Annotated in this window: 93 protein-coding genes, 1 tRNA gene and 4 pseudogenes (2 of these 98 cut by a window edge); 55 read left to right on the top strand and 43 right to left on the bottom strand. The window is 73.1% G+C overall.

The features are described 5' to 3' along the window. Positions 1–138, bottom strand: partial view of a hypothetical protein gene (locus ACFY7E_RS07775; RefSeq protein WP_389481877.1) — the 5' end (the start) only. It extends 492 nt beyond the left edge of the window; only the first 138 of its 630 coding nucleotides appear in the window; it begins with the start codon at positions 136–138; the stop codon falls past the left edge of the window. Positions 139–225: 87 nt separating this feature from the next. On the opposite strand from ACFY7E_RS07775, the gene ACFY7E_RS07770 reads away from it, so the two are divergent. From ACFY7E_RS07770 to ACFY7E_RS07760, 3 genes are all read left to right on the top strand, one after another. Next, on the top strand, positions 226–936 hold the full coding sequence (locus ACFY7E_RS07770; RefSeq protein ID WP_389481875.1) for a response regulator transcription factor: 711 nt from the start codon (positions 226–228) through the stop codon (positions 934–936). Continuing rightward, entirely contained in the window at positions 933–2,354 is a 1,422-nt protein-coding gene (locus ACFY7E_RS07765; protein WP_389481873.1) for an ATP-binding protein, read from the top strand. The genes ACFY7E_RS07770 and ACFY7E_RS07765 overlap by 4 nt, the downstream gene beginning before the upstream one ends. A gap of 198 nt (positions 2,355–2,552) precedes the next feature. After that, complete coding sequence (locus ACFY7E_RS07760) at positions 2,553–4,067, top strand: cellulose binding domain-containing protein (RefSeq protein WP_389481871.1); 1,515 nt, start codon at positions 2,553–2,555, stop codon at positions 4,065–4,067. Positions 4,068–4,164: 97 nt separating this feature from the next. Here ACFY7E_RS07760 and ACFY7E_RS07755 read toward each other — a convergent pair whose 3' ends face one another. The 7 genes from ACFY7E_RS07755 to ACFY7E_RS07725 form a co-directional block, all read right to left on the bottom strand. Beyond that, on the bottom strand, positions 4,165–5,814 hold the full coding sequence (locus ACFY7E_RS07755) for a bifunctional aspartate transaminase/aspartate 4-decarboxylase (RefSeq protein ID WP_389481868.1): 1,650 nt from the start codon (positions 5,812–5,814) through the stop codon (positions 4,165–4,167). 30 nt (positions 5,815–5,844) lie between these two features. After that, positions 5,845–7,548 (bottom strand): aspartate-alanine antiporter, encoded by a 1,704-nt coding sequence (gene aspT / locus ACFY7E_RS07750; RefSeq protein ID WP_389481865.1) that lies wholly within the window; start codon positions 7,546–7,548, stop codon positions 5,845–5,847. 9 nt (positions 7,549–7,557) lie between these two features. Beyond that, entirely contained in the window at positions 7,558–9,240 is a 1,683-nt protein-coding gene (gene aspT, locus ACFY7E_RS07745; RefSeq protein ID WP_389481862.1) for an aspartate-alanine antiporter, read from the bottom strand. A gap of 198 nt (positions 9,241–9,438) precedes the next feature. Beyond that, a tRNA-His gene (locus tag ACFY7E_RS07740) sits at positions 9,439–9,511 on the bottom strand. Between the two features lie 120 nt (positions 9,512–9,631). After that, positions 9,632–10,234: an oligoribonuclease gene (gene orn, locus ACFY7E_RS07735; protein ID WP_389481860.1), complete on the bottom strand. Its 603-nt coding sequence runs from the start codon at positions 10,232–10,234 to the stop codon at positions 9,632–9,634. A gap of 115 nt (positions 10,235–10,349) precedes the next feature. Continuing rightward, entirely contained in the window at positions 10,350–11,519 is a 1,170-nt protein-coding gene (locus tag ACFY7E_RS07730) for a helix-turn-helix domain-containing protein (RefSeq protein WP_383448059.1), read from the bottom strand. Between the two features lie 421 nt (positions 11,520–11,940). After that, positions 11,941–12,279 carry a hypothetical protein gene (locus tag ACFY7E_RS07725; RefSeq protein WP_389481857.1) on the bottom strand — a complete coding sequence of 113 codons (339 nt, stop codon included), beginning with the start codon at positions 12,277–12,279 and terminating at the stop codon, positions 11,941–11,943. Positions 12,280–12,744: 465 nt separating this feature from the next. Here ACFY7E_RS07725 and ACFY7E_RS07720 point away from each other — a divergent pair, with 465 nt between their 5' ends. Continuing rightward, the gene (locus tag ACFY7E_RS07720; RefSeq protein WP_376231539.1) at positions 12,745–13,266 is read left to right on the top strand and encodes a universal stress protein; all 522 of its coding nucleotides are present in this window, start codon (positions 12,745–12,747) and stop codon (positions 13,264–13,266) included. Positions 13,267–13,458: 192 nt separating this feature from the next. On the opposite strand, the gene glmS is transcribed toward ACFY7E_RS07720, so the two are convergent. After that, entirely contained in the window at positions 13,459–15,276 is a 1,818-nt protein-coding gene (glmS, locus tag ACFY7E_RS07715) for a glutamine--fructose-6-phosphate transaminase (isomerizing) (RefSeq protein ID WP_383434837.1), read from the bottom strand. 70 nt (positions 15,277–15,346) lie between these two features. Then, entirely contained in the window at positions 15,347–15,622 is a 276-nt protein-coding gene (locus ACFY7E_RS07710; RefSeq protein ID WP_383434835.1) for a hypothetical protein, read from the bottom strand. A gap of 190 nt (positions 15,623–15,812) precedes the next feature. Between ACFY7E_RS07710 and ACFY7E_RS07705 the strand changes: the two genes are divergently transcribed. Together ACFY7E_RS07705 and ACFY7E_RS07700 are read left to right on the top strand one after the other, a co-directional pair. Further along, positions 15,813–17,447 carry a beta-N-acetylhexosaminidase gene (locus ACFY7E_RS07705; protein ID WP_389481854.1) on the top strand — a complete coding sequence of 545 codons (1,635 nt, stop codon included), beginning with the start codon at positions 15,813–15,815 and terminating at the stop codon, positions 17,445–17,447. Positions 17,448–17,579: 132 nt separating this feature from the next. Beyond that, positions 17,580–18,203 carry a LysE family translocator gene (locus ACFY7E_RS07700; RefSeq protein WP_389481851.1) on the top strand — a complete coding sequence of 208 codons (624 nt, stop codon included), beginning with the start codon at positions 17,580–17,582 and terminating at the stop codon, positions 18,201–18,203. A gap of 89 nt (positions 18,204–18,292) precedes the next feature. On the opposite strand, the pseudogene ACFY7E_RS07695 reads toward ACFY7E_RS07700, so the two are convergent. Together ACFY7E_RS07695 and ACFY7E_RS07690 are read right to left on the bottom strand one after the other, a co-directional pair. After that, positions 18,293–18,427: pseudogene (locus tag ACFY7E_RS07695) on the bottom strand (DUF397 domain-containing protein); the annotation flags it as partial. Next, positions 18,424–19,260, bottom strand: a complete 837-nt coding sequence (locus tag ACFY7E_RS07690) for a helix-turn-helix transcriptional regulator (protein ID WP_389481849.1) — start codon at positions 19,258–19,260, stop codon at positions 18,424–18,426. The pseudogene ACFY7E_RS07695 and the gene ACFY7E_RS07690, both read right to left, overlap by 4 nt. 107 nt (positions 19,261–19,367) lie before the next feature. On the opposite strand from ACFY7E_RS07690, the gene ACFY7E_RS07685 reads away from it, so the two are divergent. The 4 genes from ACFY7E_RS07685 (at position 19,368) to ACFY7E_RS07670 (ending at position 21,583) form a co-directional block, all read left to right on the top strand. Continuing rightward, positions 19,368–19,805: a hypothetical protein gene (locus tag ACFY7E_RS07685; RefSeq protein ID WP_389481847.1), complete on the top strand. Its 438-nt coding sequence runs from the start codon at positions 19,368–19,370 to the stop codon at positions 19,803–19,805. Positions 19,806–19,985: 180 nt separating this feature from the next. After that, positions 19,986–20,219: a hypothetical protein gene (locus tag ACFY7E_RS07680; protein WP_053642243.1), complete on the top strand. Its 234-nt coding sequence runs from the start codon at positions 19,986–19,988 to the stop codon at positions 20,217–20,219. A gap of 79 nt (positions 20,220–20,298) precedes the next feature. Continuing rightward, positions 20,299–21,192, top strand: a complete 894-nt coding sequence (locus tag ACFY7E_RS07675) for a JmjC domain-containing protein (RefSeq protein WP_389481845.1) — start codon at positions 20,299–20,301, stop codon at positions 21,190–21,192. Next, on the top strand, positions 21,179–21,583 hold the full coding sequence (locus ACFY7E_RS07670; protein WP_389481843.1) for a hypothetical protein: 405 nt from the start codon (positions 21,179–21,181) through the stop codon (positions 21,581–21,583). The genes ACFY7E_RS07675 and ACFY7E_RS07670 overlap by 14 nt, the downstream gene beginning before the upstream one ends. A 74-nt stretch (positions 21,584–21,657) precedes the next feature. Here the strand turns inward: ACFY7E_RS07670 and ACFY7E_RS07665 are convergent, their stop codons facing one another. The 9 genes and pseudogenes from ACFY7E_RS07665 to ACFY7E_RS07625 all read right to left on the bottom strand — a co-directional run bounded on the left by ACFY7E_RS07665 (position 21,658) and on the right by ACFY7E_RS07625 (position 33,665). After that, entirely contained in the window at positions 21,658–23,445 is a 1,788-nt protein-coding gene (locus tag ACFY7E_RS07665) for an IucA/IucC family protein (RefSeq protein WP_389481840.1), read from the bottom strand. Beyond that, a complete protein-coding gene (locus ACFY7E_RS07660) occupies positions 23,442–23,972 on the bottom strand; it encodes a GNAT family N-acetyltransferase (RefSeq protein WP_389481838.1) in 531 nt (176 codons plus the stop codon). Before ACFY7E_RS07660 ends, ACFY7E_RS07665 begins: the two co-directional genes overlap by 4 nt. Beyond that, a complete protein-coding gene (locus ACFY7E_RS07655; RefSeq protein ID WP_389481835.1) occupies positions 23,969–25,282 on the bottom strand; it encodes a lysine N(6)-hydroxylase/L-ornithine N(5)-oxygenase family protein in 1,314 nt (437 codons plus the stop codon). Before ACFY7E_RS07655 ends, ACFY7E_RS07660 begins: the two co-directional genes overlap by 4 nt. Beyond that, complete coding sequence (locus ACFY7E_RS07650; protein ID WP_389481832.1) at positions 25,269–26,708, bottom strand: pyridoxal phosphate-dependent decarboxylase family protein; 1,440 nt, start codon at positions 26,706–26,708, stop codon at positions 25,269–25,271. The genes ACFY7E_RS07655 and ACFY7E_RS07650 overlap by 14 nt, the downstream gene beginning before the upstream one ends. A 301-nt stretch (positions 26,709–27,009) precedes the next feature. Then, positions 27,010–27,840, bottom strand: a pseudogene (locus tag ACFY7E_RS07645) (siderophore-interacting protein); the annotation flags it as partial. Positions 27,841–28,010: 170 nt separating this feature from the next. Continuing rightward, positions 28,011–29,171 (bottom strand): acyl-CoA dehydrogenase family protein, encoded by a 1,161-nt coding sequence (locus ACFY7E_RS07640; protein WP_389481830.1) that lies wholly within the window; start codon positions 29,169–29,171, stop codon positions 28,011–28,013. 8 nt (positions 29,172–29,179) lie between these two features. After that, on the bottom strand, positions 29,180–30,097 hold the full coding sequence (locus tag ACFY7E_RS07635) for a hydroxymethylglutaryl-CoA lyase (protein ID WP_389482236.1): 918 nt from the start codon (positions 30,095–30,097) through the stop codon (positions 29,180–29,182). A 14-nt stretch (positions 30,098–30,111) separates the two neighbouring features. Continuing rightward, on the bottom strand, positions 30,112–32,043 hold the full coding sequence (locus ACFY7E_RS07630; protein ID WP_389481828.1) for a biotin carboxylase N-terminal domain-containing protein: 1,932 nt from the start codon (positions 32,041–32,043) through the stop codon (positions 30,112–30,114). Between the two features lie 14 nt (positions 32,044–32,057). Beyond that, entirely contained in the window at positions 32,058–33,665 is a 1,608-nt protein-coding gene (locus ACFY7E_RS07625; RefSeq protein WP_389481826.1) for a carboxyl transferase domain-containing protein, read from the bottom strand. A 148-nt stretch (positions 33,666–33,813) separates the two neighbouring features. On the opposite strand from ACFY7E_RS07625, the gene ACFY7E_RS07620 reads away from it, so the two are divergent. Then, positions 33,814–34,413 (top strand): TetR family transcriptional regulator, encoded by a 600-nt coding sequence (locus ACFY7E_RS07620; protein WP_389481823.1) that lies wholly within the window; start codon positions 33,814–33,816, stop codon positions 34,411–34,413. A 77-nt stretch (positions 34,414–34,490) separates the two neighbouring features. Continuing rightward, positions 34,491–35,270 (top strand): phosphatase, encoded by a 780-nt coding sequence (locus tag ACFY7E_RS07615; RefSeq protein ID WP_383434791.1) that lies wholly within the window; start codon positions 34,491–34,493, stop codon positions 35,268–35,270. 25 nt (positions 35,271–35,295) lie between these two features. Here ACFY7E_RS07615 and ACFY7E_RS07610 read toward each other — a convergent pair whose 3' ends face one another. The 4 genes from ACFY7E_RS07610 to ACFY7E_RS07595 form a co-directional block, all read right to left on the bottom strand. Further along, complete coding sequence (locus ACFY7E_RS07610; protein WP_389481820.1) at positions 35,296–36,267, bottom strand: cation diffusion facilitator family transporter; 972 nt, start codon at positions 36,265–36,267, stop codon at positions 35,296–35,298. A gap of 19 nt (positions 36,268–36,286) precedes the next feature. After that, positions 36,287–37,159: an acyl-CoA thioesterase gene (locus ACFY7E_RS07605; protein WP_389481818.1), complete on the bottom strand. Its 873-nt coding sequence runs from the start codon at positions 37,157–37,159 to the stop codon at positions 36,287–36,289. Positions 37,160–37,165: 6 nt separating this feature from the next. Further along, positions 37,166–38,323 carry an acyl-CoA dehydrogenase family protein gene (locus ACFY7E_RS07600; protein ID WP_389481816.1) on the bottom strand — a complete coding sequence of 386 codons (1,158 nt, stop codon included), beginning with the start codon at positions 38,321–38,323 and terminating at the stop codon, positions 37,166–37,168. Between the two features lie 104 nt (positions 38,324–38,427). Beyond that, positions 38,428–39,702: a helix-turn-helix domain-containing protein gene (locus ACFY7E_RS07595; RefSeq protein ID WP_389481814.1), complete on the bottom strand. Its 1,275-nt coding sequence runs from the start codon at positions 39,700–39,702 to the stop codon at positions 38,428–38,430. Positions 39,703–39,866: 164 nt separating this feature from the next. On the opposite strand from ACFY7E_RS07595, the gene ACFY7E_RS07590 reads away from it, so the two are divergent. Next, positions 39,867–40,475 carry a hypothetical protein gene (locus ACFY7E_RS07590; protein ID WP_389481812.1) on the top strand — a complete coding sequence of 203 codons (609 nt, stop codon included), beginning with the start codon at positions 39,867–39,869 and terminating at the stop codon, positions 40,473–40,475. A gap of 24 nt (positions 40,476–40,499) precedes the next feature. Here ACFY7E_RS07590 and ACFY7E_RS07585 read toward each other — a convergent pair whose 3' ends face one another. After that, positions 40,500–40,655 carry a hypothetical protein gene (locus tag ACFY7E_RS07585; RefSeq protein WP_389482255.1) on the bottom strand — a complete coding sequence of 52 codons (156 nt, stop codon included), beginning with the start codon at positions 40,653–40,655 and terminating at the stop codon, positions 40,500–40,502. Between ACFY7E_RS07585 and ACFY7E_RS07580 the strand changes: the two genes are divergently transcribed. Next, a complete protein-coding gene (locus tag ACFY7E_RS07580; RefSeq protein ID WP_389482233.1) occupies positions 40,639–41,193 on the top strand; it encodes a nucleoside deaminase in 555 nt (184 codons plus the stop codon). The genes ACFY7E_RS07585 and ACFY7E_RS07580 overlap by 17 nt on opposite strands. 120 nt (positions 41,194–41,313) lie before the next feature. Here ACFY7E_RS07580 and ACFY7E_RS07575 read toward each other — a convergent pair. Continuing rightward, positions 41,314–41,539, bottom strand: a pseudogene (locus ACFY7E_RS07575) (IS5/IS1182 family transposase); the annotation flags it as partial. 534 nt (positions 41,540–42,073) lie between these two features. On the opposite strand from ACFY7E_RS07575, the pseudogene ACFY7E_RS07570 reads away from it, so the two are divergent. Next, positions 42,074–42,343 (top strand): annotated as a pseudogene (locus tag ACFY7E_RS07570) (hypothetical protein); the annotation flags it as partial. A 4-nt stretch (positions 42,344–42,347) separates the two neighbouring features. Here ACFY7E_RS07570 and ACFY7E_RS07565 read toward each other — a convergent pair. After that, complete coding sequence (locus ACFY7E_RS07565; RefSeq protein WP_389481810.1) at positions 42,348–43,874, bottom strand: PucR family transcriptional regulator ligand-binding domain-containing protein; 1,527 nt, start codon at positions 43,872–43,874, stop codon at positions 42,348–42,350. Positions 43,875–44,014: 140 nt separating this feature from the next. On the opposite strand from ACFY7E_RS07565, the gene speB reads away from it, so the two are divergent. The 7 genes from speB (at position 44,015) to ACFY7E_RS07530 (ending at position 53,622) form a co-directional block, all read left to right on the top strand. Beyond that, entirely contained in the window at positions 44,015–44,992 is a 978-nt protein-coding gene (speB, locus tag ACFY7E_RS07560) for an agmatinase (protein WP_389481807.1), read from the top strand. 261 nt (positions 44,993–45,253) lie between these two features. Beyond that, positions 45,254–46,936: a thiamine pyrophosphate-binding protein gene (locus ACFY7E_RS07555; RefSeq protein ID WP_389481805.1), complete on the top strand. Its 1,683-nt coding sequence runs from the start codon at positions 45,254–45,256 to the stop codon at positions 46,934–46,936. A 72-nt stretch (positions 46,937–47,008) separates the two neighbouring features. Further along, a complete protein-coding gene (locus tag ACFY7E_RS07550) occupies positions 47,009–47,218 on the top strand; it encodes a type II toxin-antitoxin system VapB family antitoxin (RefSeq protein ID WP_389481802.1) in 210 nt (69 codons plus the stop codon). Then, the gene (locus tag ACFY7E_RS07545; RefSeq protein ID WP_389481800.1) at positions 47,215–47,637 is read left to right on the top strand and encodes a PIN domain nuclease; all 423 of its coding nucleotides are present in this window, start codon (positions 47,215–47,217) and stop codon (positions 47,635–47,637) included. The genes ACFY7E_RS07550 and ACFY7E_RS07545 overlap by 4 nt, the downstream gene beginning before the upstream one ends. A gap of 125 nt (positions 47,638–47,762) precedes the next feature. Next, positions 47,763–51,494: an ABC transporter ATP-binding protein gene (locus ACFY7E_RS07540; RefSeq protein ID WP_389481798.1), complete on the top strand. Its 3,732-nt coding sequence runs from the start codon at positions 47,763–47,765 to the stop codon at positions 51,492–51,494. Between the two features lie 84 nt (positions 51,495–51,578). After that, the gene (locus ACFY7E_RS07535) at positions 51,579–52,001 is read left to right on the top strand and encodes a hypothetical protein (RefSeq protein ID WP_389481796.1); all 423 of its coding nucleotides are present in this window, start codon (positions 51,579–51,581) and stop codon (positions 51,999–52,001) included. A gap of 139 nt (positions 52,002–52,140) precedes the next feature. Next, positions 52,141–53,622 carry an aminopeptidase gene (locus tag ACFY7E_RS07530; protein ID WP_389481794.1) on the top strand — a complete coding sequence of 494 codons (1,482 nt, stop codon included), beginning with the start codon at positions 52,141–52,143 and terminating at the stop codon, positions 53,620–53,622. A gap of 58 nt (positions 53,623–53,680) precedes the next feature. On the opposite strand, the gene ACFY7E_RS07525 is transcribed toward ACFY7E_RS07530, so the two are convergent. Both ACFY7E_RS07525 and ACFY7E_RS07520 read right to left on the bottom strand, forming a co-directional pair. Next, positions 53,681–55,543, bottom strand: a complete 1,863-nt coding sequence (locus ACFY7E_RS07525) for a glycoside hydrolase family 3 protein (protein WP_389481792.1) — start codon at positions 55,541–55,543, stop codon at positions 53,681–53,683. Between the two features lie 215 nt (positions 55,544–55,758). Further along, positions 55,759–56,670, bottom strand: a complete 912-nt coding sequence (locus ACFY7E_RS07520) for a LysR substrate-binding domain-containing protein (RefSeq protein ID WP_389481789.1) — start codon at positions 56,668–56,670, stop codon at positions 55,759–55,761. 129 nt (positions 56,671–56,799) lie between these two features. On the opposite strand from ACFY7E_RS07520, the gene ACFY7E_RS07515 reads away from it, so the two are divergent. Further along, on the top strand, positions 56,800–57,744 hold the full coding sequence (locus ACFY7E_RS07515) for an EamA family transporter (protein ID WP_389481786.1): 945 nt from the start codon (positions 56,800–56,802) through the stop codon (positions 57,742–57,744). Positions 57,745–57,766: 22 nt separating this feature from the next. Here ACFY7E_RS07515 and ACFY7E_RS07510 read toward each other — a convergent pair whose 3' ends face one another. Beyond that, the gene (locus ACFY7E_RS07510; RefSeq protein ID WP_389481784.1) at positions 57,767–58,705 is read right to left on the bottom strand and encodes a LuxR C-terminal-related transcriptional regulator; all 939 of its coding nucleotides are present in this window, start codon (positions 58,703–58,705) and stop codon (positions 57,767–57,769) included. Between the two features lie 409 nt (positions 58,706–59,114). Here ACFY7E_RS07510 and ACFY7E_RS07505 point away from each other — a divergent pair, with 409 nt between their 5' ends. The 14 genes from ACFY7E_RS07505 to ACFY7E_RS07440 all read left to right on the top strand — a co-directional run bounded on the left by ACFY7E_RS07505 (position 59,115) and on the right by ACFY7E_RS07440 (position 77,028). Continuing rightward, a complete protein-coding gene (locus ACFY7E_RS07505; RefSeq protein WP_383413407.1) occupies positions 59,115–59,915 on the top strand; it encodes a hypothetical protein in 801 nt (266 codons plus the stop codon). Positions 59,916–60,122: 207 nt separating this feature from the next. Continuing rightward, the gene (locus ACFY7E_RS07500; RefSeq protein ID WP_389481781.1) at positions 60,123–60,710 is read left to right on the top strand and encodes a GNAT family N-acetyltransferase; all 588 of its coding nucleotides are present in this window, start codon (positions 60,123–60,125) and stop codon (positions 60,708–60,710) included. A gap of 275 nt (positions 60,711–60,985) precedes the next feature. Further along, on the top strand, positions 60,986–61,570 hold the full coding sequence (locus ACFY7E_RS07495) for an isochorismatase family cysteine hydrolase (protein WP_365538520.1): 585 nt from the start codon (positions 60,986–60,988) through the stop codon (positions 61,568–61,570). A gap of 29 nt (positions 61,571–61,599) precedes the next feature. Beyond that, positions 61,600–62,628: a hydrogenase expression/formation protein HypE gene (gene hypE / locus ACFY7E_RS07490; protein ID WP_389481779.1), complete on the top strand. Its 1,029-nt coding sequence runs from the start codon at positions 61,600–61,602 to the stop codon at positions 62,626–62,628. A 31-nt stretch (positions 62,629–62,659) separates the two neighbouring features. Then, positions 62,660–65,047 (top strand): carbamoyltransferase HypF, encoded by a 2,388-nt coding sequence (hypF, locus tag ACFY7E_RS07485; protein ID WP_389481778.1) that lies wholly within the window; start codon positions 62,660–62,662, stop codon positions 65,045–65,047. Positions 65,048–65,051: 4 nt separating this feature from the next. Then, positions 65,052–66,452 carry a diaminobutyrate--2-oxoglutarate transaminase family protein gene (locus ACFY7E_RS07480; RefSeq protein WP_389481777.1) on the top strand — a complete coding sequence of 467 codons (1,401 nt, stop codon included), beginning with the start codon at positions 65,052–65,054 and terminating at the stop codon, positions 66,450–66,452. A gap of 75 nt (positions 66,453–66,527) precedes the next feature. Beyond that, on the top strand, positions 66,528–67,235 hold the full coding sequence (locus ACFY7E_RS07475; protein WP_389481775.1) for a hypothetical protein: 708 nt from the start codon (positions 66,528–66,530) through the stop codon (positions 67,233–67,235). Then, positions 67,232–68,602 (top strand): MFS transporter, encoded by a 1,371-nt coding sequence (locus ACFY7E_RS07470; RefSeq protein ID WP_389481773.1) that lies wholly within the window; start codon positions 67,232–67,234, stop codon positions 68,600–68,602. The genes ACFY7E_RS07475 and ACFY7E_RS07470 overlap by 4 nt, the downstream gene beginning before the upstream one ends. 7 nt (positions 68,603–68,609) lie before the next feature. Continuing rightward, positions 68,610–69,899, top strand: a complete 1,290-nt coding sequence (locus ACFY7E_RS07465; protein WP_389481770.1) for an amidohydrolase — start codon at positions 68,610–68,612, stop codon at positions 69,897–69,899. Next, entirely contained in the window at positions 69,896–71,146 is a 1,251-nt protein-coding gene (locus tag ACFY7E_RS07460) for an acetyl-CoA carboxylase biotin carboxylase subunit family protein (RefSeq protein ID WP_389481767.1), read from the top strand. Before ACFY7E_RS07465 ends, ACFY7E_RS07460 begins: the two co-directional genes overlap by 4 nt. Positions 71,147–71,243: 97 nt before the next feature. After that, positions 71,244–73,856 carry an ATP-grasp domain-containing protein gene (locus ACFY7E_RS07455; protein WP_389481765.1) on the top strand — a complete coding sequence of 871 codons (2,613 nt, stop codon included), beginning with the start codon at positions 71,244–71,246 and terminating at the stop codon, positions 73,854–73,856. Further along, positions 73,853–75,316 (top strand): MFS transporter, encoded by a 1,464-nt coding sequence (locus ACFY7E_RS07450; RefSeq protein ID WP_389481762.1) that lies wholly within the window; start codon positions 73,853–73,855, stop codon positions 75,314–75,316. Before ACFY7E_RS07455 ends, ACFY7E_RS07450 begins: the two co-directional genes overlap by 4 nt. Continuing rightward, complete coding sequence (locus tag ACFY7E_RS07445) at positions 75,313–76,542, top strand: PLP-dependent aminotransferase family protein (RefSeq protein WP_389481760.1); 1,230 nt, start codon at positions 75,313–75,315, stop codon at positions 76,540–76,542. The genes ACFY7E_RS07450 and ACFY7E_RS07445 overlap by 4 nt, the downstream gene beginning before the upstream one ends. 111 nt (positions 76,543–76,653) lie before the next feature. Next, complete coding sequence (locus tag ACFY7E_RS07440; RefSeq protein WP_121828153.1) at positions 76,654–77,028, top strand: nuclear transport factor 2 family protein; 375 nt, start codon at positions 76,654–76,656, stop codon at positions 77,026–77,028. Positions 77,029–77,080: 52 nt separating this feature from the next. Here the strand turns inward: ACFY7E_RS07440 and ACFY7E_RS07435 are convergent, their stop codons facing one another. After that, positions 77,081–78,127 carry a LacI family DNA-binding transcriptional regulator gene (locus tag ACFY7E_RS07435; RefSeq protein WP_389481758.1) on the bottom strand — a complete coding sequence of 349 codons (1,047 nt, stop codon included), beginning with the start codon at positions 78,125–78,127 and terminating at the stop codon, positions 77,081–77,083. A 448-nt stretch (positions 78,128–78,575) separates the two neighbouring features. On the opposite strand from ACFY7E_RS07435, the gene ACFY7E_RS07430 reads away from it, so the two are divergent. Then, entirely contained in the window at positions 78,576–80,804 is a 2,229-nt protein-coding gene (locus ACFY7E_RS07430) for an ATP-dependent RecD-like DNA helicase (protein WP_389481756.1), read from the top strand. Between the two features lie 179 nt (positions 80,805–80,983). Next, complete coding sequence (locus tag ACFY7E_RS07425) at positions 80,984–82,273, top strand: citrate synthase (RefSeq protein ID WP_121828160.1); 1,290 nt, start codon at positions 80,984–80,986, stop codon at positions 82,271–82,273. 591 nt (positions 82,274–82,864) lie between these two features. Here ACFY7E_RS07425 and ACFY7E_RS07420 read toward each other — a convergent pair. Further along, the gene (locus ACFY7E_RS07420) at positions 82,865–83,089 is read right to left on the bottom strand and encodes a heavy-metal-associated domain-containing protein (RefSeq protein WP_383441085.1); all 225 of its coding nucleotides are present in this window, start codon (positions 83,087–83,089) and stop codon (positions 82,865–82,867) included. Positions 83,090–83,217: 128 nt separating this feature from the next. Here ACFY7E_RS07420 and ACFY7E_RS07415 point away from each other — a divergent pair, with 128 nt between their 5' ends. Further along, positions 83,218–84,438, top strand: a complete 1,221-nt coding sequence (locus ACFY7E_RS07415) for a cation:proton antiporter (RefSeq protein WP_389481752.1) — start codon at positions 83,218–83,220, stop codon at positions 84,436–84,438. Here ACFY7E_RS07415 and ACFY7E_RS07410 read toward each other — a convergent pair. Beyond that, entirely contained in the window at positions 84,416–85,081 is a 666-nt protein-coding gene (locus ACFY7E_RS07410) for a TetR/AcrR family transcriptional regulator (protein ID WP_389481750.1), read from the bottom strand. The two genes, ACFY7E_RS07415 and ACFY7E_RS07410, sit on opposite strands and share 23 nt — an antisense overlap. A 165-nt stretch (positions 85,082–85,246) precedes the next feature. Here ACFY7E_RS07410 and ACFY7E_RS07405 point away from each other — a divergent pair, with 165 nt between their 5' ends. Continuing rightward, positions 85,247–87,553: an MMPL family transporter gene (locus ACFY7E_RS07405; RefSeq protein ID WP_389481748.1), complete on the top strand. Its 2,307-nt coding sequence runs from the start codon at positions 85,247–85,249 to the stop codon at positions 87,551–87,553. A 77-nt stretch (positions 87,554–87,630) separates the two neighbouring features. Here the strand turns inward: ACFY7E_RS07405 and ACFY7E_RS07400 are convergent, their stop codons facing one another. Next, positions 87,631–87,828 (bottom strand): helix-turn-helix transcriptional regulator, encoded by a 198-nt coding sequence (locus ACFY7E_RS07400; protein ID WP_383441081.1) that lies wholly within the window; start codon positions 87,826–87,828, stop codon positions 87,631–87,633. Between the two features lie 274 nt (positions 87,829–88,102). Further along, on the bottom strand, positions 88,103–89,032 hold the full coding sequence (locus tag ACFY7E_RS07395; RefSeq protein WP_389481744.1) for a sugar phosphate isomerase/epimerase family protein: 930 nt from the start codon (positions 89,030–89,032) through the stop codon (positions 88,103–88,105). A 159-nt stretch (positions 89,033–89,191) separates the two neighbouring features. Here ACFY7E_RS07395 and iolC point away from each other — a divergent pair, with 159 nt between their 5' ends. From iolC to mmsA, 4 genes are all read left to right on the top strand, one after another. After that, positions 89,192–90,148, top strand: a complete 957-nt coding sequence (iolC, locus tag ACFY7E_RS07390; protein ID WP_389482231.1) for a 5-dehydro-2-deoxygluconokinase — start codon at positions 89,192–89,194, stop codon at positions 90,146–90,148. An 11-nt stretch (positions 90,149–90,159) separates the two neighbouring features. After that, positions 90,160–91,008: a 5-deoxy-glucuronate isomerase gene (gene iolB / locus ACFY7E_RS07385; RefSeq protein ID WP_389481741.1), complete on the top strand. Its 849-nt coding sequence runs from the start codon at positions 90,160–90,162 to the stop codon at positions 91,006–91,008. Positions 91,009–91,154: 146 nt separating this feature from the next. Continuing rightward, a complete protein-coding gene (gene iolD / locus ACFY7E_RS07380) occupies positions 91,155–93,017 on the top strand; it encodes a 3D-(3,5/4)-trihydroxycyclohexane-1,2-dione acylhydrolase (decyclizing) (RefSeq protein ID WP_389481738.1) in 1,863 nt (620 codons plus the stop codon). Between the two features lie 14 nt (positions 93,018–93,031). Next, positions 93,032–94,543 carry a CoA-acylating methylmalonate-semialdehyde dehydrogenase gene (mmsA, locus tag ACFY7E_RS07375; RefSeq protein WP_389481736.1) on the top strand — a complete coding sequence of 504 codons (1,512 nt, stop codon included), beginning with the start codon at positions 93,032–93,034 and terminating at the stop codon, positions 94,541–94,543. Positions 94,544–94,603: 60 nt separating this feature from the next. Here mmsA and ACFY7E_RS07370 read toward each other — a convergent pair whose 3' ends face one another. Next, complete coding sequence (locus ACFY7E_RS07370) at positions 94,604–95,020, bottom strand: GNAT family N-acetyltransferase (RefSeq protein WP_389482228.1); 417 nt, start codon at positions 95,018–95,020, stop codon at positions 94,604–94,606. A 130-nt stretch (positions 95,021–95,150) separates the two neighbouring features. Here ACFY7E_RS07370 and ACFY7E_RS07365 point away from each other — a divergent pair, with 130 nt between their 5' ends. After that, complete coding sequence (locus tag ACFY7E_RS07365) at positions 95,151–97,883, top strand: alpha/beta fold hydrolase (RefSeq protein WP_389481733.1); 2,733 nt, start codon at positions 95,151–95,153, stop codon at positions 97,881–97,883. Continuing rightward, complete coding sequence (locus tag ACFY7E_RS07360; protein WP_389481731.1) at positions 97,880–98,776, top strand: ABC transporter permease; 897 nt, start codon at positions 97,880–97,882, stop codon at positions 98,774–98,776. The genes ACFY7E_RS07365 and ACFY7E_RS07360 overlap by 4 nt, the downstream gene beginning before the upstream one ends. A gap of 37 nt (positions 98,777–98,813) precedes the next feature. On the opposite strand, the gene ACFY7E_RS07355 is transcribed toward ACFY7E_RS07360, so the two are convergent. After that, complete coding sequence (locus tag ACFY7E_RS07355) at positions 98,814–99,539, bottom strand: DNA-binding response regulator (RefSeq protein ID WP_389481728.1); 726 nt, start codon at positions 99,537–99,539, stop codon at positions 98,814–98,816. A gap of 216 nt (positions 99,540–99,755) precedes the next feature. Here ACFY7E_RS07355 and ACFY7E_RS07350 point away from each other — a divergent pair, with 216 nt between their 5' ends. From ACFY7E_RS07350 to ACFY7E_RS07335, 4 genes are all read left to right on the top strand, one after another. Further along, positions 99,756–101,366 (top strand): von Willebrand factor type A domain-containing protein, encoded by a 1,611-nt coding sequence (locus ACFY7E_RS07350; RefSeq protein WP_389481725.1) that lies wholly within the window; start codon positions 99,756–99,758, stop codon positions 101,364–101,366. Positions 101,367–101,479: 113 nt separating this feature from the next. Further along, on the top strand, positions 101,480–101,941 hold the full coding sequence (locus tag ACFY7E_RS07345) for a DUF1772 domain-containing protein (RefSeq protein ID WP_389481723.1): 462 nt from the start codon (positions 101,480–101,482) through the stop codon (positions 101,939–101,941). 315 nt (positions 101,942–102,256) lie between these two features. Beyond that, positions 102,257–103,138, top strand: coding sequence for a BTAD domain-containing putative transcriptional regulator (locus ACFY7E_RS07340; protein ID WP_389481721.1), 882 nt, complete (start codon positions 102,257–102,259; stop codon positions 103,136–103,138). 196 nt (positions 103,139–103,334) lie between these two features. Next, positions 103,335–105,365, top strand: a complete 2,031-nt coding sequence (locus ACFY7E_RS07335; RefSeq protein WP_389481719.1) for a helix-turn-helix domain-containing protein — start codon at positions 103,335–103,337, stop codon at positions 105,363–105,365. 102 nt (positions 105,366–105,467) lie between these two features. On the opposite strand, the gene ACFY7E_RS07330 is transcribed toward ACFY7E_RS07335, so the two are convergent. The 3 genes from ACFY7E_RS07330 to ACFY7E_RS07320 all read right to left on the bottom strand — a co-directional run bounded on the left by ACFY7E_RS07330 (position 105,468) and on the right by ACFY7E_RS07320 (position 109,458). Beyond that, positions 105,468–106,793 (bottom strand): IS701 family transposase, encoded by a 1,326-nt coding sequence (locus ACFY7E_RS07330; RefSeq protein ID WP_389481717.1) that lies wholly within the window; start codon positions 106,791–106,793, stop codon positions 105,468–105,470. A gap of 354 nt (positions 106,794–107,147) precedes the next feature. Then, positions 107,148–108,065 (bottom strand): factor-independent urate hydroxylase, encoded by a 918-nt coding sequence (gene pucL / locus ACFY7E_RS07325; protein ID WP_389481715.1) that lies wholly within the window; start codon positions 108,063–108,065, stop codon positions 107,148–107,150. A gap of 244 nt (positions 108,066–108,309) precedes the next feature. After that, complete coding sequence (locus ACFY7E_RS07320) at positions 108,310–109,458, bottom strand: winged helix DNA-binding domain-containing protein (RefSeq protein WP_389481713.1); 1,149 nt, start codon at positions 109,456–109,458, stop codon at positions 108,310–108,312. Positions 109,459–109,792: 334 nt separating this feature from the next. Here ACFY7E_RS07320 and ACFY7E_RS07315 point away from each other — a divergent pair, with 334 nt between their 5' ends. Then, a complete protein-coding gene (locus ACFY7E_RS07315) occupies positions 109,793–111,184 on the top strand; it encodes an esterase-like activity of phytase family protein (protein ID WP_389481711.1) in 1,392 nt (463 codons plus the stop codon). Here the strand turns inward: ACFY7E_RS07315 and ACFY7E_RS07310 are convergent. Continuing rightward, a complete protein-coding gene (locus tag ACFY7E_RS07310; protein WP_389482226.1) occupies positions 111,171–112,079 on the bottom strand; it encodes an RNA polymerase sigma-70 factor in 909 nt (302 codons plus the stop codon). The genes ACFY7E_RS07315 and ACFY7E_RS07310 overlap by 14 nt on opposite strands. 68 nt (positions 112,080–112,147) lie before the next feature. Then, the gene (locus ACFY7E_RS07305; protein ID WP_389481709.1) at positions 112,148–113,401 is read right to left on the bottom strand and encodes an NAD(P)/FAD-dependent oxidoreductase; all 1,254 of its coding nucleotides are present in this window, start codon (positions 113,399–113,401) and stop codon (positions 112,148–112,150) included. 335 nt (positions 113,402–113,736) lie between these two features. Between ACFY7E_RS07305 and ACFY7E_RS07300 the strand changes: the two genes are divergently transcribed. From ACFY7E_RS07300 to ACFY7E_RS07290, 3 genes are all read left to right on the top strand, one after another. Beyond that, a complete protein-coding gene (locus ACFY7E_RS07300) occupies positions 113,737–114,474 on the top strand; it encodes a hypothetical protein (protein ID WP_389482223.1) in 738 nt (245 codons plus the stop codon). A 91-nt stretch (positions 114,475–114,565) separates the two neighbouring features. Continuing rightward, positions 114,566–115,054 (top strand): VOC family protein, encoded by a 489-nt coding sequence (locus tag ACFY7E_RS07295; RefSeq protein ID WP_389481707.1) that lies wholly within the window; start codon positions 114,566–114,568, stop codon positions 115,052–115,054. A 117-nt stretch (positions 115,055–115,171) separates the two neighbouring features. After that, positions 115,172–115,343, top strand: partial view of a DUF6928 family protein gene (locus ACFY7E_RS07290; RefSeq protein WP_389482221.1) — the 5' portion only. It continues 161 nt past the right edge of the window; the window shows 172 of its 333 coding nt (coding positions 1–172); the start codon lies at positions 115,172–115,174; the stop codon falls past the right edge of the window.

Raw genomic sequence — 115,343 nt, 5'->3', positions numbered from 1 at the left:
CCAGAGCGGCACGGGCAGCGCGCGCGGCGGGTCGTACACGGTTCCGGACAGCACCGTGTGCACTCCCCACCAGGACAGGGTGACCGCCGCTCCGGTGGCGAGTGACCAGGCAAGGGCGTGGACCAGTCCTCTTCGCACCGGCCCATAGTGCACCACCCCCGGCCGTTCCGGATCAGAGGGTGGACATGGTCCGATGATCCGTCCGCATGGCGTACGGTGCGGCCCATGGCAAGTGTGCTCGTGGTCGAGGACGACCAGTTCGTGCGCTCCGCCCTCATCCGGCAGCTCACCGCTTCTTCTACGGAACCCCACACCGTACGCAGCGTAGGCACGGCACTGGAGGCGTTGCGCGAGGTCGCCCATTTCCGTTTCGACGTGGTCATCCTCGACCTCGGACTGCCCGACCTGGACGGGTCCGAGGCGCTCAAGATGCTGCGCGGCATCACCGACGTGCCGGTGATCATCGCGACCGCCCGGGACGACGAGGCCGAGATCGTACGGCTCCTGCACGCCGGGGCCGACGACTACCTCGTGAAGCCCTTCTCGGTCGACCACCTCTCGGCCCGGATGGCCGCCGTCCTGCGCCGCGCCCGGTCCGGCGCCGGCGAGGCCCCGCCCTCCCGGGTCATCCGGGTCGGCGGGCTCACCGTCGACCCGCTGCGCCGCCAGGCGGAGCTGGACGGCACGCCCCTGGACCTGACCCGGCGCGAGTTCGACCTGCTCGCCTTCCTCGCCGGACGGCCCGGCGTGGTCGTCCCGCGCAAGGAGCTGCTCGCCGAGGTGTGGCAGCAGTCCTACGGCGACGACCAGACCATCGACGTCCACCTGTCGTGGCTGCGGCGCAAGCTCGGCGAGACGGCCGCCCGGCCCCGCTACCTGCACACCCTGCGCGGGGTGGGCGTGAAGCTGGAGCCGCCCGGGGAGCCGCGGCCGTGAGATGGGCGCTCGTCAAGGTGTGCCTGGCCGTCACGGCCATGGTCGTGGTCGCCTTCGCCGTCCCCCTCGGGCTCGTCGTCAAGGAGATGGCCCGCGACCGGGCCTTCTCCAACGCCGAACGGCGGGCCGCCGGGCTCGCCCCCGTCCTCGCCATCACCACCGACCGCGACGAGCTGGACAGGGCCGTCGCCACCACCGAGGACGGGGCCGCCGGCCGGCTCGCCGTCCACGTCCCCGCCGGGACGCCGGACGGCCCGTCCCTGGAGATCGGCACCCGCCGGGCGGGGGAGGAGGCCCTGAGGGCCACCCGGGAACTGGGCCGGGCCTCCATCACGGAGGTCCCCGGCGGCTTCGCGCTGCTCCAGCCCACCGCGCTCAGCAGCGGCCAGGTCGCGGTCGTCGAACTCTTCGTCCCCGAGGGCGACGTGTCCAACGGCGTCGGCACCGCCTGGCTGGTCCTCGCCGGGGTCGGCGCCGCCCTGATCGTCGGCTCCGTCGCCGTCGCCGACCGCCTCGGCGTCCGCATGGTCCAGCCCGCCCAGCGGCTCGCGGGCGCCGCCCACGACCTGGGCGAGGGACGGCTCGGCGCCCGGGTCCCCGAGGAGGGGCCGCCGGAGCTCAAGTCCGCAGCCGTCGCCTTCAACTCGATGGCCGACCAGGTCGTCCAGCTCCTCGCCAACGAGCGGGAGCTGGCCGCCGACCTCTCCCACCGGCTGCGCACCCCGCTGACCGTGCTCCGGCTCAACGCGGCCTCGCTCGGCTCCGGTCCGGCCGCCGAGCAGACCCGCGCGGCCGTCGAACAGCTGGAGCGCGAGGTCGACATCATCATCCGCACGGCCCGGGAGGCGAAGCCGCAGACCCAGGCGACCGGCCCCGGCGCGGGCTGCGACGCCGCCGAAGTGGTGCGCGAGCGGATGGACTTCTGGTCGGCGCTCGCCGAGGACGAGGGGCGCCGGGTGCGGGTCGCGGGCGTCGAGCGCCCGGTCCGCATCCCGGTCGCGCGGCCCGAGCTCGTCGCCTCGCTCGACGCCCTCCTCGGCAACGTCTTCCGCCACACCCCCGAGGGCACCGCCTTCTCCATCGACGTCCACAACGGCGACGACGCCGTCATCGTCCTGGTCTCCGACGCGGGCCCCGGCATCGCCGACCCCGCCGCCGCCCTGGCCCGGGGCAACAGCGGGGCCCGGGACGGCTCCACGGGCCTCGGCCTCGACATCGTGCGGCGCGTGGCGGAGGGCACCGGCGGCGACGTCCGCATCGGCCGCTCGGTCCTCGGCGGTACGGAGGTCCGCGTCTGGATCGGCCTCGGCGGACGCGCCGGAGCGGGCGGCCCGGCCGCCGCGCCCGGCCGCCGCGGCCACCGCCCGGCCCGCCGCAGGCGCGGGGGCACGGGGGTGCGACGGGCACGGGAGGGATGAGCGCCCGGGGGAGCGGACGGGGCGGGGCAATACGGGCTTACCTCCGGGGACTTGGAAGCGAACCTTTCCTGGTTCCGATGGCCGCCTTAAGCGGACCCTAAGGATCCACGCCCCCGTCCCCGATCCCCCGCTTTGTCCGTTCCCCGCTCGCTAGCGTGCTGCCGCACCCCCACTTCCGCACGCAGAGGCAGGCACGCCATGGGCAGCAGAGCGCACCGGCGCAGGGCGAGTACGAGGACCAAGGTCGTCGGAGCGGTCGTCACGGCGGCCGTCGTCGGCGGCGCCGTCCTCGCGTTCACCGGCACCGCCCAGGCCTCCTCCGTCGGCGCCGCCTACACCCGGACCAGCTCCTGGACCGGCGGCTACACCGGCCGGTACGTCGTCACCAACGAGACGTCCGCCGCCCAGTCCGACTGGACCCTGGAGTTCGACCTCCCGGCCGGGACCACCGTCGGCTCCCTCTGGAACGGCGAGCACACCGTCTCCGGCCGGCACGTCACCGTGAAGCCCGCGAGCTGGAACCGGCAGCTCGCACCCGGGCAGTCCGTCACCGTCGGCTTCGTCACCTCCGCCGCCGGCGAGGCGGGCGACCCCACCGACTGCCTGATCAACAAGGCGTCCTGCTCCGCCGGAGGCCCCGCCCCCACCCCCAGCGGCCGCCCCACCGAGCAGCCCACCGCCACCGCCTCCCCCACGGCGACGGCACGGCCGACCCCGACCGCGACCGCCACCACACCCCCCGCGCCGACCCCCACCCCCACGCGGACGCAGACCCCGGCCCCGACGCCCACCCCGACGGCCTCCACGCCGGCCCCCGTCACCGGCGCGAAGTTCGCCCCGTACGTCGACACCTCGCTCTACCCGGCGTACGACCTGCTCGCGACCGCCGACGCCACCGGCGTGAAGGAGTTCAACCTCGCCTTCATCACCTCCGGCGGCGCCTGCGCCCCGCTGTGGGGCGGGGTCACCGACCTGGCGAACGACCGGGTCGCCGCCCAGATCGGCTCCCTGCGCGCCAAGGGCGGTGACGTCCGCGTCTCCTTCGGCGGCGCCGCCGGCCACGAGCTGGCCCTGAACTGCTCCTCCGCATCGGCGCTCGCCGCCGCGTACGGCAAGGTCGTCGACCAGTACGAGCTGACCAAGGTCGACTTCGACGTCGAGGGCGCGGCCCTGCCGGACACCGCAGCCAACACCCGCCGCTCGCAGGCGATCGCCCAGCTCCAGAAGGACCACCCGGGCCTGGACGTCTCCTTCACCCTGCCGGTCATGCCCGAGGGTCTGACCCAGCCGGACGTGGACCTGCTCGCCGACGCCAAGCGCAACGGGGTCCGCGTCGACGCCGTCAACATCATGGCGATGGACTACGGCCCGGCGTACAGCGCCGACATGGGCACGTACGCGATCCAGGCCGCGACCGCGACCCAGGCCCAGATCAAGGGCGTCCTCGGGCTCTCCGACGCGGCCGCCTGGAAGGCCGTCGCCGTCACCCCGATGATCGGCGTCAACGACGTCACCACCGAGGTCTTCAAGGTCGAGGACGCCACCCAGCTGGTCGACTTCGCGAAGTCCAAGGGCCTCGGCCGGCTCTCCATGTGGTCCTCGACCCGCGACAAGCAGTGCCCGGACGGCGCCGTGAACCGCGCCGACGCCACCTGCTCCTCGATCCTCCAGCAGCCGCTGGCCTTCACGAAGGCCTTCGCCGCCTACCGGTAGCCACCGGCAGGCCCCCACGGACCACCGTGCCCCCCACACCGCGCGCCCCGGTCGGCCCCCCTACCCTCCGACCGGGGCGCGCCCCCCTTTCCCCGCGTCAGGACTCCGAGGCCCGCCACTCCTCCGCGTAGGCGTCGAAGATGGCCCGCAGGTCGTGGCCGATCTTCAGGTAGTCCAGGTCGTCCAGGTTGGCGAGCGACACGCGCACGGACCACTCGGGGCCGTCGAAGCCGCCGCCGTTGAGCAGCACCACGCCCGTCTGCTGGGCCAGCCGGAACAGCGGGTCCACCGGCTCGTAGTTCTTCTCCAGGAAGTCCGCGAACGGCTTGCCGTGCACCCGCTCGGCCTCCGCGAGCAGGTCCAGCTCGATGTAGTAGGCGGCCCGCTGCGGATCCTCCGAGATCTTCATCCGGGCGCCCTCCAGGAGCAGTTCGAGCCGCCGGCCGACGATCCCGCGGATCCGCTCCTTGTACGCCCGGCCCTCCTCCAGCATGTCGAAGAGGGAGAAGAGGACCATCATCACCTGCTGCGGCAGCGAGAGCCCGGCCGTGTGGTTGAGCGCCACCTGCCGCGAGTCCGCCACCATCCGGTCGATGAACCGCATCTTCTCCGGTTCGAGCGTCAGCGTCCCGTACCGCGCGTTCAGCCGTTCCTTCTCCTCCCGGGGCAGTTCGGCCAGCATCGCGTCGATCACGTTGTCGTCGTTCAGGCCGATGACGCCGAGCCGCCAGCCCGTGGCGCCGTAGTGCTTGGAGTACGAGTACACGAGCAGCGTGTTGCGCGGCAGGTCGGCGGCGATCGAGCGGAAGCCCGGCACGAACGTCCCGTACACGTCGTCCGTGACGATCAGCAGGTTCGGGTTCTTCGAGGCCACGATCTCCTTGATCTGGTCCGCGACCCGCCGGCTCAGCGCGAGCGACGGCGGGTTCGACGGGTTCACCAGGCAGACCAGCTTGACGGAGGGGTCCTCCAGCTTGGCGACCTCCTCGGCCGGGTAGCGCCACTGCCGCACCCCGGTCTCGGTGAACAGGCTCGCCTCGACCGTCACCACGTCGAAGTCGTAGGTGTCCAGCTCGGGGATCTCGATGTACGGCGTGAAGACCGGGACCATCAGGGCGATCCGGTCGCCCTTCTTCAGGATCCCGTTCTTCATGAGCGAGTCGAAGATGTAGCACATGGCGGCCGTGCCGCCCTCGGTCGCGAAGAGCGACGTGTTCCCGGCCGGCGGCCTCCCGTCGAACATCTCGTCGTCGAGGTAGCCGCGCACGATCCGCTCGGCGTGCGGCAGCATCCGGTCCGGCACCGGGTAGTTGTCGCCGACGGAGCTGTCCGTCAGCTCGTGCAGGAACGAGTCCCGGTCGAAGCCGAAGCGCTCCACGGCGTGCGCCACGCTCTTCTCCAGGAGCTCGATCCCCGGCAGGGCGGGGTGCTGCCGGACGAAGGCGTCGAAGCGCTCGCCGGACCCCTTCACCTCGGGCATGCCGCCCAGGTCGTCGGCGGTCCACACCCGGCGGGACTCGGCCAGGGCGAAGTAGCCGAGGGCGTGGAAGGCCTCGCGGGGCCCGGTGGCCACCCAGTTCGGGTTGCCGCGGCCCGCGTTGAGCATCTGCACCTGTGACTTGTCCTTCTGCCCCGGCTGGTCCTCCTGGGCCTCCTTGGCGAGCGAGATGAAGGTGTCCTTGAGTTCGAAGGGCGAGAGCTGCGCGTAGGACCTGATCTCCTCGCGGGTGAACGTGGGCTTGGGCACGGCATGTCCTTCCGTACGGGAGGGTTCGCGTCAGTGGTGGAGGATGACGATCACGGCGCCCCAGATGGTCAGCAGGACGTTGCCCACCGCGTAGGGGATCGTGTAGCCGAGGGTCGGGATCTGCGACCGGGACTGCTCGTTGACGGCGCCGATCGCCGCGGTCGTCGTCTGGCCGCCGGCCAGGACGCCCATCAGGATCGGGAAGCGGATCTTCTGGACGTAGTGGCCGACGAGGAAGCCGACGAGCAGCGGGATCAGGGTCGCCACCGCGCCCCAGATCAGCAGCCCCCAGCCGGCCGAGGCCAGGCCGCTGGTGAAGCTCGGCCCGGCGTTGATGCCGACGACGGCGACGAAGAGGCACAGGCCCAGGGTGTCCATGAACCACTGGGCGCCGGGCGGGACGTTCCCGTACGTCGGGTACTTGCCCCGGATCCAGCCGAAGACCAGGCCCATGATCAGCGCGCCGCCGGAGGTGGAGAGCGAGATCGGCACGCCCGACACGGTCAGGGCCGGGATGCCGACGCAGCCGCCGAGGAAGATCCCGAGCCCCACCCAGAGCATGTCGGTGGCGAACGAGGTCGGCACGGGCTTGCCGATCGCCTTCCCCGCCGGGTCCACGAGCCGCTTCGGCCCGGTCAGGACCAGGGTGTCGCCGCGCTCCAGGGTGGTCGAGAGGCGGTACGGGAACTCGGTGCCGGAACGGTAGACCTTGTCGACGTACACGCCCACCATGAAGGGCTCGCGGCGCAGGTCGGCGATGCTCTTGCCGAGCTGGGCCCGGTCGGATGCGACCACGTGCAGGGACTCCGTCCGGTACCCCAGCAGCTCCACGTCGTCCGCCTCCGGCCCGACGTGGGTCCCGGGGTCGAACTCCACGAGCGAGCCGCGCAGCGCGCTGAGCGCCACCGTGTCGCCCTCGCGGAGCACCGTCCGCTGGTCGTGGTCGAGGATCTTCCCGTCCCGCCGCACCCGGGTGAGGTAGACGCGGCGGCCGAGCGCCTGCTGCTGCCGCTCGAAGTCCTCGATGGTGCGCCCGGCGAGGTCGGGGCGCTCGACGCGGTACGCGCGGAGCACGACCTCGTAGTAGCCCTCGGCCAGGTCGGGGTCGTCGCCCGGCGCGTCCAGCTCCTCGGCGAGCCGCGCCGACTCGGCGGCCAGGTCCCGCTTGTACAGCTTGGGCAGGACGTTGGCGAGGAGCAGCGCGCAGAGGATCGTGCCGAGCGGGTACGTGACGGCGTAGCCGATCGCGACCAGGTTCTCCTCGGACTTCGTCTGCGCGGCGGAGAGGCCCGGCAGGTTGCCGATGGCGTCCTGGGCGACGCCGATGACGGCGGACTGGGTGAGCGCGCCGCCGAGGAGGCCCGCGGAGAGGCCGGGGCCGTACCCGAGCATCGCGGCGAAGCCCCAGGAGACGAGGAGGCCCGTCACGCAGACGACGACGGCGTTGACGACCTGCGGCAGGCCGTCCTTCTTCAGGCCCCGGAAGAACTGGGGGCCGACCTTGTAGCCGAGGGCGAAGAGGAACATGGTGAAGAAGAGGTTCTTCACCGTGGCGTCGATCGTGACCTTGAACTGCGCGCCGAGCAGCAGCCCGGCCACCAGGCAGCCCGTGACGGCGCCCAGCGCGATGGCCCGGTAGCGGAGCTTCCCGAAGAGGAAGCCGAGCGCGACGGTGATGAAGACGAGCAGCTCGGGATGGGGCTGGAAGACGTTCCGGTTCAGGAAGTCGATCATCGCGCCGCCTCACGCTCCCAGGATGCCGACGAGCAGCGGCCCGGTCAGTGGGAGCAGGAAGTTCGAGAGGGTGTACGTGATCGTGTAGCCGAGCATCGGGACCGAGCTCTGGGCCACCTGGGTGATCGAGGTGATGGCCGGGGTCGAGCACTGCTGGCCCGCGATGGCGCCGATGAGCAGCGGCTTCTCGATCTTCAGCAGCTTGCGGCCGACGACCAGGGAGATCGTCGCGGGCACCAGGACCATCGCGATCCCCGCGAACGGCAGCAGCGCCCCGTACTCCTTGAGCAGCGGCCAGGCCTGCGGGCCCGACACCAGGCCCGTGCAGGCGATGAAGATCGCCAGGCCCATGTCCTTGAGGGTGGAGGCGGCCTGCGGGGGGAAGGCGCCGAAGGTCTGGGTGCGGGACCGGAACCAGCCGAAGAGCAGTCCGGAGATCAGACAGCCGCCGCCGGTGCCGAGCGACAGGGGGACGTCGCCGAACTCGACCACGACCTGGCCGAGGAGCGAGCCGCAGACGATGCCGAGGCCCAGGTAGATGAAGTCCGTGGCGTCGTTCTTCACGGTCGCGCCGATCCGGGACGCCAGCTTGCCCAGGCCCGAGCGGGCGCCCACCAGGGTGAGCACGTCGCCGCGGTCGACGACGGTCTCGGGGGTGGCGGGCAGGTGCTGGTCGTTGCGCAGCACGTCCGTCACGTACACCCCGCCGGAGGAGAACTCCGGGTGCTCCCTGGAGAGGGTGTCCAGGGACTTGCCGGAGACGCCCTTGTCGGTCAGGGAGACCTGGGTGGTGGCGAGCGGGGTGTCCAGACCGGGGACGGCCGGCGTCTCGGGGCCGATGACCCTGCCCGCCTCGATGATGTTGGCCCGCCGGCCGACGGCGAGCACCAGGTCGGAGAGGGTGAGCGTGAAGCCGGGCGGGGGAGGGGTGAGCACCTTGCTGCCCCGCTTCACCGCCTCGACGGTGACCCGGCCGCCCAGCGAACGCTCCAGGTCGCCGACCACGGCCCCGTCCGCGTGCGTGACCAGGAACGTCCGGCCGACCAGGCCCGGGAGCGCCTCGCGCTCGTCGGACTCCAGCCCGCCCCCCTCGCCGCGCATCCGCTCCCAGAGCTCGCGCGAGGCGTCCCGGAGGTTGATCCGCATCAGCATCGGCATGATCTGGCTGGTGTAGATGACGATGGTGACGAGGCCGAACAGGTAGCAGACGGTGTACGCGGTGGCCACGTGGCCCTGGTACTGGGTGATCTGCTCCTGGGTCAGGTCGCTCAGCTTGGCGATGGACTCGGTGGCCGTGCCGACGACCGCCGACTCGGTGGCGGCGCCGGCGAGGATGCCCGCGGCGGTGCCGACGTCGAGGTCGAAGGCCTCCGCGAGGCCGAGGGCGATGCCGACGACGCAGACGACCTCGATGAGGCAGAGGGCGAAGAAGCGGAGGCTCTTCTTGTTGAGGTTGGCGAAGAACTGCGGCCCCGCCATGTAGCCGAGCGAGAAGATGAAGAGCGCGAAGAAGATCGTCTTCACGTCGTCGGAGACGGTGGCCTTGGTCCAGGCCCCGAGGAGCAGCGAGACGATCAGGGTGCCGCAGATGCCACCGAGGGTGATGGGGCCGACACGCAGCTTGCCGACGAGGTAGCCGGCCGCGAGGGAGAGGAAGAGGACGAGCTCGGGATGGTCACGCAGGATTCCCATCCACCCTCACCCCACCCCCGGCGGCAGGAGAAAACCTGACGATATAGGACATAAGGGGAAGCTAGCAGGGGGTGCGGGGCGGGGGGGCGCCCGCCTGGTCCGAACGGATGAGGGGCGGGGGCGTCCGGCGGCGTCCGGCGCGGACACACGGAAACGACCGAGGCCCCGGTTCTTCCGAACCGGGGCCTCGGCCCTCAGGGTGAGTAACGGGACTTGAACCCGCGACATCCTGGACCACAACCAGGTGCTCTGCCAGCTGAGCTATACCCACCATGACCGGCGGTGTTCCCGAGGGATTCCCCGACCGGCCGAGAAGAAGTCTACAGGGTCCGGGAGGGTGCTCGCGCCCACGTTTCCCGCAGGGGCGTTCGAGGGCGCGAGCCTCCCCGGTCTATTCCCCGGAGAGCACGTGGCGCGCCGCGATCCGCTTGGCGGTCTCCGAGTCGGGGCCGGGCGGCGGGACGAAGACCGCCTCGCGGTAGTAGCGCAGCTCGGCGATGGACTCGCGGATGTCGGCGAGCGCCCGGTGGTTGCCGCTCTTCTCCGGACTGTTGAAGTACGCCCTCGGGTACCAGCGGCGGGCCAGTTCCTTGACCGAGGAGACATCGACGATCCGGTAGTGCAGATGGCCCTCCAGGGCGGGCATGTCGCGGGCGAGGAAGCCGCGGTCGGTGGAGACCGAGTTCCCGCACAGCGGCGCCTTGCCGGGCTCCTTGACGTGCTCGCGGATGTAGGCGAGGACCCGGGCCTCGGCGTCGGCGAGGGTGGTGCCGCCCGCCAGCTCGTCGAGCAGTCCCGAGGCCGTGTGCATCTGGCGCACGATCTCCGGCATGGTCTCCAGGGCCGCGTCCGGCGGCCGGATCACGATGTCCACGCCGTCGCCGAGCACGTTCAGTTCCGAGTCGGTGACCAGCGCGGCCACCTCGATGAGTGCGTCGTCCGTCAGCGAGAGCCCGGTCATCTCGCAGTCGATCCACACCAAGCGATCGTTCATGCGTCCACCTTAGGGGGTGCGGGACCCGGCCCGGCAGCCCGACGGGCGCCCGGGGGAGGTGTCCCCGGACGCCCGTCGTTCCTGCGGTGCGCGGCTTGTGGCCGCGGGTCTTCGGTTACGGCGCGCTGCGCTGGCCCGGGAGTGAGGGGCGCCCGGGAGCGTAGGCGTCGGACTGCGGCTTCCCCGGCTCCGGCGGCGGGCCGGGCCGGCGGGCGCCGGCCGTGACCTGGGCGGGCACGACCGGGTCGAGCACCGCCGTGCCGACCTCGCCCTGCGGACGCCGGGCGCGGTACGCCGCCCGGTAGGCCGCCGGCGAGGAGCCGAGCTGGCGCCGGAAGTGGCCGCGCAGCGCCACCGGGGAGCGGAAGCCGCACCTGCCCGCCACCTCGTCGACCGAGTAGTCGGAGGTTTCGAGCAGCCGCTGCGCCTGGAGCACCCGCTGGGTGATCAGCCACTGGAGCGGGGCCGAGCCCGTGAGGGAGCGGAACCGGCGGTCGAAGGTCCGCCGTGACATGTACGCGCGCGCCGCGAGCGTCTCCACGTCGAACTGCTCGTGGAGGTGTTCGAGCGCCCAGGCGACGACCTCGGCCAGCGGGTCGGCGCCGATCTCCTCGGGTAAAGACCTGTCGAGGTAGCGCTCCTGACCGCCGCTGCGCCGCGGCGGGACGACCAGGCGGCGCGCCAGGGCGCCCGCGGCCTCCGTGCCGTGGTCGGTCCGCACGATGTGCAGACACAGATCGATTCCGGCCGCGGTGCCGGCGGAGGTCAGCACGTCCCCGTCGTCGACGAAGAGCTCCCGCGGGTCCACGTGGACCGACGGGTAGCGCTTGGCGAGCGTCGGCGCGTACATCCAGTGCGTGGTCGCCGGGCGGCCGTCGAGCAGTCCGGCCGCGGCCAGGACGAACGCCCCGGTGCACAGCCCGACGATCCTGGCCCCCTCCTCGTGCGCGCGGCGCAGCGCGTCGAGCGCCTCCGGCGGCGGCGGCGAGGTGATCGACCGCCAGGCCGGGACGACGACGGTGCCTGCTCTGCCGATGGCCTCCAGGCCGTACGGCGCGGTGAGTTCGAGCCCGCCGGTGGTCCGCAGCGGTCCTTCCTCACCGGCGCAGACGAGCAGCCGGTAACGTGGCACTCCGGCGTCCTGCCGGTCGATGCCGAACACGGAGAGCGGGATGGAGCTCTCGAAGATGGGGCCGCCGCTGAACAGCAGCACCGCGACGACTTCGCGCCGCCGGCGCCCGGACAGTTTCCGTCCGGCCTCCGGTGCGGTGGAGTCCTGGCTCATGACGCTAAGCCCCCCTCGGTGTTCGCGTCTCCCTGGTCGTGTCGCTCCTGCACGTTTCCCCTCGGTTTTGCACGAGACCCCAGTCTTCGGTACCCATGATCGAATCTACTGCGTCCCGTGGCGCCGGGGTGACAAGTTCTCCATCCGGTGGATTGTCGACAAGGCAACTTGGCGTGAAGCGATCGATCGCGGGGAGGTGCGCCCGGTGGCTCCCGAGGGGCGCGCCGGCGTGGAGAACGCCCCGGTACGCGGGGGGTGTGACCCCCTGCAACGGGGCTTCCGGGGGTGTCGGGACCGAGGTTGGCCAATCGTTACGCCAAGGACTCGCCGGGTTCCGTAAGTTGGCTGAAAACATATGGGCTCGGGTGTGCGAGCCTGTCAACTCGAAGGGGGTCCGGACGGCTCCCGAACCCCTCCGCGACTAGCCGCGGCGTCCACCGCGGACGGTCTCCGCGCGCAGACCCCGTTCCGAGCGCCGCAGCAGCAGCCGGCAGACCGCCGTCACCGAGACGAGGCCCAGGGCGGCGCCCGCCGCGCCGGCGAGCGAGGTGCCGTAGACGACGAGCACCACCGGGACCAGGACGCAGCAGAAGACCGCCCAGCGGACGACGTCGCCGGCGGCCTGCTCCCCCTTCGCCGTCCCCGTCTCCACGGCGGCGGTGGCGGGAGGGGCGCCCGTGCGACGGTGGGCGCGGGGTGCGGCGAGCGTCGGGGTGGGGGTGACGGGGGGCCGGTCGGCGGTGGTCGGCGGTACGGGCACGGGCGCTCTCCCTGTGACGGTGGGCGACGGTGGGACGGACCTGTGGCAACGAGGAACGGAACGGTCCGGTCACTCCCGGCGACGGCCGTTCGGCCCCGTGCGGGCGCCGGGCCCGCTCCCGTACGGACTCCGTGCCCGTCGCCGTACGGACGCCGGATCCGCCCCCGTACGGGTGTCGGGGTCGGCCCGCGTGGGCGTCCGGTTCGGGCGCCGAAAGGACACTTGTAGGACACAACCGGCATTGCCAGATCCCGAACCGCTCGTGCATGCTCCCTGGAACGCCGTGCGCGAGCGGTGTGCCCGCCGGGCTCGGCGCGGTGGGCCCTGGGCAGGAGAGGAGTGCCGCCGTACCCTTGGGGGTATGGGCTTGGGAAGATGATTCCCGGACACAGCTCCGCCGTCACCCGTCGTTCCTCCCCCCTTCTCCCGTCCCTTCCCACGAGGACCCTCTTCGCCGAGACACCGATGGCCGGTCACGAATTCTCCGAACCCGCGGACCGCAAGCGCGTCGCCGACTCCACGGTCGACCCCCTCGCGGTCGAACAGCCACGTCATGCCTGCGACCCGGCCTTCCGGCACGGGGTCGTCGTCGGCTTCGACGGCTCCACGTCCAGTGAGCGCGCCCTCGCGTACGCCATCGGCATGGCCCGCCGCTCCGGCTCGGGCCTGATCATCGTGCACGTGGCCAACCGGCTGCCCACCACGGTGTGGGCCGGCTGCGAGCCCCCCGTCTTCGTCGACGTGCCGGACCACCGCACCGAGGTCCTCGGCCTGGAACTGGCCTGCGCCGAGCACCTGGCCGAGGTGCCGTGGATCCTGGTCGAGCGCGGCGGCGACATCTGCCACGAGCTGGAGGAGGTCGGCCGGGAGTACTCGGCCGACGCGATCGTGGTCGGTTCCACGCACGGGATCGTCGGGCGGATCTTCGGCTCGGTGGCCGGCCGGCTCGCCCGCCGCGCCCAGCGGCCCGTCGTCGTCATCCCCTGACCGGCCCCCGAGCCGTCATCTCCTCGACCGGGGCCCCAGCGGCCCTCCCTCCGTGGTGGATCCGCGGAGCCGGGAAGTGCGACGGTCCCCGTGCACGGGAGGTGTGTGCACGGGGACCGTCGCGTGTCAGGTCGGGCGGCGCCGGGGGACAGGCCCGGCGGCGGGTCCGGGGGACAGGCCCGGACCCCGCTGCTACTCGACCGTGACGGACTTGGCCAGGTTGCGCGGCTTGTCGATGTCGCGGCCCATGGCGAGGGCGGTGTGGTACGCGAAGAGCTGGAGCGGGATGCCCATGAGGATCGGGTCCAGCTCGTCCTCGTTCTTCGGGACCACGAGGGTGTGGTCGGCCTTCTCCTGCGGCTGGTGCGCGACCGCGAGGATGCGGCCGCTGCGGGCCTTGATCTCCTCCAGGGCGGCGCGGTTCTTCTCCAGGAGGTCGTCGTCGGGGACGATCGCGACCGTCGGCAGGGCCGGCTCGATGAGGGCCAGCGGGCCGTGCTTCAGCTCGGAGGCCGGGTAGGCCTCGGCGTGGATGTAGGAGATCTCCTTGAGCTTGAGGGAGGCCTCCAGGGCGACCGGGTAGCCGCGCACGCGCCCGATGAACATCATCGACTGGGCGCCCGCGTACTCCTCGGCGAGGCGCTTGATCTCGTCCTCGCCCTTGAGGATCTCCTCGATCTGGGCGGGGAGTCGGCGCAGGCCCTCGATGATCCGCTTGCCGTCGGTGACGGACAGGTCGCGGATGCGGCCGAGGTGCAGGGCGAGCAGCGCGAAGGCGGTCACCGTGTTGGTGAAGCACTTGGTGGAGACGACGCAGACCTCGGGCCCGGCGTGGACGTACACGCCGCCGTCGGCCTCGCGGGCGATGGCGGAGCCCACCACGTTGACGACGCCGAGGACGCGGGCGCCCTTCCGCTTCAGCTCCTGGACGGCGGCGAGCACGTCGTAGGTCTCGCCGGACTGGGAGACGGCGATGTAGAGGGTGTCGGGGTCCACGACCGGGTTGCGGTAGCGGAACTCCGAGGCCGGCTCGGCGTCGGCGGGGATGCGGGCCATGGACTCGATGAGCCCGGCGCCGATGAGGCCGGCGTGGTACGAGGTGCCGCAGCCGAGGATCTTGATGCGGCGGATGGTGCGGGCCTCGCGCGGGTCCAGGTTCAGGCCGCCCAGGTGCACGGTGGAGAAGCGGTCGTCGATCCGGCCGCGCAGCACGCGGTCGACCGCGTCGGGCTGCTCGGAGATCTCCTTGTGCATGAAGGTGTCGTGGCCGCCCATGTCGTAGGAGGCGGCCTCCCACTCGACGGTCTCCGGGGTGGCGGTGGTGGTCGCGCCGGAGGTGGTGTACGTGCGGAAGTCGTCGGCCTTGAGGGTGGCCATCTCGCCGTCGTCGAGGGTGACGACCTGGCGGGTGTGGGCGATCAGGGCGGCGACGTCGGAGGCGACGAGCATCTCCTTCTCGCCGATGCCGAGGATGACCGGGGAGCCGTTGCGGGCGACGACGATGCGGTCGTTGAAGTCGGCGTGCATCACGGCGATGCCGTAGGTGCCCTCGATGACCTTGAGCGCCTCGCGGACCTTCTCCTCCAGGGTCTCGGCCTGGGAGCGGGCGATGAGGTGGGTGATGACCTCGGTGTCCGTCTCGGAGGCGAAGACGACGCCGTCGGCCTCCAGCTTGGCGCGGAGCTCCTGGGCGTTGTCCACGATGCCGTTGTGGACGACGGCGACCTTGTTCTCGGGGTCCATGTGCGGGTGCGAGTTGACGTCGCTCGGCGCGCCGTGGGTGGCCCAGCGGGTGTGGGCGATGCCGGTGGTGCCGGTGAAGCGCTTGGGGACGCGGGCCTCCAGGTCGCGGACCCGGCCCTTGGCCTTCACCATCTTCAGGCCGGAGGCCTTCGGGCTGGTGACGACCATGCCGGCGGAGTCGTATCCGCGGTACTCCAGGCGCTGCAGGCCCTCGAGCAGCAGCGGTGCCACGTCGCGCTTACCGATGTAACCGACAATTCCGCACATAAAGGTGAAACCCCTCCAGGTCAGTGGATGTACTCGGCCGTCCGGGCGGTGGTCCGGGAGGCCCGGCCGCTCAGCCGTACACGATCCGGCGCAGCTGCCGGAGCGAGAACTCCGGCGGTGCCACGGCCCGGTGCGGCAGCTCCGCCGCGATCCGTTCGAAGATCTCGGCGTTCACGGCCCCGCCGGACTGCAGTTCGCGGTGGCGGCGGCGGACGAACTCCTCGGCCGTCTCGTCGAAGTACGCCAGCACGTCGAGCACCACCCGGGCGGCCTCACCGCGCTGGAGCGCGGTGCTGCGGACCAGGTGGTCGATGAGGTCGTCGTGCGACGGGCGGCGTTCGAGCACCCGTGAATACTGAGGGGTGATTCCGCCCCGTTGCAAGAATCCTGCCCGAAATCGGGCAGGGTCCACTGCTTTCCCTGTCAATCCGGACGATTGGCCTAGACCTTGTCCGTCCGAAACACGACGGTACGGGAGGACCCGGTGCGGATATAGACAGATCAGACGCGTCGACCACCCGAAGGGGAGCCCGCCTGTGAGACAGCGCCTCAGGATTCCGCGCCTGATCGGATCCCTGCTCCTGCTCGCGACCGCCGGTGTCGGCTGCGGCGAGGCCCATGCCGGTACCGACGGCGGGGCGGCGGGCCGCCGGGCCGCCGCCGAGCCCGAGGTCCGCCCGCTCGGCCGCATCGTCCCCGTGCCCGCCTCCGTCACCCCCGGGGGCGAGCCCTACACCCTCACCACCGCCACCCGCATCGGGGTGGACACCCGCTCCGCCGAGGCCAAGGCCGTCGGCGGCTACCTCGCCGGGCTGCTCCGGCCCGCCACCGGCTTCCCGCTCCCCGTCGTCGACGAGCAGGCGGCCCGCGGCGGCATCCGGCTCCGGCTCAGCGCCGGCGAAGCCGCCCTCGGCGACGAGGGCTACCGGCTCCGCTCCGGACCGGACGGCGTCACCCTGACGGCCCACCGGCCCGCCGGCCTCTTCCGCGGCGTCCAGACCCTGCGCCAGCAGCTGCCCTCCGCCGTCGAGCGCGGAAGCGTCCAGGAGGGCCCCTGGAAGGTCGCGGGCGGCGTGATCACCGACACCCCGCGCTACGCCTACCGGGGCGCCATGCTCGACGTCGCCCGCCACTTCTTCACCGTCGACGAGGTGAAGCGGTACATCGACCAGCTCGCCCTCTACAAGGTGAACACCCTCCACCTGCACCTCTCCGACGACCAGGGCTGGCGCATCGCCGTCGACTCCTGGCCCCGCCTCACCACCCACGGCGGCTCCACCGAGGTCGGCGGCGGCCCCGGCGGCTTCTACACCAAGGAGGAGTACCGGGAGATCGTCCGGTACGCCGCCTCCCGCTACCAGGAGGTGATCCCGGAGATCGACGTGCCGGGCCACACCAACGCGGCCCTCGCCTCCTACCCCGAGCTCAACTGCGACGGCGTCGCCCCGCCCCTCTACACCGGCACCAAGGTCGGCTTCAGCTCCCTGTGCGTGCCCAAGGCGGTCACGTACGACTTCGTCGACGACGTGATCCGGGAGATCGCCGCCCTCACCCCCGGCCGCTACCTCCACATCGGCGGCGACGAGGCCCACTCCACCAGCCACGCCGACTACGTGGCCTTCATGGACAAGGTGCAGCCGGTCGTCGCCAAGTACGGCAAGACCGTCATCGGCTGGCACCAGCTGACCGGCACCACCCCCGCCCCCGGCGCCCTCGTCCAGTACTGGGGCCTCGACCGCACCCCCGCGGCGGAGAAGGAGCGGGTCGCCGAGACCGCACGGAACGGCACCGGCCTGATCCTCTCGCCCGCCGACCGCACCTACCTCGACATGAAGTACACGAAGGAGACGAAGCTCGGCCTCTCCTGGGCCGGGTACGTCGAGGTCCGCAGGTCCTACGACTGGGACCCGGCGGCCTACCTGCCCGGCGCGCCCGCGAGCGCCGTCCGGGGCGTCGAGGCCCCCCTCTGGACCGAGACCCTCGCCACCACCGACGACCTCGACGTCATGGCCTTCCCGCGCCTGCCGGGCGTGGCCGAACTGGGCTGGTCCCCGGCCGCGACCCACGACTGGGACACCTACAAGGTCCGCCTCGCCGAACAGGCCCCGCGCTTCGAGGCCCTGGGCATCGACTGGTACCGCTCGCCGGAGGTGCCCTGGCCGGCGGAGTAGCGGCCCGCTGAGACGGAACGCCCGGCCGGGGCCGCCCCCGGCCGGGCGTTTCCCGTGCGCGCGGAGGCCGAATCGACCGGACGGGAACGGGGAGACGGACGGCGACCACGACGAGGCCGGAGGCGACGGGCAATGGTGGATTTATCGGTACTGCCGGGCTACATCGCGGTGATCCTGCTCTTCCTCGGCCCACCCGGGCCCGACATGGCCTACATGCTCGCGGTGGGCCTGGAGGGCGGCCGCCGGGCCGCGCTGAAGGCGATCCTCGGCATCGGGACGGGCATGAGCGTCTGCGCCACCGCCGTCGTCGCCGGGCTGGGGGAGATCGCCCGCTCGCACCCGTCGCTGCTCGACGCGGTGAGGATCGTGGGCGCGGCGTACCTGCTGTGGCTGGCGTACACGACCCTGCGGAGTGCGCGAAGCGCGATCGGGGAGCATGATGACGTCGGGGCGGGCCGGTGGTACCTGCGCGGGCTGCTGATCAGCCTGACGAACCCGAAGATCATCCTCTTCTACCTCGCGGTTCTTCCGCAGTTCCTGGGGAACGCGGAGGCTCCCGGGATGCAGTTGGCCCTCCTCGGCGCGATCAACGTCCTGATGGAGGTGGTGCTCTACGGGGGCATCGGGATGCTGGCGGGCTTCTTCCGCACCCGGCTCACCGGCTCGTCGAAGGCGACGACCGTACTGAACTACGGGGCGTGCGCGGTGTACGTGGTGCTGGCGGTGACGATCTCCGTCGAGGTCCTCCTGGCGTGAGGGCCGTCCTCTTCGGCTTCGTCGCCGCACGGACGGCCCCTCAGCGGGCGCCGAACCCGCCGTCCCGGACGCAGGCCACGAAGGGGGGCGGGGCCGGCGGGCTGCTTTGAGTCGCGGACGGGGACGGTGCCGTGGGTGGGGACGAGGTTGGCGGCGACCTCGATGCACTCGCCGCCGGTGGTGCTGTAGGAGGAGGTGAACCAGCAGGGGGACTCGGTCGTCACGAGGTGCCCTTTCGGATTCCTTGGATCATCGCCACGGATTCTGCTTGGGACAGGCATACGGCCTGTAGTTGAAGGAACCGTACGAGCACAGGCCTCACGGCGGTGATTTCCCGCTCCACGAAGCCCCGTAAGTGGGATTCGCCGTACGCGATCACAGACCGGTCCGCCAGGGTGGCCGTAGAGGCCGGGAGGTTGAACGGCCGACGCTCTCCGAGGGAGATCGGGGCCACCTGCAGCATGGTGTCCGGGCGCTCGGCGAAGTCGACCAGATGGTGAAGTTGGGCGTCCATGACGGCCGCGCCGCCGATTGGGCGGCGGACGCAGCTCTCGTCCAGCACGACGAGCATGAAGGGTGACCGCCGTGCTACGGCGGCTTGTCGCTCGGCGACGAACGAGATGCGCTCTTCGCCCTGTTGCTGCGTGATCAATCCGCGTCGTACGTCCGCCATGTTCACCGCGTGCGCGTACTCCGGGGTCTGCAGGAGTCCTGGAACGATCCCGATCTCGAAGATTCGGAGCTCGACGGCCCGTCTCTCGTACTCGACGTACTCAGGAAACCCTTCCAACAGGCTGCCACGCCGCATTTCGTGCCACTGGCGCTCGAACGAATCCCTCGCTTCTGCGGTGCCTAACACCTGATCCGCCTTCCGCGAGAAGGGGAGAGTCGGCGGTTTGCGACCAGTCTCTACGGCTGAGATGTGTTGACCGGAGCATCCCATGCGCGCGGCCAGATCCTCCTGACTCCAGCCGCAAAGCTCGCGCTGCCTGCGGAGATGCGCACCGTACGCCGCTTGCGGGCTGCTCTCCGGCCTCAGCTCCTTGCGATTGACCACAACTCTTCCTTCTCTTGCGACTAGTTGGCCAGTTGAAGGAGTTCTGACCCTAGGTCACGCTGACGCCACCTGGAGTGAAATCCCTACAGAGAGGAGCAGTCGTGCCCGTGTGCAACAACCCCCCGTCCCTCCCCGCCGCCGGCGTCTTCGTCGCCGACACCGGTGGGGAGACGGTCCGGCTCGGTCAGGTCTCCCGTACGCAGAGCGGGAGCGTGTACGTACGGCCTCCGGGTGGCGGGGCCGAGTGGGCCGCCTCGCCCGGGGACCTGCGCGCGCCGACCGGGGAGGAGTGGGCGCGCATCCGGGTCCTCACCACCCCCGTGCTAGTCCTCTCCGCCGACCACGGGCTCCGGCCCCGGCCCGAACCAGTAGCCGGGTGCACGCCGTGCGCGTACCTGGTCCAGTGGTTCGACCACTACACGCGCCGGGGCCCGCAGCACGACGAGTCCGCCGCCGTGGACTGCGTGGTGGAGATCCGCAACCACCCGCACGACCCGCCGAAGATGACCCTGAAGAGGGACGCCCCGCCGGAAGAGCGGCGCTGACCTGCGTAAACGGGTCCGGTTGAGGTTCTCCGCCCTCCCGGGTGAACCCCCACGACTCCGCTCCCTCGTTCCAGAGGCGGCGGTCGCGTCCCGCCCCCGGTGATGTCCGGCAAGACCGTCCGGGGGCGGGACCCAGTCCCCATCGAAGACATCGAAGACAGAGACAGGAGACCCACCGTAATGAGTGATCTGTACGAGCGGGAAGTGTCCGGCGACTTCGCCGCGCTCTGCGGCGGCGGAACGGACAACGACGGGAACATGGAGAGCTGCATCACGCTCGCCGAGCTGCACGGCGGCGGATACGCGCTCGGTGACAGCAAGCCCGGGGGAGCCGGCCGGGAGCTGCGGATGAGCGCGGAGGAGATCACCGCCTTCGCCCGTGGCTGGATCGCCAGGGCCGACGCGAACGCCTGACCCGGAGCCGGGGTCCGCACCTCGCGTGGGGGCCCCGGCCGCCTCCTCCTCCCGCCCGCACACCTGTAAGGAGTTGGCAATGCCGTTGGCCGATCTCGTGGACGACGTACCCAAGATCCTGGAGAAGTGGCCCACCGGGCCGACGCTCTTCCGCCGCGACCCCGCCGACCTGGCCCACCTGTGGTCCCTCGCCGAATTCGACGCCCTCGTGGACGCCGAATGCCTCCCCGCCCGCAACGTCGTCCTGCTCAAGGACGGGAAGGTCCTGGAACGGCACGCCTACATCGACGGTGACATGCCCCGGCCCGGTGCCGTCCGTGCCCACCTCGACGGCGGGGGCACGGTCTCCGTCCGGCAGCTCCAGACCGTCAAACCGTCCCTGAGCCTCCTGCGCCGCGAGATCCAGGACGAGACCGGCTGCCCGGTGCACGTGAACGCGTACCTCACCCCGCCGGGCGCGCAGGGACTCAAGTACCACTACGACCCCTACGTCACGCTGGTCGTCCAGCTCTCCGGGCGGAAGGCGTGGCCCCTGCACCCGCCCTTCGTGGAGAACCCGACGACGGAGCACGGGAACTTCCTGGAGCGGGGGTTCACCTCCGAGGAGCGGCACCACCTCGCCCGTACGGCTCCTGTCCAGTCCTTCGCCCTGGAGCCCGGTGACGTCTTCTGGCTGCCGCGCGGTTACGTCCACTCGCCGTACACCGTGGGCGGGGAGCCCTCCCTGCACCTGACGTTCGCGCTCGAGGAGCGCACGTTCCACTGGCTGGCGTCCGAGATGACGCGCGAGATCCTCTCCCAGGCCCTGGTGGACCCCGCGCTGCGGGCCGAGATCCCGCCGGCCTCCCTGCTGGCCGCACCCGACGCGGCCGTCCGGTGGACCCGCGAGTACCTGATCGGGGCGCTCCTGCTCCTGGAAGCCGGGCACGTGGCCGAGGTCGCGCGGAAGGCCGCCGCCCGTGTCGGGGGATAGGGAGGGCGTACGACGGCACTGGCACGCGTACGCGTACACCGGCCGGTCCTATCCCGACTCGGCGATCAGGCGCGGTGAAGTACCGGCCGACCACCCGCCGATCGAGATCAAGGACTGGCTGCGGCGGTCCGCGGCGCAGGTGGCGGCCACGTACACCGGGGTGGAGGAGGCCGCTTCCTGGATCGAGGGGGAGCTGACCCAGAACCCTCCCGTGGACCAGGAACACTTCCCGGTCTGGGACCGGCTTCAGCGGGTCCGGGAGACGCTGCGGCTGGCGGCCGGGAACGACGTGGTCCTCGGCTACTACTCGAAGGCACAGCAGTACGTGTCGCGCGCGCTCATCGCCTGCCCGCGCGAGGGCGGGGACTCCTGCCCCTACGGAGGGGGATGACCGTCGGCAGGGAACGAAAGGCGCGGGCCCCGGCGGAGTGACCGTACTCCGTCGGGGCCCGCACCGGTCCCGGGTCAGGCGAAGCGGGCGATCGGGTTCGTCAGGTCGCCGACGAGCTGGAGGGCCGCCGACGGGTCCGCGAGGTCGACCATCTGCTTGTTGTCGCGGAGCTGGAGGCGGTTGAGGGCCGACAGGGCGAAGGTCTCCGCGAACATGTCGTACCGCTCGAAGCGGGCCGCGAACTCCGGGTGCTCCTCCTGGTAGCCGCGCACGCACTCCGCGACCGTGCGCCAGAAGCCGTCCTCGTCGAGGACGCCCTCCGCCGCGAGGGTCGCCGCCAGGAAGCGGAAGAAGCAGTCGAAGACGTCGGTGAAGACCGAGAGGAGCTTCATGTCCTCCGGGACCTCGGCCCGCACCCGCTCCACCGCCGGGGGCAGCACCGCGTCCGGGTCCATGACGACGATCTCCTCGGCGATGTCCTTGAAGATCGCCCGCGCGACCCCGCCGCGCCCGTCGAGGACCAGGATCACGTTCTCGCCGTGCGGCATGAACGCCAGGTCGTACGCGTAGAAGCTGTGGAGGACCGGGAGGAGGTAGGCGTCCAGGTAGCGGCGGAGCCAGACCGTCGGCTCCTCGCCGGACTCCGCGATCAGCGCGCCCGCGAAGGACGCGTCCGCGTGGTCCACGTGCAGCAGCGAGGCCATCGTCGCCAGGCGCTCGCCCTCCGCGAGGGACGGCACCGGCGACTCGCGCCAGAGCGCGGCCAGCATCTTGCGGTAGGGCGAGTAGCGGTCGGTGGCGGCCTCGTACTCCAGGTGCCGGTAGCCGACCGCCGCCCGCTCCCGGATGATCGAGAAGCCGGCCGACTTGAAGACGGAGTCCGACTCGATCAGGTCGTGCAGCCAGTCGTTGATCGCCGGGGTCGCCTCCATGTACGCGGCCGAAAGCCCCCGCATGAAGCCCATGTTGAGGACCGACAGGGCCGTCTTCACGTAGTGCCTGGCCGGGTCCGAGGTGTTGAAGAAGGTACGGATCGACTGCTGCGCCAGATACGTGTCGTCGCCCTCGCCCAGGTACACCAGGCGCTCCTGCGCCACCTCGGCGGCGAAGGTGACGGACAGCTTGTTCCACCACTGCCAGGGGTGCGCCGGCATCAGGAGGTAGTCGGCGAGGTCCAGGCCGCGGGCGGCCAGGGTCGCCGCGAAGCCGTCCACCGCCGCGTCGCCCAGCTCGGCGCGGACGAACGACTCGTAGTCGATGCCCGCCCCGGCGGTGAAGGCGGCCCGGTCGCGGCGGGCGGCCAGCCAGATCAGGCGGATGCCGCTCGCGGCCTCGGGGGCGTACGCCCGGTACTCGTCGACGCCGAAGCCGAGCCGCCCGTTGTTGGCGACGAAGCAGGGGTGGCCCTCGGTCATCCCGGTCTCGATCGCCTGGAAACCGGCGCGGGCCAGGTCGGCGGAGGACACCTGAGGCTTGGTCGCCTTGTAGGCCGTGCCGGACAGGGTGGAGGAGATCTCCTCCAGGTACACCGGCAGGATCTCGTCGCTCAGCCCCAGGGCGCCGCGCAGCTCGGTGATGAAGAGCAGCGCGTCCAGGGGGAGTTCGTCGTCGCCCCGGTGGCGGGTGATCGACGCCGGGTCGATCTGCCAGTGGTCGAGGGCGTACCGGTCGGCGGCGAAGCGGTACGCGGTCGCGCCGTCGTCGGACAGGACCTCGTACCGGTCGTCGCCCAGCTCGCGCGGGTTCAGCAGCCGCTCGTGGGCGAACTCGGCTAGGCCCTTGCGGATCAGGGCGCGGTTGGCGTCGGCCCAGCGCCCGGGGGTGAGGTGGGCGACGGGGTCGGTGTGCGCAGCGGTGCTCACGCGGCGGCTCCCACGGCGGCCTCGAACTGCTCCCGGGTGCAGAAGCTCAGCAGCGCCCTCTTCTCCGGCTTCTGGATCTCGCACTCGGGCACGAAGCCCACGGCCGCGTTGAGCGCGTGGACGGCCTTGTTGGCGACGTCGGGCTCGACGACCACGCGGGCGGTCTCCGGGTCGGCGAACAGCTCCGCCATCACGGCCGTGATCACCTTGCGGGTGAAGCCGTGCACGGGGGTGTCGGTGGGCGCGACCAGGAAGTGCATGCCGACGTCGCCCGGCCGCGGGTCGTAGAGGCCGACCAGCTCCAGGTGGGCCGGGTCGTAGCGCTCCATGAGGATCGCGGGGACCCCGTCGACCAGGCCTATGAACGCCTCGTGGTGCGGGTTCGCGACGATGGCGGAGTACTCGCGCACGACGTCCTCCCGGCTCGCGTCCTGCATCATCCAGAAGGCGGCCTTGGGGTGGGTGACCCAGCCGTGGAGCAGCTCCGCGTCCTGGACGGGGTCGAGCGGGCGGAAACGGACGGTCATACGGCGAACTCCTGGAAGGCGATGGTCTTCTCGACGGGGTAGTACTCGTGTCCCAGCATCGCGGCGATGATGCGGGCGTTGCGGTACGCGCCCATGCCCAGGTCGGGCGAGGTGATCGAATGGGTGTGGACGCCGGCGTTCTGCAGGAAGACGCCGCGTCCCGTCGTGTCGATCGCGTAGTCGCGGGCCACGTCGAAGCGGCCCTGCCCGTCCCAGCGGAGGCGGTCGCGGACCGGCTCCAGGAAGGCGGGGACGCTGTACCTGTAGCCGGTGGCCAGGATCAGGCCGTCGGTCTCCAGGGTGAAGTCCTTCTCCTGCTCCTCCTGGCGGAAGCCGAGCGCGTACGTGCCGCTCTCCCCGTCGTACGCGGCGGTGTGCAGCGCGGAGTTGGTCAGGAGCCGGGTGGGCACGGGGCCGTTCAGGTTCTTCTGGTAGAGCAGGTCGAAGATGGCGTTGATGAGCTCGCCGTCGATGCCCTTGAAGAGGCCCTTCTGCTCGGTCTCCAGGCGGTAGCGGGTCCGCTCGGGCAGCGCGTGGAAGTAGTCCACGTACTCCGGGGACGTCATCTCCAGGGTGAGCTTGGTGTACTCCAGCGGGAAGAAGCGCGGGGAGCGGGTCACCCAGTTGAGCCGGTAGCCGTGGACGTCGATCTCGCTCAGGAGGTCGTAGTAGATCTCGGCGGCGCTCTGGCCGCTGCCGACCAGGGTGATCGACTTCTTCTTCTGGAGCTCCGCCTTGTTCGGCAGGTAGCGCGAGTTGTGGATCAGGTCGCCGCCGAGGTCCCGGCAGGATTCGGGGACGTGCGGCGGGGTGCCGGTGCCCAGGACGATCCGGCGGGCGCGGTAGGTCGTGCCGCCCTCGGTGGCCACCTCGTACACCTCGGCGGCCTCGTCGAAGGTGACGGCGGTGACCGTGGTGGAGAAGCGGACCGAGGTGAGCTTGCCGGCGGCCCAGCGGCAGTAGTCGTCGTACTCGGTCCGCAGCGGGTAGAAGTTCTCCCGGATGTAGAACGAGTACAGGCGGCCCTTCTCCTTCAGGTAGCTGAGGAAGGAGTACGGCGAGGTCGGGTCCGCGAGGGTGACCAGGTCCGACATGAACGGGGTCTGGAGGTGGGCGCCCTCCAGGAACATTCCGGAGTGCCACTCGAAGTCCGGCTTCGACTCCAGGAAGACGCCGTCCAGTTCGCCGATCGGCTCGGTCAGGCAGGCGAGGCCGAGGTTGAACGGACCGAGTCCGATGCCGACGAAGTCGTGGATCCGAGCCGTGTCGCGTACGGCCGTCTCGGGTGTGGCCCTCTCAGGCGTGGACAAGGTTCTCTCCCAGGTACTGCTCGGCGTGGCCGGCTATCAGATCGAGGACGGCCGCGATGTCGGCCGTGGTGGTCTCGGGGTTGAGCAGGGTGAACTTGAGGTACTGGCGGCCGTCGACCCTGGTCCCGGCGACGACGGCCTCGCCCGAGGCGAACAGGGCCTTGCGGGCGTGCAGGTTGGCGCGGTCGACGGCCTCGGGGTCGGCGTCTCCGGCGGGGACGTAGCGGTAGACGAGCGTGGAGAGGCTCGGCTCGACCACGACGTCGTAGCGGGGGTCGGCGGCGAGCAGGTCGTAGCCCCGCCGGGCCAGGTCGCAGACCTCGTCGAAGAGGCCGCCGACGCCGTCGGCGCCCATCACCCGGAGGGTCATCCAGAGCTTGAGCGCGTCGAAGCGGCGGGTGGTCTGGAGGGACTTGTCGACCTGGTTCGGGATCTTCTCGGCGACCGTGCGGAGCGGGTTGAGGTAGTCCGCGTGGTACGTCGCGTGGCGCAGGGTGGCGCCGTCGCGGACCAGGAGCGCGGAGGAGCTCACGGGCTGGAAGAAGGACTTGTGGAAGTCGACGGTGACCGAGTCGGCCCGCTCGACGCCGTCCAGGAGGTGGCGGCGGGTGGGGGAGGCGAGCAGTCCGCAGCCGTAGGCGGCGTCGACGTGCATCCAGGCGCCGTACTCGCCGGCCAGGGCGGCGATCTCGTGCAGCGGGTCGATGGAGCCGAAGTCGGTGGTGCCGGCGGTGGCCACGATCGCCATCGGGACCAGGCCCTCGGCGCGGCAGGCGGCCAGTTCGGCGGCGAGGGCGGTGGACCGCATCCGCTTGTCCGCGTCGACCGGGACGGAGACGACGGCGCCGGCGGCGAGGCCGAGGAGACCGGCCGACTTCTGGACGCTGAAGTGGCTGCACGCGGAGGCGAAGATCCGGAGTTTCGACAGGTCGTCGGTCTTGGCCTCCTGGCGGGCCAGGAGCAGGGCCTGGAGGTTGGACTGCGAACCGCCGCTGGTGAACACGCCGTCGGCGGCGGGCCCGAAGCCGGCCCGGCCGGCGGTCCAGTCGATCAGCCTCCGCTCGATGAGGGTGCCGCCCGCGCTCTGGTCCCAGGTGTCCAGGGAGGAGTTGACGGCCGAGAGGACGGCCTCGCCGACGACGGCGGGGATGACGACCGGGCAGTTCAGGTGGCCCAGGTAGCGCGGGTGGTGGAAGTAGACGGCGTCGCGGAGGTAGACGCCCTCCAGCTCGTCCAGGGCGGCGGAGACGTCCCCGAGCGGCCGGTCGAGGTCGACGGCGTCGATGACGGGGGCCAGCTCGGCGGGGGTCGTGCCGGTGAACGGCCCCCGTACCGAGGCGAGTTTGTCCGCCACCCGCCCGACGCCTTCGGTGACGGAGCGACGATAGCTCTCCGCCGTGGTGCCGTTGAGCAGGTGGGAGCGCATGTGGGGACCCTTTCGGGAGGGAACGCTGGGGAGGACGTGGAGGATCGCCGGAGCACGCGATCAGTGGAATATAGGTAAGCCTAACCTAATTTTTTTGCGGTGAGCACCCTCAAACCGGCCCGGTCGAGGCCGGTTTGAGTGACGTGGGTTACGCGGCGGGAAGAGCGGGCGCCGGCACGGAGGCGAGGGCCGGGGCGGGAGCGCGGGCGGGGACGGGTACGGGTACGGGCACGGTGGCAGGGGCGGGCACGGGCGCGGGAACGGAGGCCCGCGTCTCGTCCCGGGCCGCGTCCTCGCGCGTCTCGTCCGGCACCTCGCGCAGGGCGTCCTCGGACAGCCCCCTGCGCCAGTAGCCGACGAACGTCACCCGGCGCCGGTCGAGCCCGCGTTCGCGCACGAAGTGCCGCCGCAGCGCCTTCACCGACCCCGACTCGCCCGCGATCCAGACGTACGGGAACGCGCCGGGCAGTACGGCGCCGCGCACCGCGTCCACGGCGGACGGCGCCCCCTCCTCCCGTACGAGCCAGGTGACCTCGGCGTCGGCGGCGGTCGGCAGTGCGGTCCGGTCGCCGGAGTGCGGCACCTCCAGGAAGACCCGGGCGCGGGTCCCGGCCGGCAGCCACTCCAGGATCGCCGAGGCCGCCGGGAGGGCCGTCTCGTCCGCCCAGACCACGACGGAGTCGGCGTCCTCGGGCGGCCGGAAGCGGACGGCCGTGTTGTCGGCCACGGCGGGGCCGAGGACGGCCACCCGGTCGCCGGGCCCGGCGCTCCCGGCCCAGCGGCAGGCGGGCCCGCCGTCCTCGTGGAGCGCGAAGTCGATGTCGATCTCGTCCGGTCCGGTGCGCTGCTCCCGGACGGTGTACGAGCGCATCACGGCCCGCTCCTCGTGGGGCATCGCCCGCCAGGCGCCGAGGACCGCGTACATGTCCCGTCCGCCCAGGGGCGGCAGGACGGGGGCCTCCTGGCCGGGGTGCGGCAGGAAGAGGGAGAGGGACTGGTCGCGGCCGCCGGCGGCGAAGTCCTTCAGGTCCTCCCCGGCGAAGGTGACCCGGACCAGGGACGGGCCGAGCCGCCGCGTCCGGTCGACCCGGAGCGAGAAGAACCGGAAGGGGGCTGTCTCGGTGAGCGTCATGGGGCGGACACCTTTTCGGTACGGGCGCGGACCGCCTCGGCGGGCGGCGAACGTAGGTTAGCCTAACCTCACATTCCCCGATCGAACAGGGGTGCCCCGGACGCACGGGAGCCCGCCGCCCCCGTCGGGGGAACGGCGGGCCCCGGTCCTGCGGGATCGGCCCGGGGAGATCAGCCCGACAGGCCCAACTCCCGTGCGATCAGCATCCGCTGGACCTCGCTCGTGCCCTCGCCGATCTCCAGGATCTTCGAGTCCCGCCACATCCGGGCCACCGGGTACTCGTTCATGAAGCCGTAGCCGCCGTGGATCTGGGTCGCCTCGCGGGCGTTGTCCACCGCCACCGTGGAGGAGTACAGCTTCGCGATGGCCGCCTCCTTCTTGAACGGCTCGCCCAGGACCAGGCGCGAGGCCGCGTCCCGCCAGCCGATGCGGGCCATGTGCGCCCGGGTCTCCATGTCCGCGATCTTGAACTGGATGGCCTGGTTGTCGCCGATCGGGCGGCCGAAGGCGTGACGTTCCTTCGCGTACTTCACGGACTCGTCCACACAGCCCTGCGCGAGGCCCGTCGCGAGCGCCGCGATGGCGACCCGGCCCTCGTCCAGGATGCGGAGGAACTGCGCGTACCCCCGGCCCTCCTCGCCGAGCAGGTTCCCCACCGGGACCCGCACGTCGGCGAAGGACAGCTCGCGGGTGTCCGAGGCGTTCCAGCCGACCTTGGAGTACGGGGCCGCGACCGTGAAGCCCGGGGTGCCGGAGGGGACGATGATCGAGGAGATCAGCGGGCGCCCGTCGGGCTTGCGGCCGGTGACCGCCGTGACCGTCACCAGACCCGTGATGTCCGTACCGGAGTTGGTGATGAAGCACTTCGAGCCGTTGATCACCCACTCGTCGCCGTCGCGGACGGCCGTCGTGCGGGTGCCGCCCGCGTCCGAGCCCGCGCCGGGCTCGGTCAGGCCGAACGCGCCCAGGATCTCGCCCGCGCACAGGCGCGGCAGCCACTCCCGCTTCTGCTCCTCGGTGCCGAACAGGTGCAGCGGCATCGCGCCCAGCGAGACGCCCGCCTCCAGGGTGATGGCCACGGAGGAGTCGACCCGGGCCAGCTCCTCCAGGGCGATCCCGAGGGCCAGGTAGTCGCCGCCCATGCCGCCGTACTCCTCGGGGAACGGCAGCCCGAACAGGCCCATGCGGCCCATCTCGCGGACGATCTCGTACGGGAACTCGTGCCGCTCGTAGTAGTCCCCGATCTTCGGGGCCACCACGTCGTGCGCGAACTCCTCGACGGTGCGGCGGAGTTCCTGGTGCTCGGCGGAGAGCCGGTGGTCGAGGGACATGGGACTGTTCACTCCTTGTGGGAGAGGGCGCGGACGGTACGGGACGGGCTGGGCCGGCCCAGTTGTTCGGCCATCCACACGCTCGTGGCGGTGAGGGCGGCCAGATCGACCCCGGTCTCGATGCCGAGGCCGTCGAGCATCCACACGAGGTCCTCGGTGGCGAGGTTGCCGGTCGCGCTCTTCGCGTACGGGCAGCCGCCGAGGCCGCCCGCGGAGGCGTCGACCGTGGTCACCCCGTGCCGCAGCGCGGCCAGGGTGTTGGACAGGGCCTGCCCGTAGGTGTCGTGGAAGTGCACGGCGAGGCGGGAGGTGGGGATGCCCGCCTCGTTCAGCGCGGTGAGCAGGGCCTCGACGTGCCCCGGGGTCGCGACGCCGATGGTGTCGCCGAGGCTCAGCTCGTCGCAGCCCATGTCGGCGAGGGCCTGGGTGACCCGGACGACCTGCTCGACCGGGACCGGGCCCTCCCAGGGGTCGCCGAAGCACATCGACAGATAGCCGCGGACCTTCAGACCGGCCTCCACGGCCCGGACGACGGTCGGTGCGAAGAGGGCGAGGGCCTCGTCCACGGTCCGGTTGAGGTTGGCCTTCGCGAAGGACTCGGTGGCCGAGGCGAAGACGGCGATCTCCCGGGCGCCGAGCGCGAGTGCCCGGTCGAGCCCCCGCTCGTTCGGCACCAGGACCGGCAGACGGACCGGTAGGTCGCGGACCAGCGGGAACAGGTCCTCGGCGTCGGCCAGTTGGGGCACCCACTTGGGGTGCACGAAGCTGGTCGCCTCGACGGTGCCGAGCCCGGCGGCGGCGAGGCGGCGCACGAACTCCGCCTTCACCTCCGTCGGGACGGCCGTCTTCTCGTTCTGGAGGCCGTCCCGGGCCCCCACCTCGTGGATCCGCACCCGGGCCGGGAGTCCGGCGCCGGGGACGGTCATGGGCAGTCCGGTGGTCACGCGTCCTCCCCGGAGGTCTCGCGCGGGGTGACGACGGCCAGGACCTGGTCCATGGCGACGGCGGTGCCGGGCGTGACGTCCAGCTCGGTGACGCTGCCGGCGTGCGGGGCGGAGATGACGTGCTCCATCTTCATCGCCTCGACGACGAGCAGGCTCTGCCCGGCCTCGACCTCGTCCCCGACGGACACCTTCACCACGGTCACGGTGCCGGGCATCGGCGCGGCCAGCGTGTCGGCCCCGCCGTGCCGGGCGCCGCCGAGCGCGGCCTCGACCGGGTCGTGGTCGAGCACGTGCCAGGAGTCGCCGTCCCGGCCCAGCCAGGCGCCGGCCCGGTGGAAGCGGTGGGTGACCCCGTCCACGACGACCGTCACGGAGGCGTCCGTGACCCGGGCGCCGGCCGGCGCCTCCGCCGTCACCGGTTCGAGGCCCGGTACGCGTACGGGGAAGGCCGGCGGGTTCGGAGCACCGCCCAGGCGCCAGCCGCTGGGCACCGAGAAGGGGTCCGTCCAGCCGTCCCGGGGCGCCGGGGCCAGCCCCGCGAGCCGTACGGCCGCCGCCGCCGCGTACACCTCGGCGGGGACGTCCTTGGGGACCAGGCCGTCCGCCTCGCGCTCCACCAGGCCGGTGTCCAGGTTTCCGGAGACCACGTCCGGGTGGGCGAGGAGACGGCGCAGGAAGCCCGCGTTCGTCGGGACGCCCAGGGTGACCGTGTCCGCGAGGGCCGCGCGCAGACGGCGCAGGGCCGTGGGGCGGTCCGGGGCGTGCACGATGACCTTCGACAGCATCGGGTCGTAGAGGCTGCCGACCTCCGTGCCCTCGCTCAGACCCGAGTCCGTACGCGCCCCGCCGCCCTGCGGCTCGTTCAGGGCCAGGACCGTGCCGCCCGATGGCAGGAAGCCGCGGGAGGGGTCCTCGGCGCAGATCCGCGCCTCCACCGCCCAGCCGTCCAGCCGGACGTCCTCCTGCGCGAAGGGCAGCGGCTCGCCGGCGGCGACCCGCAGCTGCCACTCCACCAGGTCGACGCCGGTGATCAGCTCGGTCACCGGGTGCTCGACCTGGAGCCGGGTGTTCATCTCCATGAAGCAGTACGCGGCGGGGTCGCCGCCCGGGACGATGAACTCGACCGTGCCCGCGCCCACGTAGCCGCAGGACCGGGCCGCCTCCACCGCCGCCGCGCCCATCGCCGCCCGGAGCTCCGGGGTGAGCAGGACGCTCGGCGCCTCCTCCACGATCTTCTGGTGACGTCGCTGGAGCGAGCACTCGCGCTCGCCGAGGTGCACCACGTTCCCGTGGGTGTCGGCGAGGACCTGGATCTCGATGTGCCGGGGCCCGTCGATCCACCGCTCCACGAGGAGCGTGTCGTCGCCGAAGGAGGCGCGCGCCTCGCGCCGGGCCGCCGCGATCTCCTCGTCCAGGACCGCCAGGTCCCGCACCAGCCGCATGCCCTTGCCGCCGCCGCCCGCGCTGGGCTTGAGCAGCACGGGCGCGCCCAGCTCGCGGGCGGCCTGGGCCAGTTCGGGGTCGGCGGCGCCCGGGACGACGGGCACGCCCGCCGCCTTCACGGTCTCCTTCGCCCGGATCTTGTCGCCCATCAGGGCGATGGCCTCGGCGGACGGGCCGATGAAGACGAGCCCCGCCTCGGCGCAGGCCCGCGCGAACCCGGCGTTCTCGGCGAGGAAGCCGTAGCCGGGGTGGACGGCCTGCGCGCCGGTGCGCCGGGCCGCGTCCAGCAGCGCGGGCACGGACAGGTACGACTCGGCGGCCGGCGGCGGACCGATCCGCACCGCCGTGTCCGCCTCCCGCACGTGCCGGGCGTCGGCGTCGGCGTCGCTGTACACGGCGACCGAGCGCACGCCGAGCTCCCGCAGGGTGCGGATGACGCGGACCGCGATCTCGCCCCGGTTGGCCACAAGAACGGTGTCGAACATGCTCCGAGAACCCCTCACATCCGGAAGACGCCGAACTGGGGGTCACCCAGGGGCGCGTTGGCACAGGCGGTCAGGGCGAGGCCGAGGACCTGCCGGGTCTCCAGCGGGTCGATGACCCCGTCGTCCCACAGCCGCGCGGTCGCGTAGTAGGCGCTGCCCTGGGTCTCGTACTGCTCGCGGATCGGGGCCTTGAAGGCCTCTTCCTCCGCCGCGCTCCAGTCGTCGCCGAGCTGGTCGCGCTTGACGGTCGCGAGGACGGAGGCGGCCTGCTCGCCGCCCATGACCGAGATCTTGGCGTTGGGCCACATCCACAGGAAGCGGGGGGAGTACGCCCGGCCGCACATCGAGTAGTTGCCCGCGCCGTACGAGCCGCCGACGACCACGGTCAGCTTCGGGACCCGGGTGGTGGCCACGGCCGTGACCATCTTGGCGCCGTGCTTGGCGATGCCGCCGTGCTCGTACGCCTTGCCGACCATGAAGCCGGTGATGTTCTGGAGGAACACCAGCGGGATGCCGCGCTGGTCGCACAGCTCGATGAAGTGCGCGCCCTTCTGGGCGGACTCGGCGAAGAGGATGCCGTTGTTGGCGACGATCCCGACCGGGTGCCCGTGGATGCGGGCGAAGCCGGTGACGAGGGTCTGCCCGTACTCGGCCTTGAACTCCTGGAAGCGCGAGCCGTCCACGACCCGGGCGATCACCTCGCGCACGTCGTATGGGGTGCGGGAGTCGACGGGCACGGCTCCGTACAGCCCGTACGGGTCGACCTTCGGCTCCTCGGCCGGCTCGACCGACCAGGGGAGCGGGCCGCGCTCCGGGAGCGTGGCGACGATGTTGCGGACGATCCGCAGGGCGTGGGCGTCGTCCTCGGCGAGGTGGTCGGTGACGCCGGAGATCCGGGAGTGGACCTCGCCGCCGCCCAGCTCCTCGGCCGTGACGACCTCACCGGTCGCGGCCTTCACCAGGGGCGGGCCGCCGAGGAAGATCGTGCCCTGGTTCCGCACGATCACGGCCTCGTCGCTCATCGCGGGGACGTACGCGCCGCCGGCCGTGCAGGAGCCGAGGACGGCCGCGATCTGCGGGATCCCGGCGCCGGACATCCGGGCCTGGTTGTAGAAGATGCGGCCGAAGTGCTCCCGGTCGGGGAAGACCTCGTCCTGCATCGGCAGGAAGGCGCCGCCGGAGTCGACCAGGTAGAGGCAGGGAAGACGGTTCTCCAGCGCCACCTCCTGCGCCCTGAGGTGCTTCTTCACCGTCATCGGGTAGTACGTGCCGCCCTTGACGGTCGCGTCGTTCGCGACGATCACGCACTCGCGGCCCGAGACCCGCCCGATGCCCGCGATGACGCCGGCGGCCGGGGCCTGGTCGCCGTACATGCCGTTCGCCGCGAGCGGGGCCAGCTCCAGGAACGGCGAGCCCGGGTCGAGGAGCGTGTCCACCCGGTCCCGGGGGAGCAGCTTGCCGCGTGCGGTGTGCCGCGCCCGGGACTTCTCGCCCCCGCCCAGCGCGGCCGCCGCGAGCTTGGCGCGCAGGGTCGCGGCCAGCTCGTGGTGCGCGGCCTCGTTCGCCTGCCAGGCCGGCGAGGCGGGATCCGCCGCACTCGACAGCACGGGTGCCTGCTGCATCGACCGATCTCCCTTGTCCGGTTAACGAGCCGTTCGGTTAATGAGCCGTTCGGTTACGAGCCGTCCGGTTACGAGCCGTCCGGTTAATGAGCGTTAACGTATGGCGCACAGGTTAACGACCGCTAACCGGGTTGTCTAGGATTGGCGTATGGCCACGACTACCACCGCCACCGGCAGGACCGACGCCCCCACGCGGCGCGAGCAGATCCTCAAGGAGGCCGCCCGCCTCTTCGCCGAGCGCGGGTTCCACGGCGTGGGCGTGGACGAGATAGGGGCCGCCGTCGGCATCAGCGGCCCCGGGCTCTACCGGCACTTCCCCGGGAAGGACGCGATGCTCGCCGAGCTGCTCGTCGGCATCAGCGAGCGGCTCCTCGACGGCGGCCGGCTGCGGGTCGGGGAGGCGGGCGGCGACGCCCGGGCCCTGCTCGGCTCCCTCATCGACGGGCACATCGACTTCGCCCTCGACGACCGGCCCCTGATCACCCTCCACGACCGGGAGCTGGACCGGCTCAAGGACGAGGACCGCAAACGGGTGCGCAAGCTCCAGCGGCAGTACGTCGAGCTGTGGGTGGCGACGGTCCGCGAGCTGTACCCGGACGCCTCCGAGAGCGAGGCCCGTACCGCCGTCCACGCCGTCTTCGGCCTCCTCAACTCCACCCCCCACCTGGCCGCCCTCGGCCGCCGCCCCATGGAGGAACTCCTGCGGCGCCTCGCCCACGGGGCCTTCGGGGCGCTCGCGACCCCGTAGAGGGCGCCATGGCCCCGGTCGTCCGAGAGGCGGAATCCCGCCCCCGCCGCCCCCGGGGCTCGGACAGAATGAGTGCCATGCCGATACTCAGCCGCCCCGCCCTCGTCGAGCACCTCGTCCGCACCCGGATCGCGGGAGACGTCGCCACGCCGCGCGACAACAACCTCTCCCACTACCGGAAACTCGCCAACGGCGACCGGCACTACTGGCTCGGCCTGGAGCTCGGGGACCGCTGGGCCGACGAGCAGGACGTGCTCGCCGTGATGGCCGAGCGGTGCGGCGTCGTCGACGACCCGGCCCACCGGACCGGCCAGGACACCATCGACCCCGAGCTGACCGTGGACGCCCTCGACCGCGCGGCCGCCCGGCTGCGCAAGGCCGCCGAGGGGCGGGAGCGGGTCCTCTTCGCGACCGGTCACCCCGGCGCCCTCATCGACGTCCACAGCCGGGTCGCGGCCGCGCTGCGCGCCCGGGGCTGCGACGTCGTCCGCATCCCCGGCGGCCTGATCGCGGACGAGGGGTACGTCGTGCAGTTCGCCGACGTCGCCGTCTTCGAGCGGGGCGCCAGCCTCTGGCACACCCACTCCCCGGAGCCGATGAACGCGATCCTGGACGGCCTGGAGGTGCTCGGCGAGCCCGCGCCCGACCTGGTGGTCGCGGACCACGGCTGGGCCGGGCGCGCGGGCCAGCGCGGCATCGACTCCGTCGGGTACGCGGACTGCAACGACCCCGCCCTCTTCCTGGGCGAGGCCGAGGGCACCATGCAGGTCACGATCCCGCTCGACGACCACGTCCTGGACCCCCGCTACTACGAGCCGATGACGGCGTACCTGCTCGACGCGGCCGGCCTGGGCTGAGCAGGGGGCACACGGCTCCACGGGCTCATCCCCGTCCGCGCCGTCCCCGGCCCGGCGTCGGGTCCAGGTAGACCCGGCGGACCGCCGGCACGCGCGCGCGGAGCCGTTCCTCGGCCTCCTCGCAGGCCCACTCGACCTCCTCGGCCGGGACCCCGTCCCGGAAGTCGATCTTCGCGGCGACCAGGGCCTCGCCCGGCCCCTGGATGAGGGTCGTCAGGTCGACCACGTCCGCGACCTGAGGGACGGAGAGCAGCTCCGCGCGCACGGCGTCCCGCATCTCCCTCGGCAGCGGGCGGCCGACGAGCAGCTCGGCGTTGGAGCGGCCGAGCACCCAGGCCACGTACACGAGGAGGGTGCCGATGAGGATCGAGGCGACGCCGTCCCAGACGCCGGAGCCGGTCAGCTGCCCGCCGAGCAGGCCGCCCGCCGCGAGCAGCAGTCCGGCGAGGGCGGCCGAGTCCTCCAGGACGACCGCCTTGACGGTGGTGTCGGGGGTGCGCCGCAGATAGGTGAGGAAGGGCGTCCCCCGCTCCTTCGCCTCGGCCCGGACCTGCCGGACGCCGGTCCGCAGCGAGAAGCCCTCCAGGACGAAGGCGACGGCGAGGACGACGTACGAGACGAGCGGGTCGCCCAGCTCCTCGCCGTGGGTGAGGGTGTGGATCCCGTCGTAGATCGAGAAGACCGCGCCGCCGACGAAGGTGGCGACGGCCGCCAGCATCGCCCAGACGTACCGCTCGCCCGCGTACCCGACCGGATGGTCCTCGTCGGCCGGCTTCCCGCTCCGTCTGAGCGCGGTGAGCAGCATGACCTCGGTGACGGTGTCCGCGAGGGAGTGGGCCGCCTCCGACAGCATCGCGCTCGACCCGCTGATGAGACCGGCCACGGCCTTGGCGACGGCGATCCCGAGGTTCGCCCCCGCCGCCACGAGCACGGTGAAGGTGCTCTCGCCGTTCCCGCTCTTCCCGCCGTCCGTCCCGTCCTTCGCCTCTCGTCCCATGGTCGGAACGTATGCCCGGTCACGGGCGGGGCACGCGAACGACACCCTCCTGGATGACCGAGATGGCCAGCCTCCCGTCCCGCGTCCAGATCCTGGCCTGGCCGAGGCCGCGCCCGCCGCCCGAGGAGGGGGACTCCTGGTCGTACAGGAGCCACTCGTCGGCCCGGAAGGGCCGGTGGAACCACATCGCGTGGTCGAGGGAGGCCCCCACCACGTCCCCGACGGCCCAGCCGCCCCGCCCGTGTGCGAGCAGGACGGAGTCGAGCAGCGTCATGTCGGAGACGTACGTCGCCAGGCAGACGTGCAGGAGCGGGTCGTCGGCCAGTTTGCCGTGGGTGCGGAACCACACCTGCGAGCGCGGTTCGCGCGGCTCCCCGACCGAGCCCCACGGCGGGGTGTCCACGTACCTCAGGTCCACCGCCGCCCGTGCCTCCAGGAGGCGCTCGGCGACCTCCGCCGGCAGGTGCCGGGGCAGCGTCTCGGCGGCCGTCGGCAGCGACTCCGGGTCCGGCGCGGCCGGCATGTCCGCCTGGTGGTCGAGCCCCTCCTCGTACGCCTGGAAGGAGGCGGAGAGGTGGAAGACCGGCTGGCCGTGCTGGACGGCGACGACCCGGCGGGTGGTGAAGGAGCGGCCGTCCCGGATGCGGTCGACCGAGTACACGATCGGCGCGCCGGGGTCGCCGGGGCGCAGGAAGTACGCGTGCAGGGAGTGCGCCCAGCGGTCCTCGGGCACGGTCCGGCCCGCCGCCACCAGCGCCTGGGCGGCCACCTGGCCGCCGAAGACGCGGGGGACGAGCGCGGACCGGGACCGGCCCCGGAAGATGTCCCGCTCGATCGGCTCCAGGTCGAGCAGATCGAGCAGGGCGTCCAGGGCACCGTGCGCTTCGGGCACCGGGACCTACAGGCCCATCGACTTCGCGATGATCGACTTCATGATCTCGCTGGTGCCGCCGTAGATGCGGTTGACGCGGTTGTCGGCGTACAGGCGGGCGATCGGGTACTCGTTCATGTAGCCGTAGCCGCCGTGCAGCTGGAGGCAGCGGTCGATGACGCGGTGGGCGACCTCGGTGCAGAACAGCTTGGCGCTCGCGGCCTCGGCCGGGGTCAGCTCGCCCGCGTCCAGGGCCTCCAGGGCGCGGTCCGCGACGGCCTCGGCCGCGTCGACCTCGGCCTGGCAGGCGGCCAGCTCGAACTTGGTGTTCTGGAAGGACGCGACCGGCTTGCCGAAGACCGTGCGGTCCTGGACGTACTCCTTGGCGAACCGGATGGCGGCCTTGGCCTGGGCGTAGGCGCCGAAGGCGATGCCCCAGCGCTCGGAGGCCAGGTTGTGGCCGAGGTACGAGAAGCCCTTGCCCTCCTCGCCGAGCAGGTCCTCGACGGGGACCTTCACGTCGACGAACGCCAGCTCGGCGGTGTCGGAGGTGCGCAGGCCCAGCTTGTCGAGCTTGCGGCCGATCGAGTAGCCCTCGGACTTCGTGTCCACGGCGAAGAGGGAGATGCCGAAGCGGCGGTCCTCGGCCGACGGGGCGGAGGTGCGGGCGCAGACGATCACGCGGTCGGCGTGGACGCCGCCGGTGATGAAGGTCTTGGCGCCGTTGAGGACGTAGTGGGTGCCGTCCTCGGAGAGCTTGGCGGTGGTCTTCATGCCCGCGACGTCGGAGCCGGTGCCCGGCTCGGTCATGGCGAGCGCCCACATCTCCTCGCCGGAGACGAACTTCGGCAGGTAGCGCTTCTTCTGGTCCTCGGTGGCCAGCATCTTCAGGTACGGCAGGGCCAGCAGGACGTGGACGCCGGAGCCGCCGAACTGGACGCCCGCGCGCGCGGTCTCCTCGTAGAGGACGGCCTCGAACTTGTGGGTGTCCAGGCCCGCGCCGCCGAACTCCTCGGGCACGTTGATGCCGAAGACGCCCAGCTCGCCGAGCTTGTAGTAGAAGTCGCGGGGCGCCTGGCCGGCCGCGAACCACTCGTCGTAGACCGGGACGACCTCGGCCTCGATGAAGGCCCGGATGGTGTCCCGGAACGCCTCGTGGTCCTCGTTGAATACGGTACGGCGCACGAGCCGCCTCCTTCGGTTCCTGTCCTGGTCCGGCCGGTCGCTCCGACGCCCGGGCGTGTGCCTAAGCGCTTGCTCAGCCTGTATCCGTCGAAGTTACCCACCGGTCACCCGCTCTGTCCAGACTCCGCGTCTGTGATCCAGCGCCCTTCGACGGTGTCGTACGCGTACGTCGGCCTCCCCGCGGTCCCACTCGTACGGAAGGGCTTCCCGCCGTCCGTGATCCTTACCGTTCCCGACCGCTCCCCGCTGCTCCATTCGAGCTCCAGGTACCAGCGGCAGTCGCAGCCCGCCGTCCGCGCGGAGATCAGCAGCTCCTCGGGGTCGGAGGCGGTGACCTTGTACGGGAAGGAGACGGCCGGAATCGTCCGGGGCTCGTCGCCGGAGGCGTCGCGCCCGTCGACGGGCCGGGCGAGCGGGCGCGGCCGGTCGAGGTCCACGGCGAAGTGGCGCGGGGTGACGGCGCCGCCGCAGCCGCTGCCCGTCCGGTACGCGTTCCACGGCGGCGGCGCGGCCCGGCCGACCACGCGGACGTGCAGGGCGTGGAGGACGACGGCGGTGGACGGCGAACGGCCCTGGACCGTGGCCCGCACCAGCGTCTCCCCGCCGTGCACGGCTCCGTGCGCCCCCGCCCACGCCCCGGCGTCGGCCGTGACCGGCGGCGGGGCGACCGCGCGCGGGGCCCGGTCCACGAGGTACGTGTGCCCGCAGCCGCCCTGCCAGAGCTGGGAGCCGACGGTCCAGGTGAAGGGGACGGGCTGCTCCTTCTGAGGAGAGGGAGCGGGTGCGGAGGCGGGGGTGGGTGCGATGGCGGGGGCGGAAGGCGTGCGGGAGGGGCGGCCGAGGAGGGCGGCGGCGAGGGCGAGCACGACGAGGACGACGGCTCCGGCGACGAGGAGGGGGGCGGGGAGGGAGGGGGTGCGGCGGGGACGGGGGTGGGGCGCGGACGGTTCGGGGTCCGGGTTCGGCGCGGTCGGTTCGGGGTCCGGGCTCGGGTCCGGCGCGGTCGGTTCGGGGTCCGGGTTCGGGTCCGGCGCGGTCGGTTCGGGTGCAGGGCTCGGCTCCGGCGCGGACGGCACAGGCGTGGGTGCGGGCGGAGGTACGGGCGCGGGTACGGGCGGAGCCGCCCGGCGGCGGGCGCGGTCCGCCTCCGTCCAGGCCGCCGCCAGGACCCGCCGCTCCTCCTCGTCCGCCCCGCACAGCAGGGCGAGGCGGTCGACCACGGTGAACTCCTCCGGGACGGTCGCGCCGGAGCAGTAGCGGTGGAGGGTGGACGCGCCGACGCTCAGGCGCCGGCCCAGTGCCTCGTAACTCCTCCCGTCCCGCGCCTTCAGCGCGCGCACGAGCCGTGCGAACTCCCCGACGGCGGCGTCCTTCGGCATTCCATCCCCCTGGCCTCTACGTCCCACCTCTTACGTCCTTGCACGTCAGCGGGGGTGGAATGGTTCCGGGACGGAGGGCGGGCGCGTCACCGTTGCGGCCGGCGGGCGCCGCCCCCGACGCTGGTGGAGCACTGACCGAACGACCCGACGGGGGATCCACCACCATGAACAGGCTCCGTACCGCACTCGCCACCGCCGCCGCTGCCGCCCTGGGCCTCGCGGCCCTCGCCACGGCCCCGGCGCAGGCCGCCGCCCAGCCCGCCTTCCTCGCGGCCTCCCAGATGCCGCCGTCGTCGACGCCGTGGACCGCCACGCAGATCTTCACCGGCGTCCCCGAGAACGGCGGCGTCCTCTGCGCCCCGTACAAGATCCCGGCGCAGAACACCCGCTACCGCGAGTTCAGCACCGAGCTCGACACCAACGGTGTCCAGGTCACCACCGTCGCCCGCACCGAGGCCGACGCCGTGAAGCTGGTCGACACCCTCCGCAAGTCCCTCGCCGGCTGCGGCCCTCTGCTCGAGCAGCAGAACCCGGGCCTGAACGCCGTCAGCGCGTACCACGGCAAGCTCGCCGTCGAGGAGGGCGCCTGGGTCTACAGTCTGGACACCGCCGACCCGCAGATCGGCGCCACCGACATCCACCTCTTCTCGGTCGGCCGCGACGGCCGCACCGTCACCCTCGTCCGCTGGGGGCAGATGGGCGACCTGAAGGACGCCCCGCTGACGGCCTTCCGGAAGACCACCACGACCGCCGTGAACAAGCTCTGGCCCTGACGCTCCTCCGCTGCCGCCTTTTCCTCACGAGGGGTTCCGGATCCGGCGATGTGAGAGGTTGCGGATCATGGAGAGCTTCGACGAGGAGTGGGCGGCAGCGCCCGAGGCGGTCAGACGCTGCTTGGCGCTGGCGTACGAGGCGCTGACGGCCGGCGGGCTGGCCGTGGGGGCGGTCCTCACGGACCCGGACGGGTCCGTGCTGGCCGAAGGCCGCAACCGTGCGTACGACGACGGCCCCGGCGCCGGTCCTCTGCGCGGGACACCGCTCGCGCACGCCGAGATGAACGCGCTGGGGGCGGCCCGGACCGAGTGGGGCCTGGAAGCCCTGACCCTGTGGAGCACTCAGGAACCCTGCTCGATGTGTACGGCCGCGGCGTCCTTCACCGGCGTGGGGGAGGTGAGGTTCCTGGCCCCCGACCCCTGGGCCCTCGCCACGGGAAACAGCGGCTCCTCGGGCGTGACGGGAACGGACCACTGGCCCCACTGGCTCGTGACGGCCAACGTCATGTTCCTCCGGAGCGTCTCGGCGGCCGTGCCGGAGGGGAGGGAACCGGAAACCCTGGTGCGCTCCAGGACCCTGGAGCCCGAGACGGCCCGCCTGCACGACTCCTTGCCCCCGGGGCTGCCGCCTTCCGGGAGGATGGAACCGTGGCTGACGAAGCTCTGGCCCGCCCTCTGCGACGCCGCGACCGCCCGCCGGCGCCGGGTGCGAGGCTGACGACTCGCACCACGTCTTCTTCCCGAGGGAGCTGAGTGATGCTGCCCTCGGCCGGTCCCGAGTCGGTCTGCTCAGCCCAGGGGCTGGAGGGACGGGTCGTACGGGCACTAGCTCTTTCCATCCTGAATAGTTGCAGTTCGGCAGCGCGTGTACGGCCTGGATGATGGTGCCGGTGCGCCGGGTGGAGCATCGGGCCCGTCGGGGGATCCGCCAAGACTTCAGCTGTGCGAAGGCGCGTTCGCCGGATGCCCTGGTAGGCGCGGTCGGCGAGGACAAGGATCTGCCGGGTCAGGCAGGCCTGCACGATGCCGTGGGCCCGGGCCGCGGTCAGGGCCTGGTGGGCGCCTGCGCCGATGAGACCACCGGCGTTCCTGAGGGCATCCACTGCGCCATCAGGACTCGGCAGTCCGGTGGGGTCGTAGTAGCGGGCGCCCATCTTGTACAGGCCCGTGGGGTCGAGGTAGGCGCCGGCGTAGCGGTAGGGCTGGGAGAAGGACTCGACCGGGTCGCTGTAGTCGGTGCCGTAGGCGGTGTAGGCGTGGGTGTGGGTGCGCTTGCCCGCCTCGTCGACCAGGCCCAGGACGTTGCCGGTGGCGTCGGTGAGGCAGTCGGTACCCGCGTGGGTCAGGGCCCGGGTGGTACCGGCGGTGGTGATGGACTTCAGCCGGCCGTGGTCGGTCCAGGTCTCGCCGGTGCGGGTGGTGCCGCCGGCGGGTGCGGCGGAGGTCTCGTCGCCGGCCTCGTCGTAGCAGTACCGGGTGAAGAAGGTGCCCTGGTCGGGGTTGTGGGGTTCGACCCCGGACAGGCGGCCCTGGCTGTCGTAGACGTAGGTGTCGGTCTTGGTGATCCGGTCGCGGGCGTCGTAGGTGTAGGTGGTGACGCCGAGGGCAAGCCCTGCTACCTCGTCGGTGACGGCGAGGGGTACGTCTCCCGCGTCGCCGACGACGTCGGGAGCGTGCAGCTCGGCATGGCCGCCGATCTTCTCGGGCACGTCGACGACCTGCTGGGTGACCGGTCGGCGACCCCCGAGCGACTCCGTTGCGTCGTCGTCCGCCTGGCGGAGTCCCTGCGCGAGGTCCACCGGGTCGCGCGGAGCCGGGGCGCGCGGCCGGTGGCGGCGGCCGTCCGCGCCGAGCACCCCGAAGAGTGAGCCCTCACCCGAGCGCGAACCACAGCTCCATCCGTACGTCCGGGTCGTCCAGGTCCCGGTCGAGAAGGGCCGCGCAGCGGGTGATGCGCTGGCGGACGGTGTTGCGGTGGACGTCCAGGGCCACCGCCGTCCGGTCCCAGCTGCCGTGCAGGGAGAGCCAGGCGCGGAGGGTCTCCCTGAGGGGTTCGTTCAGGGGGGCGAGGAGGGTCCGGGCGTGGGCGGCGGCCTCGTCGGGGTCCACGAGGGACGCGAGGCCGCCCGGGCGGTGGCGGACCAGGGGCCTCCTGGTCGCCTCCGCCCGGTGCAGGGCCCGGGCCGCCTGCCGGTCGGCGGCGGGGAGGTCCGCCGCCGCGGCCGGGGCGGAGACGCCGAGAAACCAGCCCGGTCGAGCGGTGACGGCGGAAGACGCGGGCAGAAGGAGTCGTACGGAGGCGGGGGCCGCCCCGGAGACACGGGCCGCTCCTGCCTCCCCAAGGGCCTCCGCCCCGGTGCCGGAGGCCACCAGCGCCGTCCCCAGCGCCGCCGCCAGGTCCGCCGTCGCGAACGGGGTGCCGTCGCCGCCCCGCGCGTGGACCACCGTCCACGGACCCGGGTCCAGGGCGGACGCCGCCTCCGCCGGGGAGGCGCCCAGGAGCAGCCGGACCAGGGCCCCGTCCCGGGCCGCCGCGTCCGCGCCCCGGTGCGGGGCCGTCAGGAGGGAGAGCAGGACCACCGCGACGCCCGTGATCGTGTGGTCGCCGGGGTCCCGCCGGTCCGTCGCCACCCCCAGGATCAGACCGTCGCCGCCGCCCAGGGCGTACGCGGCCAGGCGCAGGCCCCCGCTCTCGCCACCCGCCGAGGAAGGGCCGCCGGGGCGCGTACCTCCGCCTTCTCCGCCCGCCGAGGGCGGTGTGCCGGGGCGCGGGCCCAGGACCCCCGCCAGCTCCCGCAGCGCCCGGGACGCCTCCGCCGGGACCTCCCGGCCGGCCGCCGCCGACTCCGTGCCGTCCGGGGTGAGCAGGACCGCCCGGCCACCGAGCCGGGCGGCGAGCGCGCCGAGGACCGCCGGGACCGGGGCCGGACGGGCCGCCGCCGTCGCCAGGGACCGCTGCGCCTCCGTGACCCGGCGCAGCTCGTGCAGCCGGGCCTCCGCCATCAGCCGCCACACGGCCCGCGCCACCGCCGTGAACGGGGTGCGCGGCGGTACTTCCAGGAGCGGGAGGCCGTGGCCGGCGCAGGCCTCGACCAGGTCCGCCGGGACCGTGTCGTACACCGGCGTCACCCCGAACGCCAGCGCCGCCGCCCCCGCCTCCACCACCCGCTCCACGTACCGCGCCGGGTCGGTGAGCTGCACCCCCGCCGTCATCAGGAGCTCGCCGCCGAGCAGGTACGGGTACGGATCGGCCATCTCCGAGGTGTGCACCCAGTGCAGCGGTACGTCCCCGGGTCCGGCGAGCAGCCGCAGGCCCAGATCCCGGCGGGCGAGCAGCGCGGCGAGCGGGACCGGCGGGGCCGGGGGAGTGGCGGCGGGGTGCGCGGAACTCGTCGTCATGGACCCTTCGTACATCATCGGATCGTAGAGTGGAGGGAACGTACACTTCTGTGGTGCTTTTCCGGCGCCTACCGTCGTGCCGGAGAACCGATCCGGAGAACCATGCCGGAAAACCCCCTCGCCCCCAGGAGGACCCGACCATGAGCAGCAGCGACCAGAACGCCTTCCGCGGCCCGATCGACTCGTCCCGCGTCCCGCGGTACGCCGGTCCCGCGACGTTCGCCCGGCTGCCGCGGCTCGACGAGGTCGGCACCGCCGACGTCGCCGTGGTCGGCGTCCCCTTCGACAGCGGCGTCTCCTACCGGCCCGGCGCCCGCTTCGGCGGCAACGCCATCCGCGAGGCCTCCCGTCTCCTGCGTCCCTACAACCCGGCGCAGGACGCCTCCCCGTTCGCCCTCGCGCAGGTCGCGGACGCCGGTGACATCGCCGCCAACCCGTTCAACATCAACGAGGCCGTCGAGACCGTCGAGGCCGCCGCCGACGAGATCCTCGGCACCGGCGCCCGCATGATGACCCTCGGCGGCGACCACACCATCGCGCTGCCGCTGCTCCGCTCGGTCGCCAAGAAGCACGGGCCGGTCGCCCTGCTCCACTTCGACGCGCACCTCGACACCTGGGACACGTACTTCGGCGCCGAGTACACCCACGGCACCCCGTTCCGCCGGGCCGTCGAGGAGGGCATCCTCGACACCGAGGCGCTGTCGCACGTCGGCACCCGCGGCCCGCTGTACGGCAAGCAGGACCTGACCGACGACGAGAAGATGGGCTTCGGCATCGTCACCTCCGCCGACGTCTACCGGCGCGGTGCCGACGAGGTCGCCGACCAGCTGCGCCAGCGCATCGGCGACCGCCCGCTGTACATCTCCATCGACATCGACTGCCTCGACCCGGCCCACGCGCCCGGCACCGGCACCCCCGAGGCGGGCGGCATGACCTCCCGCGAGCTCCTGGAGATCCTGCGCGGCCTGTCCTCCTGCAACCTGGTCTCCGCCGACGTCGTCGAGGTCGCCCCGGCCTACGACCACGCCGAGATCACCGCCGTCGCCGCCTCCCACACGGCGTACGAGCTGACGACGATCATGTCCCGCCAGATCGCGGCCGGCCGCGCGGCGAAGTAGCCGACGGACGCGCGGGGCGGGGATCGCGGGGCGGGGCACGGCCCCGTCCCGCGCGGGGCACGGACCGCCCCGCCCCCGCCCCGCGCGACACTGGTGACCGTCGGGGGGGGCCCCCCCCCGCCCCGCCCCCCCCCCCCCCCCCCCCCCCCCCCCCCCCCCCCCCCCCCCCCCCCCCCCCCCCCCCCCCCGGGGGGCCGGGGGGGGGGGGCCCGCCCCGGCCCCCCCCCCGACCGACTCCGCCACCGCCCCGAGGGACCCGCCATGACCCACGACCACGACCTGGTCCTGCGCCCCACGCCCGCCCAGATCGAGGCGGCCCTGAACCCGCCCCCGGGGCGGACCGGCGGGGACCTCGTCGTCGAGACCCTCTCCGGGCTCGGCGCGACCACCCTCTTCGGGCTCCCGGGGCAGCACGCGCTCGGGGTGTTCGACGCACTGCGCCGCTCCCCGCTGCGGTACGTGGGCCTGCGGGTCGAGAACAACGCGGGCTTCGCCGCCGACGCGTACGGCCGGATCACCGGCGAAGCGGCCCCGCTGCTGCTCTCCACCGGGCCCGGCGCGCTCCTGTCGCTCGCCGCGCTCCAGGAGGCGGCCGCCGCCTCGGCGCCGGTCGTCGCCATCGCCAGTCAGGTCCCGACGGCCGGGCTCGGCGGCGGGCGGCGCGGCCACCTGCACGAGCTGCGCGACCAGCAGGCCTCCTTCCGGGACGTCGTGAAGTCCGTCCACACGGCCCGTACGCCGTCCCAGATCCCCTCCGCGATCGCCGCCGCCTGGGAGTCGGCGCTCACCGCCCCGCACGGGCCCGTCTGGGTGGAGATCCCGCAGGACGTGCTCACGGCGGAGACGACGCTGCCGGTGGTCACCGCGATGGACGCGACCCCCGAGGAGGTCGTGCCGCGCCCCGAGCTGACGGCGGTGGCGGCGCACCTCCTCGCGCACGCCGAACGGCCGGTGATCATCGCGGGCGGCGGGGTCGTCCGCTCCGACGCGTCGGGGAAGCTGCGGGCCCTGGCCGAGCGGATCGACGCGCCCGTGGTCACCACCTTCGGCGGCAAGGGCGCCTTCCCCTGGAAGCACCCGCTGTCCCTCCAGTCCTGGCTGGAGGACCGGCACACCACCGACTTCCTGGAGGACGCCGACGTCCTCCTCGTCGTCGGCTCCGGGCTCGGCGAGCTGTCCTCGAACTACCACACCTTCGCCCCGCGCGGCCGGGTGATCCAGATCGAGGCGGACGCGGGGAAGCTGGAGTCCAACCACCCGGCGCTCGGCATCCACGCCGACGCCCGGCTCGCGCTCCAGACGATCCTGGAGACGGTCGGGGAGCGCACCGACCCGACCGCCCCCGAGCGGGTCGCGGCCGTCCTCGGCCGGGTCCGGGACCGGATCGCGGCCCAGGACCTCGACCTGGAGCAGCGGGTCGTCGCCGCCGTGCGCGAGGCGCTCCCGGCCCGGGCGCCGAGCTTCTGGGACATGACGATCCTCGCGTACTGGGCGTGGTCGGCCTTCGACGCCCGGCACCCGAACACCATGCACTCCGCCCAGGGCGCCGGCGGCCTCGGCTACGCCTTCCCCTCCGCCCTCGGCGCGGCCGTCGCCGACCCCTCCCAGCCGGTCCTGGCGGTCTCCGGCGACGGCGGCGCGATGTACTCGCTCGCGGAGCTGGCCACGGCGAAGCAGCACGGGCTCGACGTGACGTGGCTGATCGTGGACGACGGGGGCTACGGCATCCTGCGCGCGTACATGACCGACGCGTACGGCGAGGCCACCGGCACCGAGCTGACCCGCCCGGACTTCGTCGCCCTCGCCGAGTCCTTCGGCGTCCCCGGCGTCCTCACCACCCCCGACACCCTGGCCGCCGACCTCGCGAAGTCCCTCGCGACCCCCGGCCCCTCGGTGGTCGTCCTCCCGGCCCTGCTGCGGATGTTCGAGCCGACGCACCTGTGAGTGAACGGCGTTTGCCGCGTCGTTTCCATGGTGCATATCCTCCATGTGTCACCAGCATAGGGAGGATTTGCCATGTCGAATCTTTACGTCGAGGTCGACGACGCGGCTCTGGCCGAGGCCGCCGAAATACTGGGTACGAAGACGAAGAAGGACACGGTCAACGCGGCCCTGCTGGAGGTCGCGCAGCGACACAAAAGACTGCGGGCGCTGGACGCGCTGGTGGCCATGGGCGAGCGCGGTGACTTCGAAATCCTCCGGGACAAGAGGAACTATCGCCGGTGAGCCCGATCAAGTACCTCGTCGACACCTCTGCGGTCTTTCGGATCATCGCTGCCAAACAGGTACGCGAAGACTGGACGAAGCACCTGAGCGAGGGGGTCATCGCTCTCTGCGACCTCACCGAGCTGGAGATCCTCTTCTCGGCCCGCTCGGCCAACGACCGGCTCGCGAAGGAGGACCACCTCGCCCAGCTCTTCAACTGGACTGCCGTACCCGACGGCGTCTACACCCGCGCCCGCCGCGTTCAGCAGATGCTGACCAACCAGGGCGAGCACCGCAGCGCCGGTCCGGTCGACCTCCTCGTGGCTGCCATCGCCGAGCTGTCCGGTCTCACGCTCCTCCACTACGACAAGGACTTCGAGACCGTCGCCCGCGTCACGGGGCAGCCCACCCAGTGGGTCGCCCCACCCGGGACGGTCTGAGCCGGGCGTGGTACAGGTCCTGGGACCACCGCCCGATCCTCGTCGTCGTTTTGTTGCGGCGGGATGAAATCGCACGTCGGCCGCGTTGGGCCTTCCGGTAGAACAGGACGGACGGGAGGCCACACGTGGCGGTCGGGGAGAAACAGCAGGGCTGGGCGCGCAGGCTCGCCGGGTACGCCTGGCGGTACCGGGCCAACACGCTCCTCGCGCTCGGGTCGTCCCTCCTCGGGATGGGCGTCCTCGCCCTCGTGCCGCTCTTCACCAAGGTGATCATCGACGACGTCATCGGGACGAAGACCCGGGACCTCGCCACCTGGACCGGGCTCCTGATCGGGGCCGCCGTCCTCGTCTACGCCCTCACCTACGTCCGCCGCTACTACGGCGGACGCCTGGCGCTCGACGTGCAGCACGACCTGCGCACCGACATGTACGGCACGATCACCCGGCTCGACGGGCGGCGGCAGGACGAGCTGTCCACCGGGCAGGTCGTCGGGCGGGCCACCAGCGACCTCCAGCTCATCCAGGGCCTGCTCTTCATGCTCCCGATGACCGTCGGGAACGTCCTGCTCTTCCTGATCTCGCTGGGCGTCATGGCCTGGCTCTCCCCGCCGCTGACCCTCGTCGCCCTCGCCGTCGCCCCCGCCCTCTGGTACATCGCCCGGCGCAGCCGCACCCGCCTCCACCCCGCCACCTGGCACGCCCAGCAGCAGGCCGCCCTGGTCGCCGGGGTCGTCGACGGGGCCGTGTCCGGCGTCCGGGTCGTCAAGGGCTTCGGCCAGGAGGACCAGGAGACCGGCAAGATCCGCGAGGCCGGGCGGAAGCTGTTCGCCGGCCGGCTGCGGACGGTCCGCCTGAACGCCAGGTACACCCCCGCCCTCCAGGCCGTGCCCGCCCTCGGTCAGGTCGCCGTCCTCGCCCTCGGCGGCTGGCTCGCCTACAAGGGCCAGATCACCCTCGGCACCTTCGTCGCCTTCTCCTCCTACCTGGCCTCCCTCGTCGGCCCGGTCCGCATGCTCGCCATGGTCCTCACCGTCGGCCAGCAGGCCCGCGCCGGCGTCGAGCGCGTCCTCGATCTGATCGACACCGAGCCGGTCGTGAAGGACGGCACCAAGGAGCTGCCCGCCGACGCGCCCGCCACGGTCGAGTTCGACGACGTGAGCTTCGCGTACGAGGGTGCCTCCGGCAGTGTCAGGCCCGTGCTCGACGGGTTCTCCCTCGAGATCCGGCCCGGCGAGACCGTCGCCGTCGTCGGCGCCTCCGGCTCCGGCAAGTCGACCGTCTCCCTCCTGCTGCCCCGCTTCTACGACGTCTCCCGGGGCGCCGTCCTCGTCGGCGGCCACGACGTGCGCGAGCTGACCCTCGACTCGCTGCGCGCCGCCGTCGGCCTCGTCCCGGAGGACTCCTTCCTCTTCTCCGACACGGTCCGCGCCAACATCGCCTACGGCGCCCCCGACGCCACCGACGAGCAGATCGAGGCCGCCGCCCGCGCCGCCCAGGCCGACCGGTTCATCGCCGAGCTGCCCCGGGGGTACGACACGAAGGTCGGCGAACACGGCCTGACCCTCTCCGGCGGCCAGCGCCAGCGCGTCGCCCTCGCCCGCGCGATCCTGGCCGACCCCCGGCTGCTCCTCCTCGACGACGCCACCTCCGCCGTGGACGCCCGCGTCGAGCACGAGATCCACGAGGCCCTGAAGTCGGTGATGGCGGGCCGTACGACCCTGCTCATCGCCCACCGCCGCTCCACCCTCAACCTCGCCGACCGCATCGCCGTCCTCGACGGCGGGCGCCTCGCCGACATCGGCACCCAGGAGGAGCTGGAGGAGCGCTCCCCGCTCTTCCGGCGCCTGCTCACCGACCCCGAGGAGCTGGGCGCCGTCTCGCCCGGCCACCTGCCCCCGGCCGGGCCCGCCGAGGACGACCGCGCGCTGCGGGACGAGCTGGACGCCGAGTTCGACGCCGAGCGGGGCATCACCCCCGCCCTGTGGGTACGGGACGGGGACGCGGGCCGGGAGAGCCCCGTGCCCGGGGCCACCCCCGAGCTGCTCGCCGCCGTCGCGGCCCTGCCGCCCGCCACCGACGTCCCCGACGTGGACGAGGCCCGGGCCGTGGCCCCCGAGGACGCGTACGGCCTGCGCCGGCTGCTCCGGGGCTTCGGGATCCCGCTGCTCATCAGCCTCGGCCTGGTCGCCCTCGACGCCGGCACCGGCCTGCTGCTGCCCGTCCTGATCCGGCACGGCATCGACGAGGGCGTGAACCGGCTCGCGATCGGCGCCGTCTGGGCGGCCTCCGCGCTCGCCCTGGTCACCGTGCTCGTGCAGTGGGTCGCGCAGACCGCCGAGACCCGGATGACCGGCCGCACCGGCGAGCGGGTCCTCTACGCCCTGCGCCTGAAGATCTTCGCCCAGCTCCAGCGGCTCGGCCTCGACTACTACGAGCGCGAGCTGACCGGCCGGATCATGACCCGGATGACCACGGACGTGGACGCCCTGTCCACCTTCCTCCAGACGGGCCTGGTCACCGCCTTCGTCTCCGTCGTGACCTTCTTCGGGATCATGGTCGCGCTGCTCGTGCTCGACCTCCAGCTCGCCCTGGTGGTCTTCGCGACCCTGCCGGTCCTCGTCGTCGCCACGTACTTCTTCCGGCGCTCCAGCGTGAAGGCGTACGAGCTGGCGCGCGAGCGGATCAGCGTCGTCAACGCCGACCTCCAGGAGTCGGTGGCCGGGCTGCGGATCGTGCAGGCCTTCCGCCGCGAGCGCTCCGGCGCCGAGCGGTTCGCGGAGCGCAGCGACTCCTACCGTCAGGCCCGCGTCCGGGGCCAGTGGCTGATCTCGATCTACTTCCCGTTCGTCACCCTGCTGTCCTCGGTCGCCGCCGCGTCCGTCATGGTCGTCGGCGCGAACCGCATCGAGGCCGGGACGCTCACCACCGGCGCCCTCGTCGCCTACCTCCTCTACATCGACCTGTTCTTCGCGCCCGTGCAGCAGCTCTCTCAGGTCTTCGACGGCTACCAGCAGGCCGCCGTCTCCCTGAAGCGGATGCAGGAGCTGCTCCGGGAACCCACGTCGACGGCCGCCGCCGACGCGCCCCTGGACGTGCTCTCGCTGCGCGGCGAGATCGCCTTCGAGGACGTGTCCTTCGCGTACGGGGACGAGGAGGAGGCCCTGACCGGGGTCGACCTGCGGATCCCCGCCGGGCAGACCGTCGCCTTCGTCGGCGAGACCGGCGCCGGGAAGTCCACCCTGGTCAAGCTGGTCGCGCGGTTCTACGACCCCACGGGCGGCCGGGTCACCGCCGACGGCACCGACCTGCGGGACCTCGACCTCACCGCGTACCGGCACCGGCTCGGGGTCGTCCCCCAGGAGGCGTACCTCTTCGCCGGGACGGTCCGCGACGCCATCGCCTACGGGCGGCCCGAGGCGACCGACGCCGAGGTGGAGGCGGCGGCCCGCGCGGTCGGCGCGCACGACATGATCGCCACGCTCGACGGCGGCTACCTGCACGAGGTGGCCGAGCGCGGCCGGAACCTCTCCGCCGGGCAGCGCCAGCTCATCGCCCTGGCCCGCGCCGAACTCGTCGACCCGGACGTCCTGCTCCTGGACGAGGCGACGGCGGCCCTGGACCTGGCGACCGAGGCCCAGGTCAACCAGGCCACCGACCGCCTCGCGGGCCGCCGCACCACCCTCGTCGTCGCCCACCGCCTCACCACGGCCGCGCGCGCCGACCGGGTGGTGGTCATGGACCACGGGCGGGTCGCGGAGGACGGCACCCACGACGAGCTGCTCGCCCGGGGCGGGCGGTACGCGAAGCTGTGGAGCACCTTCATCGGGGAGCCGGAACCGGCGCGGGTCGAGGCCTGAGCCGCACCGGAGGCAACCGTTCCGGGCCCGGACGCGTCGTAACCCCGTACACCCGTACGGCGCATCACCCGGGAGGGGACCCGCATGGCCACGGACGACACGACGACCGCCCGGCGCGGCCGGCGGGCCTTCGCCCGTGTCCTCGTACCGCTCCTCGCCGCCCTCGCTCTGTTCCTGCTGCCCCTCCCCGGCGGTCCGGGCGCCGGCACCGCCGAAGCCGTCTCCGTCTGCCAGGGACGGCCCACCCGGACGCTCGCCTTCCCCACCGGGGAGCTGCGCCTCTACCGGACCCGGCAGTACGTCTGCGCCGTCACCGTCGCCAGGGTCCCGGGGGCCCGCAGGGCCATGTCCGTCTCGCTCCAGCCGCGCGGCGGGCGTCCCGCCGTCCGGACCGGCCGGTTCGACCGGCAGGCCGGGCCCCTCACCGTCCACGCCCTCAACCGCTGCGTCCGGGCGGCGGGTTCGGTGGCCGGGAAGGGGACGTCCACCGGCTGGATCCTGTGCTGACCGGTCGAATCCCGTGCCGACGCGCCGGATCCCGTGCCGACGCACCGGAAAGTCCAAGGGTGAGGACCGGCCGGGTCTGGCGGTCCGCACCTCGCCCCCGCTAGGTTCGCGACACCGTTGTGAATCATGGGGAGGGTGCATGCGCACGTCGCTCAGGCTGCTGCTGTCGCTCTCGGTGCTCATAGGCACCGTGGGCTCCACCGGCGTGGCCACCGCCGCGGACACGGACACCGACAGCGCGTCCGTCGTCGACTCGCAGGGCAAGACCACGGGCGGGGCCGCCGACCAGGCCGCCGCCGAGGACATCAAGGACCGCATCCTGGCGATCCCGGGAATGAGCCTGATCGAGGAGAAGCCGTACGCCGGCTACCGCTTCTTCGTCCTGAACTACGAACAGCCGATCGACCACGCGCGCCCGTGGAAGGGCACGTTCCAGCAGCGGATCTCGGTCCTCCACAAGGACACGGACCGCCCCACCGTCTTCCGCACCAGCGGCTACGGACTGAGCACCACGCCGAGCCGGGCCGAGCCGACCCGGATCGTCGACGGCAACCAGATCTCCATGGAGTACCGCTTCTTCACCCCGTCCCGGCCCCAGCCGGCCGACTGGTCGAAGCTGAACATCTGGCAGGCCGCCAGCGACCAGCACCGGATCTTCGCCGCCCTGAAGAAGATCTACGGCAAGAAGTGGCTCTCCACCGGCGCCTCCAAGGGCGGCATGACCGCCACCTACTACGAGCGCTTCTACCCGCGCGACATGGACGGCGTCGTCGCCTACGTCGCCCCGAACGACGTGGTGAACGACGAGGACTCGGCCTACGACCGCTTCTTCGCCACCGTCGGCACCGAGGAGTGCCGCGACCGCCTGAACGGCCTCCAGCGCGAGGCCCTCCTGCGGCGCGGACCCCTGGAGGCCAAGTACAAGGCGTGGGCCGAGGCCGAGGGCGCCACCTTCAACACCGTCGGCACGCTCGACAAGGCCTTCGAGGCCGTCGTCCTCGACTTCGTGTGGGGCTTCTGGCAGTACTACGGCCAGGACGTCTGCGACGAGATCCCGGTCGCGAAGACGGCGACCGACGACGAGGTGTACGACACGATCGACGCCTACTCCGGCTGGGCCGCCTACACCGACCAGGGCCTGGAGCCGTACACGCCGTACTACTACCAGGCGGCGACCCAGCTCGGCTCGCCCTTCATCAAGCAGCCGCACCTCAAGGGCCTCAGCCGCTACGGCTACCAGCCCGCCCGCAACTTCGTGCCGCGCGAGATCCCGATGAAGTTCGACCCGCGGGCCATGAAGGACGTGGACTCCTGGGTCCGCAACAACGCGAACCGCATGCTGTTCGTCTACGGCGGCAACGACCCGTGGGGCTCCGAGAAGTTCCGCCCGGGCAAGGGCGCGCGCGACAGCTACGTGTACGTGGCCCCGGGCGCCAACCACGGCGCGAACGTGGAGGGCCTGGTCGAGGCCGAGCGCAAGAAGGCCACCGCCCGCATCCTCGCCTGGGCCGGCGTCCCCGCCCCGGCCGAGCGGGCGGCGCAGCCGCTGGCCCGCTTCGACGCCCGCCTCGACGGGGCGGTCGACGAGGAGGCGACGCGGGAGCACGGCCTGCGGCCGTAGTTCCCGACCGACGGAGTGAGGGGGGCGCGTCCGGGCGGGCGCGCCCCCTTCCCGTCCGTCAGCGGTACGAGAGGCCGTACCCGACCGGGTACAGCACCCGGTCCGGGTCGTCGGCGCTCTGCACCGGCACCGGGAGCCGGCCCCGGGGTTCCGCCCGCCCGGCCAGGACCCGGACGGCGGCCCGGAGTTCGACGTCGGTCCAGGAGTACGCGGCGAGGGTCGCCCGCTGGCCCGTCAGGTGCGCGACGTCGTACGGGTTGCGGATCGCGACCGTCACGACGGGCACTCCGGTCGCCGCGAGCCGCGCCACCAGGGTCCGCTGGGTGCTGGTCGCGGTGACGTTGTACGTGCCGACGACCACCACGTCCTTCCCGGCCGCGGCGGCCACCGCCTCCTCGATGCGCGCGGCGGTCGGGGCGGTCCCGGTGGGGAGGGCCGTCGCGGTGAACCCCAGCTCCCGCAGGGCCGTCGCCAGGGTGGTGGTGGGCGGCCCGGTGGTGCCGGACGGCGAGGCCGGGTCGGCGCCGACGACCAGGACCGAGCGGTGGCGGGAGGGGCGCAGGGGCAGGAACCCGCCCTCGTTGCGGAGCAGGGTCGTGGTCCGCTCGGCGATCCGGTCGGCCCCCGCGAGGTGGGCCTCCGTGCCGACCGTCCGGTCGACGTCCGCCCGGGACGCGTACGCCCGCTCGAAGAGACCCAGCTTCGCCTTCAGGCGCAGGATGCGCAGAATCGATTCGTCGAGCCGGGCCTCCGTCAGTTCGCCGTCGCGAACGGCCTTCAGGACCGCGTCCCGGGCGACGTCGAGCCTCGGCGGGTTGAGCAGCTGGTCCACCCCGGCCTCGAGGGCGAGGACCGGGACGCGCTCGTCGCCGTACTTGGTGCGCACGCCCTCCATGCCGAGCGCGTCGGTGACCACCACGCCGTCGTAGCCGAGCCGTTCGCGCAGGATGCCGGTGAGGATGGGCCGGGAGAGGGTCGCCGGGTCCTCGCTGGGGTCGAGGGCGGGGACCACGATGTGCGCGGTCATGATCGAGTCGATCCCGGCGGCGATCGCGGCGCGGAACGGCGGGGCGTCCAGCTCCTCCCACTGCTCCCGGGTGTGGGTGATGGTCGGCAGGCCGTAGTGGCTGTCCACGGCGGTGTCGCCGTGGCCCGGGAAGTGCTTGGAGGTGGCCGCCACCCCGGCCCGCTGATAACCCTGGACCTGGGCGGCGACGAGGCCGGCGACCGCGTGCGGGTCGGAGCCGAAGGAGCGGACGCCGATGACCGGGTTGGCGGGGTTGACGTTGACGTCGGCGACCGGGGCGTAGTTCTGGCGGATGCCGAGCGCGGCGAGTTCGGTGCCCGCGATCCGGGCGGCCCGGCGGGCGTCGGCGTGCGAGCCGCCGGCGCCGAGGGCCATCGCGCCGGGCAGCAGGGTGGCGGGCTCGCCCACCCGGCAGACGATGCCGTGCTCCTGGTCGGTGGAGATGAGCACCGGAACGGGGTTGGACCGGGCGAGGGCGGCCCGCTGGATGCCGTTGGAGAGGTCGGCGATCTGGCGCGGGTCGCGGGTGTTGTGGGCCCAGGAGAAGTAGATGATCCCGCCGACGTGGTAGCGCTCGACCAGCTCGGCGGCCGTGCGGACCCCGATCTCGGCGAGGTTGGCGTCGACGTCGGCCTGGTCCGGGGCGGTCGCGGAGTGCCCGTACACCCGCATCACGAAGAGCTGGCCGACCTTCTCCTCCAGCGACATGCGGTCGACGATCCGCCGGAGCCGCCGGTCGTCGTGCCGCTCGGGCGCGGCCTGGGCGGGGGCGCCCGTCCCGGTGACGGCGGCGGCCGCGGCGGCGGCGGTCACCGCGAGGAGGGTGCGGCGGGAGGGGGAGGAGAGGGGAGCGGTGGCGGTGGCGGTGGAGGGTGCGGGGGCGCGGTGGTGCACTGGTGCTCCTTCCGGCCGTGCGGGGTGAAGGAAACTTCCAAGGGGACACGGATAGCCGGAAAATAACTGCCAGGTCAAGGATTCGCGCGGAAATCGCCCGACGGCGGGCCGCCCGTGACCCGGTCGGCGGGGCGGGGTGCGGGCGGTGGGGTGGGGTGGGGCCGGGGTGGAGGCGGGCCCGGACGGTGGCGAGTCCGCCGTGGGGTGCCGGTCCGTCAGACCGCGGACGCTATGGCCGGCCAGAGTTCCTGGAGGGTGCGGACCGTCTCGCGGATCGCCGGGCGGCGGGCCGCGCCCGTGCGCCACATCGTGTGCAGCAGGCGCTTCGGCATCGGGTCGAGGCGGATCGGCGCCACCTCCGGCGGCAGCGCCCCGCGCCCCAGGCGGGGGACCAGGGCGATGCCCAGGCCGGCCGCCACGAGCGCCACCTGCGTGTGGTTCTCGCCCGCCTGATGGACGATCAGCGGCTCGTACCCCGTCGCCCGCAGCGTCCGTACGAGCCAGTCGTGGCAGACCGACCCCGGCGGCTGCGAGATCCACCGCTCGCCCGCCAGGTCCTCCCGGCGCACCGAGTCCCGCGCCGCCAGCGGATGGTCCCGGGGGACGAGGATGTCGCACAGGTCGGCGCCGACGACCGCCTGGTCGACCCCCGGCGGGGCCGGCAGCGGCGCGATGTCCCAGTCGTGCGCCACGGCCAGGTCGATCACGCCCCGCGCCACCAGGTCGATCGACAGGTGCGTGTCCACCTCCGAGAGCCGGACGTCCAGGTCGGGGTGGCGCCGGGTCAGCTCCGCGAGCGCCCGGGGCATCAGGCCGCGCGCCGCGCTCGGGAAGCAGCCGATCGTGAGCCGCCCGGAGGGCTTGCCGCGCCGCTCCTCCAGACGCACCTCCGCCTCCTCCATCAGGGCGAGGAGCCGGCTCGTCGTGGCGGCCAGCTGGTGGGCCTCGTCGGTGAGCCGGATGCCCCGGCCCTGCCGTTCGAGCAGGGTGGTGCCGGTCTCCCGCTCCAGCTTGGTGATCTGCTGGGAGACCGCGGACGGGGTGTAGCCGAGGGCCTCGGCCGCGGCGCCCACCGTCTTGTGGACGGAGACGGCGTGCAGGGCCCGGAGCCGGCCGATGTCCAGCACGGTGACCACCTCGAAGACTTCGGAGGAGCGGGGAAGCGGGGGCGGGACGTACGGAATGAAGCGCCGCTACATCCAATCATGTAGCGATCCGTGCTGGTGCTACACGGTCACCGAGAGGATCCTCGGAGGATGCGCCCCGCACACATCGCCCTGGCAGCGCTGGTCGCCGCTGTCTGGGGAGTCAACTTCGTCGTCATCGAGATCGGCCTCGGCCACTTCCCGCCGCTGCTCTTCTCGGCCCTCCGGTTCCTCGCCGCCGCCCTGCCCGCCGTCTTCCTCGTCGGACGCCCCAAGGTGGCCTGGAAGTGGATCGTGGGCGTCGGCCTCGTCCTGGGCGTGGCCAAGTTCAGCCTGCTCTTCATCGGCATGGACCTGGGGGCCCCGGCCGGACTCTCCTCGCTGGTCCTCCAGGTCCAGGCGGTCTTCACGGCCCTGTTCGCCTTCGTCGCCCTCGGCGAGCGGCCGGGCCGCGTCAAACTGGCCGGCATGGCGATCGCCCTCGGGGGCATCGCGGTCGCGGCGGTCGACGAAGGCACCTCGGGCCCCCTGATCGGCTTCCTCCTGGTGATCGGCGCGGCGGTCTGCTGGGGCGTCTCCAACGTCCTGACCCGCAAGGCCTCCCCGCCCGACGCGCTCAACTTCATGGTCTGGGTCAGCACCGTGCCGGTCCTGCCGCTGCTCGCCCTCTCGCTCCTCGTGGAGGGGCCCGAGCGGGACCTCGCCGCGCTGCGCGACCTCGACTGGGCCGGTCTCGGCGTCATCGTCTACGTCGCCTGGATCACCACCATCTTCGGCTTCGGCGCGTGGGGCTGGCTCCTGCGCCGCTACCCGGCCTCCTCCGTGGCGCCGTTCTCGCTCCTCGTCCCGGTCTTCGGGATGTCGTCGGCGGCGCTGTTCCTGGGCGAAGGGGTGAGCGGGCTGCGCTGGTGCGCGGCGGCGCTGCTCGTCGGCGGCGTGGCGCTGACGTCGCTGTGGCGGGGATCGCCGCCCCCCGCGCCGCGGACGGTGGAGTCCGCGGAACGGGAGGCGGCTCCCCCGGACCCGCTGCCCAGCGGCAGCCCGTCCAGGGGATGACCCCTTTCCCGAGGGCCGCCTCCTAATGGCCGCCGAACGGCTCCTTGCTCAGCAGATAGCCGGCGTGCAGCCGGTTACGGGCGCCGATGCTTTTCATGATGTGGGAGATGTGCCGCTGGCAATTCCGCAGGGATATTCCCACGACCTGGGCTATTCGTTTGTCGGATTCCCCCTGGGTGAGAAGCGAGATGATGGCGTGCTGAATCTCGGACGTGGCCGCCACCCGGTCGGACCTGCGCTCCTCGGGAGAGAGATCGGAGGCGATGGTCCAGACCCGGTCGAAGGCCTCCGCCACGAAAGCGACGACCTGCGGATCCCGTACGATCACGGCTCCTTTCGAGTCGTCCGGGAGCGGCAGGATGCCGACCTTCCGGTCGAACATGATGCAGCGCGGAAACCCGCCCGCGAGCGTACGCACCTGGGCGCCGAGGGGGGTCACCCGGTCGACGTACGAGAGGGTCGCGGGGCTGAAGCGGGCGGTGTGCTGGTAGAGCGTCCGCATCCTGACCCCGCGGCCGAGCAGTCTGGTCGTGCGGTCCATGCTGTCGGCGAGCACCTCCTCCACCCGGGCGCCGCCGGGCTGCGAGGAGAGCGCCTCGTCGCAGCACTCGTCGGCGAAGCCGGTGATCAGCCGGCGCACGTCGGACAGCTCGTGGACGACCTCCAGCGAGCAGTGGGCGTGCCGGGAGTGCGGAGTGGTCAGTTCCAGCTCGTCCAGGCTGCTCCGGAGCTCGTCGACGAGCGCCTGGGTGCGGTTCACCTCCCGCTGGAGCGGGTTGAGGACCTTCACGCGGGCGAAGTGCACGGGATGCGGAACCAGGGGATCCGACCCGGTGCCGCCCGTATCACCCGTGCCGTCCGTGCCACCCGTACCGCCGGCGCCGTCCGTACCGCCGCCGTCCCCCAGGAGTCCCAGTTCGCGCAGGTCCCGTACGGCTTCCCCGGCCTCCCGCCGGTCCATGCCCAGGGCCTCCGCCGCGGTTTCGACGGTGCACCTGGGCGATTCCGAGACGTACCGGTACAAACGGTCCGCCGATTCTCGGAGCGGTGGCGGGTCAATCGCACCGCTTATTCCGTTTCCGTCCAATGTGTCCCCCTGTCATGTTTCCGCCAGGGGCAACATGATCCCAGAGGGGACTGGTCTAGAAACGGCTTTCCGCCGGAGGATGAGCGAAGCGCTGACGACCTCAACGCTCGTCCGAAAGGTAGGGGTTTTCCATGGCACGTGCAGCGAGAAACCTTCTCGCCATCACGGCTTCCGCGGCTCTGTCCTTCCTTCTCGTCCAGGGAACCGGTGCACAGGAAGAGCGCGCATTCCTCGCCGGTTCCGGCCAGAGCAAAGTGATCAACGACCTCGGGTGGGGATGACCATGCCTCGTAGCAAGTCGTACAACACGTACTCCAGCCTCCAGCGCCCCGAGTTCCGCAAGCGCGTGGACGAGCTCCTCCTGAAGTTCGAGCGTGACTTCTACGAGAAGAGCAAGGGCGCGGAGGGCATGCTCGACGCGAACAAGTTCGACATGGACCTCTACAAGCGTCACAACGTGGAGACCATGATCCGGATCGGTCTCAAGCGCGCCGTGGACCCGCTGGTCGCCAACTACTGGGCCACCCGCGACCCGCAGCTCTCCAAGGAGTGGGGCCTGTACGGCGCCGAGGAGGGCCGCCACGACCGCATGTTCGCCGGCGACCTGCACAAGGTGGGCATGACGGACGAGGAGATCTACGCGATCCGTCCCACCTTCGCCACCGAACTGCTCAACGGCTACTTCTACTACACGCTCGCCACCGAGGGCCCCCTCGCCTCGATGATCAGCGGTTTCTACCTCGAGTACATCGCGGGCAAGACCCAGCCCGACTGGCTCGACATCATGGAGCAGCACGTCGGCGCCAACAACACCAAGGGCGCCCGCGCGCACCTCGCGCTCGACGAGGACGACGACCACGTCGACATGGTCTGGAACATGATCATGCGCGTGATCAAGACCGAGGAGGACGAGGAGCGCTTCGTCGAGCACCTCACGAAGATCAACTCCCTCTTCGTGTCCTACTTCGTCGAGGTCTACGCCGCCACGGTCCTGGGCCTCGGGTCCGACCCGTCGCAGCTGACGCAGGTCTCGCCCGGCGCCGCGGTGCAGACCAACCTGCAGGCCCGGGTCGCCGCGGTCTGACGTTCCGGGTCCGGCGTTCCGGGAGCGGCCACGCCCCGGAGCGCCCGCGGACCCGTCCGGCACCCGAACACCCCCCCCTGGCGACACCGGACACCGCGTACCCACACCCCCGCCCCACGCCGCCCGCCGCGGCGCCGGGCGGCGCGGGCGGCGGTGTCCGGTGTCCCTGCGGGCTGCCCACCGTCCGGCAAACCCACGGGAAGACCCATGCGATACGAATGGCCGCGCGAACTGTCCGAGAAGGACATGCGCGAGATGATCGAGCTGATGGACGCCGTCGCGGTCAAGGAGCAGACCCTCGGCTTCTACGAGCCCGTCGGCCCGGAGAAGGGCCTGGCGCTGATGCGGGCCTTCGACGCCGACCTGCGCAAGGGCGCGATCGACGTCCTCGCGGTCCGCGACGAGGAGGACGACCGGATCGTCGGCATGGTGACCCTCGCCCGGGCCCCGCTGCCGGCCCGCCGCCACATCGTCGACATGCGCCGCTGCGTCATCGCCCCCGACCGGCGGGGCCAGTTCCTCCTGGAGGGCTGGTCCGAGGCCCTGCACAAGGCGCGCGACATGGGCTGTGAGGTCATCACCCTCGAAGTCCGCAGCGACGGCCCCGTCGGCCTCTGGGAGCGGCTCGGCTTCCGCGAGTACGGGCGACTGCCCGACTACGCCCGCCTCGACGGGCGCGAGGCCGTCACCGGCCACTACCTCTACGCGCGGATCGCCGACGTCCTGGCCCACTTCGAGGCCACCGGCACCTGGCTGCACGAGCCGCAGCAGGAGAGCGCCGCCCTCGTGGGCTGACCCCGCGCTCCCCGCACCACCGTTCCTCCCGCACCACCGTTCCTCCCGCACCACCGTTCCTCCCGCACCACCCCTTCCCGTACCGCCGCGTCCCTCAGGACGCCCCCGGCGCGTACGTCTCCCCTCCCGGACCCGCCCGCGCCCCGCGGGACGGCCCCGCCGTGCCCGCACCCGGCCCCGGCGCGCCGCCGCACGTCCCGGAGCGTCCTCCCGCCGGCGCGACCCTGCGCGCGCCCGGCTCCCACACCCGCACGGCCACACCGAAGGGCACACCCATGTCCAAGATCGCCGTCCTCACCAACGACCTCCAGTACGAGCTCGTGGAGAAGAACCCCGAGCGCGTCGCGGCCGTCGCCGCCGCCACTCCGCACTTCACCGGCTTCCTCGACGAGATCCGCCGCCGCGGCCACCACGTCTTCCACCTCCAGCTCGTCAACGACCCCGACGACCCGAACGCCGAGCGCTACGACGGGCACCTCCCGGTCCAGCGCGGCACCCGCGGCGCCGAGGTCCTGGAGGAGTTCCTCGCCCCCGAGGACGTCGTCATGGAGAAGAGCAAGGACTCCGGCTTCTACGAGACGGACCTGCACGAGCGCCTCCAGGCCCTCGGCGTCGACACCGTCCTCATCACCGGCATGCAGACCCAGATCTGCGTCCAGACCACCGCCGCCGACGCCTTCTTCCGCGGCTACAACATCTGGGTCCCCTCCGACTGCGTCGTCTCCGCCCGCCAGGAGGACAAGGACCGCGCCCTGGAGTGGCTGGACGGCTACTGCGCCACCGTCTCCGACTCCGCCGAGGTCATCAGCGTCCTCGACGCCGAGGGCACGCTGCCCCGCAAGAACATCAAGACCCCGTGACCGCGACCCTCCCCGACCCAGGAGCAGCCATGACCGCGAGCACGGCCGGCAGCAGCGACGAGATCCTGCTCGACCACGGCACCGGGGCGAAGCTGAGCCAGGAACTGGTCCAGCTGATCGCCGAGACCCTCGGCGACGTCTACATCGGCATCATGGAGGACAGCGCGATCCTCCCGGTCGAGACCGGGCGCATCGCCATGACGACGGACTCCTTCGTCGTCGACCCGCCGTTCTTCGGCAACGGCGACATCGGCAAGATCGCCGTCTGCGGCACGGTCAACGACCTCGCCGTCGCCGGATCCCGCCCCAAGTACCTCACCCTCGGCATGATCCTGGAGACGGGCCTGCCGATCGAGCGCCTCAAGCAGGTCCTCGTGTCGATCCGCGAGACGGCCCGCGAGGCCGGCGTGCAGATCGTCGGCGGCGACACCAAGGTGGTCCGCAAGGGCGAGGCCGACCAGCTCTACCTCAACACCGCGGGCGTCGGCGTCTTCGAGCGCGAGCCGCTCTCCATGACCGACGTGCGCCCCGGCGACAAGGTCATCCTGAGCGGCCCCATCGGCAACCACACCGTCCACCTGCTCTCCATCCGCGAGGGCCTCGGCTTCGAGCAGCGCGTGGACAGCGACTGCGCCCCGCTGAACAACCTGATCGACGGGGTCCTCGACCGGGTGCCGGCCGGAGCCGTCCGCTCCATGCGCGACGTCACCCGCGGCGGACTGACCGCCGTCCTCCACGAGTACGCCGGGAAGCTCGGCCGCACGATCCGGGTCGACACCCCCAGCCTGCCGATCCAGCACGAGACCGCCATGGCGGCCGACATGCTCGGCATCAACCCGCTGCACTGCGCCAACGAGGGCTGCCTCGCCGTCTTCGTCGACCCCGCCGCCGAGGCGGACGTCCTGGCGGCGCTGCGCTCCCTCCCCTACGGCGAGCACGCCGTGACCGTCGGCGAGATCTCCGAGGACCCCGAGGCCCTGGTGCTGCTGCGGGACGCCGACGGCCGGGAGACGCAGCTGGAAGAACTCCTCGGGGCCGAACTGCCCCGGCTCTGCTGAGGACCCGACCCAGGAAACGAGGGGGATCACCATGAGCACCGTGACGTCTCCACCGGAAACCGCCACCTCCCCGCCCGGCACCGAAGGGTGGCGGCTGCGGGTCACCGGGGTGGTGCAGGGCGTCGGCTACCGGCCGTTCGTCTACAAGCTGGCCCGCGAACTGGGCCTCTCCGGCTGGGTCCGCAACGACCCCGAAGGGGTCCTCGTGGAGGCGTCCGGACCGGACGCCGCCCTGGCCGAGTTCGCCGCCGGTCTCACGGACCGCGCGCCCGAACTCGCCCGCGTCGACGGTGTCGTGGTGACCCGGGGGCTCCCCGCGGGCAGCGTGCCCGCGGGCCCCTTCACCATCGTCCACAGCGAGCACACCGGCACCCGCACCGCCCTGCTCCCCGCCGACACCCACGTCTGCGGCGACTGCCAGGGCGAACTGCGGGACCCGAACGACCGGCGCCACCGCTACCCGTTCATCAACTGCACCAACTGCGGGCCGCGCTACTCCATCATCCAGGACCTGCCCTACGACCGGCCGGCCACCACCATGGCGTCCTTCACCATGTGCGCGGCCTGCAAGGCCGAGTACGAGGACCCGCTCGACCGGCGCTACCACGCCCAGCCCAACGCCTGCCCCGACTGCGGGCCCCGGCTCCTCCTCACCGACCGGGAGGGCCGCACCACCGAGGGCGACACCGCCCTGCGCGGCGCCGCCCAGGTCCTCGCCGACGGCGGGATCGTCGCCGTCAAGAGCGTCGGCGGCTTCCACCTCGCCGTGGACGCCACCCAGCCGGAGGCCGTGGCCCTGCTGCGCCGCCGCAAGCGCCGCGACTCCAAGCCGTTCGCGGTGATGGTCCGCGACCTGGCCACCGCCCAGCGCCTCGCCGTCCTCTCCGAGGACGAGATCGACGTCCTGCGCTCCCCGGCCCGCCCCATCCTGCTCGCCCGCAAGCAGCCCGACGCCCTGCCCGAGTCGGTCGCGCCCCGCAACCCCAACCTCGGGATCATGCTGCCGTCGGCGCCCCACCACCACCTGCTCCTGGACGAACCCGGCCTGGAAGCCCTGGTGATGACCAGCGGCAACATCTCCGGCTACCCCATCGCGTACCGCAACGAAGAGGCCCTGGAACAGCTCTTCGAGATCGCGGACGTCATCCTCTACCACGACCGCGACATCGAGATCCGCGTCGACGACTCCGTCGTCCGCCTCTCCGTCCACGACGAACTCGACGCGCCCCTGCTCCAGTTCGTCCGCCGGGCCCGCGGCTACGCCCCGTACCCCGTGGACGTGGGCCGCGAGGTGGCGCCCGCCGTCGCCCTCGGCGCCGAGCTGAAGACGACGGTCGCCCTGTCGCACGGCAGCAAGGTCTTCCTCAGCCAGCACATCGGCGACCTCAAGAACGACGAGACCTTCGCCTCCCACCGGCGCACCGCCCGCCACCTCGCCCGGCTCTACGCCCTGGAACCGCGCCTGACCGCGCACGACCTGCACCCGCAGTTCCGCTCCACCCGGGCGGCGCTCGACGAGGACGGAGAAGGGGCCGGCGCCGGGCGGACCGTCGTCGAGGTGCAGCACCACCACGCCCACATGGCCTCCTGCATGGCCGAGAACCACGTCACCGGCACCACCCTCGGCGTGATCTTCGACGGCTTCGGCTACGGCGAGGACGGCACCGTCTGGGGCGGCGAGTTCCTCCTCGGCGACTACGCCGCATACCGGCGCGTCGGGCACCTCCGCCGGCTGCCCCTCATCGGCGGCGACCAGGCCGTCCGCGAACCCGTCCGCACCGGCTACGCCCTCGCCCTCGACGCCTTCGACGGCGACCGGGAGAAGGCCGTCGCCGCCTTCCCCGCCCTCGCCGAACTCGGCGAGCAGCAGCGGCACGTGTACGCCACCATGGCCGCCCGGGGCATCAACTCCCCGGCCACCTCCAGCATGGGCCGCCTCTTCGACGGCGCCGCCGCGCTCGCCGGGGTCTGCTCCCGCGCCGAGTACGAGGCCCAGGGCCCGATCGAACTGGAGGGCCTGCTCGCCCGCGACCCCGCCCCGGAGGCCGCGTACCGCTTCGACGCCCGCACGCCCGACGCGGACGGTCCCGTCGAGGTCGACCCCCGGCCCGTGATCCGGGCCATGGCCGCCGACCTCGCGGTCGGTCTGCCCGCCGACCGGATCAGCCGCCGCTTCCACACCGCCGTCGTGGAGATGGTCCGCGACCGCTGCCGGGCCTTCCGCGAGGAGACCGGTGTGCGGCAGGTCGTCCTCTCCGGCGGCGTGTTCCTCAACGAGTTCCTGCTGCTCAACTGTCTGACCGGGCTGACCGCCGACGGTTTCGACACCTACGTCCACCGACAGGTCCCGACCAACGACGGGGGCATCGCCCTCGGCCAGGTCATGGTCGCGGACGCCCGTACATCCCCTGGGAAGTGATGACGTGACCACCCCCACGACCGCCCCCGCACCGGACGCCGTCCCCACACGGGACACCGCCCCCGTATCGGACACCGCCCCCACACCGGACGAGATCTACGCGTACGTCGCGGCCCGCGAATCCGGCGCACGCACCTACGCGACCGCTTTCGGCCAGGTCCTCCAGGACGGCCAGGGCGCCCGCGTCCGCGACGGCCACGGCACCGAGTACATCGACTGCCTGGCCGCCGCCGGCACCCTCGCCCTCGGCCACAACCACCCCGAGGTCCTGCGCCGCGTCCGCGCGTACCTGGAATCCGGCCAGGTGCAGCAGGCCCTCGACCTGACCACCCCCGCCAAGTACGCCTTCCTGTCGGCGCTCTACGCGCACCTGCCCGGCACGATGGCGGACACCTTCCGCACCCAGTTCTGCGGGCCCGCCGGGGCGGACGCCACCGAGGCCGCGATCAAGCTCTTCAAGACCGCCACCGGCCGCCGCACGGTCCTCTCCTTCCACGGCGCCTACCACGGCATGACGGCCGGCTCGCTGGCCCTCACCGGCAACCTGGGCGCCAAGGAGGCCGTGCCCTCGCTCATGCCGGACGTGCACCACCTGCCGTACCCCTACGACTACCGCTGCCCCTTCGGCCTCGGCGGCGACCAGGGCGTCCGGGTCGGCCTCACCTACATCGAGCGGCTGCTCACCGACCCCGAGAGCGGCATCACCAAGCCCGCCGCCGTCTTCGTGGAGGCCGTGCAGGGCGAGGGCGGCGTGATCGCCGCGCCCCCCGAGTGGCTGCGCGGACTGCGCGAGATCACCGCCCGCCTCGACATCCCGCTCGTCCTCGACGAGATCCAGGCCGGCTGGGGCCGCACCGGCACCATGTGGGCCTTCGAGGAGTCCGGCATCGAACCCGACGCCGTCCTCGTCTCCAAGGCGGTCGGCGGCGGCTTCCCGCTCGCCCTGCTGCTCTACCGCGACACGTACGACGCCTGGCGGCCCGGCGCCCACGCGGGCACCTTCCGCGGCAACCAGATCGCCCTGGTGGCGGGCGCCGCCGCCCTGGAGGTCTTGGCCGAAGAAGGACTCGTGGAGAAGGCCGCCGTCAAGGGAGAGTTGCTCGGCGGCCTGCTGCGGCGCCTCGCCCTGACCCGTCCGGAGATCGGCGACATCCGCGGCAGGGGCCTGATGTGGGGCGTCGAGCTCGTCGACCCGGACGGCGAGGCCGACGCCCTGGGCGCCCGGCCCGCCGACGGCGACCGCGCCCGCCGCGTCAAGAAGGCCTGCCTGGAACACGGACTGCTCCTGGAGAGCGGCGGTCGGCACGGCGCCGTGCTCCGGCTCCTTCCGCCCCTCACCATCACGGAGGAAGAGATCCACGAGGTGGTCGGCGCCCTGGAGAAGGCCCTCATCGACTGCGCCTGAGGGCGCGTCCGAGGGCCCGCTCCCGGGAGCGGGGCACCCCGCGAACAACGCGACGAACGTGAAGGAACGAAGCACATGACGACGGCAACCGGTGCCGGGCAGTGGCGGGTCGACTTCGACGCCGAGGTGGTCTTCAGCAACGGCGGCTCCCTGCGGACCGAGGGCTTCCGCCTCGACGTCCCCGGGGACGACATCGACGACGCCGCCCTGGGCGAACTCCTCGTGCGCCACCTGGGGCTGCTCATGGTCGGCGGTACGACCATCAGCCGCAAGGAGCTGATCCGGGAGCCGCACAAGGGCTCGCGTAACACGGGGACGGAAGAGGGCGTCCCGGTGCGCCGCACGGTCGACCTGACCGGGCCCGGCACCCGCCTCGACCGGCCCGCCGGGGCGTCGGAGGGCATCGAGGGCCTGGTCGACCTGCCCGTCGCCCTGGTCCGGCTCGCGGGCACCGCCGAACCGGTCGCCGACCGGCTCGCGCTCGCCCCCTTCGAGCCGGCCGGACACGCCGTCGTCGTCCACACCGGCCGCCCGGACGGCCCCTTCCTCACCCCGGACGCCGTCGCGCTCCTCGCCGAGCGCGGCGCCGCCCTGGTCGCCACCGACGGAGTCGAGCGCGACGGCCCCGCCGCCAAGGCCCTCGCCGAGGCCGGCCTCCCGCTCCTCACCGGCCTGACCGGCCTGACGGACCTCCCGGCCGTCGGCGCCCGCCTGCACGCGGTCCCGCACCCGGCCGGACACGGCGACGGGGACGGCGTACGGGTGTACGGGGTGGCCGAATGAGCACCTCGGAGATAGGCACGGGGGCGGTGCCTCCGGCCGGGACGACGGTCCCGGCACCGCCGGCCGAAGGCACCGCCCCCGCACCCGGTACCGCCCCCGCCCGCAAGCCCCGGCGCGAGCTGCTCGCCGCCAGCGTCGGGTCCGTCGTGGAGGCGTACGACTGGACGATCTACGGCGTCCTCGCGCCGTACTTCGCCGAGCAGCTGTTCCCCGGCTCCTCGCCGACCGCCCGGCTGATCGCCGCCTACCTCGGCTTCGCGCTCGGCTTCCTCGTGCGCCCCCTCGGCAGCGTCGTCATCGGACGGCTCACCGACACCCGGGGGCGCCGCTTCGGGCTCACCCTCACCGTCGGTCTGATCGCGGCCGGTTCGCTGCTCCTGGCGGTGATTCCCGGCCACGCGTCGATCGGCCTCGCGGCCCCGCTCCTCGTGGTCGCCGCCCGGCTCGTGCAGGGCCTGTCCGTCGGGGCCGAGAACCCGAGCGCCGCCGCGTACGTCACCGAGACGGCCCCCGGCCGCAGCCGGTACTTCTACAGCGCCGTCTCCTACGGCGGCGTGGTCCTCGGCAGCGCCCTGTCGTTCATCGTGCTCGGCGTCCTGCTCGGCGTGTTCGGGGAGACGGGCGTCGAGGACGGCGCCTGGCGCCTCGCCTTCGTCTTCGGCGCCCTGCTCGGCCTGACGGCCCTGTGGATCCGGCGCGGCGCGGCCGAGAGCGAGGTCTTCACCGAGGACGCCCGCGAACGGAAGCGCGCGCCCGCCGCGAGCCCCTGGCCCGTCCTGCGGGCCCACCTCGGGCCGCTCTCCGTCGTGTTCGCCATCACCTCCGGCGCCACCACCGTCTTCTACTTCCTCACGGTCGACTTCCCGGCGTACGCCGCCGACGCGGGCGCCGCCACCAAGGAGGAGGCCTCCGGGGCCCTGCTCCTCGGCATGGTGGCCCTCCTCGCCGGCATGCTCGCCGCCGGGAAGGCGGCCGACCGGTTCGGGGCCCTGCCCGTCCTGCGCACCGGCTTCACCGGGCTCGCGCTCGGCTCCGTACCGCTCCTCGCCGGCATGGTCGCGGGCCGCGTGCCCGTCCCGGTCGTCACGGTGGTGCTGCTGTTCCTGCTCGCCCTGCCCCTCGCCGTCAGCAACGTCTTCGCGGGGCAGCTCTTCCCGCCCGCCGTCCGGGCGGTCGCCGTCGGCCTGCCCGCCGCCCTCGCGATCAGCCTCTTCGGCGGCACCTTCCCGGCCCTCGCCGAGTGGCTGCGCTCCACCGGCCACGGCGGCTGGGTGCCGTGGTGGCCCGCGATCACCTGCGCGGCGGCGCTGCTCGCCTCCTGGGGCGTGCGCGAGCACCCCCTTCCCGACACCCCCGTCTCCGAGTGAGGACGCCATGGACTCCCTGACCGCAGTGCTCGACGCGCTGGAACCGCTGTTCCCCGCCCTGGAGGCCGACTACCAGGACCTGCACGCCCACCCCGAGCTCGCCTTCCAGGAGAAGCGGACGGCGGCCCTCGTCGCGGAGCGGCTCGCGGCCCAGGGCGGCTGGGAGGTCACCACCGGCGTGGGCCGCACCGGCGTGGTCGCCGTCCTGCGCAACGGCGAGGGCCCCGCGGTCATGCTCCGCGCCGACATGGACGCCCTGCCGGTCAAGGAGGCCACCGGCCTGCCGTACGCGAGCACCGTGACCGCCACCGACGACTCCGGCACCGAGGTCCCGGTGATGCACGCCTGCGGCCACGACCTGCACGTCGCCGCCCTGCTCGGGGCGTGCGCGCTGCTCTCCTCCCGCACGGACCACTGGAAGGGCACGGTCGTGGCCGTCTTCCAGCCCGGTGAGGAGAGCGGCTACGGCGCCCGCTCGATGGTCGACGACGGCCTGTTCGAGCGCTTCCCGAAGCCGGACGTCATCCTCGGCCAGCACGTCGGCCCCGGCCCCGTCGGCCTCATCGCCACCTGCCCCGGCACCGTCATGGGCGCCACGGACTCCATCACGGTGAAGCTCTTCGGGCGCGGCGGCCACGGCTCCAAGCCGGAGTCGGCCGTGGACCCGGTCCTCATGGCCGCCTCCCTGGTCCTGCGGCTCCAGACCATCGTGTCCCGCGAGACCCCCGCCCAGGAGCCGGTGGTGGTCACCGTCGGCAAGCTCCACGCGGGCACCACGGCCGCGGTCATCCCGGACACGGCCGAACTCGGCATCAACGTCCGCACCAGCTCGGCCCCCGTCCGCGACAAGGTCCTCGCCGCCATCGAGCGCCTGGCCAGGGCGGAGTCCGACGCGGCCGGCGCGACCGCCGAGCCGGAGATCACCTCCGTCTACCACCTGCCGATGACGGTCAACGACACGGCCGCCGCCGAGCGGGTCGCCGACGCGCACCGGAAGGCCTTCGGCGACGGGGCCGTGATGACGATGGGCCCGACCACGGCCAGCGAGGACTTCGGCATCCTGGCGACGGCGGCGCAAGTGCCGTCCGTGTACTGGTTCTGGGGCGGCCTCGACCCCGAGGTGTTCACGGCCGCGTTCGCCGCCGGCCGCCTCGACGAGGACATCCCGCAGAACCACGCCCCCACCTTCGCCCCCCAGTCCGGGCCCGCGCTCCTCGTCGGCGTCCGCTCGATGGTGGCCGCGGCCCTGTCCTGGCTGACCGACGCCCCGGCGGACGCGGAGGGGACGACCGCATGACCAGGCCCCGCCCGCACGTGACGGTCCTGCACCGCTGGCGGGACACCCACGCGCTCTACGCCGACTACGTCGACCACGGCACCCACCGGGTCACGTACATCAGCACCGAACTCGGCCGGACCTCCGTCCCCGGGGACGCCGAGGCCGTCGTCACCGTCGGCCTCACCGACGACCTGCCCGCCGTACGCGCGGCCCTCGCCGGGCTCGTCGAGCGGTACGGCCCCCCGGAGGCGCTGCTCGCCCTCAACGAGGGCGACCTCGACACGGCGGCCCTGGTCCGCGAGGAGTTCGGGATCGCCGGGCAGACCCCGGAGGAGCTGGCGGTCTTCCGCGACAAGCTCCTGATGTGCACGACGGTGGCCGCCGCCGGCATCCCGGTGCCGCCGCTCGCCCACGTCCCCGACCCCGGCGCCGTACGGGAGTTCGGGGACGCGCACGGCTGGCCGCTGGTCTGCAAGCCCCACCGGGGCACCGCCAGCAGGGGAGTGGTCCGGCTCGACTCCGGGGCCGACCTGGACGCGCACCCGGAGCTGGCCGCCGACCTCGCGGCCGAGCCGTTCCTCGCCCAGACGTACGTCGACGCCCCGATCCTGCACATCGACGGCCTGTGGGAGGGCGACCGGCTCGGCAGCTGGACCGCCTCCCGCTACGTGGGCGGCACCTGCGCCGACTTCACCCAGGGCAACTGGCTGGGCTCGGTCGAGGAGGACGACCCGGTGCTGCTCGCCGCCGTGGAGCCGTTCGCCGCCGCCGTCGGGGCCGCCCTCGGCGGGGGCCGGCCGTGGGTCTTCCACCTGGAGGCGTTCGTCACCCGGGACGCGGACGGCGGGCCCGCCCTGGTCTTCCTGGAGTGCGGGGCCCGGGTCGGCGGCGGCGAGATCCCCTTCACCTGGCGGGACGTCCACGACGCCGACCTGATGGCCGCGGCGGCCGACATCCAGCTCGGCCGGGTGCCGGTCCTGCCGACCCTGAAGACCGGCGAGGTCGGCGGCTACCTGCTCCTCCCGCTGCCCGTCCCCGCGCCCTGCCTCGTCGAGCGCGCCGACTGGACCGCACCGCCGGCCGAGGAGCGCATGCCGTACGCGGTGCTGCACGTGCCCGTCGGCCAACGCGTCCCCCCGATCAGCGGATACGAGCACGTCGGCACCCGCTTCCGCTTCCGCGGCCCGTCCACCGCCGCCGTGGAGGACGCCATCGAGACCTCCGCGCACGGCTTCCGGCTCACCTGCACGCCCCTGGACACGTAACCGGCCCGAACACCCCGAGCCCCGGGCCGGACCGCACCACCCGCACCGCCTGCCACACCCCGCACCGCATCGGAAAGGAACACACACCGTGTCCGTCATGACCACCGAACGCCCGCGCGTCATCCTGGTCGGCAGCCGCATCCGCCAGTACCGGGAGTACGCGCTCGCCTCCCTCGCCGCGCGGTACGAGGTCACCCTGATCGCCCCCGAGGCGCCCAGCTGGCAGGCGAAGTACGTCGACACCCACCGGATCGCCGACACGACGGACGCGCACAAGCTGTTCCCCTCCGTCGCCGACCTGCGCGGCGAGGTCGCCGAGGCCGCGATCGTCACCTGGGACGAGTGGTCGCTCGCCGCCGTCTCCTCGGTGGCCGCCCGCCTCGGCCTGCGGGCCATGGACCCGGCCGCCGCCAAGGTCTGCCGCGACAAGTACGCCACCCGCCAGGCCCTGGAGGCCGCCGGCATGGCGGCCGTCCGCCACGCCCCGGTCGCGAGCGAGGACGAGGCCGTCGCCGCCGCCGAGGCCATCGGCTTCCCCGTCGTCGTCAAGCCCCGCACCCTCGGCGGCAGTTTCGGCGTCATGGTGGCCCGCGACGCCGACGGCCTGCGCCAGGCCTACCGGCTCGCCTCCGGCAGCCGCCTCCAGGGCGCCGGCACCGCCGACACCGTCCTCGTCGAGGAGTACGTCGAGGGCCCCGAGCTGAGCGTCGACAGCACCGTCGTGGACGGCGTCGTCACCCCCGTCTGCGTCGCCCGCAAGCGCCTCGGCCCCCAGCCGTACTTCGAGGAGGTCGGCCACCTGGTCACCGGCTGGCGGGACGAGCCGTGGGCCGAGGCGGTCGTGAAGCTGGTCGAGGACTCCCACCGGGCCGTCGGCGTCGACTACGGCGTCACCCACACCGAGCTGCGCGTCAGCGCCGACGGACCGCGCCTGATCGAGCTGAACGGACGCCTGGGCGGCGACCTCATCCCGCACGTCCACCGGCTCGCCACCGGCATCGACCTGGCCGTCGCCGCCGCCGAGATCGCCTTCGAGCGCGTCCCCGACCTCACCCCGACCCGCGCGCTCAGCGGCGAGATCCGCTTCCTCTACCCCTCGTACGACGGCACCATCGACCGGGTCGTCCTGCCCGACCCCTCCGAGGTCGACGGCCTGGTCGAGGCCGTGGCCCTGGTCGAGCCCGGCGACGAGCTCCAGCTCCCGCCGCGCGGCCTCACCCCCCGCTCGGCCGCCCTCATCGCCGTCGGCGAGAACCCGGTCGAGACCCGCCGCGCCCTGGACCGGGCCGAGGGCCTCTCCCGCACCGAGGTGACCGGCGCGAGCACCCACAAGCTCGGCGCCCGCGTCGAGAACGCCGTCACCCGCCGCTTCTTCGACCACGAGCGCACCGCGGCCCGCATGACGGTCTCCGGCGTCCGGGGCGTCGAGTGGTTCCGCTACGGCGCCGGCGGCGGCGAGGGCCTCAACCGCCCCGTCTTCCTCAGCGCCGAGGACGTCACCGGCCTCGAACACGACCTCAACGGCCTCTTCGAACTCCTCAAGTCCGTCCCCGAGCGCCTCTTCGGCGGCGACCTGCGCGCCTTCGCCAAGGCCGTCGGCATGAGCGACACCCAGGCCGACCTGGTCCTGCGCGGCGCCGTCGAGGAGATCCCGCCGCTGTCCCGCGCCGACCTCTACCGCGAGACCGGCGGCTTCCGCCTCATGGAGCTGAACACCGGCACCTCGCTCGGCGGCTGGCAGATGGGCGAGTTCGCCCGCGCCCTGATCAAGGACGAGCAGTTCGCGGCCTTCGCCGCCACCGAGGACCTGGTCTACCCCGACCCGCTGGCCCGCATCACCGACGTACTGCGCCGCCAGGCCCCCTCCCTCGCCGGGATCGAGCGCCCGCTGCTCGCCATCACCGACTGGCCCGACGGCTTCGAGAAGTCCAGGTGCTGGATGGAGTTCGTCGTCCCCGCCTTCAAGGACCTCGGCTTCGACCCGGTCGTCTGCCATCTCGGGGACTTCACCTACGAGGACGGCGGGGTCGTGTACGACGGGCGGCGCGTCGACGTCGTCTACCGCCTGTTCCTGCCCGGCGAGATGCCGGACGAGCCGCGCACGTACGACCTCGTCAACCCGCTCCTGGACGCCGCCGAGGCCGGGCGGGTCGAGCTGTTCGCCTCGCTCGACTGCGAGCTGTACGGCAACAAGGGCAGCCTCGCCATGCTCAGCGACGAGCGCAACCGGGCCGCCCTCACCGAGGAGGAGCGCGACCTCGTCGACCGGATCCTGCCCTGGACCCGCTTCGTGCGCGACGAGAAGGTCACCTTCGAGGGCGAGAAGATCGACCTCCTGCCGTACGCCGTCGCCAACAAGGACCTCCTGGTCCTCAAGCCGACGCTGCTCTACGGCGGCGTCGGCGTCACCCCCGGCTGGACCACCGACCAGAAGGAGTGGGTGGAGAAGCTCCACCAGGCCGTCGGCGGGCCCTTCGTCCTCCAGCGGCGCCTGCTCCCGACCACCGAGCGGTTCCTCTCCGAGGACGGCGTCACCACCGAGGACATGGCCGTCGCCTACGGCACCCTCATGGTCGACGGGAAGTACGCCGGCACCCTGGCCCGGGGCGTCACCGACCCGGCCGTCGGCATCGTCAGCATGCTGCGCGGCGCCCAGATCGGCTGCGCCTTCCACGTGGCCGACCCGGCCTCCGGCGAGGGGGAAGCGTGACCGGGTCGACCGACTCGCACGGCCCGAGCGACGTGAACGACGTGAACGGCTCGAACGGTTCGAATGACGTGAACGGCTCCAACAGCTCGAACGGCTCGACGGAACCGGCCGGCCCCACCGGGCCGGCCGGCCCGGCGGCCCCCGGCGACGGCGCACCCGCCGCCGCCGGGGGCGGTGAGCGCGGAGCGCTGTGGCGCGACGCCGAGTTCATGAAGTTCTGGACGGGCGAGGGCATCTCCCAGATCGGCGCCCAGGTCACCACCCTGGCACTGCCCCTGACCGCCGTGCTCACCCTGGACGCGTCCTCCTCCCAGGTCGGTCTGGTGAACGCCGCCTCCTACGCCCCGTTCCTGCTCGTCACCCTGCTCGTCGGGGTCTGGGTCGACCGCGTCCGCCGCCGCCCGCTGATGATCGCGGCGAACGTGGGACGCGCGCTGCTCGTCACGGCGGTCCCCCTGCTCGCCGTGGCGGACCTGCTGCGCATCGAGTTCGTGTACGTGGCGGCGCTCCTCATCGGGGCGCTCACCGTCGTCTTCGACGTCGCCTACCAGTCGTACCTGCCGACCCTCATCGGCAAGGAACACCTGGTGGAGGGCAACAGCAAGCTCCAGGGCACCAGTTCCCTCGCGCAGATCGGCGGCCCCGGCCTCGCCGGCCTGCTCATCGGCTGGGTCACGGCGCCTTACGCCCTGCTCATCAACGGCGCCTCGTACCTGGTCTCGGTGGTCACGCTGCTCGCGGTCCGCCGGCCCGAGCCGCCGCCGCTCGTGCCCGAGCACCGCACGAGCCTGTGGAAGAGCGTCGGCGACGGCGTCCGGATCATCCGGGACAGCGCCCACCTGCGGGCCTGCGCCCTCCAGTCCGGGCTCTACAACTTCTGCTGGATGTCGCTCCAGACCGTCTTCGTGCTGTACGCGGCCCGGCGCCTGGACCTCTCCCCGGGAACGATCGGCCTGCTGCTCGGCACCGGCGCGGTCGGCTCGCTCGGCGGCTCCCTGGTGGCCCGGAGCCTGAAGCGGGCGATGGGGCTCGGCCCCGCGATCCTGGCGGCGCTCGTGCTGTGCTGCGCCGCCCCCGTGATCATCCCGCTGGCCCCGGCGAACGACGGGATCCTCACCCTGGTCCTGTTCGTGGCCGCGTTCGCGCTGATCGGCGCGGGCGGCACGATGGCCAACATCCACATCATCAGCCTGCGCCAGTCGATCACCCCCGACGAGCTGCTCGGCCGGATGAACGCCGGCTACCGCTTCGTGTCCTGGGGGATGCTCCCGCTCGGCGCGCTCGTCGGCGGCTGGCTGGGCGACCTGATCGGCCTGCGCGAGACCCTGTTCGTGACCGCCGGGGCCTTCCTCTCGGCGGTCCTCGTGGTGCTGCTCTCCCCGGTCTGGCGGCTGAAGGACTTCCCGCCGCAGATCGGCGCGGAGCCGGAGGCGACGGAGAAGACGGCGGTGACGTCATGACGGGAGACGGCGGCGGGGCCGCGACGGCGGGGGACTTCTCCGGGCTCCTCGCCCGGCGCACCTCCTGGGGCCGCTCCGACGCCATCGACCGCATCCTGTCGGCCGCGAACGCGCCGGGCGTCCTGTCGATGGCCGGGGGCATCCCGGCCCCCGACAGCTTCCCCGTGGCCCGGCTCGCCGAGGTGACGGACCGGGTCCTCTCCCGGTCGGCCACCTCCGCCCTCCAGTACGCCCCGACGGCCGGCACCGCGCCGATGCGCGAGGCGGTGGCCCGGCGCGCGGGCGAGACGGGCGCGGCGGTCGGTCCGGAGCGGGCGATGGTCACCGGCGGCAGCCAGCAGGGCCTGGACCTGGTGGCCCGGACCCTCCTCGACGAGGGCGACCTGGTGGCCCTGGACGACCCCAGCTACCTGGGCGCCGTCCAGTCCTTCCGGGGCGCCGGGGCCCGGCTCCTGCCGCTCCCCACGGACCGCGACGGCATGCGGACCGACGTCCTGGGGGAGCGGCTCGCCGCGGGCGCCCGGCCCAAACTGGTCTACGTCGTCCCGCACTTCCACAACCCCACCGGCGGCGTGCTCACCACCGGGCGCCGCCGGGAACTGGCGGGCCTGGCCGACCGGTACGGCTTCCTGATCGTCGAGGACGACCCGTACGGCGACCTGGCGTTCGACGGGGAGCGGCTGCCGTCCACGGACGTGCACGGCGACCGGGTGATCCGGCTGATGAGCCTGTCGAAGACGCTCTGCCCGGGGTTCCGGGTGGCCGGGCTCACCGCCCCGGCGGGCCTGATCGGCGAACTGGTGGCGGCCAAGCAGAGCAGCGACCTCCAGACGAACACCTTCGGCCAGTACGTCCTCGCCGAGCTCCTCGGCGACCCGGCGTTCCTGCCCGCCCACCTCGCCCGCCTGCGCACCCTGTACGGGGGCAAGGCGCGGGCGACGGCGGCGCTGCTGCGCGAGCGGCTGCCGTGGCTCGCCTTCGACGACCCGCGCGGCGGCCTGTTCTTCTGGTGCTCCGTCGACGATCCCCGGGTCACCTCGGACCTGCTGTACGAACACGCCCTGGCCCAGGGACTCGCGCTCGTGCCCGGAGCGCCGTTCTGCATCGAGCGGGACGGCTCCCGGCTGCTGCGGCTCTCCTTCGCGACCCTCGACGAGGAACAGCGGCGGGAGGGCGTCTCCCGCCTGGCGACGGCCTTCGACAAGGCCAGGGCGGACGCGTACTGAACCACCCCTTCCCGACGATCGCACACGCCCCACCGGTGCGCGCCGAACCACCCTCCCGGCGCGCACCCGCACCGCCCTTCCGACGACGACACGCAACGAAGGAGCACGGTCATGACGGCACGCACACACCCCCCGGTGACCGCCGACTCGCTGGTGGCCCGGCTGTTCCAGGTGGTCGACTCCCGCTCGTGGGACGACCTCGGCGAGGTCTTCGCCGACGACGCGGTCTACGAGCGCCCCGGCTACCCGGCCCTGGAGGGCCTGGACCGGATCCGCCACTTCTACGAGCACGAGCGGATCATCGCCTCGGGCGCCCACGAGGTCGACCAGGTCACCGGCGGGCTCGCGGCGGCGGCCTGCTGGGGCCGCTTCCGGGGCGCGAGCCGCGACGGCACGGCCCTGGACGAGGGCTTCGCCGACACGTACCTGGTCCGGGACGGCAAGATCGCGTACCGGAGGACGTACTTCTACCGCGCGGCGATCTGACGCGGGACGGGAACGGAGCGGGGGCCGGCCGGAGGGTCGGCCCCCGCTCCGTTCACCTCCGGGGCCGCCCCGTCGACCCCCGTACCACCAGCTCCGCCTGGACCGTCGCGAGGCCGCCCGGCGGGGGATCCTCCGAGGCCGTCGCCAGGCGGCCGGCCCGGGCCCCCGCCTCGTGCAGCGGGAGGCGGACGGTCGTCAGGGCCGGGACCGCGTCCAGGGCGGACGGCAGGTCGTCGAAGCCCGCCACGGACACGTCGCCGGGGACGTCCAGACCGCGCTCCCCGAGGGCCGCGCGGACGCCGAGGGCCACCGTGTCGTTGCAGGCGACGACCGCGGTCAGGCCGGGGTCGCGGGCGAGGAGCTCGGCCGCCGCGGCGTGACCGGCGGCCCGCTCGTACGGGCCGTGGACCGTGGGCCCCTCCGCGACGCCCGCCGCCGCGAGCGCCTCCCGGTGCCCCTCCAGGCGGTGCCGGGCCGTCGTCCGGCCGGCCGGCCCCGCCACGTACCCGATGCGCCGGTGGCCGAGGCCGAGCAGGTGCTCGGTGAGGCGGCGCGCGCCGGTCCGGTGGTCGAAGACGAGGGCCGCCGTGTGCGCGTCCCCCTCCACCGGCGGGCGCCCGCACAGCACGACCCGGGTCCCCGCGGCCGCCAGCCTGGACAGCTTGGCGGCCGTCGCCGCCAGGCGCCGCGGGTCCTCCAGGGAGCCGCCCATGAGGATCACGGCGGCGGCCCGCTGCTGCTGGAGCAGCGTGAGGTAGGTCAGCTCGCGCTCGGGGGAGCCGCCGGTGTTGCAGACGACGGCGAGCTTCTCGCCCCCGCCGCGCCCGGACGCGCCCGAGCCGATCGCGGTCTGCGCCGCGCTCGCCAGGATCCCGAAGAAGGGATCCGCGATGTCGTTGACCAGCACGCCGACCAGGTCGGACGCGGCGGCGGCGAGAGAGCTGGCGGGCCCGTTGAGGACGTAGTCGAGATCGGCCACGGCCCGCAGCACCCGCTCGCGGGTGGACTCGGCCACCGGATAGTTGCCGTTGAGGACACGGGAGACGGTGGCGGGGGAGACCCGGGCGCGGGCGGCCACGTCGGCCAGGGTGACGGTCATCGCGTGCGTACCTCCGGGGCCTTGTGGGGGCATTGTCGGCAGGCTAGCCCTCCTGTCCGCAGAAAGCGCTTTCCCCCCCGCACGGGACACAGCCGAACACGGACCACCGAGGCAACCACGCGCGAGGCACCAGGAGAGGAATCCTCCATGACGCGCAGGACCGTCCGCATCGCCGTGAACGGCGTCACCGGCCGCACGGGCCATCGTCGGCACCCGGTCCCGCTCGATCCTCGCCCTGTGTGAGCAGGGCCGACAGACCGGCACGAAACGTCACTCAGACCCGGAGTCGGGCCCCCGAACGACCCCAGGGGCATCCTCACTGTCCGACCCCTTCGCTACGGTCGGCACATGTCCAACGAGGGTCGCGGGCCGGCAGTGGCCGAAAGGGGCTCGGGACGGATGCCGTCTCTCCGAGCAGACGTGACCCGTGTCGCGAAGGGGTGGTGACGTGGCCGAGCCGAGCCGTCCGGGTCTCTCCGAGGTCACCGGCGTCCTGGAGCGGATCACCTACGCCAACGAGGAGACGGGCTACACCGTCGCCCGGGTCGACACCGGGCGGGGGGCCGGTGACCTGCTCACGGTCGTCGGTGCGCTGCTCGGCGCCCAGCCGGGGGAGTCGCTGCGGATGGAGGGCCGCTGGGGGTCCCATCCCCAGTACGGCAAGCAGTTCACCGTCGAGAACTACCAGACGGTCCTGCCCGCCACCATCCAGGGCATCCGCCGCTACCTCGGCTCCGGACTGGTCAAGGGCATCGGACCCGTCTTCGCCGACCGCATCACGCGGCACTTCGGGCTCGACACCCTCGACATCCTCGAAGAGGCCCCGGAGCGGCTGATCGAGGTCCCGGGGCTCGGGCCCAAGCGGACCAGGAACATCACCGCCGCCTGGGAGGAGCAGAAGGCGATCAAGGAGGTGATGGTCTTCCTCCAGGAGGTCGGCGTCTCCACCTCCGTCGCGGTGCGGATCTACAAGCAGTACGGGGACGCCTCCATCTCCGTCGTGAGGAACCGGCCGTACCGGCTCGCCGCCGACGTGTGGGGCATCGGCTTCCTCACCGCCGACCGGATCGCGCAGGCCGTCGGCATCCCGCACGACAGCCCCGACCGGGTGAAGGCCGGCCTCCAGTACGCCCTGTCGCAGTCCGGCGACCAGGGGCACTGCTTCCTGCCCGAGGAGCGGCTGATCGCGGACTCGGTGAAGCTCCTCCAGGTCGACACCGGGCTCGTCATCGAGTGCCTGGGCGAGCTGGCCGAGGACCCCGAGGGGGTCGTGCGGGAGAGCGTGCCGGGGCCGGAGGGGACACCCGTCACCGCCGTGTACCTGATCCCGTTCCACCGGGCCGAGCTGTCCCTCGCCGGACAGCTCCGGCGGCTGCTGCGGGCCGAGGAGGACCGCATGCCGGCCTTCCGGGACGTGCCCTGGGACAAGGCCCTGGCCTGGCTCGCCACCCGCACCGGGGCCTCGCTCGCGCCCGAGCAGGAGGAGGCCGTGCGGCTCGCCCTCACCCGCAAGGTCGCGGTCCTCACCGGCGGCCCCGGCTGCGGCAAGTCGTTCACGGTGCGCTCCATCGTGGAGCTGGCCCGCGCCAAGAAGGCCAAGGTGGTGCTCGCCGCCCCCACCGGCCGGGCCGCCAAGCGGCTCGCGGAGCTGACCGGCGCCGAGGCGTCCACCGTCCACCGGCTCCTGGAGCTCAAGCCCGGCGGGGACGCCGCCTACGACCGGGACCGGCCCCTGGACGCGGACCTGGTCGTCGTCGACGAGGCCTCCATGCTGGACCTGCTCCTGGCGAACAAGCTGGTGAAGGCGGTGGCCCCGGGCGCCCACCTGCTGCTCGTGGGGGACGTGGACCAGCTCCCCTCGGTCGGCGCGGGCGAGGTCCTCGGCGACCTGCTCGCCCCGGGCAGCCCCGTCCCGGCGGTCCGGCTGACCCGCATCTTCCGGCAGGCCCAGCAGTCCGGCGTGGTCGTCAACGCGCACCGGATCAACGCCGGCACGCCCCCGCGCACCGAGGGCCTGCCGGACTTCTTCCTCTTCGCGGAGGAGGAGACCGAGGACGCGGCCCGGGTCGCCGTGGAGGTCGCGGCCCATCGGATTCCGGCCAAGTTCGGCCTCGATCCGCGCCGGGACGTGCAGGTCCTGGCCCCGATGCACCGGGGCCCGGCGGGCGCGGGCGCGCTCAACGGACTGCTCCAGCAGGCCATCACCCCGGCCCGTCCCGACCTTCCGGAGAAGCGGTTCGGCGGGCGGGTCTTCCGGGTCGGTGACAAGGTGACCCAGATCCGGAACAACTACGACAAAGGGGCCAACGGCGTCTTCAACGGCACCGTCGGCGTCGTCACCGCCCTCGACCCCGTCGAGCAGCGCCTGACCGTGCGGACGGACGAGGACGAGGAGGTGCCGTACGACTTCGACGAGCTGGACGAACTCGTCCACGCGTACGCGGTCACCATCCACCGCTCGCAGGGCAGCGAGTATCCGGCGGTGGTGATCCCGGTGACCACGAGCGCCTGGATGATGCTCCAGCGGAACCTGCTCTACACGGCCGTCACCCGGGCCCGGAAGCTGGTCGTCCTGGTCGGCTCCCGCCGTGCCATCGCCCAGGCGGTCCGTACGGTCTCGGCCGGCCGGCGCTTTACCGCACTCGCCCACCGGCTCACAGGGCCCGCCCTCGTGTGAAAGATCACGGAGGGGTACCGGAACCGGGGCGAAGGGGGCAGGATATGAAGGTTGGCGGCACTCAGTGCCTCCAATTGGCCCAATGGTCGACCCCGAGTGCACTCTCCTGAGCCAAATGGGGGATGGTAGAGACAGTCAGGGCACCTCGAAGAAGAGGCACTACGTCGGTGAGGGATGACGTGAGCGACAACTCTGTAGTACTGCGGTACGCGGACGGTGAATACACCTACCCGGTGGTCGAGAGCACCGTCGGTGACAAGGGCTTCGACATCGGGAAACTCCGAGCCCAGACCGGTCTGGTCACCCTGGACAGCGGATACGGCAACACCGCCGCCTACAAATCCGCGATCACCTACCTCGACGGTGAGCAGGGCATTCTGCGGTACCGCGGCTACCCCATCGAGCAGCTGGCGGAGCGCTCCACCTTCCTCGAGGTGGCGTACCTGCTGATCAACGGCGAGCTGCCCAAGGTCGACGAGCTGGCGACCTTCAAGAACGAGATCACGCAGCACACGCTGGTCCACGAGGACGTCAAGAACTTCTTCCGCGGCTTCCCGCGGGACGCCCACCCGATGGCGATGCTGTCCTCGGTGGTCTCCGCGCTGTCCACCTTCTACCAGGACAGCCACAACCCGTTCGACGAGGAGCAGCGCCACCTCTCCACGATCCGGCTGCTCGCCAAGCTGCCGACGATCGCGGCGTACGCGTACAAGAAGTCGATCGGCCACCCGTTCGTCTACCCGCGCAACGACCTCGGGTACGTCGAGAACTTCCTGCGCATGACCTTCTCGGTCCCGGCGCAGGAGTACGAGCTCGACCCGGTCGTCGTCTCGGCGCTCGACAAGCTGCTCATCCTGCACGCGGACCACGAGCAGAACTGCTCGACCTCCACCGTGCGCCTGGTCGGCTCCTCGCAGGCGAACATGTTCGCCTCGATCTCCGCCGGCATCTCGGCCCTCTGGGGCCCGCTGCACGGCGGCGCCAACCAGTCGGTCCTGGAGATGCTGGAGGGCATCAAGGCCAACGGCGGCGACGTCGACTCCTTCATCCGCAAGGTGAAGAACAAGGAGGACGGCGTCCGCCTGATGGGCTTCGGCCACCGGGTGTACAAGTCCTTCGACCCGCGCGCCAAGATCATCAAGGCGGCGGCGCACGACGTCCTCTCGGCGCTCGGCAAGTCCGACGAGCTCCTGGACATCGCGCTCAAGCTGGAGGAGCACGCGCTCTCCGACGACTACTTCGTCTCGCGCAACCTCTATCCGAACGTGGACTTCTACACGGGTCTGATCTACCGCGCGATGGGCTTCCCGACCGAGATGTTCACCGTGCTCTTCGCGCTCGGCCGCCTTCCCGGCTGGATCGCCCAGTGGCACGAGATGATCAAGGAGCCGGGTTCCCGCATCGGCCGCCCGCGCCAGATCTACACGGGCGAGGTCCTGCGCGACTTCGTCCCGGTCGAGGCCCGCTGAGTCCCTCAGGGCGAAAGCGAGAAGCGCCCCGCCGCCGATCCCCCCACGGGTCGGCGAGCGGGGCGCTTCCCATATCCCGGTGCGGATTCCCCCCACGGGATCCGGGCCGGGCGTCTGCCGGCGCCAGCCGGTGGCTGCGCGGAACGGGCGCGACGCGGTATGCCGGGGTACGCGTACGGGAGGGCCGCTCAAAGCTCCCCGGTGCACGTGCCCCGGCCAACGCTTGCCTGGGACGTCCCCCAAGACATCCCATGAACGTCCCCCAAGACGTTCTCGGCATCGCCCACTTAGACTCACGAACAGCCCAGATGGTTACCCCACAATATCTGTGATCTAGGTCTCGGTGTGAAGGTCCTGTGCATCACGTGTAGGTCAACTCGCGTGAACCGCCGGAGACGTGGGCCGTCGGACCCGGCGAACACGGACGAAAAGGCCGCCGCGAGCGGCAGCGCGGCCACGTGGTGGCCGGAGGCCCGGCCGGGATTCCCCTTGATCGCGGACGTCGTCGGCGGTCCCCAACGGGAGCGGGGCCGTACCCGGTGACGGTACGGCCCTGCGGGGGTGCGGGCGGCCCGGTGGCCGGACCGGCGGTCAGACCAGCTCGTAACCCGCCTCGTCCACGGCGGCGCGCACGGCCTCGCGGTCGAGGGGGGCCTCGGAGACGACGGTGACCTCGCCGGTCTTGGCGACGGCCGTGACGGAGGTGACGCCGGGGAGTCCGGAGATCTCGCCGGAGACGGCGCCCTCGCAGTGCCCGCAGGTCATGCCCTTGACCTGGTACACGGTGGTGAGTTCGGTCTGCGTCTCTGCGGCCATGACGTTCTCCTCGTGGGTTTCGGGTCCGTACGGGATCGAGCTTATACCCCTAGGGGGTATGAATTCCAGTCGCGCCCGCGCCGCGCCGGGTGAGGGATCCGAGCCGGAGTCCATGGTAGATACCCGATATGTCACCTTCGGGGAACTCCTTGATCCTCATCATGGCGATCGCCGTCCTGGCGCCCCTGCTCGCCTACGCCGTGGGGCGCAGGCTCTCGGTCCCGCTCGTCGTCTTCGAGATCCTGCTCGGCGTCCTCGTCGGCCCCGACGTCCTCGACTGGGCCCACACGGACGCCCTGGTCGACGGCCTCTCCCAGCTCGGCCTCACCATGCTGATCTTCCTCGCGGGGTACGAGATCGAGTTCGGCGAGGTGCGCGGCGACACCCTCCGGCGCGCGGTGTGGGCCTGGGTCGCCGCCCTCGTCCTCGGGCTCGGCGTCGGGGTCCTGCTCGGCGGCGGTTACGCCAAGGGGGTCTTCATCGGGGTGGCCCTGACGAGCACGGCCCTCGGCACCGTCCTGCCGGTGCTGCGGGACGCGGGGGAGCTCCACGGGCGGTTCGGTTCGGTCGTCATGGCCTTCGGCTCGGTCGGCGAGTTCGGGCCCGTCATCGCGATGGCCCTGCTGCTCAGCGGGCGGGGCGCGGGCAGGTCCACGGTGCTCCTCGCGGTCTTCGCGGCGCTCACGGCCCTGGCCGTCCTCTGGGCGCTGCGCCCGCGCCCCCCGTGGTTCTCCCGGGTCATCGCCAGGACCCTGGACACCAGCGGCCAGTTCGCGGTCCGGTTCGTCTTCCTGCTGCTCGCCCTGATGCTGGGGGCCTCGCAGGCACTCGGGCTCGACGTGCTGCTCGGCGCCTTCGCGGCCGGACTGATCACCCGGCTCGTGCTGGCCGGGGCCGCGCCCGAGTCCGGTCCGCGGATCCTGGAGAAGGTCGAGGGCGTCGGGTTCGGCTTCCTCGTCCCGGTCTTCTTCGTCGTCACCGGGATCGAGTTCGACCTGTCCGCGCTCCTCGGCGGCGGCCGGAACCTGCTCCTGCTGCCGGTCTTCCTGCTGCTCTTCCTGGTCGTGCGCGGCGGGCCCGTCTGGTCCCTCGCCCCGCGCGACCTCGGCCGCGCGGACCGGCGGGGGCTCGTGCTCTACGGCTCCACCGCACTGCCGCTCGTCGTCGCGATCACCGCCATCGGCGTGGAGGGCGGCGAGCTGACGGCGGGCGAGTCGGCGGCGCTCGTCGGGGCCGGCATGGTCTCGGTGCTCGTCTTCCCGCTGCTCGCGACGAGACTGCGGGGACGGGGACGGGCCGGGGGGAAGGAGCCGTCCTCCGACGCGGTCAGCGGGTCGGAGACGTGGTGACCGCGTCCTCCGCCGACTCCTCCACCAGGGGGGAGAGGTAGCGCAGGAGGAGGGTCTTCAGCTCGGTGACCGTGGCGTCCCGCTCGGGGCCCTCGGGCGCGGCGAGGACGAGGTCCAGGCCCCCCTTGAAGGCGGCGAAGGTCATCCCGGCGGTCCGGTTCCGCTCGGCGGCGGACAGCGCGGGCGCGTAGTGGGCGATGACCTCCTCCACCCGGGTGAGCAGGGTCGCGTGCAGCTCGTCGTGCTCCTCGGCGATCCGGCCGGGGACGTCGGAGCCGTGCATCAGGGCGAGGAAGGCCGGGTTGGCGCAGTTGAACTCGATCAGCGGGTCCACGACGGCGTCGAGCAGTTCGGGCAGCGGCAGGGCGAGGTTCTCCGCCGTGAACGCCTGGCCGTGCGCCTCCCGCATGTCGTGCAGGAGGCGCCCGCCCAGCTCGATCGCGATGGCCTCCTTGTTCGGGAAGTACTGGTAGAGCGTGCCGGGCGAGACGCGGGCCTCACGGGCGATCGCGTTGGTGCTGGTCGCCGTGTACCCGTTCACGCAGAAGACGTTCGCGGCGGCCTCGAGCAGCTCCGCGATGCGGCGCTCGCCCCGCGCCTGACGGCGGCGCGGCTTCGGTTCTTCGGACGTGTCTCCGGACATGACTGTCCCCAGCTCTTCTCGACCCGTTTGACAAACGCGAGAGGTCGCTCGCATTCTTGGAAAACACGAGTGATCGCTCGCGTTTGCCAGTCTATGGCAAGGGGTGACCCGTGCGTCCTGCCGGGAAGCGTGTGCGCACGGGTCAGGTGAAGGGGACACCGCGTCATGGCCGAAGTCAAGAAAACAGCACCGGGCGGGGTGGGTGACGGGGGAGAAGCCCCAGGCGGGGGTGGGGTGGGAGTCGCTGCCGGGTCCCGGATCGGAGGCTGGACGCGGTTCGTGACCGCGCGGCCCCGGATCACCCTGCTCGTGGCCCTCGTGCTCACCGCCCTCGCCGTCCTGGCCGGTGGCGGGGTCGCGGACCGCATGGGCAGCGGCGGCTGGGAGGACCCGGCCGCCGAGTCCACGTACGCCTCCGAGGCCCTGGAGCGGCACTTCCCGGGCTCCCGGCCGAACCTGCTCCTCCTCGTCGACTCCGGCACGGCCGGGACCGACGCCCCGGCCGTCGCCGCCGAGGCCCGGCGCCTCGCCGGGCGGCTCGACGCCGAAGCGGGCGTCGAGGGCGTCGGCTCCTACTGGTCCACCGGCTCGCCCGCCCTCCGCTCCGAGGACGGCCGCAAGGCCGTGATCGCCGCCCGGATCACCGGCGAGGAGAAGGAGGCGGCGGCCGTCCTCGACCGGATCGCCCCCGCCTACCGGGGCGCCCACGGCCCCGTGGAGGTCTCGCTGGGCGGCGAGCTCGCCGTCCGCCACGAGATGCAGACGCTCATCGAGGAGGACCTGCTGAGGGCCGAGCTCATCGCCCTGCCCCTCACCCTCGTCCTGCTCGTCATGGTCTTCGGCAGCGCCGTCGCCGCCCTGCTGCCCCTCGGCGTCGGCATCGTCGCCGTCCTCGGCACCAACGCGATCCTGCGCGGCCTCACCGAGTTCACCGACGTCTCCGTCTTCGCGCAGAACCTGACCACCGCGCTCGGCCTCGGACTCGCCGTCGACTACGCCCTGTTCGTCGTCCGCCGCTACCGCGAGGAGCTCGCCGCCGGCGCCGACACGCACACCGCCGTCCGCGCCACCCTGCGCACCGCCGGGCGGACCGTGCTCTTCTCCGCCCTGACCGTCGCCGTCTCGCTCGCCGCGATGCTGGTCTTCCCGCAGTACTTCCTGCGCTCCTTCGCGTACGCCGGGATCGCGGTCGTCCTGCTCGCCGCCACCGCCGCCCTCACCCTGCTCCCGGCGGCCCTCGTGCTGCTCGGCCACCGGGTCGACGCCCTCGACGTGCGGCGCCTGGTCCGGCGCGGCCCGGAACCCCGGAAGGACGCCTCCGGCGCGGGCTGGGCGCGCGCCGCCGGCCCGGTGATGCGCAAAGCACCCGTCTTCGCCGTCCTCACCACCGCCGGACTCGTCCTCCTCGGACTGCCCTTCCTGGGGGTGAAGTTCGGTACGGCGGACGACCGCCAGCTCCCCGTCACCGCCTCCTCCCGGGTCGTCCAGGACGAGCTGCGGGACGGCTTCCCCGGCGACCCCGGCGGCGGGATCACCGTCCTCGCCGAGGGGCCGGCCACCCCCGCCCAGTACGCGGCCTACCGCGAGCGGATCGCGGCCCTCGACGGCGTAGGCCGGGCCGACGGGCCGGTCACCGCGGGCGGCGCCCCCGCCCGCGCCTACTTCACCGTCGTGCCCGACGGCGAGGCCGTCGGCGCCGGGGCCCAGCGGGTCGTCGGCGAACTGCGCGCCGCCGAGGCCCCCTTCGCCACCTCCGTCACCGGACCGGCCGCCGTCCTGGTCGACTCCCAGGACGCCATAGGCGAGCGGCTGCCCCTGGCGGCGGGGATCATCGTCCTCGTCACCCTGCTCCTGGTGTTCCTGCTGACCGGAAGCGTCCTCGTCCCGGTCCAGGCCGTCGTCCTCAACGCCCTGAGCCTCACGGCCATGTTCGGCGCCGTCGTGTGGGTCTTCCAGGAGGGACACCTCTCCGGGTTCCTCGGCTTCACCCCCACCGGCGACATCGAGACCACCCTGCCCGTGCTCATGTTCTGCGTGGCCTTCGGACTCTCCATGGACTACGGGGTGTTCCTGCTCTCCCGAATCAAGGAGGAGTACGACGCCACCGGCGACCACGAGCACGCCGTCCGCTTCGGCCTGAGCCGCACCGGCGGCCTCATCACCGCCGCCGCCGTCATCCTCGCCGTCGTCATGGTCGCCATCGGCACCGCCCGCGTCACCAACACCAAGATGCTCGGCCTCGGAGTCGCCCTCGCCGTCCTCATGGACGCGATGGTGGTCCGCAGCCTCCTCGTCCCCTCCGTGATGAAGCTGACCGGCCGCCTCACCTGGTGGGCCCCGGGACCGCTGCGCCGCTTCCACGACCGCTTCGGCGTCGGCGAGTCGGACGCCCCGGCCCGGCCCCCGGCCGCCCCCGCCGCCTCGGAGGAGACCATCGACGGCAGGGACAAGGAGTACAGCGCCGCCCGCTGACCCCGTCACGACGGAGACAGGACGCCGGGTCCCGGAGGGGATCCGGGACCCGGCGCCGGGCGCGTACGAGGACGGGGTCAGTCGCGGCGGCCCCGATTGCCGGGGCGGCTCGCGACCCAGGCGCGGATCGTGTCCGCGTACCAGAAGGGCTTGCCCGACTCGACGTGGTCGGGCGGCGGGAGCAGCCCGTGCTTCCGGTAGGAGCGGACGGTGTCCGGCTGCACCCGGATGTGCGCCGCGATGTCCTTGTACGACCAGAGCTTCTTGTCCGTCATGCCTGGTACCTCCCTGCGCACCGCGCAGCGGCGGCGGGGGTGCCGTTCGGGGGCGCTGCGGGTGGGCGTTGGCGATCACTGAGCCTGTGCCCCCTGCAACGACCCCCTCAGACGGGAAGGGAGCGGCTGTCACGCGCCTGTGACGGGAAACCCGCGTAACGGAGAGAACCGTGACGAAGGAGGGACACACGTGACGGAAGTGACGCATCGGGCCGCCGGTGTGTCCGCGTGCGCCACCCCGGGCCGGAGCGGTATGCGCGCGGTACGGGCCCGGTCACACCCCGCAGGAGCGGAGGAAGCCCCGGGTCCGCAGCGCGATCGGGTACGGGGCGTCCGGGTCGCACGGGTACATGTCCTGCTCGACGATCGCGAAGAGGTCCACGTCCAGGGCGCGGGCGGCGGCGAGCACCGGCTCCAGGGCGGGCACCCCGGACGGCGGCTCGCACATCACGCCCCGCGCCACCGCCGGGCCGAACGGCGTCCCCCCGGCGACCACCTCCGCCAGGACCGCCGGGTCGACCTGCTTCAGGTGCAGATAGCCGATCCGCTCCCCGTAGCTCTCGATCAGCTCGACGCTGTCCCCGCCGGCGTACGCGTAGTGCCCGGTGTCCAGACAGAGCGAGACGGCCTCCGGGTCGGTGGCGTCGAGGAAGCGCGTCACGCTCTCCTCGCCGTCCAGGTGCGTGTCGGCGTGCGGATGGACCACGATCCGCAGACCGTACCGCTCGCGCACCTCCCGGCCCAGACGCTCCGTCAGGCGGGTCAGGTCCCGCCACTGACCGGCGGTCAGGACCGGATCCTCCAGGACCTCGCCGGTCCGGTCGTCCCGCCAGAACGACGGGATGACGACCAGGTGGCCCGCCCCCATCGCCTGCGCCAGGGCCGCGTTCTCGGCGACGTGCGCCCAGGTCCGGTCCCAGACGTCCGGGCCGTGGTGCAGGCCGGTGAAGACCGTCCCCGCCGAGACCCGCAGGCCGCGCCGGGCGGTCTCCTCCGCGAGGACCGCCGGATCGGTGGGCAGATAGCCGTACGGACCGAGCTCGATCCACTCGTACCCCGCGCCCGCCACCTCGTCGAGGAACCGCTGCCAGGGCACCTGCCGGGGGTCGTCGGGGAACCACACCCCCCACGAGTCCGGGGCGGAACCGACGCGGATCCTGGAGGGGGCCGACGGGGTCGACGGCTGCGGGGACGGCTTCGACATGACAGCCACCCTGAACCCGGCCGGGAGCACCGTCAAGCGCGCCGGTGATCCGCATGTCCGGACATGTCGTCGACACCCTCCGGGTAGGGAACCGGATCCGGGGGCGGTACCGAGGGAGAAAGGCGGCGCGTGGAGACGGAGCCGTACGACCTGATCACCATGGGGCGCCTCGGCGTGGACCTCTACCCGCTCCAGACCGGCGTCGGGCTCGACCGGGTCGAGAGCTTCGGCAAGTTCCTCGGCGGCTCCCCGGCCAACGTGGCCGTCGCCGCCGCCCGGCTCGGCCGCCGCACCGCGCTCGTCTCCCGCACCGGCGCCGACCCCTTCGGCGCCTACCTGCACCGGGAGCTCGCGGGCTTCGGCGTGGACGACCGCTGGGTGACGGAGGTCGCCGCCCTCCCCACCCCCCTCACCTTCTGCGCGGTCTTCCCGCCCGACGACTTCCCGCTCTACTTCTACCGGCTGCCCGGGGCCCCCGACCTGGAGATCCACCCGCACGAGCTGGACCTCGACGCGATCCGCGCCGCCCGGGTCTTCTGGGCCACCGGCACCGGCCTGTGCGCCGAGCCGAGCCGCACCGCCACCCTGGAGGCGCTGCGGGCCAGGTCCGGCGCGGGGGAGGCCACCGTCCTCGACCTGGACTGGCGGCCGATGTTCTGGACGGACCCGGCCGAGGCCCGCCCGTACTACGCGGAGGCCCTGCGCCACGCCACCGTCGCCGTCGGCAACCTCGACGAGTGCGAGGTCGCGACGGGGGAGCGCGACCCGGACGCCGCCGCCCGCGCCCTGCTCGCCTCCGACGGCGGCACCGTCCGGCTCGCCGTCGTCAAACAGGGCCCGAAGGGCGTCCTCGCGCTCGCCGCCGACGGCACCCGCGCCGAGGCGCCGCCCCTGCCGGTGGAGGTCGTCAACGGCCTGGGCGCGGGCGACGCGTTCGGCGGGGCGCTCGTCCACGGCCTCCTCGCCGGCTGGGACCTCGAACGGACCCTGCGCCACGCCAACGCCGCCGGCGCGATCGTCGCGGGCCGGCTCGCCTGCTCCTCCGCCATGCCGGACCCGGCGGAGATCGCCGAAGCGCTCGCCACGGGCACGGGAACGATCCCGGAAAGGGGGTAGGGATGTCCGCCATGAGCCCCGTCCCCGGCCCCGAGCGCCCCGCACCCCGTCCCCCGTCCCTCCACCTCCCCGCCGGGACCGCCGCCCGGGGGCCGTACGCGGTCGACGTCGACCCGGAGCGGGCCGGATGGACGTACGCCGCGCTCCGCGTCCTCACCCTCGGGCCGGGGGAGACCCACTCCTTCGAGAGCGGGGATTTCGAATGGACCGTGCTTCCGCTGGCCGGTGCCTGTAGCGTGCGCGTCGAAGGCGAGATCTTCGAACTCCGTGGCCGGGTAGGCGTGTTCGACGGAGTGACCGACTTCGCCTACGTACCGCGCGACGCCCACACCCAGATCGCCTCCGGCGCGGGGGGCCGCTTCGCTTTGGCAGGAGCGAAGTGCGGGCGACGACTCCCCGCCCGCTACGGTCCCGCGCCGGAGGTTCCCGTCGAGACCCGGGGCAGCGGCGACCGCGCCCGCGAGGTGCGGAACTTCGCCTCCGCCGACGCCTTCGCCTGCGACCGGCTCATCGCCGTCGAGGTCGTCACGCCCGGCGGCCACTGGTCCTCCTACCCGCCGCACAAGCACGACGAGCACCTCCCCGGCGCCGAATCCGTCCTGGAGGAGATCTACCACTACGAGGTCCGGGGACCGCACGGCCTCGCCTACCAGCGGATCTCGCCCTCCCGGCCCGGCGGCGCCGACCTGCTCGCCGAGGTCCGCGACGGCGACACCGTCCTCGTCCCCGACGGCTGGCACGGCCCCTCGATCGCCCAGCCGGGCCACGACCTCTACTACCTCAACGTCATGGCGGGCCCCGGACCCGAACGAGAGTGGAGGATCAGCTTCCACCCGGAACACACGGAGGGGTACGCGTGAAGGAAGGCGTACGCACGAGCGACACCCGACCGGCCCCGGAACGCACGCGGAGGTCCGCATGAGCGACACCCGGCCGGCCCGAGCGCACACGCGGAGGTCCGCATGAGCGGCGTCCGTACGGCCCCGCAGCACGCACGGAGGCGCGCATGAGCACCGTCCGGCTCACCACCGCCCAGGCCCTCGTCCGCTTCCTCGCCGCCCAGTACACCGAGCGCGACGGCGAGCGCCACCGCCTGATCGCCGCCACCTGGGGGATCTTCGGCCACGGGAACGTCGCCGGGATCGGCCAGGCGCTCGTCGAGTACCCGGCGCTCATGCCCTTCCACCAGGGCCGCAACGAGCAGGCCACGGTCCACGCCGCCGTCGGCTACGCCCGCCAGTCCCGCCGCCTCTCCGCGCACGCCGTCACCACCTCCATCGGCCCCGGCGCCACCAACCTCGTCACCGGCGCCGCCCTCGCCACGATCAACCACCTGCCCGTCCTGCTCCTCCCCGGCGACACCTTCGCGACCCGGCCCGCCGACCCCGTCCTCCAGCAGCTCCAACTCCCGTACGCGGGGGACGTGTCCGTCAACGACTGCCTGCGGCCCGTCTCGGTGTACTTCGACCGGGTCGGCCGCCCCGAGGCCCTGGTCCCGGCCGCCCTGGAAGCCGTACGGGTCCTCGCCGACCCGGTCGCGACCGGTGCCGTGACCCTCGCCCTGCCCCAGGACGTGCAGGCGGAGGCGTACGACTGGCCGGAGGAGTTCTTCGCCGAGCGGACCTGGCGCGTCCGCCGCCCCCGCCCCGACCGGGACGAGCTCGACGCGGCCGTGCGGGCCGTGCGGGCCGCCGAGCGGCCCCTGGTCGTCGCGGGCGGCGGGGTGAGGCACAGCGGCGCCGAGGAGGCCCTGCGGACCTTCGCCGAACGGACCGGCCTGCCCGTCGCCACCACCCAGGCCGGCAAGGGCGTCCTGCCGTACGACCACCCCTGCGACGTGGGCGGCGTCGGCCACACCGGTACGGAGACCGCCGCCGCCCTGGCCCGTACCGCCGACCTCGTCGTCGGCGTCGGCACCCGCTACACCGACTTCACCACCGCCTCCGGCACCCTCTTCCCCGAGGGCGTCCGCTTCCTCAACCTCAACGTCACCGGCTTCGACGCCCACAAGCAGGCCGCGCTGCCGCTCGTCGCCGACGCACGCGAGGGCCTGACCGCCCTCACGGAGGCCCTGGGCGGCCACCGCCGGGACACGGGGAGGTGGGCGGCCTCCAAGCGGGACTGGCAGCGCCGGGTCGACACCGCGTACGCCGCCCCCGACGAGGACGCCCGCCCCACCCAGACCCAGGTCCTCGGCGCACTCGACACCCTGGTCGACGCGAGCGACATCCTGATCAACGCCGCCGGATCGCTCCCGGGCGACCTCCACGGGCTGTGGCGGCCCCGCTCGGCCGACCAGTACCACGTCGAGTACGGCTACTCCTGCATGGGATACGAGATCCCCGCCGCGATCGGCGTCCTCCTCGCCGCCCCCGGCCGGCCCGTCTGGGCGCTCGTCGGGGACGGGACGTACCTGATGAATCCCACCGAGATCGTCACCGCCGTGCAGGAGCGCCTGCCGCTGCGCCTGGTCGTCCTCCAGAACCACGGGTACGCCTCCATCGGCGGCCTCTCGGAGGCCGTCGGGGCCGAGCGGTACGGCACCGACTACCGGTACCGGGACGCGGACGGCGGCTTCACCGGACCGCCGCTCCCCGTCGACCTCGGCGCCAACGCCGCCTCCCTCGGCATGCGGGTGCTGCGCCCCCGTACCGTCCGTGACCTGCGAGAAGCCCTGAAGGAGGCGCGGGCGGCGACGGTTCCCACATGTGTCTACGTCGAGACCGAAACGCCCGACACAGTGTCGGGCCCGCCCCCGGCCCCGGCGTGGTGGGATGTGCCCGTGGCCGGGACCGCGACCCGCGAGGCGGCGGTCGAGGCCCGGGAGGAGTACGACCGGCACGTCACCGCCCGACGCCGCCATCTCTGAAGGAGCATTTCGTCATGACGAACACCGTCAAGACCGTCGACCACTGGATCGGTGGCAAGACCGCCGAGGGCACGTCGGGCAACTGGGGTCCGGTCACCGACCCGGCCACCGGCGCCGTGACCACCCGGGTCGCGCTCGCCTCCGTCGAGGAGGTCGACGCGGCCGTGGCCGCCGCCAAGGAGGCCTTCGCCACCTGGGGCACCTCCTCGCTGGCCCAGCGCACCACGATCCTCTTCAAGTTCCGCGCGCTGCTCGACGCGAACCGCGACGCCATCGCCGAGCTGATCGTCGCCGAGCACGGCAAGGTGCACTCGGACGCGCTCGGCGAGGTCGCGCGCGGCCTGGAGATCGTCGACCTGGCCTGCGGCATCACCACCCAGCTCAAGGGCGAGCTCTCCACCCAGGTCTCCAACCGCGTGGACGTGGCGTCCATCCGCCAGCCCGTCGGCGTCGTCGCGGGCATCACGCCCTTCAACTTCCCGGCCATGGTGCCGATGTGGATGTTCCCGATCGCCATCGCGACCGGCAACACCTTCATCCTCAAGCCGAGCGAGAAGGACCCCTCGCCGTCCCTGAAGATCGCCGAACTGCTCGCCGAGGCCGGGCTGCCGGACGGCGTCTTCAACGTCCTGCACGGCGACAAGGTGGCCGTGGACCGCCTCCTGGAGCACCCGGACGTGGCGGCGATCTCCTTCGTCGGCTCCACCCCCATCGCGCGGCACATCCACACCACCGCCTCCGCCAACGGCAAGCGCGTCCAGGCGCTCGGCGGCGCCAAGAACCACATGCTGGTCCTGCCGGACGCCGACCTCGACGCGGCGGCCGACGCGGCCGTCTCGGCGGCGTACGGCTCCGCCGGCGAGCGCTGCATGGCGATCTCGGCGGTCGTCGCGGTCGGCTCGATCGCCGACGAGCTGGTGGACAAGATCCGCGAGCGCGCCGAGAAGATCAAGATCGGCCCCGGCAACGACCCGACCTCCGAGATGGGCCCGCTCATCACGGCCGCCCACCGCGACAAGGTCGCCTCCTACGTCCACGGCGCGGCGGACGAGGGCTGCGAGGTCGTCCTCGACGGCACCGGCCACACCGTCGAGGGCCACGAGGACGGCCACTGGATCGGCCTCTCCCTCCTCGACCGCGTCCCCACCACGGCCAAGGCCTACCAGGACGAGATCTTCGGCCCGGTCCTGTGCGTGCTGCGCACCGAGACGTACGAGGAGGGCCTCGCCCTCATCAACGCCTCGCCGTTCGGCAACGGCACCGCGATCTTCACCCGCGACGGCGGCGCGGCCCGCCGCTTCCAGCTGGAGGTCGAGGCCGGCATGGTCGGCGTCAACGTCCCGATCCCGGTCCCGGTGGGCTACCACTCCTTCGGCGGCTGGAAGGACTCGCTCTTCGGCGACCACCACATCTACGGCAACGACGGCGTGCACTTCTACACCCGGGGCAAGGTCGTCACCACCCGCTGGCCCGACCCCTCCGAGGCCCCGACCGGCGTCGACCTCGGCTTCCCGCGCAACCACTGACGCGGGCGGACGCCCGGGGCCCCGGAGTGCGGCGACCGCGCTCCGGGGCCCCGGGTCTCCTCACTCCGGGAGCTCCCAGCCCAGCATCGCGAACACCCCCTCGTCCGCCGCCCCCGCCGCGCGGTAGGTCGCGAGGGCCGGGGCGTCGTCCGTGTCCACGCCCACCCAGGCGCCGTGGCAGCCGCGTTCCCGGGCCGCCGTGAGGAGGGCCTCCGTCAGGGCGCGGCCCGTGCCGTGGCGCCGGTGCGTCTCGGCCACGGACAGTTCGTAGAGGCACATCTCCGTGCCCTTGTCCGGGTGGGTCATCTCGACCCCGGACACGAAACCGGCCGGGAAGCCGTCCTCCGTGTAGGCGATCAGCATCAGGTGCCCCGGCGCCGCCAGGAAGCGGGCCGCCCACTCCTCCCGCGCCGGGCCGTCGTAGAGGTGCTCCGCCGCGACCAGTTCGGCCACCGTCGTCGCCCGCCGGATCTCGATCACGTTTCCTCCCTGGGCCCTCGTACCGCGCCTGCGGTACGCGGACCGTACTCCGTACGACCCCAGGAGGTGCGGGACCTCCGCCTTTCGGGAGCCGTGGTCCACGGGGGCGCCGCTTAGGCTCGGGACCATGCGACTCCGACTTCCCCGGTGGGCCGCGGTCACCGCCGCGCTCACCGTCCTCGCGGGTGCCGGCACCTGGACCGCCGTCGCCTCGGACGATCCACCGCCCGTGCACCGCGCGGACCGGACGCTCGACGTCGACGGCGTACGGCTCGACACCTCGTACTTCACCGGCGACGGCGACGGGCGCAGGCCCGCCGTCCTGCTCGGCCACGGCTTCGGCGGCTCCAAGGACGACGTCCGCGCCCAGGCCGAGGGCCTCGCCCGCGACGGGTACGCCGTCCTCACCTGGTCCGCCCGCGGCTTCGGCGCCTCCACCGGGGAGATCGGCCTCAACGACCCCGATCACGAGGTCAAGGACGTCAGCCGGCTGATCGACTGGCTCGCCGGCCGGCCCGAGGTCCTCCTCGACAAGGCGGGCGATCCGCGCGTCGGCGTCAGCGGCGCCTCCTACGGCGGCGCGATCTCCCTGCTCGCCGCCGGACACGATCCGCGCGTCGACGCGATCGCCCCCCGGATCACGTACTGGAACCTCGCCGACGCCCTCTTCCCCGACGGCGTCTTCAAGAAGCTCTGGGCCGGGATCTTCTTCTCCGCCGGGAACGGCGCCGGACCCGGTCCGGGCGCGGGGGAGGCCCCCGCCACCGGGGAGGCCCCCGCCACCGGGGACGGGAAGGCCGTCGCCAGGGCGCCCGCCTGCGGCCGGTTCAGCGCCGAGCTGTGCGCGCTCTACCAGCGCGTCGCCGTCTCCGGGAAGCCCGACGCCGCCGCCCGCGCGCTGCTCGAAGCCCGCAGTCCCTCCGCGGTCGGAGACAGGATCAAGGTGCCCGCCCTGCTCGTCCAGGGGCAGGCCGACTCGCTCTTCACCCTCGCCCAGTCCGACGCCATGGCCCGGACCCTCGCCGCCAACGGCGCCCCGGTCGCCGTCGACTGGACCTCCGGCGGCCACGACGGCGGCGACCAGGAGACCGAGCGCGTCGAGCGGCGCGTCGGCGCCTGGTTCGACCGGTGGCTGAAGCGGGACGCCTCCGCCGACACCGGCCCCGCCTTCCGCGTCAGCCGCACCGGCGGCGTCGACTCCACCAACGGCCGGGCGACCCTGCGCGCCGCGACCGCCGACCGCTACCCGGGCCTCGCCTCCGGCACCACGGCCCTCGCTCTCGCCGGGCCGCCGCAGACCTTCGCCAATCCGCCGGGCGGCGCGCCGCCCTCCGTCTCCGCCGTCCCCGGCCTCGGCGGCGGACTCTCCGGCCTCTCCTCCCTCGGCGTCGGCCTCTCCCTCGACCTCCCCGGCCAGCACGCCCGCTTCGACGCGAAGCCGCAGACCGGGGCGGTCCGGATCACCGGCGCGCCGACCGTCCGCGTCAGGGTCGCCTCGACCGCCGCCGACGGCTCCGCCGTCCTCTTCGCCAAGGTGTACGACGTCGGCCCCGACGGCCGGCAGCAGGTGCTGCCCGCCCAGCTCGTCGCCCCCGTCCGCGTCGAGGGCGCCCGGGCGGGCCGCGACGTCACCCTGACGCTGCCCGCGATCGACCACGAGGTGGAGGCCGGACACCGGCTGCGGCTCGTCGTCGCCGCCACCGACCTCGGCTACGCCTCCCCGGCCGCCCCCGCCGCCTACACCGTCGCCGTCCAGGGGCCGCTCACCGTCCCCACCGCGCCCGGCCTCGCCACCCAGGCCGCCGCCCTGCCCTGGTGGGTGTGGGGCCTGCCGCTGATCGGCCTCGCCGTCGCCGCCCTCCTGCTCCTCACCGCCCGTCGCAGGACCGCCGCCCCCGCGCCTGACCCGGAACTCGCCCCCGTACCGCTCCAGATCACCGGCCTGTCCAAGAAGTACAAGGGCGGCGAGCGATACAGCGTCAAGGACCTCTCCTTCCGCGTCGAGCAGGGGCAGGTCCTCGGCCTCCTCGGTCCGAACGGCGCCGGCAAGACCACCACCCTGCGCATGCTCATGGGCCTCATCGCTCCCGACGAGGGCGAGATCCGGGTCTTCGGCCAGGCGATCCGGCCCGGCGCCCCGGTCCTCTCCCGCGTCGGCGCCTTCGTCGAGGGCGCCGGCTTCCTGCCGCACCTGTCGGGCCGGGAGAACCTCGACCTGTACTGGAAGGCCACCGGCCGCCCCGCCGAGGACGCCCACGTCGACGAGGCCCTGCGGATCGCGAACCTGGGCGGCGCCCTGGAACGCGCCGTGCGCACCTACTCGCAGGGCATGCGGCAGCGCCTCGCCCTCGCCCAGGCCATGCTCGGCCTGCCGGACCTGCTGATCCTCGACGAGCCGACCAACGGCCTCGACCCGCCGCAGATCCGCGAGATGCGCGAGGTGATGATCCGGTACGCGGCCGGGGGCCGCACCGTCATCGTCTCCAGCCACCTCCTGGCAGAGGTCGAGCAGTCCTGCACCCACCTCGTCGTCATGGACCGGGGGCAGCTGGTGCAGGCCGGGCCGGTCGCGGAGATCACCGGCTCCGGCGACACCCTCCTCGTCACCCTCGCCGAACGCACCCCCGACGGCACCCCCGTCCCGCCCGTCCCCGACGCCCTCGTCGAGAAGATCGGCGCCCTGCCCGGCGTCGGCTCGGCCGCCCGCACCGACGGCGGACTCCTGGTCCGGCTCGACGGCGCCGACGCGACCGCCCTCATCGGCGAACTCGTCCGCCTGGACGTGCCGCTGACCGGGGTCGGACCGCACCGGCGCCTGGAGGACGCGTTCCTGACCCTGATCGGAGGAGGAGCCGCATGAGCAGCACCACCCCCAGCACCCTGCCGACCGAGGGGCCCGCCGACGCGGCGGAGTCCGCCCCCGGCTACCGCCCCGGACGCACCCTGCCCCTGCGCGTCGAGGCCCTGCGCCAGTGGAAGCGGCGCCGCACCCTGGTGATGGGCGCGATCCTGGTCGCCCTGCCGTTCGTCCTGATCGCGGCCTTCGCCATCGGCGGCACCGGGGACGGCGACCGCGAGGGCCGCGTCACCCTGATCGACACGGCGACGACCTCGGGCGCCAACTTCGCCGCCACCTGCCTCTTCGTCTCGGCCGGCTTCCTCCTCGTCGTCCCCGTGGCGCTGTTCTGCGGGGACACGGTCGCCTCCGAGGCGAGCTGGTCCTCGCTGCGGTACCTGCTCGCCGCGCCCGTGCCCCGGTCCCGGCTCCTCGCCTCCAAGCTGGCGGTCGCGCTCGCCTACAGCGCGGCCGCGATGGTCCTCCTCCCGCTGGTGGCCCTGGTGGCGGGCACGGTCGCCTACGGCTGGGGGCCGCTCCGGCTGCCGACCGGCGGTTCGGTGCCGGCCGGGGACGCCCTGCTCAGGATCGCGATCGCCACCGCCTTCGTCTTCGCCTCCCAACTGGTCACCGCCGGACTCGCCTTCTGGCTCTCCACCCGCACCGACGCCCCGCTCGGCGCGGTGGGCGGAGCCGTCGGCCTGACCATCGTCGGCAACGTCCTGGACGCCGTCACCGCGCTCGGCGACTGGCGCGACTTCCTGCCCGCGCACTGGCAGTTCGCCTGGATCGACGCGCTCCAGCCCCAGCTGGAGTGGGGCGGCATGGTGAAGGGCACGGCGATCTCCCTGACCTACGCCCTGGTCCTCTTCGCCCTCGCCTTCCGGGGCTTCGCCCGCAAGGACATCGTGTCCTGAGCGAAGGGACATCGTGTCCCGACCGGGTGAGCGCCCCTCACAACCACCCCCTTCGAGCCGCTTCCGCACCCGCGCGGAAGCGGCTCGTCGTGCCGAGGGCCGCCATCAGCTCGCCGACCCGGCGGCTGTAGGTCCGCGCGGACATGCCGAGCCGGGCCGCCGCCGTCTCGTCCGTGAGCCCCGCGACGAGGGCGTCGAGCACCGGCCGCAGCTGGGGCGGCAGGTCGTCCGGCGGCGGGGACGGGGACGGCACCGTGTACGCCGCGGGGTCCTCGGCCAGTGCCCAGCAGACCTGGTGGGCCCGGACGAGGGCCCGCACCACCACCGGGTCGCGGATCAGCAGCAGTCCGTTGTAGAACAGCTCCAGATCGAGCGGGACCGCCGCCACCGTCCGGTCGACCAGGACCATCTTGAACGGGATCGACTCCGTCAGACGGGCCCGGCCGGGGATCCGGAACCCGCCCTCGATCCGGGGCAGCGCGTGTCTCGGGACGATCCTCCGCACCTCCTCGGCCCGCTCCGCCGCGGCCCGCATGCACGCTCCCGCCAGCTCCAGGAACGGCTCGGGGATCGCGTACTCCGCGGACGCGACCGGGTCGTCGAAGGTCAGCAGCTCGTGCCGGGTGGAGGCGGCCAGCCCGGCGAGCGCGGCACTGATGCGCCGCGCTCCCCGGACCGGACGCCCCGCGGGCCGCTGTCCCTCGGTCACGGCCCGGTTCATCGCCGAACGGGCGAGCATCACGGAGCCCGCGCTCTCTGCCACCGCTGACCACCCCCGCCGATCGATGTCCACTCCATGTACGCATGTGACTGCACACGGTGACAACCCCTGTTGAGAAGGATGGCGAATCCATGCCATCGGAGGTTCGCCCGTCCCGCCGTTGCCGCATCGAGATCCATCCGCAACCACTTCGACTGCTCTTTCCGGCGCCCCCGTTCGTCACATTCACAAGTGCCGTGCGAAGAGGGGGAGATGGACATGGAACGACGAGAGACGAGCGGGCCCCGGCCCCGCGGGACCCGGCTTCCGGCCGTGATCGCGGGGTTGCTCGCCGCCGGGATCGCCCTCACGGGCTGCGGCGCGTCCGGCGACGGGGGCACCGCCGACCGGAGCGCGAAGGAGGGCGGCCGCACCGCGCCCGCCCTCCCCGACGGCGGGCGCGGCGGGACGGCCGCCCCCGAGGAGGGCGAGCAGCGGGCCCCGTCGCCCGCGCCCGACTACCTGTCCACCTTCGCCCTGGACGTGGACACCGCCTCGTACGGGTACGCCCGCCGCGCCCTCGCCGAGGGGCGGCTGCCCGACCCGGCGACCGTGCGCCCCGAGGAGTTCGTCAACAGCTTCCGCCCGAACTACGAGCGTCCCGCCGACAACGGCTTCGGCGTCACCCTCGACGGCGCCCGCACCGGACGGGACGGCTGGTCCCTGGTCAGGGTCGGGCTCGCCACCCGGGGCGCGGACCGGAGCGGCGAACGCCCGCCCGCCGCGCTCACCTTCGTCGTCGACGTCTCCGGCTCCATGGACGAACCGGGGCGGCTCGACCTCGTCAAGGAGTCCCTCGGACTCCTGGTCGGCGAGCTCCGCGACGACGACTCGATCGCGCTCGTCACCTTCAGCTCCGAGGCCGAGACCCGGCTGCCCATGACCCGCGTCGGCGAGGCCCGGAACCGGATCCGCGAGGTGGTCGACTCCCTGGGGACCGGCGCGTCCACCAACGTCGAGGCCGGCGTCCGCACCGGCTACGACGTCGCCGTCGAGGGCCACCGCAAGGGCGCCACCAACCGGGTCGTGCTGCTCTCCGACGCCCTCGCCAACACCGGCGCCACCGAGGCGGAGACGATCCTCGCCCGCATCGAGGAGGAGCGCCGGGAGTACGGGATCACCCTCTTCGGCGTCGGCGTCGGCAGCGAGTTCGGCGACGCGTTCATGGAGAAGCTCGCCGACAGGGGCGACGGCCAGACGACGTACGTCGCCGACGCGGCGCAGGCCCGCAAGGTCTTCGTCGACCAGCTGCCCGCCCACGTCGAACTGCGCGCCCGCGACGCCAAGGCGCAGGTCGCCTTCGACCGGCGGACCGTCGAGAAGTTCCGGCTGATCGGGTACGGGAACCGGGAGGTCGCCGACGAGGACTTCCGGAACGACCGGGTCGACGGCGGCGAGATCGGCGCCGGGCACACGGTCACCGCGCTGTACGCGGTGCGGACCAGGCCCGGGGTGACCGGGACCGTCGCCACCGCCACCGTCCGCTGGCTCGATCCGGCCACCCGGGCCCCGCGCGAGCGCTCCGGCACCGTCGCGACCGGCGCGCTGACCGCCGACATCTGGGGCGGCGGCCACGACAGTCTGCAACTGACCGCGATCGCCGCCTACTTCGCGGACGCCCTGCGGGGCGGCGCGCTGCCGGGCACGCCGGCGCTCGGGACGCTCGCGCGGCACGCCGACGCGATCGCCGGGCGGTCGGGTTCGGCGGTGGTGCGGGAACTCGCCGAGTCGGTACGGCGGGCGGAGACCCTGCGCGGCCCGGCGGACGCCCCGTCGGAGCCGGGCCGGACGGGGGAGGGGGAGCTGCGCTCGGGCGACCCGTACAGCTGACGGCGCCCGGGGCGCGCGGGCGGCCGCACCCGACCCGTACGGCCGGTGCGCGCCCGCCCGTACACCTGACGCGTACGCCTCACGTGGGGGGGGCAGCGGGACAGAATGGCCGCATGGCCGCCCTGCTGCTCGCCCTCTCCGTCGTCTGCACCGGTCTCTACGCCGGTTTCCTGCTGATCTTCCTGACCGGGGTCATGCCCGCGCTCGCCCGGCTGACGGACGCGGAGTTCGTCACGGCGATGCGCCGGATCAACGAGTACGTGCCGAGGGCCGTGTTCCTCACCGTCTTCCTCGGCGTGGCCGCCCTCCCCGCCGCCGCGCTCCTCGTCCCCGTCGACGGGCGCACGGACGCACAGAAGTGGCTCCTCCTCGCGGGGCTCGTGTGCGCGGTCCTCAACCACCTGGTCACCCTCGGCGGCAACGTCCCCCTCAACAACGCCCTGGCGGGCGCCCCCGCGGGCGACCCCGCGGCGGTCCGGGCCGCCTTCGAGGGGCGCTGGAACGCCTTCCACCGCGCCCGCACGGCCCTGATCGCGGTCTCCTTCGGCCTGCTCACCGCCGCCGCCGTGCTCTAGGAGGCGCCCCGTCCGGAACCGTACCGGGCCGTCTGTTTGTGGCGGGAAGTCGAGGGTGGGGACACCCCCGCACCCCCCGGAGGACCCCCGAAAGCGTACCTCCGAGTCCGGAAACAGTCTTTCGCCACGGGTGGGATCTCGGCCAGTGACGAAAACCCGACGCCCCAATAGCACGACAAAGGGGGTGAATCACCCCGATATCCCGGGAGGTGATTCCGTACCCTCCGGTTTCTTATTGACATGCCTACGGGGGTCTTTTCTAATCATCGAGAGTCATCCCGCGCGCAGACACCGCACAGGCACTGAGGGGGCAAGGTGGACGTCCGGATCCTGGGGGGACTGTCGGTACGTGAGAACGGGGTGTCGATCACCCCGACGGCGGCAGCCCCCCGGCAGCTGCTCGCCCTGCTCACGGCCAGCGCCGACCAGGTCGTCCCCGTGACGGTCCTGACCGAGGAGCTGTGGCCGTCCGGCGCGCCGCGCGGCGCCCGCGCGGAGCTCCAGGCCCACATAACCGGGCTGCGCGCCCTCGTCGCGGACGCCCTGCGCGACACCGGCCCCGCCGACCCGCGGACCGGCTGGTCCGACCGGCGCACCGCCGACGCGGTCCTCGTCTCCCAGCCCGGCGGCTACCGGCTCGACACCGGCGGCGGCGCCCACGACGTCTGGCAGTTCGAGCGCGCGGCCGGCGCCGGCTACCGGGCCATGGAGGCCGGCGACCTCCCGCGCGCCGCGCTCAGACTCGGCGAGGCCCTCGCCCTGTGGCGCGGCGACCCCTACGCGGGCGTCGCCGCCGGACCCCGCCTCCGCAAGGAGATCGAGCGCCTCGAAACCTCCCGGCTCAGCGTCCTCGACCAGTGGCTCGAAGCGCAGCTCGGCCTCGGCCGGCACGCCGAACTCGTCCCGGAACTCACCGGACTCGTCGCCCGCCACCGCACCAACGAGCCCCTCCACGCCCACCTCATGGTCGCCCTGCTGCGCTGCGCCCGGCACGAGGAGGCCCTCACCGTGTACGAGCGGCTGCGCCTCGCCCTCAAGGCGGAGAGCGGCATGGAGCCCTCGGCCCGGCTGCGTCGCCTCCAGCGCTCGGTGCTGGCCGTGCGGCACACCGGAGTCGCCCCCGCCCTCGGCCTCCGCGTCCCTGCCCAGTACACCCCGCACCGCCCCCGCCTCGTCCCGGCCGGCTCCTTCGGCTGACGGGCGACCGGGCCCGTCCGGCGGACCACGGCCGAGCACCGGAACGGGCCGCCGCCCGGCCCCTCCCGGCTCCCCGGGGGGGAATGAAGTGCGGCAGCTCACCGTTGACCGCCTTCCGAAGCCGAATTAGTTTCGGCGGGCAGGACGGGTTTCCTCCGAGGTGCCCGATTTCGCTCGACATACGGGGGCCTGGACCATGACCACGCACGGCGCGGACGGAGCCGGTGGTGCCGACGCGCTGCTCACGGTCCTCGAACTCCTCGCCCGGCAGGCCCCGCCCGCCCGCTTCGACGCCCTCCTCGACGAGGCCCGCCGCGGCGGCCTCGGCCGCGCGGACCTCGACCGCCTGGAGCGGGCCGTCGCCCTCGCCGGCCGGGTCCACGCCGAACGCGCCCACGACGCGCGCCGCGAGGCCGGACTCGACGCCCTCACCGACACCGCCCGCGACCTGACCCTCTCCTACGACCTCGACGGCCTGCTGCACGTCATCACCCGCCGCGCCCGCCGGCTCCTCGGCCTCGACCTGGCGTACGTCACCCTGCGCGGCCCGCACGGCGCCTGCTACGTCCACACCACCGACGGCACCCGCCCCGGCCGCGCCGGGGGACCGCGCCTCGCCCCCGGCCTCGGGATCGCCGAGGGGTACGGGCTCGGCGGCGCCGTCCAGCTCCACGGCGAGCCCGTCTGGACCCCGGACTACCTCGCCGACGAGCGCTTCGCCCCCTCCGGCTCCCTCGACGCGGGCGTCCACGCCCCCGCCTTCGACGAGGCCGCCGAAGCCGCCCTGCGCGCCGAGGGCCTCCACGCGATCGTGGCCGCGCCGCTGCGCAGCGGCGACACCGTCATCGGCACCCTGTTCGGGGCGGACCGGCGCGTCCGCCACCACACCGCCGAGGAGATCGGACTCCTCGCCGCGCTCGCGGACCTGGCCGCCCTCGCCGTCGAGAAGGCCGGCCTCCTCGACCGCACCCGCGCCGAGGTCTCCGAACTGGAGCGGGACAGCTCCCGGGTGCGCACCCGGCTCACCCGGATGCGGCACGTCAGCGAGGCCCACGGCCGCATCATGAACCTCGTCCTGTCGGGCGGCGACCTGTGCAACGTGGCCAAGGCCGCCGCCGACGCCCTCGACGCGAGCGTCCTGATCCGCGACCCCGGCGGCCGGTCGCTCGCCGCCATCGGCGAGGTCCCCGGCCTCGACGAGGAGGCCGTCGAGGAGGCCGTCGAGAAGGCCTCGCTCGACGCCCATGCCCGCCGCCGCCCGGTCCTCGCCGCCGACGACACCTGGGTCGCGCCCGTCATCGCGGGCTCCGAGGACCTCGGCGGTCTCGTCGTCCACGCCGCCGGCGGACTCACCGGCGAGGACGAACGGCTCCTCGAACTCGCCGCCCAGTCCGTCGCCTTCCTCCTCCTCATGCGGCGCTCCACGGCCGTCGCCGAGGGCCCCGTCCGCGACGAACTCCTCGACGACCTCATCGCCGACCCGCCGCACGCCCCCCAGCAGATCGCCCAGCGGGCCGGCCGCCTCGGCGTCGACCTGCGCCGGCCGCACGTCCTCGTGCTCGCCCGGCCCGAGGGCGGCGAGCAGGGCCGGGCGGTCGTGTGGGCGTCCTCGTACGCGTACCGCCTCTCCGGTCTGAAGACCGTGCAGGGCGGCTGCCTCGTGCTGCTGCTGCCGGGGGACGACGCCTCGGCCGCCGCCCGCGCCGTCGCCGCCGAACTCTCCCCGCTGCTCGGCCACCCCGTCTCCGTCGCCTCCGCCGGACCCGGCTGGAGCCCGGACGCCGTCGGGCGGATGCACCGGGAGGCCTGGCGCTGCCTCGACGCGATGAGCGCCCTCGGCGGCACCGGTTCGGCGGCCTCCGTGCGGGACCTGGGCTTCCTGGGGCTGCTGCTCTCCGACGACAACGACGTGGACGGCTTCGTGGAGTCGGCCATCGGGCCCGTCCTCGACTACGACGCCGAGCGGTTCACCGACCTCACGCACACCCTGGAGGCGTACTTCGCCTCGGGCGGCAGCCCGACGAACGCGGCCGAGGCGCTGCACGTCCACCCCAACACGGTCTCCCGCCGCCTGGAGCGGATCGGCGAACTCCTCGGCCCCGAGTGGCAGAAGCCCGGCCAGGTCCTGGAGGTCCAGCTCGCGCTCCGGCTCCAGCGCACCCGGGAGGCCCTGGCCCGCGACCGCGTGGCCCCCGAACCGACCCGCCCGCCGGAGCGCGGCGCCTGACGGGGGCCGGCCGCCGTTCGTCGGAGTGGGGCGCCCGGCGGAGAGCTGTGTCCGACGAGGACCGGCCGCCGTTCGTGAGAGTGCGGCGGCCGGCCGGGGACCTCAGCTCGCCGAGCGCCGCGAACCGTAGCCCGAGCCGTACCCCTGCGCCGCGCCCGGCCCGTACCCCCGCGCCGCGCCCGCGTCGTACCCCCGCGTCGAGCCGAGGCCCGACTCCCACTGCGAGGCCAGGACCGTCGCCGCGTGGGCCGCCGAGGCCAGGGTGATGTGCCGGTGCCAGCCGCGGAACGAGCGGCCCACGAAGTCCCGCAGGCCCGCGCCCTCCCCGACCTCCGCGAAGTCCCGCTCCACCCGGCGGGTCAGCTTGGTCAGCCGCAGCAGGGTGCCCACCGGCGAACCGGTCAGGTCGCTGATCCACACCCGGGCCGGGGCCCGCCGCGGGTCGTCCCACTCGCCGAGCAGCACCAGCGGACGCATCCGCTCCCCGCCCGGCGTCGGCAGCGCCACCCGTACGGCCGTGGCGAGCGAGGTCCGCGAGGTCCGCACGCCGCCCACCGTGTCCACCCAGCTCACCGGCCTGCGCAGTCCCTTGAGGGACTCCAGTATCTGCACGGCGGACAGCGGGCCCGCCCCGAAGCCGGGCAGCGAGCGGTCCGCGATCGCGAGCCGGGAACCCGGCCCGATCCGGGCCACGACCGGCACCCCGGCCCCGGCGAGCCGGGTGAGGGCCGCACGGCCCGCGCCGCCCCGGATGTCGATGAGCACCGGCTTGCGGGTGACGTCGGACCAGCGGGCGGTGTCGAGCGCCGCCGCGACCGCGCACTCCTCCAGGGTCTCCTCGCCGGCCTCCTCGGGAACCTCCGCGCGGTCGCGCCGCGTGCGGTCGTTCACCCAGGGGTCCGGCAGGAACAGGCGCCAGTTGACCGGGACGCTCAGCTCCTCGCCCGCGAACCACACGCCGAAGGCCTGCTGCCCGTGGAAGACCTGCCCGCGCTCCGGGTCGAAGCGCCGGTCCACGCCCACGGAGTGCTCCCCGGCCTTGGGGATCGGCATGGGCCGCACCACCCAGGCCTGCGGGCAGCCGTTGCGCTCCAGGTACCGGCCCAGTGCCGCCCGCATCGGCTGCCAGTCCCAGGTGGAGCTGGAGACGAAGTGGTGCAGGCTCTGCTCGGCCGCCGGACCGCCGATCTGCGCGGCGATGTTGCGGATCGACTTGCGGCCCTGCGCGGTGAGCAGACCGTGCAGGTACTGCTCGGCCTTCAGGCGCTGGTCGCGGCGGGCGAAGCCGGAGAAGAGCGCGGCACACAGCTCGGCGTAGACGTCCTCGCGCGCACCGGCCGCGCCGACGGACCTGACGGTGGCCAGGGGGACGGCCGGGGCGACGGCCCCCGCGGTGGCCCTGCGCCTGGTTGCGACGGATGTACTCACGAGACTCCTGCCCGAAGGTTGCGCAGCTCCTTCCCGCTGCACCACCACCGTCTCCCGGCACCGCCCCCGGGGACGAGGTGTACCCGGCACCCGAATCGGCCGCCGGATGGTGGCCGGACCACCTCTCCCCCCTTCCGCGCAGGTCACAGCCCTCTCCGCCGTCACACGACAGATCCCCGCGGAGCCCTCCGAAGGGCCCCGCGGGGATCTGACAGACTCACCGGCCGGGCTTTGACCCGTCGCCCTGCGTGGCCGGACCATCGCGGAGCGAGGCGACACGGGCCGGGCCGGTCAAGGCCCCAGGCCGGGAACCCGGACCGTGCGCCTCGCCCCGACGCGCCCGGCGCCCGCCGTTCAGGCGGTGATCCAGTCGCTGGTCACGATCACCGGCTGGACTCCCTGGCGGTGGACGGTGCCCTCGATGAGGCCGTACATCCGGTCGGCCGCGAAGTACACCTCGTTGTCGTTCTTCAGGCCGAACGGCTCCAGGTCCACCAGGAAGTGGTGCTTGTTCGGCAGGTTGAGCCGCACCTCGTTGACCGTGGGAACGTGGTCCAGGACCCGGTCCGCCATCGCGTGCAGGGTCTGCTGGAGCGAGTAGCTGTACGTCTCCGCGAAGGCCTCCAGCATGTGCCGGCGCGCCTTCTCGTACGAACGGTCCCAGTCGTGCTCCGGGTCGGCCGCGGCTGTGGCGGAGTGGGCCCAGCGGGCGGTGACCTTGGTCGCGAGGATCCGGTCGTACGCCTCCTGGAGCGTCGTGTACCTGTCCTTGATGAAGCCGTGGAACTCGGAGCCGGTCGAGTTCATCACCGTCAGCTCCCTGAGGCCCGACAGGACCTGGAGGCCGGTGGTCTCCGAATACGTGACCTGCGCGGTGCGGACCTCCTGGCCCTTGCGGACGAAGGAGTGCTGCTCCTTGCGCGTCGGGACCGGGATCCGCTCCCAGGCGAACTCCTCGACCCGGATCTGCGCCTCGTGGACGACCGGCTGCGAGGTCACGAAGTGCCGGGCGAGGTGGATCGCGAAGGCCTCGGGGGAGGCGACGCCGTGCTCCTTGGCGAAGGCGTACACCGTGTTCTTGGTGGTGTCGGTCGGCAGGCAGTTGCCGTTGTCGCCCGTCAGGTGCACGTCGCGGTACTCGCCCCGCAGCGCCACCGACACGTTCAGGTCGCGGATCTCGTGCCAGGCCCCGTCGTCGCCCTTGCGGGTCACGGTGACGATCCGGTTCTCGGCCTTGCCGTACTGGTTCTGTGCCAGGACGTGCTTGCTCATGTGCTGCTCAGCTCCTGCGGGTACGTGGATACGGATATCCCGTACGCCCGGCGTCCAGCGTCCCCGTCGTCCCGAGGGTCCGCTCCCCGCCGTCCGGTCCGTGAACGGCGGACCGCCCCGGGACTGACGAGCATCCCGGTCCGTAGGTGTGGCCTCGAAGATATGTGCACTTCCGGCGCCTGGCAATGGGGGTGGCGGGGGCGGGGGCGGGGGCCGTGTGCAACCCCCGTGCCCCGGTCGCCGGTCAGCCCGTGGGCAGCATCCGCGTCTCCGCCGCCGGGAGGCCCTTGGCCCACCAGTGGTCGTAGCGGCGGTAGACCAGCGGGTCCCGGGCGGTGAGGAAGCCGCCGAGCGCCGAGGCCTCGGCGGCCAGGTCCGCCCAGGTCCCGGCGGGCAGCGGGTGGAAGGCCGAGGCCTCGATCCCGCCCTCGACCGGCCGCCAGACCCCGGCGACGTACCCGTCCACGAGGAGCGCCGGCAGCGTGTCGCCGTTCACCCGGATCACGTGCTTGCGGTACGCGGGCGGGATGATCCGGGAGCGGTCCGCGTACGCGAGGAGGACGCTGTCCCACATGGCGAGGAGGCGCGGCGGGGCCGGGGTCTCCGCGTCGGGGAGCGGTGCCCCCGGGACGTCGTACAGCACCGTGCCGTCGGCCCCCTCCAGCCGCTCCAGCCCCCCTTCCAGGGCCCGCACCGCCTCGCGCACCAGGCGCCGGGGCGCCGTCGTGAACTGCGCCATGTCCGCCACGGACGCAGGCCCGAACCCCTCCAGGTAGCGCCGCAGCAGGACGGCCAGACCGGCGGCGGACGCCTCCGGGTCGGCGAGCGAGGGCCGTTCGGCCGCCGCGACGAAGGACTGCGCGCTCCCGAACGCCCACGGCGGGCCCGTCGGCGCGTGCCACAGCGGGGCGTACTGGCGCACCATCCGCCAGACCACGGGCGCCACCGGCCCGCTCCGGTCCCGCTCGACCAGCTCCCGCAGCTCGGCCCCGGTCCGCGCCTGCGAGGCGTGGTCGAGCAGGCCGGGCAGGAGCGCGTCGGCGTCGGCGGCCGTGAACCCGGCCGCCGTGAACCGGGGATCGTGGAGCCGCCCGCCGCGCAGCGTCGGCTCCATGGCCTCCCGGAAGGCCCGGTAGTCGTCGGCGTGCACCTGGTGGAGGGTGAGCCGCATCAGCGTCGACCGGACCACCCGGAACGTGTCCAGGGCCTCGTCGAACCGCTCCGGGTCGAAGCCGGCGATCCGGTTCCACAGGGCCACGTACGGCGAGCCCGGCCGCTGCGCCTGGAGGGCCACCACCCGCCGCACGGCGTCCTCGACACCGATCGGCTCGCGGGCGAGGAGCAACTGCCGGGCGAGGGTGGAGCGGTTGAGGACGCGCGGGGTGATGGCCATGGGGCGATTCTTCCTCGCGGAAGGGTCTGTCGAACGCGCTTTCGTGTCGGTCCTTGGGTGCGGTGCGGTGCGGTGCGGTGCGGTGCGGTGCAGTGCGGTGCGAGCGCGATGCGGTGCGGGCGGCGGACCCGCGCGTTCACCCGGGGATCGCCCCGGCGCCGTCCGCCCGTCGCCCCGCGTTGTGGCCGGAAACAGACCATGGAGCGGCGGCCTTCACCGGTGCCGTCCCGCGCGTTCGTACGTCGCGCGTTCGTGCTTCACGTACCTACGTACTCACGTGCTTCACGTACCCACGCGTTCCAAGTTCCCATGTGTCCCGAGGGAGTTCACCCAGATGATTCCGCGCCTCCCGCGCCGCCGGCCCGCCGCCGTGGTCCTGCCGCTCTCCGCCGCGCTCGCCCTCACGGTGGTCGGGGGGACGGCGGACGGGGCGTCGGCGGACCGCGGTCACGACGACCGCACCGGCTCCGCCGGCCGTGTCGTCGCCACCGCGACCCTGCCCGACATCCCCCTGGCCGAGTTCAGCAACGGCGTGCTCCCTGGCAGCGTCGCGGACGACCGGGGCGTCGACCTGGGCGGCATCGGCAGCGACCTGTTCCCGGCGGAGCGGCGCGGCGAGTACTGGACCGTCACCGACCGCGGCCCCAACGGCCAGATCGAGCTCGGCAAGGACAAGCGCCGCACCTTCCCCGTGCCCGGCTTCGACCCGGCCGTCGTGAAGATCCGCGTCACCGGCGGCCGGATCCGGGTCCTCGACACCATCCCGCTCACCACCTCCCACGGCGCCCCCGTGACCGGCCTGTCCAACCGGCCCGGCCGCGACGAGGCCCCGTACACGTACGACGCCTCCACCCCGCTCCCGTACGACCCGAACGGCCTGGACACCGAGGACATCGTGCGGGACCGGGACGGCGGCTTCTGGCTGGTGGACGAGTACGGCCCCTCCCTCGTCCACGTCTCCGCGAAGGGCCGGGTCCTCGCCCGCCACGTGCCGAAGGGCCTCGGGCTGACCGGCGCCGACTACCCGGTGGTCGAGTCGCTGCCCGCGGTCTTCCTCCAGCGCAAGGTCAACCGCGGCTTCGAGGGGCTCGCGCTCCTCCCCGGCGGAGACCTCGTCCTCGGCCTCCAGAGCCCGCTGCTCCACCCCGACGAGGCCGCCGGCAAGGACTCCCGCACCACCCGGCTGCTGCGCTTCTCCCCGCGGAAGAACCGGGTCACCGCCGAGTACGCCTACCGCTTCGACCCGGTCGGCACCGTCGAGCCCGGCCAGACCAAGACCTCCGAGCTGAAGCTGTCCGCGCTCGTCGCGCTCGGCGGCGACCGCCTCCTCGTCCAGGAGCGCACCGACAAGGCCGCCCGCCTCCACGAGGTCCGCCTCCGCCGCTCCGACGACATCCTCGGCTCCGTCTGGGACACCGGCGCGCGGCCCACCCTGGAGCAGCTCGACGACCCGGCGGCGGCGGGCGTGCCCGTCCTGCGGAAGAGGCTGGTCGTCGACCTCACCACGGTGAAGGGCGTCCCCGGCAAGATCGAGGGCGTGGCCGTCGAGGGCTCCTCGACCCTCGTCCTCCTCAACGACAACGACTTCGGCATGACGGACGGCCCCGGGGCCTTCGACGCGAAGGGCCGTCTGGTCGACAGCGGCGTGGAGACCACCCTCGTGAAGGTGCGGCTGGACCGCCCGGTCCGCCGAGGCCCCCTGCCGGAGGATCTCACCGCAGGGTGAGGGGGGTCTCCGCCGTGACGCGGGTCAGCTTCTCGGGGTTGCGGACGTAGTACAGGCCGGTGATGCGGCCGTCCTCGACCCGGAGCGCCATGACGCCGTCGAACACGCCGTCCAGGTGCAGGGCGAGGGCCGGGTCGCCGTTGACCGAGGTGGGTTCGCCGGTGACCGTGAACCCGGCCCTCGCGGAGCCGCCGAGGTAGAAGCGGGCCACCTTCCCGGCCCCGACGACCGGCCGCACCGCGGCCCGCTTGACGCCGCCGCCGTCGCTGACCAGGACGACGTCGGGGGCGAGCACGTCGAGGAGCCCCTGGAGGTCCCGGGTCTCCAGGGCCCGCCGGAACGACTCCAGGGCGGTCCTGGCCTCGGACGGGGAGACCACCCGGCGCGGCCGGCGGGCGTCGACGTGCCGGCGGGCGCGGTGCGCGATCTGGCGGACGGCGGCGGGGGTCTTGTCGACGGCGGCGGCGATCTCGTCGTACCCGACGCCGAAGGCCTCGCGCAGCACGAAGACGGCCCGCTCGGTCGGCGACAGCGTTTCGAGGACGAGCATCATCGCCATCGACACGCTCTCGGCGAGCTCGACGTCCTCGGCCACGTCCGGCGCGGTCAGCAGCGGCTCGGGCAGCCACTGCCCGACGTACGCCTCCCGGCGCCGGCTCGCCGCGCGCAGCCGGTTGAGCGCCTGCCGGGTCGTGATCCGGACCAGATAGGCGCGCCGGTCGCGCACCTGCTCCGGATCGACCTCGATCCAGCGCAGCCAGGTCTCCTGGAGCACGTCCTCGGCGTCGGCGGCGGAGCCGAGCATCTCGTACGCGACGGTGAAGAGGAGGTTGCGGTGGGCGACGAAGACGTCGGTGGGGTCGGTGGAGGGGCCGGTGGGGTCGGCGGGGTCGATGGCGGGGCCGGTACCGTTCCGGTCCCTGGCGGGCTCGTTCACGTCGGGTTCCTTCCTGCCGGGTTCCTTCACGACAGGGGCCGGCCTGCGGGGGCGCTCGAAGCACCCGGCGCGCCCGTGGCGCTCGTGGTGCCCGGAGCGAGAGCCTCTCCCGTACGCCCGGCCCGCGCCAGCCGTCGGCGCCGCGTGTTCCCGGGGACGCGGTGCAGACGGTACGAACCGGGGGCGTCGGCCTCGCCCGCCAGGTGCCCGACGATGCCCGCGCAGACCTTCTCCTTGAGCTTCGCGCCGGTGCGCCCGCCGACGTGGAACCGGACGGCGGTGTCGCGGCGGGCGAACTGGAAGACGCCCTCCTGCCGCCCGAGGCTGATGCACTGACCCGCGAAGAACTCGTGGAGGGGCGCGGGCCGTTCCCCCGCCATCCGGGCGAGTACCGTGTCGGCGGCCCGCGCGCCTAGCGGGATCGCGGCCTGGCAGCTCATCCGCAGCGGCAGGCCCGAGGGCGCCGCCGAGTCCCCGGCCGCGACGACGCGCTCGTCGTCCACGCTGGTCAGCGTCTCGTCGGTGAGCAGACGGCCCAGGGCGTCGGTGCTCAGCCCGCTGCGCGCGGCCAGGTCCGGCACGCCGAACCCGGCCGTCCAGATCGTCACCGCGCTCGGCAGCTCACGGCCGTCGGCGAGCCGCACGGTCTCGCGGGTCACCTCCGTCACCTTCGTGCCGGGGCCGTCGAGCACGGCCACCCCGAGCCGGGCGAGCCGCCGGGCGACCGAACGGCGGCCCCGGGCGTGCAGGTACGGGCCGAGCACGCCGCCGCAGACCAGGGTCACGGCCCGGCCGGCCTCCGCCAGCTCGGCGGCGGTCTCGATGCCGGTCGGACCGGCCCCGACGACCGTCACCGGCGCCGTCGAGGGTGCGGCGTCGAGCGCCGGCCGCAGCCGCTCGGCCTCCTCCAGGGAGGCGATCGGGCGGGCGAACTCGGCGGCCCCCGGCACGTCCGGGTCGGCGCTCCCGCTGCCCACCGCGTAGACGAGGTGGTCGTAACCGAGCGCGCCGCCGTCGGCCAGCGTCACGCGGCACCCGGCGGTGTCGATCCGCTCGACGCTGCCGACCACGAGCCGGACGCGCCCGCTCAGCACCTCCGGGAAGCCGACGACCGCCTCGCCGGTCCCGCCCACCAGCTGGTGCAGCCGGACCCGGTGGACGAACGCCGGACGCGGGTTGACCAGCGTCACCGCCACGTCGTCGCGCCGCGTCAGCCGGTTGGCCGCCATGACACCGGCGTACCCGCCGCCGATCACGACCACCTCGGTGTTCTCGGTCATGGTGTCTCCTCCGCTCAAGGAATCCGCTCAAGGGATCCGTCCAAGGGATCCACCCTCTTCAAGGGGTTCACCCTCAAGACACCGCGCGACCGGTTCCTGTGACACCTTCGGCGCTTTGTGACGCGGGTCACTCGCCACTGCGCCGCCGAGGCGCGGCGAAGCCACTGGCTGGAGTACGCCTCGGCCCACGACCGGCTCCCGGGCTCCGCGCACACAGGGCTCCACCGCCCCGAGGCCGGCCCGCCGCGGGCACCCGAAAGAACTAGCCCACCGATACGCCACTGACCGACCATGTACGGATGACCGACCATGCACGGGTGGCCGAGGACGTACGGATGACCGACGCCGCACGGGTGACCGACGCCCCGAAGCTCAGCACCCTGACCCTGCGGCACAGGATCCCGGACGACTGGGCGGCGGACCCCTGGGCCGAGGTGCGGCCCCTGATCGACGGCGTGGACGTCCTGAAGGAGGTACACCCGGACGGCATGGCGCCCAGCTGCCGGTACTGGACGGGGCCGGCCGGGGACTGGCCGCTGACGGCCGCGGAGGAGCCCCGCAGGATCATGATCGCCGAGCCGACCTGCACGGCCGGCTGCTGCGGGGCCCTGTACGTCACCGTGCGCCGTGAGGGCGGCCTGGTGGTCTGGGACTCCTGGGAGAACACCGGCAGGCGCGATGCAGTACCGCCGCCCTACCGCTTCGACGCCGCCCGGTACGAGGCCGAACTCGCCCGCGCCGCGGTGGACCGCGACTGGGAGGAGCCGGTGGACACCGTCGCCCGCCTCCTCGGCCGCATCCTCGACGACAGCGGCTGGTTCGCGCGCTGGGGCTGCGTCCTCACGAACGTCTCGCCCCGCCGCGCGGAGCCCGGCGTCCCCGAGGAGCTCACGAGCCCGGAGGGCGTCGACGTCGACTTCCACCAGGAGCGGGGCCCGGGCGAACCCCCGGACACGTACGCGTACGAACTGCTCACCGCCCACGGCGGCTCCCCCGAGGAGGAGGCCCGGCGGCTCGCCGCCCTCATCCTGGCGGAGGACCCCCGCAGGACCGCCGAGAAGACGGAACGCTGAGGGCCGCCCGCGCGACGAGGTGCGCGACGCGGAGCCATCGGAAGAATGGGTTCCGGACGTCCCGCACGGGATCGGAAGGAAGGAACCCTCCATGGCTGTCGCCGACACTCCGATGAACCTCACCCGAGCCGCCCACGTCGGGATCTCGGTCTCGGACCTGGACGCGTCGGTCGCGTTCTACACGACCCTGACCGGCCGGGAACCCGTTGCGGAAGGAACGATGGACAGCGTCCCCTTCGGCCGGTCGCAGGGTCTGCCGGTCGCGAAACTGCGGTACGCGACGATCAACATGGACGGCCTCGGCATCGACCTCATCGAGTTCCGGGACCCGGTGGGCGACCGCACGAACGGCAGGGCGAACCGCCCCGGCTCCATGCACCTGTGCTTCAAGGTCGACGACCTCGACGCGGTCCACCACCGCATGAAGGAGGCCGGCTACGACTTCCTGGGCGACCCCTACACCTTCCTGGCGGGCGAGGTCACCCCGGACGCGGCCCTCGGCACGAAGGTCGCCTACTTCAACGACCCCGACGGCACCAACCTGGAGATCATCCAACCGAAGGGCGGCTTCGCCAACTGACCGGGCCGAAGAAAGCCCCGGCACACCGAAGCCCTCCTACTCGTAGTCCGCAGCCATACGAAGAGCACGGGCCACGAAAGCCCAGCCCCCACCGGAAGGAACCACCTCACCAACGCCCTGGTAGGCACTCAGCGAGTCGCCCACGCGGCCTCGGCACCGAAGGCGGCCGACGAGCCGCAGATGGAGGGAACGGCGGCGTTGGTCGCCCGGGTCTTCCCGAGTTGGGGGATCGAGTCGGCAGAGGGCGGCGCCCTGGACGAATCGACATACCCGCCGGAGGGCCTCACGT

The organism is Streptomyces sp. NPDC012825, from assembly GCF_042900925.1.
In the GTDB taxonomy this organism is placed as follows: Bacteria; Actinomycetota; Actinomycetes; order Streptomycetales; family Streptomycetaceae; genus Streptomyces.
Note: the sequence above shows the minus strand (reverse complement) of the source record. Positions and strands in the feature narration are given on the sequence as shown.

Excerpts from the sequence above, each read along its gene's own strand:
- ACFY7E_RS07440 (WP_121828153.1), top strand. The coding sequence starts at position 76,654 with ATGACGGCACGCACACACCCCCCGGTGACCGCCGACTCGCTGGTGGCC.
- ACFY7E_RS07445 (WP_389481760.1), top strand. The coding sequence starts at position 75,313 with ATGACGGGAGACGGCGGCGGGGCCGCGACGGCGGGGGACTTCTCCGGG.
- ACFY7E_RS07300 (WP_389482223.1), top strand. The coding sequence starts at position 113,737 with ATGACCGACGCCGCACGGGTGACCGACGCCCCGAAGCTCAGCACCCTG.
- ACFY7E_RS07650 (WP_389481832.1), bottom strand. The coding sequence starts at position 26,708 with ATGCGCTCCCACCTGCTCAACGGCACCACGGCGGAGAGCTATCGTCGC.
- iolB (WP_389481741.1), top strand. The coding sequence starts at position 90,160 with ATGAGCCCCGTCCCCGGCCCCGAGCGCCCCGCACCCCGTCCCCCGTCC.
- ACFY7E_RS07405 (WP_389481748.1), top strand. The coding sequence starts at position 85,247 with ATGGCCGAAGTCAAGAAAACAGCACCGGGCGGGGTGGGTGACGGGGGA.
- ACFY7E_RS07395 (WP_389481744.1), bottom strand. The coding sequence starts at position 89,032 with ATGTCGAAGCCGTCCCCGCAGCCGTCGACCCCGTCGGCCCCCTCCAGG.
- ACFY7E_RS07760 (WP_389481871.1), top strand. The coding sequence starts at position 2,553 with ATGGGCAGCAGAGCGCACCGGCGCAGGGCGAGTACGAGGACCAAGGTC.
- ACFY7E_RS07730 (WP_383448059.1), bottom strand. The coding sequence starts at position 11,519 with ATGAGCCAGGACTCCACCGCACCGGAGGCCGGACGGAAACTGTCCGGG.
- ACFY7E_RS07305 (WP_389481709.1), bottom strand. The coding sequence starts at position 113,401 with ATGACCGAGAACACCGAGGTGGTCGTGATCGGCGGCGGGTACGCCGGT.
- ACFY7E_RS07555 (WP_389481805.1), top strand. The coding sequence starts at position 45,254 with ATGACCCACGACCACGACCTGGTCCTGCGCCCCACGCCCGCCCAGATC.
- ACFY7E_RS07410 (WP_389481750.1), bottom strand. The coding sequence starts at position 85,081 with ATGTCCGGAGACACGTCCGAAGAACCGAAGCCGCGCCGCCGTCAGGCG.
- ACFY7E_RS07295 (WP_389481707.1), top strand. The coding sequence starts at position 114,566 with ATGGCTGTCGCCGACACTCCGATGAACCTCACCCGAGCCGCCCACGTC.
- ACFY7E_RS07770 (WP_389481875.1), top strand. The coding sequence starts at position 226 with ATGGCAAGTGTGCTCGTGGTCGAGGACGACCAGTTCGTGCGCTCCGCC.
- ACFY7E_RS07400 (WP_383441081.1), bottom strand. The coding sequence starts at position 87,828 with ATGACGGACAAGAAGCTCTGGTCGTACAAGGACATCGCGGCGCACATC.
- ACFY7E_RS07680 (WP_053642243.1), top strand. The coding sequence starts at position 19,986 with ATGAGTGATCTGTACGAGCGGGAAGTGTCCGGCGACTTCGCCGCGCTC.
- ACFY7E_RS07620 (WP_389481823.1), top strand. The coding sequence starts at position 33,814 with ATGGCCACGACTACCACCGCCACCGGCAGGACCGACGCCCCCACGCGG.
- iolC (WP_389482231.1), top strand. The coding sequence starts at position 89,192 with ATGGGGCGCCTCGGCGTGGACCTCTACCCGCTCCAGACCGGCGTCGGG.
- ACFY7E_RS07530 (WP_389481794.1), top strand. The coding sequence starts at position 52,141 with ATGCGCACGTCGCTCAGGCTGCTGCTGTCGCTCTCGGTGCTCATAGGC.
- ACFY7E_RS07350 (WP_389481725.1), top strand. The coding sequence starts at position 99,756 with ATGGAACGACGAGAGACGAGCGGGCCCCGGCCCCGCGGGACCCGGCTT.
- ACFY7E_RS07625 (WP_389481826.1), bottom strand. The coding sequence starts at position 33,665 with ATGCAGCAGGCACCCGTGCTGTCGAGTGCGGCGGATCCCGCCTCGCCG.
- ACFY7E_RS07630 (WP_389481828.1), bottom strand. The coding sequence starts at position 32,043 with ATGTTCGACACCGTTCTTGTGGCCAACCGGGGCGAGATCGCGGTCCGC.
- ACFY7E_RS07460 (WP_389481767.1), top strand. The coding sequence starts at position 69,896 with ATGACCAGGCCCCGCCCGCACGTGACGGTCCTGCACCGCTGGCGGGAC.
- ACFY7E_RS07635 (WP_389482236.1), bottom strand. The coding sequence starts at position 30,097 with ATGACCGTCCCCGGCGCCGGACTCCCGGCCCGGGTGCGGATCCACGAG.
- ACFY7E_RS07700 (WP_389481851.1), top strand. The coding sequence starts at position 17,580 with ATGGTGGATTTATCGGTACTGCCGGGCTACATCGCGGTGATCCTGCTC.
- ACFY7E_RS07505 (WP_383413407.1), top strand. The coding sequence starts at position 59,115 with ATGCCTCGTAGCAAGTCGTACAACACGTACTCCAGCCTCCAGCGCCCC.
- aspT (WP_389481862.1), bottom strand. The coding sequence starts at position 9,240 with ATGGGAATCCTGCGTGACCATCCCGAGCTCGTCCTCTTCCTCTCCCTC.
- mmsA (WP_389481736.1), top strand. The coding sequence starts at position 93,032 with ATGACGAACACCGTCAAGACCGTCGACCACTGGATCGGTGGCAAGACC.
- ACFY7E_RS07500 (WP_389481781.1), top strand. The coding sequence starts at position 60,123 with ATGCGATACGAATGGCCGCGCGAACTGTCCGAGAAGGACATGCGCGAG.
- ACFY7E_RS07515 (WP_389481786.1), top strand. The coding sequence starts at position 56,800 with ATGCGCCCCGCACACATCGCCCTGGCAGCGCTGGTCGCCGCTGTCTGG.
- ACFY7E_RS07590 (WP_389481812.1), top strand. The coding sequence starts at position 39,867 with ATGAACAGGCTCCGTACCGCACTCGCCACCGCCGCCGCTGCCGCCCTG.
- ACFY7E_RS07315 (WP_389481711.1), top strand. The coding sequence starts at position 109,793 with ATGATTCCGCGCCTCCCGCGCCGCCGGCCCGCCGCCGTGGTCCTGCCG.
- ACFY7E_RS07535 (WP_389481796.1), top strand. The coding sequence starts at position 51,579 with ATGGCCACGGACGACACGACGACCGCCCGGCGCGGCCGGCGGGCCTTC.
- ACFY7E_RS07475 (WP_389481775.1), top strand. The coding sequence starts at position 66,528 with ATGACGACGGCAACCGGTGCCGGGCAGTGGCGGGTCGACTTCGACGCC.
- ACFY7E_RS07320 (WP_389481713.1), bottom strand. The coding sequence starts at position 109,458 with ATGGCCATCACCCCGCGCGTCCTCAACCGCTCCACCCTCGCCCGGCAG.
- iolD (WP_389481738.1), top strand. The coding sequence starts at position 91,155 with ATGAGCACCGTCCGGCTCACCACCGCCCAGGCCCTCGTCCGCTTCCTC.
- ACFY7E_RS07420 (WP_383441085.1), bottom strand. The coding sequence starts at position 83,089 with ATGGCCGCAGAGACGCAGACCGAACTCACCACCGTGTACCAGGTCAAG.
- ACFY7E_RS07550 (WP_389481802.1), top strand. The coding sequence starts at position 47,009 with ATGTCGAATCTTTACGTCGAGGTCGACGACGCGGCTCTGGCCGAGGCC.
- ACFY7E_RS07510 (WP_389481784.1), bottom strand. The coding sequence starts at position 58,705 with ATGGACCGGCGGGAGGCCGGGGAAGCCGTACGGGACCTGCGCGAACTG.
- ACFY7E_RS07335 (WP_389481719.1), top strand. The coding sequence starts at position 103,335 with ATGACCACGCACGGCGCGGACGGAGCCGGTGGTGCCGACGCGCTGCTC.
- ACFY7E_RS07595 (WP_389481814.1), bottom strand. The coding sequence starts at position 39,702 with ATGCCGAAGGACGCCGCCGTCGGGGAGTTCGCACGGCTCGTGCGCGCG.
- aspT (WP_389481865.1), bottom strand. The coding sequence starts at position 7,548 with ATGATCGACTTCCTGAACCGGAACGTCTTCCAGCCCCATCCCGAGCTG.
- ACFY7E_RS07345 (WP_389481723.1), top strand. The coding sequence starts at position 101,480 with ATGGCCGCCCTGCTGCTCGCCCTCTCCGTCGTCTGCACCGGTCTCTAC.
- glmS (WP_383434837.1), bottom strand. The coding sequence starts at position 15,276 with ATGTGCGGAATTGTCGGTTACATCGGTAAGCGCGACGTGGCACCGCTG.
- hypF (WP_389481778.1), top strand. The coding sequence starts at position 62,660 with ATGAGCACCGTGACGTCTCCACCGGAAACCGCCACCTCCCCGCCCGGC.
- ACFY7E_RS07465 (WP_389481770.1), top strand. The coding sequence starts at position 68,610 with ATGGACTCCCTGACCGCAGTGCTCGACGCGCTGGAACCGCTGTTCCCC.
- ACFY7E_RS07365 (WP_389481733.1), top strand. The coding sequence starts at position 95,151 with ATGCGACTCCGACTTCCCCGGTGGGCCGCGGTCACCGCCGCGCTCACC.
- pucL (WP_389481715.1), bottom strand. The coding sequence starts at position 108,065 with ATGAGCAAGCACGTCCTGGCACAGAACCAGTACGGCAAGGCCGAGAAC.
- ACFY7E_RS07360 (WP_389481731.1), top strand. The coding sequence starts at position 97,880 with ATGAGCAGCACCACCCCCAGCACCCTGCCGACCGAGGGGCCCGCCGAC.
- hypE (WP_389481779.1), top strand. The coding sequence starts at position 61,600 with ATGACCGCGAGCACGGCCGGCAGCAGCGACGAGATCCTGCTCGACCAC.
- ACFY7E_RS07470 (WP_389481773.1), top strand. The coding sequence starts at position 67,232 with ATGAGCACCTCGGAGATAGGCACGGGGGCGGTGCCTCCGGCCGGGACG.
- ACFY7E_RS07565 (WP_389481810.1), bottom strand. The coding sequence starts at position 43,874 with ATGACGACGAGTTCCGCGCACCCCGCCGCCACTCCCCCGGCCCCGCCG.
- ACFY7E_RS07640 (WP_389481830.1), bottom strand. The coding sequence starts at position 29,171 with ATGTCCCTCGACCACCGGCTCTCCGCCGAGCACCAGGAACTCCGCCGC.
- ACFY7E_RS07455 (WP_389481765.1), top strand. The coding sequence starts at position 71,244 with ATGACCACCGAACGCCCGCGCGTCATCCTGGTCGGCAGCCGCATCCGC.
- speB (WP_389481807.1), top strand. The coding sequence starts at position 44,015 with ATGAGCAGCAGCGACCAGAACGCCTTCCGCGGCCCGATCGACTCGTCC.
- ACFY7E_RS07495 (WP_365538520.1), top strand. The coding sequence starts at position 60,986 with ATGTCCAAGATCGCCGTCCTCACCAACGACCTCCAGTACGAGCTCGTG.
- ACFY7E_RS07660 (WP_389481838.1), bottom strand. The coding sequence starts at position 23,972 with ATGACCGTCCGTTTCCGCCCGCTCGACCCCGTCCAGGACGCGGAGCTG.
- ACFY7E_RS07615 (WP_383434791.1), top strand. The coding sequence starts at position 34,491 with ATGCCGATACTCAGCCGCCCCGCCCTCGTCGAGCACCTCGTCCGCACC.
- ACFY7E_RS07415 (WP_389481752.1), top strand. The coding sequence starts at position 83,218 with ATGTCACCTTCGGGGAACTCCTTGATCCTCATCATGGCGATCGCCGTC.
- ACFY7E_RS07610 (WP_389481820.1), bottom strand. The coding sequence starts at position 36,267 with ATGGGACGAGAGGCGAAGGACGGGACGGACGGCGGGAAGAGCGGGAAC.
- ACFY7E_RS07675 (WP_389481845.1), top strand. The coding sequence starts at position 20,299 with ATGCCGTTGGCCGATCTCGTGGACGACGTACCCAAGATCCTGGAGAAG.
- orn (WP_389481860.1), bottom strand. The coding sequence starts at position 10,234 with ATGAACGATCGCTTGGTGTGGATCGACTGCGAGATGACCGGGCTCTCG.
- ACFY7E_RS07720 (WP_376231539.1), top strand. The coding sequence starts at position 12,745 with ATGGCCGGTCACGAATTCTCCGAACCCGCGGACCGCAAGCGCGTCGCC.
- ACFY7E_RS07435 (WP_389481758.1), bottom strand. The coding sequence starts at position 78,127 with ATGACCGTCACCCTGGCCGACGTGGCCGCCCGCGCCCGGGTCTCCCCC.